Below are 111,148 nucleotides of genomic sequence, written 5' to 3' on the forward strand. Positions count from 1 at the left end.
TCGCGGCGGGCCTCCAGGACCGCGATCGCGGCCTCCACCTCGGCGAGGCCGTCCAGGTATGCGGCGACGGAGGCGGGGCACTCGTCGCTGCGGGCGTGGCCGGAGCCCAGACACGCGATGAACGGCGCCGCCTTGCCCGGCGGGATGCCGGTGGCGGAGAGTTCGCGGATCTCCCGGACCGCGCGGAGCTGCGCGTCGTCGTAGTCGCGGTAGCCGTTCGGCAGCCGCTGGGGCGCGACCAGCCCGAGACGCTCGTAGTAGCGCACGGCCTTCACCGTCACGCCGGCCCGTCCGGCCAGCTCGCCGATCTGCATGTTCCACCTCGCGGAGCCGGGATGTTCGCTCCGCCGTCAGCGTAAACCCTGACCCCCGGGTCATGGTCGAATCGCGTTACACTATTAGTTAGTACCCTAACTATCAGTCAGGAGAGAGTCATAATGTCCGGTCGCTTCGCGCAGTGGTATGCGCGCTGGAACGCCAAGTTGATCCGCGTGGCCGGTCCCGCGCAGCTCGGCGCCGGGCATCCCGAGGGCCCCGACCTCCGGTCTCCAGCGGCGCCGTGCCCGATCTGCGGGCGGCCGATGACCGAGCACTCCGTGCTGCGGCCCGAGGGCCAGCGCGACGCCAGCCGGCTGGTCTGCCCTGTCGCGGCCTGAAGGGCGAGCGTAACGCTCAGGACTCCCGGACAGCTGCCGCGATGATCGCGCGCAGGCTCTCCCGCAGGTTCAGGATGTCGTCCATCGGCAGGCCGAGGCGCGCGATGATCCGCGGCGGGATCTTCTCCGCCTCGGCGCGCAGCTCCCGTCCGGCGCGCGTGAGGGTGACGTCCAGCGTGCGCTCGTCGACGACGCTCCTCCGGCGCTCGACGTAGCCGTTCGCCTCCAGCCGCTTCAGCAGCGGGGAGAGGGTGGCCGGCTCGAGCTGAAGCGCGTCGCTCAGCTCCTTCACCGACTGCGGCTCGCGTTCCCAGAGCGCGAGCATCACGAGGTACTGCGGGTGGGTCAGGTTGAGCGGCTCCAGCACAGGCCGGTACAGGGCGATCACGCTGCGCGCGGCGACGGCGAGGCCGAAGCAGACCTGATTCTCGAGGGCGAGGAGGTCTTCGGACACGTCGGTCATTCTAGGCGTCGGGCCCGCCATGCTGCCTGATCAAACGGTCTGCGTGATCACTCGGCCCGGGAGAACTCCGACGCCCGCGCAATCTGGTCCGGGGTCAGCGCGACGCCGGTGTACCGCTCGAACTGCCGCGCGGCCTGCAGGGCGATGACCTCCGCTCCGGTGATCAGCCGCTTGCCCGCGGCGCGTCCCGCCGCGACGAGCGGGGTCTCGGACGGGAACGCCACGACGTCGAACACGACGGACGCCCGCTGCACGAACGCGTCGCCGAACGCCCGCGCGGACTCATCGGCTCCGCGCATCCCGAGCGGTGTGACGTTGACGATCACGTCGAAGTCCGGCCCGGGCTCGCTCGCCGTCCAGGAGTACCCGTACTTGTCTGCCAGCGCGGTCCCGGCCTCCGCGTTGCGGGCCAGCACCGTAAGGTCGTCGAACCCGGCCCCGCGGAACGCCGCGACGACCGCCTTGGCCATGCCGCCCGACCCGCGCACGATCACGCGGGAGGAGGGATCGACCGCATGCTCGGAGAGGAGCTGTGCCACCGCCTCGTAGTCGGTGTTGGAGGCCGTGAGCAGCCCGTCCTCGTTGACGACGGTGTTGACCGACTCGATCGCCAGCGCCGACGGCTCCAGGTTGTCGACTAGCGGGATGATCGCCTCCTTGAACGGCATCGACACGGAGCAGCCGCGGAAGCCGAGCGCGCGGATGCCGCGCACCGCGCCCTCCAGGTCGTCGGTGGTGAACGCCTTGTAGACGAAGTTCAGTCCGAGCTCGTCGTACAGGAAGTTGTGGAACCGCGTGCCGATGTTGCTGGGGCGGCCGGACAGCGAGATGCAGACCTGCATGTCCTTGTTCAGGATGGGCATGGGTCCATTGTCGCAGGGAGGCTGAACACCTTCGCAGCCACGCCTGTCCAACCGTTACGTTCACAACTTGACTACAACTCAGCGATCATTCACTCTTATCGCATGACCGCCACTCAGGGTCCTCCCTCGCGTGGCGCACGCAATCCCGGGTCGCAAGGCGCGCTGAGGCACTTGAACCAGGAGCGGCTCGTCGAGTTCCTCCTCGCCAACGGACCATCCACCCAGGCTGAGCTGGCGCGCGGGACGGGACTCTCCACCGCCACCGTGTCGAACATCGTCCGCGACATGGCGGCGAAGGGCGTCGTCGAGACCTCGCCGGTGACTTCGAGCGGCCGACGCGCCCTGCTCGTGCAGCTCACGGACACCGGGGACATCGCGGTCGGCGTGGACTTCGGCCGGCGGCACGCGCGCATCGTGCTCTCCACCCTCGGCTACGAGGTGATCGCGGAGGACGAGATGGCGCTCCCGCTCGGCTACGACGTGGCGGGCGCCGTGCGGCAGGCGGCGGAGCTCCTCGACCGGATGCTCGCGGCCGGCGGCCACGACCGGCAGGCCGTTCTGGCGGTCGGGATCGGCATCCCCGGTCCCATCGACCGGCGCACGGGAACCGTGCTGCAGGGCGCCATCCTCCCGGAGTGGGTGGGAGTGCGGCTGCGCGACCTGGAGGAGGCGTTCCGGTTCCCGGTGGTCGTCGACAACGACGCGAACCTCGGCGCGCTCGCCGAGGTGACCTGGGGCGCCAACCGCGGGGTCCGCAACCTGATCTTCGTCAAGATCGGCACCGGCATCGGCGCCGGGCTGATCCTCAACGGCCTGCCGTACTACGGGTTCCTCGGGATCACGGGCGAGCTCGGCCACACCCCGGTCACCGAGCAGGGCGTGATCTGCCGGTGCGGCAACCGGGGCTGCCTGGAGACAATCGCGTCCACGAGCGTGATGATCGAAACGCTCGGGCACGGGGTCAACGCCCCGGTGAGCACGGCCGACATCCTGCGCCGCGGACGCGAGCGCGACCCGGCCGTGCTTCGTGTGGTGAGCGACGCCGGCACGGCGATCGGCCAGGCGATCGGCAGCATCGCGAACGTCATCAACCCGGAGCTTGTGCTCATCGGCGGACCGCTGGTCGGACTCGGGGACGCGCTCCTGGAGCCGATCCGGCGCGGCATCCAGCACAACGCCATCCCGGTGATCGCCGAGACGACCCGCGTGCGGATCTCGTCCCTCGGCGACCGCGCCGAATCCCTCGGCGCCGCCGCCCTGGTCATCCAGGGCGCCCTCGACGGCAACGAATAGCGCCGACATTCGTCACGAATGTCGCGTTTGCGCGCGCGTATCTCGACATTCGTGACGAAAGTCAGCGCGTCGTTATGTATTTGTTGTCTTCACTATTTGACGACAAGATTAGGTTTAGCGTTTACTACTTAGGCGCAACCACGCACCCGCACAGCTCGAACCAAGCCCGAACAGCACACCAAGGAGCGACGATGCCGTCGAACGCAGTCATCCTGCAGATGCGCGCCATCACCAAGGAATTCCCGGGAGTGAAGGCGCTCGAGGATGTCTCCCTCACCGTCCACGCCAACGAGATCCACGCCATCTGCGGCGAGAACGGCGCGGGCAAGTCCACGCTGATGAAGGTCCTCTCCGGGGTCTACCCGTTCGGGACTTATACGGGCGACATCGTCTACCAGGGCGAGGTCATGCGCTTCAAGGACATCAAGTCCTCCGAGCAGCGCGGCATCGTGATCATCCACCAGGAGCTCGCCCTCATCCCGGAGCTCTCGATCACCGAGAACATCTTCCTCGGCAACGAGCCCGGCCGCGGCGGCGTCATCAACTGGAACGAGGCCAAGCGCCGTGCCGTCGAGCTGCTCGCGCGCGTCGGCCTGAGCGACGACCCGGACACCCAGATCAAGAACATCGGCGTCGGCAAGCAGCAGCTCGTCGAGATCGCCAAGGCGCTCAACAAGGACGTCAAGCTCCTCATCCTGGACGAGCCGACCGCCGCGCTCAACGAGGCGGAGTCCGCCCACCTGCTCGACCTGATCGTGGGCCTCAAGCACAAGGGCGTCAGCTCCATCATCATCAGCCACAAGCTCAACGAGATCGAGAAGGTCGCCGACCAGATCACGATCATCCGGGACGGCCGCGCGATCGAGACCCTCGACGTGAAGGGCGACGGCGTGGACGAGGACCGCATCATCCGCGGGATGGTCGGCCGCACGCTCGACAGCCGCTTCCCCGACCGCACGCCGAACATCGGCGAGGTCCTGTTCGAGGTGCGGGACTGGGTCGTGCAGCACCCGCAGGTCGCGGACCGGCTCGTGGTCAAGAACTCGAGCTTCACTGTGCGCCGCGGCGAGATCGTCGGCTTCGCCGGCCTGATGGGCGCCGGCCGCACCGAGCTCGCGATGAGCGTCTTCGGCCGCTCGTACGGCACCTTCGTCTCCGGCGAGGCGTACAAGGACGGCAAGCCGATCCAGCTCCGGACCGTCTCGGAGGCGATCGACAACGGCCTCGCCTACGTCAGCGAGGACCGCAAGGTGCTCGGCCTCAACCTCCTCGACGACATCAAGCAGTCGATCGTCGCGGCCAAGCTGAAGAAGATCGCCAAGCGCGGCGTCGTGAACGACCTGCAGGAGTATGCGGTCGCGGAGGAGTACCGCAAGAGCCTCCGGATCAAGACCCCGGACGTCGACCGCGGCGTCAACACGCTGTCCGGCGGCAACCAGCAGAAGGTCGTTCTGGCCAAGTGGATGTTCACCGACCCGGACATCCTCATCCTCGACGAGCCGACGCGCGGCATCGACGTCGGCGCCAAGTACGAGATCTACGGCATCATCCAGCAACTCGCCGCGCAGGGGAAGGGCGTCATCGTCATCTCCTCCGAGCTGCCGGAGCTGCTGGGCATCTCCGACCGCATCTACACGATCTTCGAGGGGCAGATCACCAACGAGCTTCCGATCGCGGAGGCCACCCCCGAAACCCTCCTGAAAAGCATGACCTCGGCCAAGAAGAAGGCAGACCGATGACCACTCAGATCGAAGCGAAGAAGAAGTCCGGCGGAATCCGGGACCTCGGCAAGATGTTCGGCGGCGGACAGTCGACGGGACGCCAGTTCGGCATCCTGGGCGCGCTCGTCGTCATCGTCCTGCTGTTCGAGCTGCTCACCGGCGGCAAGACCCTCGACCCGGTCAACCTGATCAACCTGGTCAACCAGAACGCCTACGTGCTGGTGCTGGCGATCGGCATGGTCATGGTGATCATCGCCGGCCACATCGACCTCTCGGTCGGCTCGGTCGCCGCGGTCGTCGGCATCATCGTCGCCCAGGCGATGACGCAGTGGCACCTGCCCTGGCCGCTCGCCATCGTGCTCGGCCTGGCCGTCGGCGCCGTGATCGGAGCCTGGCAGGGCTGGTGGGTCGCCTACGTCGGCGTCCCGGCGTTCATCGTCACCCTCGCCGGCATGCTCATCTTCCGCGGCCTCAACCAGCTCATCGGAAATGCCAACACCATCCCGGTGCCGGACGGCTTCACCTTCATCGGCGGCGGCTTCCTCCCGGAGTGGGGCCCGGAGACCGGCTACAACAACTCGACCCTGCTGCTCGGCATCGTCATCGCCGTGGTCATCGCGCTCCTCGAGGTCCGCACCCGCCGCACCCAGACGAAGATGGGCTCCGAGAAGGCGCCTCTCTGGGTGAGCGTCTTCAAGGTCGTCGTGCTCGACGCCGTCGTGATCTACTTCACGTTCTTGTTCGCGGGCGGCCGGGTCGGCACGTCGTTCCCGGTCTCGGGCATCATCCTCGGCGTCCTGATCATCCTGTACTCGTTCATCACCCGGAACACGATCTTCGGTCGCCACATCTACGCGGTCGGCGGCAACTCGCACGCGGCGGAGCTGTCGGGCGTCAAGATCAAGCGCGTCAACTTCTACGTGATGATGAACATGTCCGTGCTCGCCGCGCTGGCCGGCATGATCGCCGTGGCGCGCTCGGTCTCGTCCGGTCCGCAGGACGGCCTCGGCTGGGAGCTCGACGCGATCGCCGCCGTCTTCATCGGTGGCGCCGCGGTCTCCGGCGGCATCGGCACCGTGGCCGGCTCGATCGTCGGTGGTCTCGTCATCGCCGTCCTCAACAACGGCCTCCAGCTGCTCGGCGTGACCAGCGACTGGGTGCAGATCATCAAGGGCCTCGTCCTCCTCATCGCCGTCGGCATCGACGTCTACTCGCACCGCCGCGGCGGCCCCTCGCTGATCGGACGTCTCCTCGGAGGCCGTGGCCGCCGGGAGTCCGCGGTCGACGCCGCCGGCGCCGAGCAGCCCGCCGTGCTCCCGACCTCGGACCCCGCCGAGGAGTCCTCGCGGTCGCTGACCTCCTGAACCCGCACCTCCCGAACCCTGCACCATCACAACCAGAGAAAGAGAAAAGAATGCGCAAGATCGCACTCGCGACAGTGGCTGTCGCTGCTGCCGCCGCGCTGGCCCTGTCGGGCTGCTCGAGCCGTGACGGCTCCGGCAGCGCGTCGACCGCCTCCGGCTTCGCCAAGGACGCCTCCATCGGCGTCGCGCTCCCGACCAAGACCTCGGAGAACTGGGTGCTCGCGGGCGGCCTGTTCACCGACGGCCTCAAGGCCGCCGGCTTCAAGGGCGACGTGCAGTACGCGGGCGGCTCCGGCGTCTCGGACCAGCAGTCGCAGATCCAGTCGATGATCACCAACGGCGCCAAGGTCGTCATCATCGGCGCCGTCGACGGCGGCCAGCTCGCCGCGCAGGCCAAGGCCGCGCATGACGCCGGCGCGACCGTCATCGCGTACGACCGCCTCATCCTCAACACGAAGGACGTCGACTACTACGTCGCGTACGACAACGAGAAGGTCGGCGAGCTGCAGGGCCAGGCCCTCCTCGACGGCATGAAGGCGAAGTACCCGGGCAAGACCAAGTTCAACATCGAGCTGTTCTCGGGCTCGCCCGACGACGCCAACTCGAAGGTCTTCTTCGACGGCGCCATGAAGGTCCTGCAGCCGAAGATCGCCGACGGCACGCTGAAGGTCGTCTCGGGTGAGACCGACATCAAGCAGACCGCCACCCAGGGCTGGCTGCCGGCGAACGCGCAGACCCGCATGGACACCCTCCTCGCGAAGAGCTACGGCTCGACCGAGCTGGACGGCGTCCTGTCGCCGAACGACACCCTCGCGCGTGCGATCATCACCTCGGTGAAGGGCGCGGGCAAGCCGGTCCCGATCGTCACCGGTCAGGACTCCGAGGCGCAGTCGGTCAAGTCCATCATGGCGGGCGAGCAGTACTCGACCATCAACAAGGACACCCGCAACCTGGTCAAGCAGGCCATCCAGATGGTCAAGGACCTGCAGGCGGGCAAGAAGCCGGAGACGAACGACGACAAGTCGTACAACAACGGCGTCAAGGTCGTCCCGGCCTACCTCCTGAAGCCGGTCATCGTCACCAAGGCGAACGCGGCGGAGGCCTACGCCAACGACCCGACCCTGGAGCCGCTGACCAAGTAGTCGGCGCCCCTCTCGGGCAGCTGTAGACAGAGCAGAAGGCCGGTCCCGTTCGGGACCGGCCTTCTGTGTCCCCCCTGGACAGCTCCCCCCGGGACTTCCCCCTCTGGTGGCCTTGGTCTCACGGTAGGACCGTGCGGAGGATCACGGCATCCGGGCCACCACGGATATCCGCCCCCGTGGTGGCCCGGATCGGACGGGGGTCACAGGGTGGCGAGGACCTCCGCGATGCGCGACACGTAGTCGTCGATCAGGGTGACCGCCGCGCGGCCGTCGCGCTGCAGGGTGGCCTCGCGGAGGTCGCGGGCGAACCGCTCGAGGGCGAGCGGGTCGAGGTGCCCGTGCAGCTTCCGTCCGAGCCGCCGGACCTGGGGGAGGACGTTGCCGAGCGCACGGATACGCACCGCGTTGTCCTCGATCCGGGCGAACGCGACCACGAGGTGCGCGAAGACGGTCACGAGCCGGACGGTGTCGTCGTTCGCCGCCGCCGTGGCGATCTCGGCCTGGATGTCGCCGATGAGGTCGTCGTCCTCGGCGTCCCAGAACGGCAGCCCGCGCAGCGCGGCGCCGGCCCACAGGTCGCCGGTGACCTGTACGGACTCGAGGACGCCGCGGATGTCGAACGGCGCTACGCGCGTGAAGCGGTTGCGCTCCATCTCGATCAGTCCCTGCTCGGCGAGGCGGTCGAGCGCGTGGCGGATGGGGGTGCGGGAGATCCCCAGCCAGTCGACGAGGTCGGCGTCACGGAGGCGCTCGCCGGGCTCGAGCGTCCCCGCCATGATGGCGGCTTCGATGCGGACGTAGGCCTCTTCGGAGAGGGAGATCCGGGCGACGTGGTCGGTGGGCATGGGCATGGTCGGGTGCTCCTGGGTCGTGGACGAACGGGGGGGTGGAACGAGCAGTTTGCTCTGGTCAGATGCTTCCTGGTAATCTATAAATATACCAGAGCAGTAACCGAGTTCACGAAACGAGCCCCCATGACACTCGAAGAACTCCGCGCGCGCTTTCCTTCGCTCGCGGCCGACCGGCGCCTCCTACGCAATGACGTCTATGAGGTCCTCCTCGCCGGCATCCTCACCGGAGACCTCGCACCGGGCGAGCGCCTCAAAGACGGAGAGCTCACCGATGCCCTCCGCGTCTCGCGCACCCCGGTGCGCGAGGCGATCGGCCGGCTGCAGCAGGTCGGGCTGATCCGCACGGCTCCCAACCGCTACACGCTGGTGTCGCCGATGGAGGTCCGCGAGATCGTGGACGTCATCGGCGTGCTGCGGCTCCTGCTGCCTCCGGCGATCCGCCACGCCCTCGCGGGGGTGGACGTGGACACGGAGCTGGAGCTGACGGTCCTGGCCGAGCGGCTCGAGCGCGAGCCGGAAGGAGCGGCGAACGACACCACCCCGGTCGACGCGTTCCAGCGGTCGGCCGCGGCCATCCTGGCCGTGATCCCCGACCGCGTGCTCGCGGAGACGATCGACAACCTCATCCCGCGCTTCGTCCGCTTCATCGCGCTTACGGACGAGGGTTCGGCGGCGGTGTCGCGTGAGCGCGTCCACGACTTCGCCCGGGCGGTCGTCCAGGGCGACGAGAAGGCGATCGCCATCCTCGACGAGACGCTCCTGGAGCTCTCCGAGATGCTCAGCCCGCGCGTCGGCGGAGCCCGCTGAGCACGGCCGCCGGGAACACGAGCAGCAGGAGCACCAGCACCAGCAGGATCCCGGCGCCCGCCACGATCGCCGCGGTGAGGCCCAGCGTCACATCGAACACGAAGAACACCACGCCGGAGGTCAGCAGGGCCACCAGGCCGAGCGTGATCTTCAGCAATCGATTCGCGATCGACACGGACTGTGTCTTCTCGTGATGCCGGAAGAGCTGGCGGTGCAGCGCGACGGGTGCGAGCCCGAGCGCGGTGCTGCCTGCCGCGAGCACGACGAGCACCAGGTAGAAGCCCACCTGGAACGCGTCCAGGGTGCTGAACCGCTGCTGGAACGCGATCGCGAGCAGGAAGCCGCTGATGAGCTGGGTGCCCGTCTGGGTCACCCGGACCTCCTGCAGGATCTCGTTCCAGTTGCGGTCGGCGCGCTCCGTCGCGGACTCCGTGCGGCCGTCCTCCGGGTCGACGTCGTTCCCGTCGACGTCGTCCGCGTCGACGTCGTGCGAGTCGACGTCGTTCGAGTCCCGGGCGTGCGGGTCCGGCAGCTGGCTCATCGCTCCATCGTCGTCCGGGGAGGGGAAGCGCGCAACGGGCGCGCCCCCTGGGCTGCCAGCGCCGCGCGGTAGAACCGCACGAGTTCGGCGGGGCTCGGTCGCTTCGCCGCCATCGTCGCCGCGTCCGACCTCCGCGCGGCCATGTGGTGCCGCCACGACTCGGCGGCGCAGCGATGGTCCCAGGCGACGGCCGCGGCGGCCTCCAGGGTGCGGCACCAGCCGATCAGCTCTCGCCCTTCCGAGCCCGGCGCCCAGGTGACGACGCGATACCAGACGTCCGGCCGGTTCAGGTCGCCGAAGGCGAATCGCCGGATGACCGCGTACGGTGTCCCGAGCGCGCCCTGGCTCAGCACCCATTCCGAGGGCTGGGCGTTCGCCACGGGATGCCAGGATGCGGTCACGACAGAACGTTAGAGACGGCCGCCGACACCGCTCTGCCGGCTGCGCCGCGCAGGCTCAGGTCAGGAGCCGGATGAGCGCGGCGACCAGCGCCGCAGCAGGCACCACCACGATGAACGGCACGCGCAGCGCGTAGAGCCCCGCGGCGATGGCGACCGCCGGGAGCCGCGCGTCCAGGTGCAGCGACTGTCCGGCGCCGAAGGTCTGCACGCAGATCAGCGCCGCGAGCAGCGCGGCCGTCAGGAGGTCGCTCGTCCGCGCGACGACGGGATGGTCGAGGGCCTTGGGCGGGACCAGCCAGCCCGCGGCCTTCAGCGCGAGCACGGCGATCGAGCCGAGCAGGATGATGTTCCAGGTCGTCACGGCTCGACCTCCCGCTCCATCGGGATCGGGTCGGGGTGCGGCCGGTCGTCGCCGCGGCCGAACAGGTTGAGCACGCCGAACACGATCGCGACGACCGCAGCGGCGAGCACGGGCAGGCCCGGCATGAGGAAGGGCGTCAGCAGGGTCGCGACGAAGCCGGCCGCGACCGCGACGGCCTGCGTCTGGCGCGCCCTCAGCCGCGGCCAGAGGAGGCCGAGGAAGGCCGCGGCCGCCGCCGCGTCGAGGCCGTACGCCTTCACGTCGCCGATCAGGTTGCCGAGGAGCGCCCCGGCGAGCGTCATCAGGTTCCAGCCGAGGTAGACGACGAGGCCGGTCACCCAGAACCCGATGCGCTGCGCGCGCGGCTCGGTCTGGGCGGTCGCGACGGCCGTGGACTCGTCGATGGTGAGCTGCGTGGCCGCCGCGCGGCGCCAGAATCCCGGCCCGATGATGCGCGACAGGCGCAGTGCGTAGAAGGAGTTCCGGACGCCGAGGAGGGCGGCCGAGGCGATGGCGGTGCCGCCCGCGGCGACGCCGCCCGACGCGAGCACGCCGATGAGGGCGAACTGCGAGCCGCCGCTGAACATCACGAGGCTGAGGACGCACGCCTGCCAGACGTCGAGACCGGACGCGGTCGCCAGCGCGCCGAAGGAGATGCCGTACAGCGCTGTTGCGAGGCCGACCGCCCAGCCGGAGCGGGCGGCCGTGCGTTCCTGTGCGGTTCGCTCGTGTGCGGTGCGCGCGTGTGCAGTGCGGGGGCGGCGTGCCATCCTGTCGAGACTAGCGGCCGTACCCGGCCTACTCGGCGGCGCCGGCGCCCGGCCGGAACAGGCGGGCCACGACGTCCTCGGCCGTCGTGTCGTCCAGGGTCCACGGCTGGAAGATGACGCGGTAGATGATCGGGGCGATGACGACGTCCATCACCTCGTCTTCGGTGACCGGGGTCTCCGGGTACCGTGCCAGCAGCATCGCGGCCTCGGTGCGCCGGTTGCGGAGGCAGTCGGAAGTGCGCTCGCCCGCCGCGCTCGCGCCGCCGCGCAGCAGTGCCGCGTTCACGGGCTTGCGGAAGTGCGCGACGATCCCGCGCGCCCAGTCGGTGAGGTCGTCGCGCAGGTCTCCGCGCTCGGCGAGCGGCCGCTCAGGGTCGAGGTGATACGTGGCGATGTCGTTGATGAGCGTCGGGAGGTCGCCCCAGCGCCGGTAGATGCTGGTCGGGTTGACGCCGGCGCGCTCGGCGACCATCGGGACGGTCACGCGCTCGGGGCCCTTCTCGCGGACGAGTTCCTCGACGGCGGTGCGCACGCTGTGGATGACCGCGGCGCTGCGTCCGCCCGTCCGCTTCGACGGTGTGGTCGTAGTCATGGGAATAGCTTAAAGCAAAAATCGTTGCTTTTTATCACACCCCGCACTATAGTCCGTTAAAGCAATCAAATTTGCTTTTAGGAGGCCGAGATGTCCACTCCAGGGGAGAGCTGCCCGACCCTCGCCCGACCGGCGATCGCGACCGGCTCGGTCGCCGTGACCGCGCCCCGGCGGCGCTCGCTGCGGCTGCGCCCGACCGCCGCGTTCGCCGGCACCGCCCTGGCGTTCGTCGCCGTGGCGCTCGCGGTCGGCGCGCCCAGCCCGCTGTTCGTCCTGTACCAGCAGGAGTGGGGCTTCCCGTCCTGGCTGCTCACGGTCGCCTTCGCGATCTACGCCGTGACCCTGCTGATCACGCTGCTCGTCGCCGGCTCGCTGTCGGACCACATCGGTCGGCGTCCCGTGCTGGTCGGCGCGCTCGCGCTCCAGGTGGCGGCGATGCTGATGTTCCTGTTCTCGAAGGACATCGGCTCGATCATCGCCGCGCGCTCGGTGCAGGGCGTGGCCACCGGCGCGGCGATGAGCACCTTCACCGCGTCCCTGGTCGAGCTCGCCCCCGAGCGGCAGAAGAAGCTCGGCGCGACGATCGGCTCCACGGCTCCTGTCGGCGGGATCGCGCTCGGCGCGTTCTTCACCGGCTTGGCCGTGCAGTTCACGGCGCAGCCGACGACGCTCGTCTTCGTGACGCTGGCGCTGCTGTTCGTGGCGGGCATCCTCGTGGTGCTCGCGTCGCCGGAGACCGTGACCGCCCGTCCGGGCGCGCGGCGCTCGCTGACGCCGCGGCTGTTCATCCCGCGTGCCGCCCGCGGCGAGTTCGTCGGCGCGCTGCCGCTGTTCCTCGCGACCTGGATGCTCGCCGGGCTGTTCATCGGGCTGTCGCCGTCGATCCTGCACGGCGTCTTCCACCTGGACTCCGGCATCCTGAACGGCGCCATCGTCGCCGTGCCGCCCGCGGTCGGCGCCGTCGCCGGGTTGCTGCTGACCCGCGCCCCGGCTCGCACGACGACCGTCTGGGCGATGGCGGCGATCATGGCCGGGATCGCGCTGACCGCGATCGGGATCGCCGCCGGGCTCCTGCCCGTGCTGTTCGCCGGCGCGGTCGTCGCGGGGGCGGGCTTCGGCGCCGGGTTCTCGGCGATGCTGCGGATCATCGCCCCGCTCGCGCCGAACGACCAGCGCGCGGAGCTGTTCGCCGGGGTCTTCCTGGTGAGCTACCTCGCCTACGGCGTCCCCGCGCTGGCCGCGGGCGAGCTGATCGGCGTCGTCGGTCTGCTGCCCACGGCCCTCGGTTACGCGGCGGCCATCGCCGTCGCGGCCGCGGTCGCGATGGTCGTGCAGATCGTGCGGCTGGCGCGCGGCGTGCGCGCCGAGGGTGCCGCCTCCGCCGAGTCCGTCGTCACGCCACGTCGATGAGGACCTTGCCCACGGCGCCGTCCTTCACGGCGTCGTGGGCGGCGGCCGTCTCCTCCAGCGGGAAGCGTGTGATCGGGAGGCCGTGCTCGGCTCCCACCGGCAGCGCGCCGGCTGCGACCGCCGCCGACACCGCGCGCACGGCCGCCGCCTTGGCCTCCGGCGTGACCGTGTACGTGAGCACGAACTGCCAGCGCAGGTTCTTCTGCATCGACGGGCGGATCGGAATCGTCACCTCGGTCGAGCCGGGAGCGTCGGCGTAGGCGGAGATCGTGGCGCCCCGGGCCGCGACCTTCGTGTCGAGCTCGGCGTTGGCGCTGGCGTTGACCTCCACCACGATGTCGACGCCGCGCGGCGCGAGCGCTCCGATCGCCTCGGCTGTGTCCGGCTCACGGTAGTTGACGACGTGGTGGGCTCCCGCGGCGCGGGCGAGCTCGGCCTTGTCGTGGCTGCTGACGGTGGCGATCACCGTGGCGCCCGCCCACACGGCGAGCTGGATAGCCGCGTGGCCCACGGCTCCCGCGCCTCCCGCGACGAGCACGGTGCGGCCGTCGAGCGAGCCCGGCGCGAGCTCGGCCGGCGCGCTCTCGTACGCCGTGAGAGCCCGGTGCGCGGTGAGCGCGGGGATGCCGAGCGACGCGCCGACGTCGAAGCTCACGCCGTCCGGAAGGGGAACGACCTGCGCCTCCGGGAGGACGACCAGCTCCTGAGCCGTCCCGTCCGGCCGCTGGTAGGCGGCGTCCCACACCCACACCCGGTCACCCGGGCGCACCGACGTGACGCCAGCGCCGACCTCGTCGACCACTCCGGCGCCGTCCTGGTTCGGGACCTGCGGCCGGGGGAGGTCCGCCGGGCCGCTGCCCTGGCGCGCCTTCCAGTCGGTCGGGTTGACCCCGGAGACGTGGATGCGGACGCGCACCTCGCCGTCGCCGGGGTGCGGCTCGGCACGCTCGCCGAGGACGAGGACATCGGAGTCGCCGGTGGTGGTGTAGCTGACAGCCTTCATGGCTCAAGCCAACCACGGGACGGCGGCCGCCGTCAGCCCGCGGAGCACGCTCCCGAACTGATCGGCGCCGAGCCGACCGAGCCGAGCACCGGGCGCAACTCGTCCAGGGTCAGGGCATAGCCGGTCTCCGGGTCGACAGTGGACCGGGCGAAGACGACGCCGACGACGTTGCCCGCCGAGTCGAGCAGCGGACCGCCGGAGTTGCCGGGGCGGATGGTGCCGCGCAACGAGTAGATCTGCCGCTCCACCGAGCCGCTCTGGTAGATGTCCGTCCCGCGGGCGGTGAGCTGGTCGCGGACGCGCTGCGGGCTGATGGTGAACGGCCCGTCGCCGGGATAGCCGGCGGCGTAGGCCTGGTCGCCCGAGCCGAGGTTCTGGCCGAGGTGCAGCGCAGACGCGCGCAGGTCGGTGACGTCGAGCACGGCCAGGTCGCGCTCCGGGTCGAAGGCCACCAGTGTGGCCCGGTCGACCGTCGTCCCGCCGGACTCGCGCACCACGATCGAGGACGCGCCGGCGACGACGTGCGCGTTGGTGACCACGCGGCCCTGCTGCACCACCCAGCCGCTGCCTTCGGAGTCGACGCCGCAGGCCGGCTTGGACGCCAGCACGGTGACGGTGGACTGCTGCGACGAGGCGACGGCGGCCGGGACGTTCGGGTCGGGCGCGCCGATCGTCTTGATGGACTCGCCGCCCTCGAAGACCTTCGGGAGGCCGGCGCCGGCGAGGGCGTCATCCACGGCCCCGAGCACGGTCGAGGAGGGGACCGGCGCGATGCTGTTCAGAGTGGAGACCACCTGAGACGAGTTCGCGGCCTGCACCACGGTGGCCAGGCTGGTGGCCATCGCGAAGCCGGCGACCAGCCAGACGACGACGGCCCAGGTGACGAAGCCGAGGACGGCGCCGATCAGCGAGTCCAGCCACTTGATCGGGCCGTGCCTGAGCACCTTGCCGATCACCGCCGCCGCCGCCGTCGCCAGCGCGTAGACGATTCCCGCGCAGACGACCAGCACCACTGCCGCCACGATCGAGCGCTGGCTGACACCCGTCAGTCCGGAGGCGGCCATCCAGTTCACGACCATCGGGGCGAGCAGGAGGCCGAGCGACAGCCCGACGCCGAGGCCGATGAGCGCGCCGGCGGCGCGGATGGCGCCATTGCTCCAGCCCGCCGCCATCGCGAGGACGGCGAGCACCAGCAGCACGACGTCGACCACGATCTCCACGGCTCTCACGATGCCCCACCAGGCTGGGCGCGGGCTGGGGTACAGGTGTACGGAACCGGAAACCTGTATGTGCGTGGTTATATTACGAGAGGCGCCGGGTTCCCCGACCCGAGCGCGGAGGAGGGTGCCGTGCCGAAGGGAGCGAACCTCCCGGCGATCGCCGCGTTCAACGAGACCGTGGTGCTGGACGCCGTGCGGCGCTCCGGGGGCGGTCTCAGCCGCGTGGAGCTCACCTCGGTCACCGGGTTGTCCGCCCAGACGGTGACCAACGTGACGAGGCGGTTGCTCGGCCAGGGGCTGATCCACGAAGCAGGCAAGCAGAGCGAGGGCAGCCCGGGCAAGCCGCGCACTCTGCTGCGGCTCAACCCCGCAGGGGCGTACGCCGTCGGCGTCCACCTGGACCCCACCGTCATCACGTGCGTGCTGCTCGACCTCGAAGGCGAGGTGGTCGAGCACCTGCGCCGGCCGTCGCCGCCGGACGGCGACGCGAAGGCGACCCTCGCCGTCATCCTGGACGCGATCCGCTTGCTTCTCGCGACGCCGGGCGTGGAGGCGTCGCGGGTGATCGGCGTGGGCGTCGCAGCGCCGGGGCCGATCGACGCGAACACCGGCGTCGTGGTGCGGCCGCCGCTCATCCCCGGCTGGAACGACTTCCACCTCCGCGACGAGCTCACGGCCGCGACCGGCCTCCCGTCGCTCGTCGCGAAGGACGTCATCAGCGCGGCCGTGGCCGAGCGCTGGCGCGACCCCGCGGGCGCCAGCAAGGACTATGCGTTCATCTACTACGGCACCGGCGCCGGCATCGGCCTGGTCCTCGACGGCGAGGTCTACACCGGCTCGACGGACAACGCGGGAGACGCCGGCCACGTATTGGTGGACCCGGGCGGAGCGCTGTGCGCGTGCGGCCGCCGCGGCTGCTGGGGCGAGTCGGTGCGACCGAACCGCCTGGTCATGCAGGGCCTGTGGGCGGGCGTCCTGCCGGCGCCGTCGGGCGCCTCGGTCGTCGACGGCGTGGACCTGGACCTCGACGTGGAGACGGTGGACGCCCTGTTCACCCGCCTGACGGACGCCGCCGACGCCGGCGACCCCCGTGCCGCAGCGATCATCGACCGCTCGATCCGCAACACGGCGTACTACGTGTCGAACCTCACGGCATTGCTCGACCTGGACCGGGTGGTGTTCGGCGGCCCGTCATGGGCGCGGGTGGAGCGGCGCTACCTGGCCCAGCTCGACGAGCGCCTCGCCGAGATCGACATGGGCATCCTGACGCACCCGGTGCTGCTGGAGGGGAGCGCGGTGGGGGATGACGTGGCCGCGGTGGGGGCGGCGTGCCTGGTGCTGAATGAGACGTTCTCGCCGCGGGTGGGGCTGGGGTGAAACCTCGTTTAACAGTGATTGTTCTAGTGCTAAGGTGCTAAATCTCAGAGCGACAACGGCTGTCGCTCGGAAGGAGATGACATCGTGATCACCAGAACCAACCGGGGACATGCCAGAAGTGCGCTCGCCGTGCTGCTCACCGCTGCGGCGCTCGCCCTCGCATCCGGAACGCCGGCCCAGGCCGTTCCCGACGACCGAACCGCGTCCATCCGGGGGTTCCTCGCCCGATACGGTGCGGATGAGGCCACCCAGGACCGGCTTCTCGCCGAATATCGGGGCGGCGGGGTGTGGGACTCGATGTCGAGTTCTAAGCAGCCGGTCTCGACCCGGAGCTACACCGAGACGGACGGCGCTTACACGGTCGGCACCTACCCCGATGGGTCGATCGCGGTGACCAGGTTCGAAGTGCCCGATCCCACGGCGTCGGACCGCACGCGGGGAATCAGCGGCTGCGGCGTGAGCGGCAAGGTCTACACCAATTGCAGGATCGACATGTGGGTCGGCGCGGTTCAGCTGGCCTTTCGTGCCTCGTACAACCTCGGCACGAACCAGGTCACGAACGCCTATGGAGCCGAGTACACGATCCTCGGCGCGTGCGGCGCCTCGTCCAGTATCACCAGGCCGGCCGGCAACATCGCCCGACTGAATGTCCCGGCGCAGATGTGCGTCCTCCCGTATTCGACCGTCTATTGGTTGCAGCTCACCGTCAGCGGCGGGTCCGCTCAGGTCAGCTGGAACGACCACTGAAGGGGCGACGTGATCCTCTGGAACACCTTCGTCGCGCTCGGTTTCGCATTGACTGTCGGCGTGATCGTGCTTGCGGCGATCTGGGTTCGCCGTATGACGCGGAAGTAGCCATCGCACAGTACCGGCCCCGGCCCACCGCCCCCTGGTGGGCCGGGGCTGCGCCATTCCACCCCCACCCGAGGGCAGACCCCCGATTTCCCACACCCTCTTTACTTGTAAATCAATTTGATTTATAAATTACGAAGAGTCCGCGGCATGGGAGCCGGTGGACCCCAATGCAAAGGAGCATCGATGAAGCGAAGCAGGGTAGTGGTCGCCGCAGTCGCCGCCGCCGCACTCGTCGCACTGGCGGGCTGTTCGTCGTCGTCCGGGGGTGGGGACGGCAAGACCATCAAGGTCGCCTTCCAGGACTTCGGGTCGGACATCATGGCCAATTTCATGAACAAGGCCAAGACCGACTTCGAGAAGGCCAACCCGGGCACCAAGGTGAACCTGGTGCCCATCAAGGCAGCCGAGAACGACTACTACACCAAGCTCGCGCTGATGAACCGGGCCGCCACCACCGCGCCCGACGTCATGAGCGAGGACACCTTCCTCATCCGCGCGGACGCCCAGGCCGGGTATCTGGCGCCGCTCGACTCGTACGTCTCCAAGTGGTCCGACTGGTCCAACTTCTTCGACAACGCGAAGGACGCGGGCAAGGGCGACGACGGCAAGGTGTACGGCATCCCCACCGGAACCGACACCCGCGGGCTCTGGTACAACAAGCAGATCTTCGCCAAGGCCGGGATTCCCACGCCGTGGCAGCCGAAGACCTGGGACGACGTCATCAGCGCGGCCAAGAAGATCAAGGCCGCCGACCCCGGCGTCATCCCGCTCAACATCTTCTCCGGCAAGGCCGCCGGTGAGGCGAGCTCGATGCAGGGCTTCGAGATGCTGCTGTACGGCGCGAACGAGAAGGGGCTCTACGACGACTCGACGTCCAAGTGGATCACCGGTTCGAAGGCGTTCACCGACTCGCTCGAGGTGATCAAGCAGGTCTACCAGGGCGGCCTCGGCCCGAGCCCGGAGATCACCAGCGACACCAACTACCAGAACACCGTCAACAACGAGCTGGTGCCGCAGGGCAAGCTGGCCATCAACCTCGACGGCTCCTGGGCCTCCAACGCCTGGCTGCCGACCGGCGCCACCCCGTGGGCCGACTGGGACAAGGTGATGGGCACGGCCAAGATGCCGACGCAGAACGGCGGCGCCCCGGGCTCCGTCAGCCTCTCCGGCGGCTGGACGTTCTCGATGGGCTCGAAGAGCTCGGCGAAGGACACAGCGTGGAAGTTCATCACCTTCGTGACGGACAAGCAGCGCTCGCTCGAGTACAACATCAACACCGCGGGCATCCCGGTGCGCAAGGACGTCGCCAACGACGAGAAGTACAAGACGTCGAATCCGACGTCGGAGTTCTTCTCCTCGCTGGTCGCGGTCACCAAGTTCCGCCCCGCCACCCCGGACTACCCGAAGATCTCCAACGGCATCCAGGTGGCGATGGAGTCGGTGATGACCGGGCAGGCCACCCCGGCCCAGGCCGCCAAGACCTACGACGACTCGGTCGTGGGCATCGTCGGCAAGGGCAAGACGGAGTCCAAGTAACGTGACCTCCACTCTGGATGCCATCGGCTCCGACGCGCGCGGCCGGACCACTCCGGTTCGGCCGCCGCGCGGTCCGAAGACACGTTCGCGCGCACACGCCCGGCGCTCGGTCGCCCGGGCTGTCCCCCTCGTCCCGGCGATCGGCCTGCTGGTCGTCTTCCTGGTCGGGCCGATCCTGTCGTCGTTCTACGGCTCCTTCACCAACATGTCGCTCACCGGCTCCTCGGCCGCGTCGGCGGAGTGGGTGGGGCTGCAGAACTACATCGACCTCTTCAAGAGCCCGGACTTCCCGGTCTCTGTGTGGCTGACGCTGGTGTTCCTGATCGGCTCGGCGGTCATCGGCCAGAACATCGTCGGCATGGTGCTCGCCCTGCTGATGCGCAGTGGCAGCCGCTGGGTCGGCGCCCTCGTCTCCACCTTCGTGGTCGGCGCCTGGGTGCTGCCGGAGATCGTGGCGGCGTTCGCGTCGTACGCGTTCTTCAGCCAGCACGGCACGCTCAACGCCATGCTCGGCGCCTTCGGGATCGTCGGCCCCTCGTGGCTGTTCGCCTTCCCGATGCTGTCGGTGATCCTCGCCAACACCTGGCGTGGTGCGGCCTTCTCGATGCTGGTCTACTCGGCCGCGCTGCAGGAGGTGCCCCCGGAGATCACCGAGGCGGCGGAGGTGGACGGCGCCAACGGGGCGAAGCGGTTCTTCCTCGTGACGCTGCCGATGATCCGGCGCAGCATCTCCACGAACCTCATGCTGATCACGCTGCAGACGCTCTCCGTCTTCACGCTCATCTACGTGATGACCGGCGGCGGCCCGGGCAACAAGAGCATGACGCTGCCGGTGCTGGCCTACCAGGAGGCGTTCAAGTTCTCCGAGCTCGGCTACGGCACCGCAATCGCGACCATCCTGCTGCTCGTCGGGGCGGTCTTCGCGATCGTCTACGTGCGGGCCCTCAAGACCGAGGTGGACTGATGAAGCTCTCGTCGCCGAACGGCATCGCCCTCAAGTGGACGGCCAACATCCTGCTGCTGCTGATCGGGATGGTCTTCGTGCTGCCCCTGGTGTGGGTGGTGCTCGCATCGTTCGACGGCAGCGCGACCCTCTCGGTCGCGTGGCCGAAGCAGTGGACGCTGGAGAACTTCCAGAAGGTGCTCACGCCCGAGCTGGCGTTCGTTCCGCTGTGGAACAGCCTCCTGCTGTCCGCCGGCTGCGCCGTCCTGACCGTGATCATCGCGGTGCTGGCCGCCTACCCGCTCTCGCGCTACCGCAACCGGTTCAACCGGCCGTTCCTCTATGCCATCCTGTTCGGGACCTGCCTGCCGATCACCGCCATGATGGTGCCGGTCTACAGCCTGTTCGTGTCGCTCAACCTGATCGACTCGCTCGGTGGGACGATCCTGTTCATGGCGGCGTCATCGCTCCCCATGGCCATCTGGATGACGAAGAACTTCGTCGACTCGGTGCCGATCTCTCTGGAGGAGGCGGCCTGGGTGGACGGCGCGTCGAGCATGAAGACCCTCTGGACCGTCGTCGTCCCGCTCGTGCGGCCGGGCATCGCGGTGGTGTTCATCTACGTGTTCGTCGCGGCCTGGGGCAACTTCTTCGTCCCGTTCGTGCTGCTGCTCAGCCCCGGGAACCAGCCGGCGGCCGTGAGCATCTTCACGTTCTTCGGGCAGTACGGCGCCGTCGCGTACGGCCAGCTCGCCGCCTACTCGCTCATCTACTCCGTGCCCGTCATCGCGCTCTACGTGATCGTCTCCCGTGCGCTGGGCGGCTCGTCCGCGCTCGCCGGGGCCGTCAAGGGCTAGCCGTACCTCTTATATAGAAGGAGTCCTCCTTGTACCAGCAGAACCAGCTCGCCGAGTTGCGGGTCGACCGTTTCGTGCGCGAGCGCCTGACGCCCGCCCTCGAGCGGGCATCCGTCCCGGTGACCGTGGAGGCGTGGGAGGTGCCGGACGAGCCGGTGCCGTTCGCGCAGGCGGTGGAGGGCGCGTTCGAGCCCTTCGCCGTCGGACGGCCGTGGGGGCGGCCGTGGGGCACGGTCTGGTTCCGCGTGACCGGGACGGTCCCGGCCGAGTGGGAGGCCGCACCCGACGACGTCGAGCTGGTCGTCGACCTCGGGTTCACGGCCGGCCAGGTCGGGTTCCAGGCGGAGGGCCTGGTCTGGGCGACGGACGGCACGATCGTGAAGGCGCTGGAGCCCCTCAACAACTATGTGCGGCTGCAGGCGGCGCCGGGGGAGTCATTCACGCTGTTCGTGGAGGCGGCCTCCAACCCGGACGTGGGGTCGGACTGGTCGTTCCGGCCGACGCCGGTCGGCCGGAAGTCGACCGCGTCGCCGGACCCCATCTACACGCTGCGGCGGGTCGACGTCGTCCACCGCGACCGGGAGGTGTGGGAACTGATCCAGGACATCTTCACCGTCCGGACCCTCGCGGCCGAGCTCCCCGCCGCCTCTCCGCGCCGGGCCGCGCTGTTCACAGCGCTGGAGGACGCGGTGACGGCGGTCGACCCGTTCGACGTCGGTGCGACCGCGGCGGCCGGCCGCGCCGCGCTCGCGGGGGTGCTGGCTTCGCCCGCGGCAGCGACCGCCCACCGGGTGTTCGCGGTCGGTCATGCCCACATCGACTCCGCCTGGCTGTGGCCGGTGCGCGAGACCATCCGCAAGTGCGCGCGCACGTTCTCCAACGTCCTCGACCTCATGGACCAGGACCCGGAGTTCGTCTTCGCGTGCTCGTCGGCGCAGCAGTTCGCGTGGATGCAGCGCTTCTACCCCGAGCTGTTCGAGCGCATCCGCGTGCGCGTCGCCGAGGGCCGCTTCGTGCCGGTCGGCGGGATGTGGGTGGAGTCGGACACCAACATGCCCGGCTCGGAGGCGATGGCCCGCCAGTTCGTGGAGGGCAAGCGGTTCTTCCTGGAGGAGCTCGGCTGCGAGCCCCGCGAGGTCTGGCTGCCCGACTCGTTCGGCTACTCGGGCGCACTCCCGCAGATCGCGCGCGAGGCCGGGATGGACCACTTCCTCACCCAGAAGATCTCCTGGAACGAGACCAACAAGTTCCCGCACCACACGTTCGAGTGGGAAGGGATCGACGGCACGCGGATCTTCACGCATTTCCCGCCCGTCGACACGTACAACTCGATCCTCTCCGGGGGTGAGCTGGCGCACGCCGAGCAGAACTTCGCCGACAAGGGCCGCGCGAACACCTCGCTTGTGCCGTTCGGCTTCGGCGACGGCGGCGGAGGGCCGACCCGCGAAATGGTCGCCGCGGCCGCACGCACGGCCGACCTGGAAGGCTCGCCGACCGTCCGGGTCGCGCCGCCCGCGGAGTTCTTCGCCGCGGCGCGCGCCGAGTTCGATCCGGCGCCGGTCTGGGCGGGGGAGCTCTACCTGGAGTTCCACCGCGGTACCTACACGTCGCAGGCGCGCACGAAGCAGGGCAACCGCCGCAGCGAGGCGCTGCTGCACGAGGCCGAGCTGTGGGCGGCGACCGCGGCCGTGCGGACCGGCGCGGCCTACCCGGCGGAGGAACTCCGGGAGGCCTGGCGGACGGTGCTGCTGCAGCAGTTCCACGACATCCTGCCCGGGTCGTCCATCGGCTGGGTGCACGACCAGGCGGTCGAGAACTACGCCGAGGTGGCGCGCAGCCTGGAGGACGTGATCGGGAGGTCGCTGGCGGCGCTCGCCGCGGGTTCGACCGAGGGCGGCGCAGTGGCGAACGCCTCGCCGTACACCGTCGACGGGATCGCGCCCGGCGGCGCCGGCGTCCCGGCCCGCGGCTCCGACGCCCGCGTCGAGCGCGACGGTGACCGCTTCCGGCTGATCAACGACCGGATCTCGGTCGCGGTCGACGCCGAGGGCCTCATCCCGTCGATCGTGGACCTCTCGACCGGCCGGGAGGTCGTCCCCGCCGGCACGCGCGCCAACCTCCTCCAGCTCTTCCGGGACACCCCCACGCAGTGGGACGCCTGGGATGTCGACATCGAGTACCGGCTCGCGGGCGAGGACCTCACGGCCGTCGAGTCCCTCGAGGTCGCCGTCGAGACCCCGGAGGCGGTGTCGCTGCGCCTCGTGCGCCGCTTCGGTGCCTCCACCGTGACCCAGACGCTGACCCTCGCCGCCGGATCGGCCGCGCTCGACATCGAGACCCACGTCGACTGGCACGAGCGGCAGCGGATGCTGAAGCTCGGGTTCCCGGTCGACGTGCACACGACGTCGGCGCGATCGGAGATCCAGTTCGGGCACATCGACCGGCCAACGCACACCAACACCAGCTGGGACGTCGCCCGGTTCGAGACCAGCGCGCACCGCTGGGTGCACGTGGCGGAGCCGGGCTTCGGCGTCGGCGTCGCCAACGACGCGACCTACGGCCACGACATCACCCGGCACGAGCGCGACGGCGGCGGCACCTACTCGCTCGTCCGCCAGACCCTCCTGCGCGCGCCGCTCTTCCCGGACCCCGAGGCCGACCAGGGCGAGCACACCCTCCGCAGCGCCCTCGTCGTCGGCGGCGTGGACGCGGCGATCGAGACGGGATACCGGCTCAACCTGCCGCCGCGCCCGGCCGCGGTCGCGGTCGAGCCGCTCGTCGCCTCCTCGTCGGCGGCCGTCGTGGTCGAGACCGTGAAGCTCGCCGAGGACGGCTCGGGCGACGTGGTCGTCCGGTTGTACGAGGCGCACGGCTCGCGCGCCGCCACAACGCTCGCGGTCGGCTTCCCGTACGAGCGGATCGAGCGGACCGACCTTTTGGAGCGCGCGACCGGCGACGCGGAGACGACGCTCGCGCTGCGCCCCTTCGAACTCGTCACCCTGCGGTTCGTCCGCGGCTGACCCAGACCGCCCGCCCCGGGCCGCGCGAACCCCGGGGCGGGCAACATCCCACGCCGGCCCGTCGCGCCTGCGGGCCGGCGTCGGCGCGCGCCCGGCGTCGGCGTACGGCGTCGGCGGGCGGCCGTCCCGAATTGGGGGCGCGGGAAGCGTCCGAAGCATTCCATCCTCCCGGTTATCCTTTCCAACGTGGCGGTCGGTATGTGGCGCAGGCGGGTACTGGTGGTCGAGGACCACGCCCTGATGCGCTCGCTCGTGGCGGACGCCTTCGCGCAGCGCGGGTTCGAGACCACCGCGGCCCCGTCCGCGGTGGACGCGCTGCGGCTCGTGGACGACGCCGACCCCGACCTGCTCGTGACCGACATCGACCTCGGCGCCCGGCCCAACGGCGTGGAGCTGGCGACGATCATCCGCGAGCGCGCCCCGCACGTCGCCGTGATGTTCCTCAGCAACCTGTCGCGGGAGGCCGCAGCGGCCGAGGCCCGCGACACCGTCCAGGGGGCCTCGTTCGTCAACAAGAGCGCGATCGGTTCCGTCGCCGAGCTGGTCGACGCGGCGGAGGCCGTCCTGGCCGACCGGCCCGTCGAGTATCTGACCGGGGCGACGGGCTCGCAGGGCGCCCTGCTCCGGCTGAGCCCGGCCCAGCGCGAGACCACCCGGCTGCTCGCCGCGGGGCTCACGAACGCGGAGATCGCCCGCCGGCGCGGCGTCTCGGTGCGGGCGGTCGAGAAGAGCGTCGAACGCGTCTTCCAGGCGCTCGGGCTCGCAGCGGACGACGGGATCGCCCCGCGGGTGGCGGCCGCGACCCTGTACACGGCGACGTTCGGCGATCCGGGCTCCGGGTTGTGACGACCACGCCCGTTCCGTGGATGCGCCGCGCGGTCGACCGTGCGACAGGACCGTCGGCGCTCTCATGGTGGTCTTGGCTGGTGACCCTCCCGTTCGCGGTCACCGTGATGTCCGGGCTCCAGTACATCTCCGGCGGCCCTTGGGCGATCGCCGCGGTCGCTGCGCTGGAGCACGCCGCGGTCGGCGCGACGATGCTCGCCGGGTGGGCGGTGCTGCGCGTGACGCCGCAACGGATGCGGGTCCCCGTCGTCTTCCTCGTGTTCGCGATCATCGGGCTGCTGCGGCCCCTGCTGTTCCTCGCGGCCGGGTGGGCGCTGGGGATCCCGGTGGTGGCGGGCGACCTGGCCGGCAGGATCTTCATCAACGTCGTCACGACGGTCACGACGCTCTCCTTGATCGCCGCGGCGGTCGATCTGGTACGCGCCCACATCGGGGTCTACCGGCGGCTCCGAGCCGCTCAGCGGGCAGCCGCACGCGACGCCGAGCGTACGAGCGCAGGGGTCGCGGAGCTCCGGCGCTCGGCGCTCGAGACGGTCCTCGCGCGGCTCGACGACGCCGCAGCCGCGGCCGCCGCGCACGGTATCCGGCCCGCCGATGCCGCGCTGCTGCTCCGCGGCCTGGCTCAGGAGGTCGTGCGTCCGGCGAGCCACCTGCTCTACTCCGACCCCGTCGCGCAGGCCGAGGAGACGGTGAACGACGGGCCGGTGCGCGTGCGCGTCTGGATCGCGTCCGTCCTGCTCGAGATGAGGGCGGCGCCCGCCCTCCCCTTGGCCGTCCTGTTCGTCGGGCTGATGACTCCGTTCGGGATCGCGCAGTACGGCCTCCTGTTCTGCCTGACGCCGATCGCGTGCGGCTTCGGCCTCGTCTGGGCCGGGAATCTCGCTGTCGGCTGGATCGTCGGGAGGGCGCCGGCCATCCTGCGTGCGGCCGTGCTCCTCATCGGCTACGCGACCATCGGTCTGCTCCTGAGCCTGACGACGAAGCTCGTGGTGGAGGCGCTCGGCGGCCACCCCGACCTGGTCTGGGTCGAGGCGATCACCTATCCGGCGATCGCCTTCGGCGCCGCGCTGGTCGCGTCGCTGTCGGCGCGGATGCGACGCGACCAGGCCGCTCTCGAAGCCGCCGTGCAGGCCAACGTGATGGAGGCCGCCGACGGCCGCGCCGCGCTCGACCGCGAGCGCGAGGGGCTCGCGCGTCTCCTCCACTCCGAGGTGCAGTCGGAGCTGATCGCGGCCGCGCTCTCCCTGGGAGCGGGGCCGGGGGAGGACGCCTCCGAGGGTGTGCGCGAGGTGGTCGCGCGCATCCGAGCCGAGCTGAGCGTGGACCGCCGCGATCCCGTCGCCGCCGACCGGATCGCGGCGCTGGTGGAGAGCTGGGGCTCTGCCATCCCGCTGCGGGCGTCGTTCGGCGACGGCGTCTGGGAGCGACTGCGCGAGGCAGCGCGAGCGGAGAGCGTGATCGACACGATCTCGGAGGGCCTCGCCAATGCGGTGCGGCACGGCGACGGGTCGGAAGTGACGCTGGAGGTGCTCCCCGCGCCCGACGGCGGAGTCTCGGTCGTCGTCGTCTCCGGGGGAGCGCTGTCCACCGCGGCGCCCGGCATCGGACTGCGTCAGCTCGCCGAACGCGGCCAGGTCGCGCTCCGGGAGTCCGCCGGTCGCGTCGAACTCGCGGTGACCGTTCCATAGCAGGCCCGGCACGGACCGGGCGCCGGTCGTAGCAGCCGTACCCGGCGGCGTCTGAGGGGACTCGCAGGGTTACCTTCGGGGTGATCGGAACCCGCATCCGTCTTCGTCAGGGCCGGGGTGTTTCCGCGCGACCCGAACGCGCGGGATGCACCCCGCCCCCGGCTTCCGCGTGATTCTCCTGGGTTCTTCTTCATCCGTCGATTCGTCTCGTCGCAGGCCGTTCGCTCCGATTCGTGCGATCTATTCGTCCGCATTGATAGAACGTCCAGCGGAAATTTGATAAGAATGATCGGTACGCCTGAACGCGTCGTCCCCCCGCGACGCTCGGACCGACGGTCCCAGGCAGGTGAAGTTCGTCCCCGGTTCGTCCCAGGAAGGCCAGTTTGCCCGAGACCTCTGCCCCTCTGCGGCCTCGCCGCGGTACTCAGGGACCCGTCGTACTCGACGTGGACGAGCAGACTCTGGCGGTCGCGGACCCGATCACCGACTTCACGCGCGCCGAGTCGCTGGCCCCGCCCGCGCCGGTCGTCCCGGCCGCGCCCGCCGCTCCGGCGCCCTTGAGTCGCCGAGCCGCTCTGGAGGCCGAGCGGGCCCAGGCGCGCCGGAAGCAGGCCGCCCCGCAGCCGCGGGCCGCCGCTCCCGCCGTCGCGTCGCAGCCCGCTGCGGCGGACGGCATCGCGTCGCTCTTCGCTGGCGTGGCCGAGACCCCGGCGGCCGAGAGCCCTGTCGCCGAGAGCCCGGCCACCCGCCGCCGTGCCGACGAGCAGCACTCCGCACCGCGGAAGAAGAAGCGCGTCGTCCGCGAACGCGTCGTGGTCAAGCCGACCCGTGCGTCCCGCGCCGAGCGGCGCGCCGCCGCGCACCAGTCGGCCGTCCCCGCCGCGCAGGTCGCCGGCGGGCCGTCCCTCGCCGACCCGGCGAACTCCCGCCACCCGCGCCGTGGCATCTACCGCAAGCTCCACATCGAGGGCCGCCACCGCCGCGGCTTCCACCTGTTCGTACTCGTCGCGCTGACCGCGTTCTTCGGCACGGCCTCGCTCCCGGCCTACGCGACGACCGGCGAGGCCTCCGTCGCCGGCGCCGCGCGCACCGCCCTCGCCGTGCAGACGCTGACCGGCGGCAACGCCTCCGCGCAGGTCGTCTCCCGCGACGGGCTGGGCATCGCCGAGAGCCCGCAGGCCCTGGACTCCACCACCAACAGCGCGGTGTCGCCCACCGTGCAGGCCCTGGCCGTCCAGCTCATGGGCGCGGTCGCCGCGGGCCGCCTGGTCGGCTCCACGCCGAACCACATCCCGGAGATCGCCAACCTCGCCGAGGGCAAGGTGGTCCCGAACTGCGGCGTCGACTATCGCGTGCTGCAGGCGATCTCGGTCGCGTTGGACAACTTCAGCCAGGTGGGCATCAGCGACATCAACCGCAAGTGCACCGGCCAGATCGAGGGCGCGGGCACCGACTCCGCCCACTACGCGGACGGCGGCGGACACGCGGTCGACTTCTACCTCCTCAACGGCTCGGCCCTGACCGGCGGCGACGCCAAGTCCCTCCAGCTCATCCGCCTCCTCGACCCGCTGGTCCCGAAGGGCTCCGGCCTGGGCCAGTCGGAGTGCCGCAGCTCGATCAGCGTGCAGAACTTCGCGCCGTTCGATGACACCTGCAACCACCTGCACATCGACTTCCTGAAGTCGTCGGGGGCGACGCTCAAGTACGGGTGAGCCGGGCTTACCCCAACGGCACCGCCGCCCCCGATCCCAGCCGCTTCATCACCAGCGTCGACGTCATCCGCTGGATCCCCGGCAGGCCGCCGAGCTCCCCGTCGTAGAGTTCCTGGTAGGCCGCCAGGCTCGGTGTCAGGATGCGCAGTATGTAGTCCGGGTCGCCGAAGAGGCGTTCCGCCTCGATCACGTTCGGGATGGCGACCACGGCCTCCTCGAACGCACCGACCGTGTCCGGGTCGGTGCGGCTGACCGTCACGAACACGATCGCCTCGAAGGTCAGCCCGACCGCGGCAGGCGACACCACCGCGCGATAGTGCTCGATGATGCCGGACTGCTCCAGCTCACGCACCCGGCGGTGGCACGCGGACAGGCTGAGCCCCACCCGGGAGGCGAGTTCCGTCACGCTGATCCGGCCGTCCTGCTGAAGGGTTGAAAGAATCTCCCGGTCAAGGCTGTCCATGTGAACTATTCTCCCGCCGAATCGGCGATTCCGCCGCAGATATCGAAGCACCTTTCGCGGGTATTGCCATAGCTTCTCTGACATGAATCCCGCACTGGTCGCGCAGTTCTGGGCGATCGCCGTCCTGCTCGCGCTGACGCCCGGCGCGGACTGGGCGTACATCATGGGCGCCGGGGTGCGCGCGAAGTCCGCCGCGCCGTCGATCCTCGGGATGCTCACCGCGTACGCGCTGGTGATCGCGGCCGTCGCGCTCGGCGTCGGGACACTCGTCACGCAGTTCCCGGTCGTGCTCACGGTGCTCACAGTGGGCGGCGGCGCCTACCTGATCTGGCTCGGGATCACCGCTCTCGTGAAGCGCGCCGAGCCGGTCGGGCCGCACGGCGAGCCGATCGCCGGGAGCGCGGCCTCCCAGTTCCTCCGCGGGGCGGGCGTGTCCGGGATCAACCCCAAGGGCCTCCTGCTGCTGCTTGCGCTGCTGCCCCAGTTCACGTCGCCGGCCGGGATGCCGGCGGCCGCCCAGATGCTCGTCCTCGGCGCGATCCACCTGGCGGACATCGCGGTGATCTACACGGGCGTCGCGCTGCTCGCCCGCCGGCTGCTGCGGTCCCGGCCGCGCGCGCTCGCGATGGTGGGGAAGCTGGCGGGGGCGATGATGGTGCTCATCGGGGTGAGCCTGTTGATGGAGCGGTTCCTGGTGCGCTGAGGCCGCAGCGAGGCCCTCAGAACAGGTTCAGCGCCGCCCACTGCAGCAGGATGACCGTCTTCCCGTCCACGATCCGCCCGTCCGCCACCATCGCCAGGGCGTCGTCGTACGCCACGACCACCGGCTCGATCTCCTCGCCCTCCTCCGCGACGCCGCCCCCGCCGACGACCTCGCCCGGCCGGTACTCGGCCGCGTAGAAGTGCACGCGCTCGGTGACCGAGCCCGGGCTCATGAACAGGTCGAACAGGTGCCGGAGGTCGCCCACCCGCACGCCCAGCTCTTCGGCGGCCTCCCGGCGGATCGCCTCCTCCGGGGCGTCCCCGTCGAGCAGGCCGGCTGCGGCCTCCACCAGCATCCCGTCGCGGTGGCCGTTCACGTACGCCGGGAAGCGGAACTGCCGCGTGAGCAGCAGCGTGCGGGCCGACGGGTCGAACAGCAGCACCGTCGCGCCGTTTCCGCGGTCGTAGGTCTCGCGGGACTGGGTGGCCCAGGACCCGTCGCGGCCGCGGTAGTCGAACGTGGTCCGGCGGAGGACATGCCAGCCGTCGGAGACGACCTCCACATCCGTGACGCGGACGTCAGGGTTGCCGCCCTGATCCCGCCCGGTGCGGTGAAGGCCAGTGCGTCCTCTGCTGTCCGGGAGGTCGTGGCCGGGTCGTGCGTCGTGGTCCGTGGATCCCTCACCGCTCATGGCAGGAGGGTATCGCAGCCCTATTGAACCTCGGTCGCAGGCTCCCTCGGGACTGGGGTCGCGGCATCGCTGCGCGCTGCCCCCAGCTCCACCGTCCGAATGAATGACCCCACCACCTCGCGGACCTCCACGCCGCCGCCCTGCCAGGTGGCCGGGTTGCGGCGGGCGATGGCGAGGGCGGCCGCCCGGTCGGCGGCCTCCACGATGCCGATGCCCGCGATGATCTCCTTGCTCTCGGTGTACGGCCCGTCGGTGACGCCGTCGCCGCGGACGGAGGTCGCCTCTGTGAACGGCGCGAGTGCGAAGGCGGCGGTCAGCGAGCCGTCGCGGGTCAAGTCCTCCGAGTGCCGGTCGTGCTCGGCGAGCTCCTCGGGTGTCCCGGCGACGCCGTTGCCGTAGATGAAGATGGCGAACTGGGTCATGAGTGTTCCTCTCTGCTCTCACCGGGACGTCGAACGGCGCAGCGCGGAATCGACAGCGTCCGGCAGCGGGCCGTCAGCGCTGCCGGCGCCGCATCGCCCGCATGGCCAGCACGTCCGCCGCGTCGGCATCCTCGGCCTTCGCGATCATCTTGTCCGACTTCAGCGGCAGTCCCACACCCTCGCCGACATCGGCCCCCGCCAGGAACCGCCGCACGCGGGTGATCTCAGCGTCGAACACGGCCCCGAGCAGCAGCACGACGTTGGCGATCCAGATCCACAGCAGGAACACGATGATCCCGGCGAGCGTCCCGTAGGTCTTGTCGTAGTGCCCGAAGTTCGCCACGTAGAACGCGAACAGGGCGGAGGCGACGCCGAGCAGGATGATCGCCACCACGGCGCCCGGGGTCAGCCAGCGGAACCGCGGCTGCCGCACGTTGGGGGTCGCCGAGTACAGCAGGGCGACCAGCACCACGAGGGCGAACACGACGACCGGCCAGCGCAGGATCGACCACGCCGTCTTCGCGGCGTCCCCGACGCCGAGGAGGTTGCCGAGGGTCTCGAGAATCGGCCCGGAGATCACGAGGAGCACCGCCACGATCGCGACGAGCACGAGCGAGGCGATGGTCACCCCGAGCTGGACGGGCCGCAGCGCGAACGCCGAGCGGCCCTCCCGCACGCCGTACACCCGGTTGAGCGCGCGCCCGAAGCCGCCGACGTACCCGGACGCCGACCAGACGGCGCCGACGATGCCGACCACGAGCGCGACGCCGGTGGCGGGGGACTTCGCGAGCGCCTCGATCGGCCCCTGGACGGTCGTGAGCATCCCGGGCGCGAGCTGGTCCACCATCCCGAACAGCGCGTGGATCCCCGCCGAGCTCTGCCCGACAAGCCCGAGGACGCTGACGAGCGCGATCATCGCCGGGAAGAGCGACAGCACGCCGAAGTAGGTGAGCCCCGCCGCGAGGTCGGTGCACGAGGCCCGGCCGAAGCTGCGCAGCGTGCGCTTGAGGATGTAACCCCACGGCAGGCTGGGCCGCGGGGCCTCAGCGGTCACGCGCGATCCCTCGCGCTACGAGGGCGGCCACACCACCAAGCACCGCCAGGAAGACCGAGGCGGCGACGATGGGGTGCGACCGGATCTGGACGCGCACGTTGAACGTGGCGAAGATGTCGTCGAGGGTGCTCGCGAGCTGTTCGCGCGTCTCCTCCAGCTCGAGCTTCAGCGTGTTCATCCCTTTGCCGGTCACGGCTGCTCCCCCTTCAGCGCCTGCGCGTCGGCCTTCAGCTCCGGCCCCAGGTCCTCCGGGACCGGCGGCACCCCGCGCTTCAGCATGGCCCGCCCGATGAGGGCGAGGATGATCGCCAGCACGATCAGGATGCCGGCGACTATGAGCGCCGCAAGCCAGCCCGGGACGATGAGCGCGAACCCGAACACGGCGGCCGCGACGAGCACGCCGAGCGCGAAGAACACGAAGACCAGTGCACCGACGAGAAGGCCGACGCCGACGCCCGCGGCCTTCGCCTTCGCGGTCATCTCGGCCTTGAACAGGGCCAGCTCGGCGCTGAGCAGCCGCTTGAGCTGGGCTGTCGCGTCGCGCGTCAGCTCCGGCAACGGCCGCAGTCCGCGGGTGGTCCGGCGGCGCTCGCGGGGGAGCGCGGCCTTGTTCTCGGTCATGCGTGGCCTCCCTGGGTTCGCGTCCGAACGTACCCCACGGCGCGGGACGAGCCAAGGGAGTGCCCTCTCCGCGTGGCCCACGCCGATGGTGCACACTAGTCGCATGAGCGGCATCGGCGGCAATGGGGCGGGCGGCGGCGCATCGGCGGGGGTCCGACCGGGAGGCGTCCTCGTGGCCGTGGTCCCCGGCCAGCCGACGGCGGTTCTCGACCAGGCCGCCCGGCTCGCCGACGACCTGGACGTCCCGCTCGTCTGCGCCAACGTCGACCCCAACCGGTATCTCGTCTCGAGCTACGTGGACGGCACCGTGGTCGCGCTGCCGTACGACCCCGACCTCCCGGAGGTGGAGGACGAGACCTTCGACGCCGAGCTGGAGGCGGACATCCGGGCCGCGCTGAACGGCCGCGGCGTCCCGTACTCTCTCAGACAGCTCGCCGGCGACCCGGCCTGGGCGCTCGCCCGGCTCGCCGACGAGATCGACGCGCGGTACATCGTGGTGGGGACACGCGAGGCGGGGCTGCGCGGCAGCCTCCGCGAGTTCTTCAACGGCTCGGTCGCCGTGCACCTGGCGCACCGGCAGCACAGGCCCGTGATCGTGGTGCCGCTGGCGCCGGTCAGCGGATCGCAGGCGCTGCCCTGGGAGGACCCGCCGGTATAGTGGTCCAGCGGCGATGGAGCTCGCCGGGGCCGGGATGCCCGAACCGCGACGGTCGCTGATAGTTCCTGCGCTTCATTCCGAAGGGTGGCTGCCGCCGTGTCTGCGAGAACCCCGTTGCCCGTGCACCTGCACTGGCGCTCCGTCCTGCTCGTCTTCGCCGGCGGCGCGATCGGCACCACGGTGCGCTACCTGTTGTCGGCGGCCGTGCCGACCGTGGCCGGCGTCCCGCTCATCACCCTCGTCATCAACGTGACCGGCGCGTTCGTGCTCGGCTGGCTGCTGGAGGCGCTGGCCCTCCGCGGGCCGGACGCCGGGGGCCGCCGCGACCTGCGGCTCTTCGCCGGCACCGGCATCCTGGGCGGGTACACGACCTACAGCTCGTTCGCGGTGGACACGGACGGCCTCTTCGCCGCACACAACTCCGGGGGCGGAGTCGGGTACGCGGTGGCGACGATCGTGATCGGCGCGCTGGCGTCGGTGGCGGGGATCGCCGCGGCGGCGGCGCTCGGAAAGCGCCGGGCGCGCCGGGCGGGGGCGGCCCGGTGACGCCGCTGCTGGTGCTCGCCGTCGCGGGCGCGGGAGGGCTCGGGGCGGTCGCGCGGCTCGTCCTCGACGGGGTGCTGCGCAGCCGGTTCCGGATCAACTATCCGTTCGGGACGACGGTCATCAATGTGACCGGGTCGTTCCTGCTCGGCCTGGTGACCGGGCTGGCGCTCGTCCACGGCCTCCCGCCCGAGTGGAGGGCGATCCTGGGCACAGGCTTCCTCGGCGGGTACACGACGTTCAGCACGGCGAGCTACGAGACCGTCCGGCTGGCGCAGCAGCGCCGTTACCGGGCCGCCCTGTTCAACGGTGCGGGGATGCTGATCCTCGCGCTCGCCGCGGCCGGGCTCGGGCTGTGGCTGGGCGGGCTGCTCTGAGCGGCGGAGCGGTGAGGCTCAGGCGCCCTGCTCCATCCACCATTCGGTGAACTCCTCGGCGCGGCCGTCGTCGGCCAGCACCACGACCCACAGGTTCGAATAGGTGGGGCCGTCGTGGTAGTCCGTGACGCCCTCGACGAAATACTGCGACCCGTCCTGACCGAGCAGCCGCCACTCGAAGTCGACCGAGCCCGGGTCGTCCTGCGCGTCGAGCCAGCCCTCCACGATCTCGAGGTGGCCGTCCCACGGTTCGGCGAACGGTTCGGTGCGGTAGCTGGCGTCCTCGGTGAAGAGCGCCCGGATGTCGTCGGGGTCGTTCGTCTCCCAGGCGCGGCGATAGCGGTCGATCCAGGACGTGATCGCGTCGGCCATGGTCCCCGTTATACGCCCTGCCCCGGCGGGGCCGCCAGACTTGACAGCGCGCCGCTACGCGGTATGCCCGCGCTGGTCAGCTCCGGGCGAGCGCGTCAGTTCCGGGCGAGCGCCAGCTGCGGCAGTGCGTCGAGCAGCGGCGCGAGCTCAGGGATGCGGTGCGCCTCCCGGAGCGCAGCCTCCAGCGCCTCGTCGTGCACCGGCCGCGCGCTGTCGAGCAGCTCGTGGCCGCCGGAGGTGAGCTCGGTGTAGATGCCGCGGCGGTCGTCCAGGCAGTCGATGCGGGTCAGGAGGTCGCGCTCCTCCAGGCGGTTGACGAGCCGGGTGGCGGCGGACGGGCTCAGCGCGCTGGCGCGGGCGAGCTGCTGCATGCGCATGTGCCAGCCGTCCTGGCGGCTGAGGGCGTCCAGCACGGTGTACTCGACGACGGAGAGCCCGGCGCCGCGGGAGAGCGCCCTCTCCAGCTCGTTCTCGATGAAGTCGTGGAGGGCGGCGAGGGTGCGCCAGCCCTGCGCGCGCACCTCGACGGCGTCGTCGGCGATGCCCATGTGCGGTCTCCTCGTGGTCTCTGCGGGTCGTGCTGATCCGACTGTGCTTGCGCAAAGTAATTGCATGTGCAACTATTTATGGCGCGTCTGCAAGTACTTAGTGTACGCGCTCGTCTCTCCCGTCCCCGACTTTCCAGGAGTTCTCATGCCCGCTGGCCTGATCGCCCTCGCGCTGGGCGGCTTCGGCATCGGTCTCACCGAATTCGTCATCGCCGGACTGCTGCCCGAGGTGGCAGCCGACTTCCACGTCGACGCCGCCGCGGCGGGCTGGCTCATCTCCGGCTACGCGCTCGCGGTCGCCGTCGGTGCGATCGGCCTCACCGCCGCCGCCACCCGGCTCCCGCGCAAGACAGTGCTGCTGGGCCTGATGGTGCTGTTCATCGTGGGCAACGCGATCTCCGCCCTGGCCGCCGACTACCCGACGATGCTCGCCGGCCGGCTCATCGCCGCGCTCTGCCACGGCGCCTTCTTCGGCATCGGCTCGGTCGTCGCCGCCGGCTTGGTCGACCCGAGCCGGAAGGCGCGGGCGATCGCCATCATGTTCACCGGGCTGACAGCCGCCAACGTCCTCGGCGTGCCGTTCGGGACCCTGCTCGGGCAGCAGTTCGGGTGGAGGTCGACGTTCTGGGCGATCACGGTGGTGGGAGTGGTGGCGCTGGTCGGGGTGGCGGTGCTGGTGCCTGGCTCGGCTGCGTCGTCGGGCTCGTCCGGCTCGCCGGGCTCGTCGGGCTCGTCCGGCTTGCGCACCGAGCTGCGCGCCTTCCGCTCCGGCCAGCTCTGGCTCTCCCTCGCAGCGACCGTGCTCGGATTCGGTGGAATGTTCGGCGCGTTCACGTACATCGCCTTCACCCTGACCGAGCTCTCGGGATTCTCCGCGGCCGCGGTGCCCTGGTTGCTCATCGTGTTCGGTCTCGGACTGTTCGCCGGGAACACGGTCGGCGGGAGGTTCGCCGACCGCTCGATCGACGGGACACTGCTCGTCGTGCTGGCTGTGCTCGCCGTGATCCTCGGCGCGTTCGCGCTGCTCGCCGCCCAGCCGGTCGCCGCCGTCGTGGCGCTGGTGCTGATGGGCGCGGCCGGCTTCGCGACGGTCCCCGGCCTCCAGCTCCGCGTCCTCCGCTCGGCCGACGCTGCGCCGACGCTGGCCTCCGGGGCGAACATCGCCGCATTCAATGTCGGCAACGCGCTCGGCGCGTGGCTGGGGGGCCTCACCATCGCGGCCGGGCTCGGCTATGCGTCCCCGCTGTGGGTCGGCGCCGCGATGACCGTTGCGGCCCTCGGTGTCGTGGCGGTCGCGGCTGTCGCCCGTGGCCGACGCTTCCGGTCTACTAGACAGGGGAGTACACTCGCGACTGTCTCGAACGGAAGGCCGACGATCAGGGGGTGATCGTATGGTGCAGGTGCCCGCACTGCGGTGCTCCTCCCTCACCCCCGCGCGGTTTCTGATCGGTTCCCTGGTCCTCGGCGGCGGCATCGTCGCGCTGGGCCTGCTGTTCGGCGGCGGCTCCGCGAACGCTGCTGAACCCCCGTCTCCGAACCCGCTCGGCAGCGTCGTGGCGACGGTGGGCTCGGCGGCCTCGGGAGTGGGGGAGACCGCCGGCGACACCGTCGGATCGGCGGCGTCCGCTGCGCCCGCGCCCATCCGCGCTGTGGCGGCTGAGGTCGTCCACCCGGTCGCGCAGGTCGTGCAGCATGTCGCGGCGGCTGCACCGGTGGAGGCCGTGGCGACCCCGGTCGCACAGGCCGCCGATCGGGTGGCGGCGACGGCGGTGGAGCAGGCTGCTCCCGTCGTCGCGACGCCCGGAGCGGGAGCCTCCACACCCGCTGCTGCGACAGGCGAAGCCGCGGCTACCTCGCCTGCCCATGCTGTCCCGCCCTCGGGCGCGGCGGCCTCCGCTCCGCTGATCTCGACGACCGTCCTCCCGCTCGTGGGCACGCTCTCCGCGCCGCTCTCCCTGGTGACCTCCGCGGTGACGTCCACGCTCGCGAACCACCCGGTAAGCGCGCTGACCGCGCCGGTCGCGTCCGCTGCAGACGGTGTTCTCGCGGGCGTAGCCGGATCCGTTGCGAACACCGTCCAGCCGCTTGCCGCTCCCGCCACCACTGCGACCGCCGGGGAGGAGTCCGCCGTCCCGGCAGTGGCGCTCCCGTCGCTCGCGACCGTCGCGGGCTCTGCGCCGCCGGTGGACCCTGCGGCTTCCGCGGGCGCCGCGCGTCGACTCCACGCCTCGTACGCGACGCCGGCCACTGCGCCGAGCTCCGGCGCGGCCTCCGCACTGCTCGGCGAGACCGCCCGCGGTGACTCCGGCCTGCCGTCGCCCGGGTCGCCCTCGGGTGCGCTCGGCGCGAGTTCGGGCAGCGCAACCGGTGGCGGTGGCGCGTCTGGCGTCGCCGCGCTGGGCGGGAGCACGGCCCGGCTGACGAGCGCCTTCAGCGTCCGCGCAGGCCTCCCGGGGGACGACGACCTCCCGTCTTCCCCCGTCTTCGCTCACGACATCAGCCCCGACTGAGTGGGTTCCGTCCGCTCTGCGCACTCGCGCGGCGCGGACCCCCGGAACCCGAACTCCCGACCGGGAGTTCGACACTCACTCGAAAGGCTGAAGCATGAACAAGTACGTCTCCAGAGGGTTGTGGTTCACCCTCTGCGTCGGTGGGCTGTGGCTCGCCGGCACCGCGGCAGCGAACGCCGCGGAATCTCCCACCACGAACGGGACAGGCGGGGTCGCGTCCGGCGATCAGGCAGCCGTCGCCGTCGCGGCCCCGGTGGACGTCTCCGGGAACGGGATCGCCGTGCTCGGCGACTCCACCACCTCGGGAACGTCCTCCGCCCCGGCAGCGGCCGCCCCGGCGCCGACCGCTACCACCAGTGGAGTCGGGTCCGTCGCCGGCGGCGACCAGGCGCTCGTCAGCGTCTCCGTGCCGGTCACGGTGTCCGGCAACGCCGCCAGCGTGGCGGGCGACGCGAACAGCGGCGCGACGCCGGCGTCCCCGGCACCCGCGCCCGCCCCGGCACCCGCGCCGGCGACCACCTCGGGTTCGGACGGTGTCGGCTCGGGTGCGCAGGCGCCGGTGTCCGCGGCGGTTCCGGTGACCGCGACCGGGAATTCGGTTGCGGTGCTGGGTGATGCGAGCGGCACCGGGTCGTCCGCTCCGGCGTCGACCGCGTCCGCTCCGTCCGCGTCAGGTTTGACGACCTCGGGCACGGATGGTGTCGGCTCGGGCGCGCAGGTGCCGGTGTCCGCGGCGGTTCCAGTGACCGCGACCGGGAACTCGGTTGCGGTGCTGGGTGACGCGAGCAGCGGCGGGTCTTCGGCGGCGGCTCCGGCGTCGGGTTCTGGTGCAGCCACTCCGGCGACCTCGGGTGCGACGACCTCGGGCACGGATGGTGTCCTGTCGGGTGCTCAGGTTCCCGTGTCCGCGTCGGCTCCGGTAACCGCTTCCGGTGATTCGGTGGCAGTGCTGGGTGACGCGAGCTCCACGGGCCCGTCGGCGGCAGCGCCGGCCGGCTCAGCTCCCGCGGGAACCGGCGCCACGACCTCGGGCGCCGGCGGTCTCCTGTCCGGCGCTCAGGTGCCGGTGGGCGCGGCGGTGCCAGTGACGGTGGCCGGTGACTCGGTGAGCGTAACCGGGAACGCGAGCAGCGCCGGTGCGGTGACCGTTCCGGCCGCGTCCGACGCCCTCACCACGCCGGTCACGACAGGCGACGGCAGCGTCCTCGGCGGCGCGCAGGTGCCGGTGGGCGTCGCACTCCCGGTGACCGTGGGCGGGGACGCCGTCGCGGTCACCGGGACCGCCACCACGGGCCCGGCGACGACGCCCGACGGCTCTACCGGCACCCCCGCCACGGGGACCGATCAGGGCAGCGGCAGCGTCGCAGGCGGCGGGACCGCCGCGGGCGGAGCTGCTTCCGGGACCGTGAGCGACCCGGGGGCGGTGGCCTCCGCAGCGCTGGGCTCGAGTGCGCTGACTTCGTCCGTTCTGACCGCGGGCGTCCTGACCGCGGGCGCCCTGGGTTCGACCGCGGAGGGCTCGTCGGCACTCGGATCCGCCGCGACGGGCGCGTCCAAGCTGGCGTCGACCGGTTCGGACGAGCTCACCGTCGGGTCGATCGCCGCCCTGCTGGCGATGCTCGGGACCGTGCTCCTCTTCGGAGCGGCGAACAAGGAGCGCCGCCACCGCACGCGCTGACAGACACTCTCGAATAACGCGACGGGGCTGGGTCGGTCGCAGGACCGGCCCGGCCCATCGCCGCGCCATCGGGACGGCATGCGCGGGTGGCTGCCTTGTTCGGCGGACCGTTCCGGCCTCCTTCGCCGACGAAGCTCTCACCCGGGCCCCTTGCGGAGCTCCCACCTCGTCGCCCCGACCCCGGCTGAGGTCGCCTTGTTGACCCGGACCCGGCGGGGCCCCACCCGCCGGGTCCGGTGCCCGGCGGGCCCCCGCCCACCGGTTCCGTTTCCGGCGCCCCCCTCAACCGCCGGACCGTACCCGCGAGCCCCTCGACTGCCGGGTCCGGTATCCGACGGCCCCGGACCGCCGGATCCTGCGACCGGCGACTCCCGCCGCCGGTCTTCACTCACAACTCTCCGATTCCCCACCTCGGATCACCGAGTCGACTCGCCCAGTACGTCCGCGGATCACCCCGCGAATACCTCCGACGATCGCTGTCGGATCACCCTCCGCGCCTCCAGACCTGCCCGAACGACCCTCGTCAGATCACCCTTCAATACCCGATCGGTCGCCCCGGCGTCAGCGGCGCCTCGCTCGCGGTGAAGATCTCCCCGCGGTTGTACTCGGCCTCCCGCCGTTCGACCTCGGCGATCAGCGCCTTGTTCAGCATCTCGGACCAGCTGCTGTCCTTCTCCTCGAAGGATGTCGAGCGGTAGGCGGCTCGAGCGCGGTTGCGCAGCGTCTCGGTCAGGTAGAAAGTGACCGTCGTCCTGCGGGCGGTGGTGAGGGTCCCGGCGACGGCATTCTCCCGGTCGGGCGCCTCCGCCGGTTGCTCTTGGGCGAGGGGTGGATCCGACTGGGCGTCGGGGGTGGCCGGGGAGAGGTCTTGAAGAGTCACGAACGCACCTCGCAAAATACCGCATGTGTCATCTACCGGCAACATACTACGTGATGAACCTGCGTAGGGCCAGAGGAGGAGCGGACGCTCGGCTCAGCGCGACAGGCGCTCCACGATCGCGCCGAAGAGCTGCGGCCGTGCGGTCGCGGTCGGCACGATCCGCGGGCGGAACGGCGACCGGGCGGCGACCACCAGCCCGGTCGTCAGCATCCGGAAGTCCCGCGTCGTCGTCCGCCACGCGCGCTCGTACTGCTCCGTGTTCCCGGCCCGAACGGCGGCGACCGCGGCGCGCGCCTGCGCGAACCCCACACGCATCCCCTCGCCGGTGAGCGCGTCGACATATCCGGAGGCGTCCCCCGCCAGGAGCACGCGCCCCGAGGCCCGGGAGCGCGAGCGCTGCAGGAGGGGTCCGGCGCCGCGCGCGTCCGTCACGGGCTCCGCACCGGCCAGGCGGTCGGCGAGCTCCGGGATGGTGGCGATCGCCGCCTCCTGATCGAGCGGGCGCGGGCCGAGCACGGCGACGCCGACCGTACGGTCGTCCACAGGCGTCACGTAGGCCTCCACCAGGGAAGACCAGTGCACCTCGACCAGGTCGGTCCACGGCGCGACCGCGTAATGGCGGCGCAGTCCGTAGCGCCGGCGGGCGGACTGCTGCGCACGGCCGTCCAGCCCGAGCAGCCGCCGGACGGGGGAGTGGAGGCCGTCCGCGGCGATCACCCAGGGCGCGTCGATCGTCTCCGCGCCGCCGAGGCCCAGTTCCACGCCGTCCCGGCGCTGGGTCAGCGCGGACACCCGCCCGCGGACGATGGGCGTCCCCAGCTCGGCTGCGCGGCGCGCCAGTTCGCGGTGGAGGACCGTGCGGCGCACCCCGCGTCCCGGTCGCTCGGCGAAGCGGTGCTCGACGCGTCGCGTGCCGTCCAGGTAGGCGACGCCGTCGATCCGGTGCCCGGGCGGGTCGACGCCGATGCGATGGAGGGCGGCGAGGGCGCCCGGCATGAGGCCTTCGCCGCAGGCCTTGTCGATCGGAGCGTCACGCGGCTCCACGACGACGACCTCCAGCCCCGCGAGCCGCGCCTCGATGGCGCACGCCAGGCCGATCGGGCCGCCGCCGACCACGACGAGCTCGGCCGTCCTCATGAGGGGGCGGAGGACGTGGACGCGGCGGCGCGGGAGGCGAGCGCCCGGTTCTCGCACGGGATCCGGAAGCCCAGCAGCAGCGTCGCGTTCAGCACAGTGAATGCGACGGCGGTGATCCACGCGCTGTGCACGAGCGGGAGGGCGAACCCCTCCACGACGACGGCGACGTAGTTCGGGTGCGGCAGCCACCGGTACGGGCCGCGATCCACCAGCGGGAGGCCGGGGACGACGATGACGCGCGTGTTCCAGCGCGGGCCGAGCGTCGCGATACACCACCAGCGCAGCCCCTGGCTGGCCAGCACGAGCACGAGCATCGGCCAGCCGAGCCATGGCAGGAACGGCCGGTCGAGCAGCCAGACCTCGGCAAGGCAGGCGAGCAGGAGGCCGGTGTGGAGGGCGACCATCGGCGGGAAGTGCGCCCGGCCGTACTCGACGCCGCCGCGGGCGAACGACCACCGGGCGTTGCGCGCGGAGACGACGAGTTCGGCGATCCGCTCGGCGCCGGTGGCGAGGATGAGAACGGTGTACCAGATCACGCGGCCGAGCCGATCGTGCGGGCCGCGTCCGCCACGTCCGTGGGCTCCTCCTACCCCGCCGCCCAGCGCAGCAGCACCAGCTCGCTGGTCACCCCGGGCCCGAGTGCGAACAGCAGCCCGACCGTCCCGGCCGGGTGCGCGTCCAGCTGCTCGGCCAACACGTGCAGCACGGCCGCGGAGGACAGGTTGCCGACGCGCGCGAGCGACCGCCAGCTCGCCTCCAGGGCGCCCGGCCCGAGGTCGAGCGCGCGGGCGAAGGCCTCCAGAACTTTCGGGCCGCCGGGGTGCGCCGCCCACGCGCCGACGTCGGCCACCGCCAGCTCGTGCTCTGCGAGGAGACCGCGGGCGTCGTCGGCGAAGTTGCGGTCGATCACGTCCGGCACGCCGGCGCTCAGGACGATGCGGAAGCCGGTGCCGCCGATGTCCCAGCCGATCACGCCCTCCGTGTCCGGGTAGATGTGGCTGCGCGTGTCCACGATCTCCGGGCCGGGGAGGCCGAGCTCGCGCGCGCGGTCGTCGCCCGCCATCACGACCGCGGCGGCGCCGTCGCCGAAGAGCCCGCTCGCGACGATGTTCGCCATCGAGTCGTCGCGGGCTTGCACGGTCAGCGAGCACAGCTCCACCGACAGCAGCACCGCGATCTCGCCGGGATGCCCGGCCAGGTAGTCGTGCACGCGGGCGATCCCGGCGGCGCCGGCGACGCAGCCAAGCCCGAAGCTCGGCAGCCGCTTGACGTCGGGCCGCATCCCCAGCCGCTGCACGAGCTGGGCGTCGATGGACGGGGCTGCGATGCCGGTGACGGAGGTGAAGAGCAGATAGTCGACGTCGGTGGCGCGCAGCCCCGCCGTCGCGAGTGCCTGGGTCACGGCGCGCTCGGCGAGCGTGGTCCCCTCAGTGATGAAGTAGTCGTTGGACTCCCGGAACGACGCCAGCGAGCTGTACCGCTCCAGAGGCATCACCAGGCTGCGGGTCTCGACCCCGCTGGCGGCGTGGATACGCCGCATCACGGCCTGCCGCTGCGGGTCGCTGGTGATCATCGCGAGCAGCGCGGCCGTGATCTCGCCCTGGCTGTAGCTGCGGGCGGGCAGCACGGGCGCCACGGCGACAATACGGCTCACAAGCGAAACGTACCACCGGGGTGGTTGCCGGGAGCGAGGTCGCGGTGAACTGTCAGAACCGGCTCGCGCCGCCGCCCGCTACGCTCGGCCTCATGCGCGCCTTCCTGATCCTGCACGGCTGGGACAACTTCCGTCCTCCCGGGCATTGGCAGTACGAGCTCGCCGCTGCCCTGCGCGAGCGGGGCGAGCGCGTCGTCTATCCGCAGCTCCCGGATGCCCAGGAGCCCGACCTGGCGGCATGGCGCACCGCCGCAGCGGACGCCCTGGAGGAAGCACGCACGGATGACGCCCGCGTGACCGTGATCGCCCACAGCCTCAGCGCCATGCTCTGGCTCGGCGCACGACCGGCCGACCTCGGCCCCGGCCGGCTCGTCGACCGCGTCCTCCTCGTCGCGCCGCCGTCGCCGAGCTACCTGCGCGCCAACCCCGAGGTCGCCGCCTTCGCCACCCTCGAGCCCACCCGTCCCGCGGCCGAGACGCGCATCGTCGCCTCCGACGCCGACCCGTGCAATCCGGAGGGCGCGCACGCGGTCTTCGCAGAGCCGCTCGGCATCCCGCTCACGACCCTCCCGGGCGGCGGCCACCTCACGCCCGCGTCCGGATACGGGTCGTGGCCGTCGGTTCTCGACTGGTGTCTCGAACCCACGGCCACGATCGTCCCGAACTAGCCCGGGGAATCCTCAGCGCTGCGCGCCGCGCACGACCTCCACCAGCGGCTCGAAGAGCGCCTCCCCGCGCTGCACGCCCATCACCTCGTCCACGATCTCCTCGGGGTTCGCGCGCTGCAGCAGCTGCTGGAGCTCCAGGCTCTGGGTGTCCTCGGGCACGTCGAAGCGCAGTGCGGCGCCGATCGCTGCGAGAAGTGCCGACGGCATGCCGCCCACGTACTGGACGTAGTCGGACGCCGGCCCGACGAACCGGTCGTTGCGGCCGAGCTTGCGCAGCGGCTCGCGGCCGACGCGGGTCACCTCGTCCACCAGGTACGGGTTGCGGAAACGGTTCAGGATCTTGGCGCGATACGCGGCCAGCTCGGAGGGGTCGAGACCGTGCTTGGCGGTGAGCGCGGCCGACGTCTCCGCCAGCGCCGCCTCCGTCGCCTCCAGCACGGACGGGATGCCGATCGCCTCGCTGATGATCGTCGCGCCCGCCAGGAAGCCCGTGTACGCGACGGTCGCGTGCCCGGTGTTGACCGTGAAGAGCTTGCGCTCGATGTACGGCGCGAGCGAGTCCACGAAGTGCGCGCCGGGGATCGGCGGCACGTTCCCGTTGAACGGGCTGCGGTCGACCACCCACTCGTAGAAGGTCTCCACCGTCACGTCGATGCCCGCGTCCGGGGCCTGCGCGGGGACGATCCGGTCAACGGCGGTGTTCGCGAAGACCGCGCGGGCGGCCAGCTCCTCGCGGGTGCCATCGTCGGGGAGGCCGTCCATCAGCTCGGCCGCGAGCAGGTCGGTCGCGCCGATCGCGTTCTCGCACGCCATGACGGCGAGACGCGGGGCGTCCGACGCCCGGGCGGCGAGTCCGCGCGCGATCACCGGCGCGACGAAGCGCAGGATGCGCGGGCCGACGGCGGTCGTGACCACGTCCGCGGACGCGATCTCGGCGACCAGCGCGTCCTCCGCGGTGGCGCTGTTGATCGCGCGGAAGCCAGTGACCGTCTTGGTCTCGGCGGCGTCCCCGACGAGGTGGACCTCGTACGAGTCCGCCGCGTCGAGGGCGTCGATCAGTTCGGCGTTGACGTCCGCGAACACCACCTCGTAGCCGGCTTCGTGGAGCAGGAGCCCCACGAAACCGCGCCCGATGTTGCCCGCGCCGAAGTGGACGGCTTTCATGCGAGCTCCCCCTCAGTCGTTGACGTCGCCGAGCAGCGCGAACAGGGCGTCCGCGTCCGGCGCGTCGATGAGCTGCTGCACATCGTCCTCCTCCGAGAAGAGGATGGCGATCTTGCTCAGGATGTCGAGGTGCTCGTTGTTCCGGCCGGCGATGCCCACGACGAACCGCACCTCCTCGCCGCCCCAGTCGAGCGGCGAGGAGTAGCGGATGAAGGAGAGCGCCGAACGCACGATCTCGTCCTTGGACTCGTTGGTGCCGTGCGGGATGGCCAGGCCGTTCCCCATGAAGGTGGAGACGGTGGCCTCGCGCTGCGCCATCGAGTCGACGTAACCCGGCTGCACGGCGCCCGCCCTCACGAGCAGCTCACCCGCCTCCCGGATCGCGTCCTCCCGCGTGGTCGCGGTGCCCGCGGCCACGACGTTCGCCCGGTCGAGAATCGTGTCGGTCATTTGGTGGCGTCCTCCGTAACGGTCTGCTGCTTGGCGACGAGGTCGACGACCTCGTCGTACTTGGGGCTGTTCATGAAGTTGTCGACGGACACGTGGAGCGAGGCAGGCGACTGGCCCTTGGCCCGGTCGGTGAGCTCCCGCTGCGTGATGACCAGGTCGGCCGAGCCGTCGAGGTTGCTGATGGCCTGGTTCGTCACCGTGACCCCCTCCACGCCGGCCTTCTTGATCTTGTTCCGCAGCACGGACGCGCCCATCGCGGACGAACCCATCCCAGCGTCGCACGCGAAGACGATGTTGCGCACCAGTCGATCGGTGGCATCGCCCTGCGCGTCGCCGGCGTCGTGCTCGCCCTCCTGGACCAGACCCTCGAGGATGGAGGACTCCTTGCCCTTGTTGGCCTCGGTCTGCGCCACGGCGGCACTGAGGTCGCCGGCGTTGCCCGCGGCCAGGTCGCGCTTGCGGCTGGCCCGCAGGATGATCGAGGCGACCACGAAGGATACCGTCGCGGCGCCGATCACCGACAGCGTGACGCCGACGATGCTGTTGGCCGGCGACTGGATCAGCACGGCGATGATCGATCCGGGGGAGGCCGGGGCGCGCAGACCCGAGTTGAAGGTCACGTTGATCGCGATGCCGGTCATGCCGCCCAGGATCGCCGCGATGACGATCATCGGCTTCATCAGCACGTACGGGAAGTAGATCTCGTGGATGCCGCCGACGAACTGGATCAGCGCGGCGCCCGGTGCGCTCGCCTTGGCGATGCCGAGGCCGAAGATCGAGTAAGCGATCAGGATGCCGAATCCGGGGCCGGGGTTGGCCTCCAGCAGGAACAGGATGGACTTGCCCTGCTGCTGCGCCTGCTCGATGCCGAGCGGGGTCAGCACGCCGTGGTTGATGGCGTTGTTGAGGAACAGCACCTTGCCCGGCTCGATCAGGATGCTCGCGAACGGCAGCAGGTGCGCCGCGACCAGCCAGTTGACGGCGTTGCTCAGGACGGAGCTCAGCCATTCGACGAGCGGGGCGATCCCGAAGAACGCGCCGATCGACAACAGCATGCCGACGATGCCGGCGGAGAAGTTGTTGACCAGCATCTCGAAGCCGGCCTTGATCTTCCCCTCCCAGAGGCGGTCGACGTGCTTCATCACCCAGGCGCCGAGCGGGCCCATGATCATCGCGCCGATGAACATCGGGATGTTGGAGCCGACGATGACACCCATCGTCGCGATGCTGCCGACCACGCCGCCGCGGACGCCGTAGACCATGCGGCCTCCGGTGTTCGCGATCAGCAGGGGCAGCAGGTACGTGATCATCGGGCCGACGAGGCCCACGTACTGCTGGAAGGTGTGGCCGCTGGGGTCCTGCGCGAGCACGGTGGCCGCGCCGGTCCAGCCGATCTTGGCCTGATCGCCGAAGCCGCCCAGGATCCCGCTGATCGCCCAGCCGGTGTTCTGAAGCCAGCCGGTGGCGATGAACAGGGCCGTGATGAACCCCCAGGCGATGAACGCCGGGATGTTCGGCATGACCATGTTCGAGAGGAAGGTCCCGAAGCGCTGCACGTGGACGCGAGCGCTGCTGGGCTGCTTCGGCGTCGTCGCTGTCGCCGATGTCATGATGGTGCCTCGTTTCTGTGTCGGTCCTGCCGAGGCAGGGGGGGGTTCCTGCCTAGGCAGGCGGGTGGGCGAACCCGGCGGCCGTGGTTCGGACGGCCTCCCGGGCTTCGGCCGCGCCATCGGCGGCCAATGCTGCCTCGGCCAGGGCTTTCGCCTGGTCGAGGGTGTAACGGGTGAGGGACAGCCGCACGTCGGCGAGGGCCGCGGGCGACATCGAGAGCGTCGTCGCGCCGAGGCCGACGAGCACGACGGCGAGCAGCGGGTCGGCCGCGGCCTCGCCGCAGATGCCCACGGGCTTGCCGTGCGCGGCGCCCGCTGCGCCGACCTCGCCGACGAGGCGGAGGACGGCCGGGTGCCACGGGTCCTGGAAGCCGGCGACCGAGCCGAGGAGGCGGTCGGCGGCCATCGTGTACTGGGTGAGGTCGTTGGTCCCGATGGAGGCGAAGGAGGCCTCCCGCAGCACCCGGTCGGCCAGCAGCGCGGCGGACGGGACCTCTACCATGACGCCGACGGTCTTCAGCCCGAACTCGGCGCCCAACTGCATGAAGTAGCGCGTCTCCTCGACCGTGGCCACCATCGGGGCCATGACCCAGAGGTCGGCGTTCGTCTGCGCGTCGGCCTCGGCCAGGGCGGTGAGCTGCTCGCGGAGGATGTCCTCGTTGGCACGCAGCGCGCGAAGGCCGCGCAGGCCCAGGGCCGGGTTGTCCTCGTGCGCGTCGTTGAGGAACTCCAGCGGCTTGTCCGCGCCCGCGTCGAGCACGCGCACGACGACCTTCTTGCCCGGGAAGGCCTGCAGCAGCTTCACGTACTGCTCGCGCTGCTGCTCCACGGTCGGCGCCATCCGGGCGTCGAGGAAGAGGAACTCGGTGCGGAACAGGCCAACGCCCTCCGCGCCCGCGTCGAGCGCCTTCTGCGCGCCCTCGGCCGAGCCGAGGTTGGCCAGGAGCGGGATCGGGGTGCCGTCTGCCAGCGCGCCGGGTTCCAGGCCGCCGGAGAGCGCGGCCTCCCGTTCGGCGATGCGGCGGCGGGCGTCCTCCGACTGTGCCGCGGTGGGCGCGACGGTGACCGTGCCGGCGCCGGCGTCGAGGATCACCTCGGATCCCGCGGCCAGGTCGTCCGCTCCCGCGACGCCGACGATCGCGACGATCGCCTTCTCGCGGGCCAGGATCGCCGTGTGCGAGGTCGGGCCGCCCTCGCGGGTGACCAGGCCGAGCACCTTCGTCAGGTCCAGCAGCGCGGTGTCGGCGGGGGCCAGGTCGCGGGCGACCAGGATGTACGGCACATCCGACTCCGGCACGCCCGGAGCGGGCCGGCCCTCCAGCGCCGCGATCACCCGCTGGGCGACATCGTCCAGGTCGGTGGCGCGCTCGCCCATGTACCCGCCGAGGCCGATGAGCATGTCGCGGAACACGCCGAAGCCCTCGAACACGGCGCGCTCGGCGGTCGTGCCGCCGTCGATCCGGGAGGCGACGTCGTCGGCGAGGGAGGAGTCCTCCGCCATCATCGACTGCGCCTCCAGCACGTCCGCGGCGGTGCCGGAGACCCGGCCGGCGCGCTCGCGCAGGTCGGCGGCCACGGTCGCGACGGCCTGCGCGACGCGGGCCTTCTCCTCGTCCGGGGTGCGGGTGCTGGGAGCGGTGTCCGGCTCGGGGAGCGGGTCGGACATGCGGAGCACGGGGCCGAGGGCGATGCCCTGGCCGATGCCGGCGCCGGTGAGCGTGGTCGCCCCCGGGGTCGTCGTCGTGGTCTCTGGTGTCTCGGACATGATCAGGCGTCGTGGTCCATGGTGAGGATCTCGGCCAGGTCGTCGAGGACCGCCTCGGCGTTCGGGGCGTCGGTCGCCAGGACGATCTTGTCCCCGTGGTCGATGCCCAGCGAGATGACGCCGAGGATGCTGCCGGCGTCGACGGTCCGGCCGCCCTCCTTCGACAGCGACACCTTCGCGCCAGAGGCGCCGACGGCCTCCACGAAGAGCTTGGCGGGACGGGCGTGCAGCCCGTGGGTCGATCCGACGGTGATGATCCGCTCAGCCATTGTTCCGGTCTCCTTCGTTCTCGGGTCGCACAGTACGCGGAAGTGCCGCGGTGCAGGTGCCTCTCATCGTGCCGCTGCCTTCGCGTCGAGGGCCAGATCCAGCGCGCGTGCTCCGTCGAGCGCGGCGGGGGACACGGGCGGGAGGACGGCGACGGCGGTCCCGGTGGCGGCGGCGCGGGCGCGCAGCCCGGGAACCGCGGCCTCAAGGTGCGCACCGACCAGGACGACATCTACCGCGGCGAGCGAGTCGAGCTGGCTCGCGCTGCCCGCGGCGACCTGCACGGCGAGGCCGCGAGCGGCCGCGGCGGTGCGGAGCTTCACGGCGACGAAGGTGCTGGAGGCGCCCGCGCCGCAGACAACGACGATCTTCATCGACCTCATGCCTTTCGGGTGGAACGGGTGGAACAGGGTGGATCGGATGGTTCGGTGGATCGTGACCATGCTCCGTCCGGGTGGCGCGTGAGGGCCAGGAAGATTTCTTCCTGGGGGGGGGAAGCCGGCGGCGACCCTAAACATGTTGAATTGAAATTGATGCTCTAAGATCGAGCACCATGCACCTGCTCACCCTCCCCAGGCCCTTCCGCGTGGCAGCCACCGCTCTTGTCGTCGGCGCCCTCGTCGCCACGACGACGGCGGCGGCCGAGAACCGGGCTGGCGAGCAGGGCCTGACCGTCGAGTCCATCGAGGGCCGAGTTTCCGCGACACTGACCTCGGCTTCCGGCGGGACGCTCGACCTCGCAGTGTCGACGGACGGCCGTCCCGTGCTGCAGAACGTACGGCTGGGTGTCGTGACCGAAGCGGCCGACCTCACGACAGGTCTGACCTTCGAGCGTGCCGAGCGCAAGCGGATGACCTCGACGTATGCTCCCGCCGGTACCGTCAAAGGAACCGTCCCCTCCGTCGTGGATGAAGTCGTGGCCCACTACCGGAAGGGTACGGCCGCACTGACCGTCGCGGTCCGCGCGACCCCCTCCGGCGTAGCCTTCCGCTACACGGTCGATCAGCCCGGGGCATCGGCGGTCGTCTCCGAGGCGACCGCATTCGATCTCCAGGCCGGTTCCACGGTCTGGGCGAGCAGGTACGAGCGCAACTACGAAGGCAAGCCGCAGCGGTTCGCCTCGACCGAACTCGGCGGCAACCGCCTGTCGATGCCGGCGCTCGTCTCCACACCGGATGGCCGCTGGTTGCAGATCACGGAGGCCGCCGTACGCGCTGGCGGCGCCTACCCGGCGGTGCGCCTCGACGTTCCCGGCGGGAACACGCGCGCGTTACGGGTGGCGCTTCCGGGTCCGGACAGTGCGGTCTTCGACGGGTCTCCCGCAAGTGTCCGGGTGCCCTTCGACGGCTCGATGACGACGCCGTGGCGTGTGATCGGAACGGGGAACGGACTCGCCGATCTCGTCCAATCCCATCTCCTCACCGACCTCAACGCTCCTCCGACCGCTGAACTGACGGGGGCGGCGGCGAGCTGGATCCGGCCGGGTGTCTCGCTCTGGCCGTGGTGGTCGAACTCGATGGCGAGCGGCGACGACTACCTCACACTGCACCGCGAGTACGTCGACGCCGCCGAACGTCTCGGCCTCCCGTACGTGACCGCGGACGCGGGTTACTCCTCATGGGATCAGATCGAGGAGTTGGCGGATTACGCGAAGGCACGCGGCGTCGGGATCTTCACATGGATGCACCGTAACGAATTCCGGAGGGCGGACAAGACGCTCTTCGATCAGAGCGAGATCGACAGTGCCATGAAGAAGCTCGCGGAGCGCGGCATCGTCGGGCTGAAGATCGACTTCTTCGACTCCGATCGCGCGGACATCATGCAGTTCTACGATCGGCTCAGCATCGGCGCGGGCCGCGCGAAACTCATGCTCAACTTCCACGGATCCACCAAACCGGGTGGCGAGCAGCGCACGTACCCGCACGTGCTCACGAGCGAAGGCGTGGCAGGCGCAGAGGGGTACAAGAACGGCAACCCCGCGTCGGCGCGCGACAACGTCAACCTCACGCTCGGCCGAGGGCTGCTCGGCAGCGCCGACGCGACGCCGGTCGCGCTCTCGCTCGTGAATCCGCTGACGACGCAGGCGCACCAGCTCGCTCTGTCGATCGCCTTCACGTCGGCGCTCACCACGCTGGCCGAAACCCCGGCCGCATATGAGACGTGGTCGGGTGTGGATGTGCTTCGGACGCTTCCGACCGCGTGGGACCAGTCCCGGCTGATCGACGCGGCGCCGGACAGCCACGCCGCGTTCGCACGCCGGTCCGGCCAGGACTGGTACGTGGCCGCGATCACGGACGGTGCGCGGAACCTCCCGGTACAGCTCGACTTCCTCGGGTCTGGAACCTACACGGCGACCGTCTACCGCGATGGCGGCGCGAACGGGCAGCCCCTGGTGGCGCACTCCGCGGTCACCGCGGCCGATACTCTCGCTCTTCCGCTCGCCGAGCACGGCGGGGCGACGGTCGTCCTGACGCCCGGACACGCGACACGGACCGCGAAGGCAGACCGGATCCTCGAAGCCGAATCAGCGGTTATGGGGGGCACAGCGCGTGTCTCGCCCTGCGCGTCCTGCTCCGGCGGGGCGAAGGCCGGCTACATCGGCCACGCCGGAATCGCGTTCTCGGACGTTACGGCCGAGGGGGCGTACACCGCCCGCATCACCTATCTCTCCGCCGAGAGGCGACGCTTGACGGTCACCGTCGACGGGGTCGCGTCTCCGCCGGTGACTCCGGCGGAGTCAGGACGCGGCAGCGGTGACCCCAACGGCTGGAATGTTCCGCGCACGATCGACGTGCCTCTCCACTTCGAACCCGGCACGCACACGATCGCGCTGTCGGGGACGGACGGCAGCGCCCCCGACATCGACCGCGTGGAGCTCATCCGAACCTACGAGGCGGAGGACGGCGCCAACGTCCTCACCGGGAAGGCCACCAGGACGCCGTGCACAGCTACCGGCTGCAACGGCGAGATGGTGGGGCAGCTCGGGTTGGGGGCCTCGGTGACGTTCACCGGCGTGACGGCGGTGAAGGCGGGGTCCACATCCGTCGGCATCCGTTACGCCTCCGCAGCGGCGAGGTCCATCATCGTGCGGGTCAATGACGGACCAGGGCGGGTCATCACCTTTCCGCGTACCGCGACATGGGACGACTGGAGCCTCCGGACCATGACGCTCGACCTGGCCGAAGGCGCCAACTCGATCACTCTCGCAGCCGAGTCGTCCAGCTGGGCTCCGGACATCGACGCGATCCAGGTCGCGCAGTAGAGGAGCATCCCGTGCCGTCACCTACGGACCACATCGAGTCGCTGATCCCGCGCCGCGAGTTGCGGCGCCGCGGTGCTCGCCGTGACGGCGCACGCCCCCGCCTCGCCCTCCTCGACCTGCTCCGCCTCGCCGCCGCCCTGTCCGTGGTGGCCTACCACTGGCTGTTCTGGGGGATCGAGCACGGTGCCATCCACTCGTTCGGGTTCACGCCCGTCTCGTGGCTGGCCGCCTACGGGTTCCTCGGCGTCCAGCTGTTCTTCCTGATCAGCGGGTTCGTCATCTTCCTGTCCGCGTCGGGCCGGGAGGCGTCGGCGTTCGCGGTGGGGCGGGCGACGCGGTTGTATCCGGCGTACTGGGCCGGGGTCGCGCTCACCTCGGCAACGCTCCTCGTCACCGCGCAGACTCCTCCGCTCGAGCTGCTGCCGAAGCTCCTCGCCAACCTGACGATGGCGCCCGCCGTCTTCCGGCAGCCGCAGCTCGACGGCGTGTACTGGACGCTCACGCTCGAGCTGCAGTTCTATGCGCTCGTCTTCCTCTTCCTGCTGTTCCGGCGGCGACGCTGGCTCGACGGATTCTTCCCGCTGTGGGCGATCGGGATGCTCGGGACGACCCTGTTCGTCCCGCGGGTCGCGGCACTTCCGCTCTGCGGCGACCTGTTCACGCTGTTCGCGGGCGGGGCGATCATCGCCATGATCTCGCGAACCGGGTGGACCCCGCTCCGCGCGGCCGGCCTGCTCGCGAGCGTGGTGGGGGGTGTCGTCGGCACCGTCCGGCGCGCGGAGGAGTCGGGCGACGGCGCTGCTACGAGCCCTATCGCGCTCGGGGTCGTCGTGGTCCTTCTCTTCGCACTCGTGTTCGTCCTCACGCGGCCTGCGGTCGCCGCGCTCCCGGTCCCTGGGAGCCGGATCCTGGGGGCGCTGACGTACCCGCTCTACCTCAGCCACGCCGTCTTCGGCTACGCGCTGCTCAACCAATGGGTGAACCCGGCCGCGATCTGGCCGGGGATCGCGGCGGCCCTCGTCGTCGTCCTGGCCGTCGCCGCCGTCGTGCACTTCATCGTGGAGCGGGGCGGCGCGTCGCTCTGGCGGGCGCTGTTCCGCTTCGTGTTCTCACCTGTTGCCCGCCTGGAGGCGCGGTCCAAGCGAATTTCCTGAGGGGCGGAAAAATGCCGCGGGCGACCTGCAGGTACCGTTACCGAGTGATTGACTCGGATGCGAAAGGTGGTCGCGGTCCATGGCGCTCTCCGCGAAGCAGACGAGGATGCTCGACATCCTGTCGCGTCGTGCTGCCTGGGTGACGGCCGCCGAGCTCGCGCAGGACCTCGGGGTGACCTCCCGCAGCATCCGCAGTTACGCCGCCGCGCTCGGCGAGCTGGTCGAGTCGGGGCCGCACGGCTACCGGGTGAAAGGCGACGCCTACGCCGCCTACCTGGCCGACGCTCCCGGCTCCTCCCCGTCGGCGGGGTCGCCGCAGGAGCGGCTGGCGTTCCTCGCCCGGCGTCTGCTGGACGAGCCGGAGGGGATCGACGTCTACGAGACCGCGGAGAGCCTGTTCGTGTCCGACTCGACCATCGAGTCCGATCTCACCCGGGTGCGCAGCCTTCTGGCCGGCACCGAGCTCGAGCTCGACCGGCACGGGCCCGTAGCGCGCCTGAACGGGCCGGAGATCGCGCGGCGCAAGCTGATCAGCCGGCTGTTCCGGGATGAGATGCGGCAGGGCGTCGTGGACGTGTCGCGCATCCAGGAGGCGTTCGGGTCGGAGGGACTGGCCGCGTTCAAGCCCGACCTGGTCGAGATGCTGGACGCGCGCGGGTTCTTCGTCAACGAGTACGGGATCAACGACGTCCTGCTGCACATGGCCGTCGCGCTCGACCGCGTCGCCAAGAACAGGGTGCTCCCGTCGGCGGGCGCGGCGGAGGCGGGGGAGGCGCTGCGCGGGCTGGCGGACGACCTCGGCGGCCTGGTGCGCACGCACTTCGACGTGGAGCTCGACCCGACCGAGCTGCGTTACCTCGCGATCCTGCTGCGGACCCGGGTCATCGCGCCGGGAGCGCGCGCGGACAGCGTCGCCGAGTTCGTCAGCGACGACGACCTCGCCACCGTGCGCGGGATCGTCGCGCGGGCCTCGACCGAGTATCTGGTCGACCTCCGTGACGAGGACTTCATCGTGCGGCTCACGCTCCATGTGCAGAACCTGGTGGCGCGGGCGCACGAGAACACCTACTCCCGCAATCCGCTCACCCGCTCGATCAAGAGCTCCTACCCGATGACCTACGAGCTCGCCGTCTACATCGCGAGCCGGCTGCAGGCGGCGGAGGGGATCGCGGTCAACGACGACGAGATCGCCTACATCGCGATGCACGTCGGCGCCTACCTGGAGCAGCAGTCACGCCGCCGGGACGCGGTGCGCACCGCGGTGGTCTGCCCCAACTACTACGACATGCACATCCTGTTGCGCGAAAAGTTGGAGAGCGCGCTCGGCGACGAACTGGACATCGTGAGTGTCATCACGTCCACTGACGCCGACTGGTCGGCGATCGACGCCGACCTGGTGCTGACCACGATCGACCCGCGCGGGCGTCGGGAGAACACGGTCATCGTGCAGCCGTTCCTCACCGCGACCGACGTGGAGCACATCCGCCAGTCGGTCGCGCGCATCCGTCGGCAGCGCCGCAGGGCCGGCATCAAGAACGAGCTGCTCGAGTACTTCGACGAGAGCCTGTTCCTCCGCAACTTCTATGCGCGGGACGCGATCACGATGATCCGCGCGCTGGGCGACCGGATGATCGCGGCGGGCGCGATCGAACCGGACTACGTGGAGCAGGCGGTCGAGCGGGAGCAGATGTCGTCCACGGCGTTCACCGACACCCTCGCGGTGCCGCACGCGATGACGATGAACGCGAAGCGGACGGCGATCGCGATCGTCGTCAACGACACCGCAATGGACTGGGGTGATGCGCGGGTGAACGTGATCGCCTTCATCGCCTTCTCGGAGGGCGGCCGCGCGGCGTTCCAGACGGTGTTCGACCAGTTCGTGGAGGTGTTCTCCGACCGGGAGGCCGTGCTCGGCCTGATCCGCCGTGCCGACACCTTCACCGCCTTCATCGACGAGCTCGTCCGCATCATCGACGCGTAGCGGAGCCGACATTCGTGACGAATGTCGCGTTTGCCGTCGCCATTCCCCACATTCCGCACGAATCGCGAGGCGCATATTCCGCACGAATGTCGCGTATGCCGCCGCGATTCGCGACATTCGGCACGAATCGCGCGCGCGAAGACGGCGGAAGCCGCCGGGCGCGCAGCGGAACGTGCGCGCCCGACGGCTTCGTGCCCGGCCTCGGGGGCGGGCCGCCGGTCAGTTGGCGGTGACGAGGTACGTCACGGCGACGCCGGGGGTGCCGATGGCGACGGTGTACGTGGCGTTCTTGTAGACGGCCCTGCTGTCGGTCGCGCCGGGCTGCGCCGTGTAGCCGGCCTTCTCGAGGGCGGCCTTCGCGTCGGCGAAGCCGGTCTTGTCCTTCGGCTGGACGGTGATCGACCAGCCGTCGTTGTGGTTCCCCTTCGCGACGAGCACAGCGCCGTCGATGACCGGGACGTCCGACTTCGGGAAGTCGGAGGGCAGCGACTGGGAGGTCGCCTCCTGGGTGGCCGACGCCGACGCCGACGGCGTCGAGCTGGAGCCGTTACCGCTGGCAGAGCAGCCGGTGAGTGCGGCGATGGACAGAGCCGCGACGAGGGCGGCGGGAACGAGCATTGTGCTGTTGGTGCGCATGATTCTTCCTAGTGCTGTATGGAGTGCGGTAGTGCAACACTCCAGCGTACTGCGCAGCCTCCGACGCGCTCAGCCCAGCAGCAGCGTGCTGAGCTGGTCGGCCGAGTGCACGACCGCGATCGCGCCCGCCGCCTCGGCGGGGGAGCCGTAACCCCACTCGACGAGGATCGTCGGGATGCCGTGCTCGCCCGCGCCCTCCACGTCGAACTGGCGGTCGCCCACCATCACGGTGTGGTCGAGCGCGACGCCCAGCTCGCCGAGGCGGCGCAGCGCGTCCGCCACGACGTCGGCCTTGGCGCTGCGGCTCTCGTCGTCGGTCGCGCCGGCGATCACGTCGAAGTACTGGGCCAGGTCGAAGTGCTCCAGGATGCGGGTGGCCTGCGTCTCGGGCTTGCTGGTCGCGACCGCGAGCGGGATGCCGGCGTCGCGCAGCCGCTGCAGGAGGCCGCGGATGCCGGGGAAGACGGCGCTGTCGAACGCGCCGTTGGCAGCGTAGTCCGCGCGGTACACGGTGAGGGCGGCGCGGGCGCCGGCCTCGTCGAAGCCGGCCATCGACTGCAGCGAGTCGAGGAGCGGCGGCCCGACGTACTCGACGAGTTCGGCGGGGGTGGGGACGGGCAGGCCGAGCGTCTCGAACATGCGCACCAGCGATGACGTGATGCCGGGCGCGGAATCGGTGAGCGTGCCGTCGAGGTCGAAGAGGACACAGGTCCAGGTGCGCGCGACGGTGGTCGGCGCTTCGGTGGTCGTGGTGATCGGGTTTGTCATAGCCGTCCCATGATATGTGAGGTGATCGAATGCGCCGTCAGTGCTCGCTGAGAGCTGACTCGATGTGCGAACGGGCGACGACCATCGTGTGCGCCGCCCCCGGGTCGAACTGGACCGCCACGAAGTCGGCGGTGGCGATGTAGCCGAGCGCTTCGGCGGCCGGGACGATCACGGCCTGCACGCGCATGCCCTTGCCGCCCGCCGCGCCCACGGCGTTCCGCAGGGCCTTCATCGAGGTGAACAGCGGCAGCACCGGCTCGCCCGCGGTCGACTGGATGGTGCGCAGCCGCACCTCGCCGGGCTCCGACCCGGTGACGTCGACCACCAGTCCGCCCTTGGTCGCGGCGGCGAGCAGGGCCTCCAGGTTCTGCAAGCTCGGCTCGGCGGCGATGGCGGCGAGGGCCTTGCGGACGGGGCCGTTCTCGTACGTCTGCGGGAAGCGTCCCGGGGCGGCCATCAGAATAGCCTGCTGTCGCTGTCGTCGAGCCCGCGCATGGCGTCGTAGTCGAGCACCAGGCAGCGGATGCCGCGGTCCTCCGCCAGTGTGCGGGCCTGGGGCTTGATCTCCTGGGCCGCGAACACCCCGGACACCGGAGCCAGCAGCGGGTCGCGGTTCATCAGCTCCAGATAACGGGTGAGCTGCTCGACGCCGTCGATGTCGCCGCGGCGCTTCAGCTCGACCGCGACCGAGCCGCCGCGCTCGTCGCGGGCGAGGATGTCGACCGGGCCGATCGCGGTCATGTACTCGCGGCGGACCAGCACGTGGCCGTCGCCGAGGAGGTGGATCTGCTCGGCCAGCAGCTTCTGGAGGTGCGCCTCCACACCGTCCTTCTGCAGCCCGGGGTCGATGCCGAGGTCGTGCGCGGAGTCGTGCAGCACCTCGTGGATGGAGACGATGAGCATGTCGGCGGTCTTGGCCTGCGTGACGCGCCAGACCTCGGTGATCCCGGCCTCCCGCTGCAACTCGTCCGGCTCGTCGACCGTGAGCGTGCAGGGCGGACTCATCCAGTTGAGCGGCTTGTAGGAGCCGCCGTCGGAGTGGACGAGGAGGCTGCCGTCGGCCTTCAGCATCAGCAGACGCTTGGCCAGCGGGAGGTGGGCGCTCAGGCGGCCGGCGTAGTCGACGGAACAGTTGGCTATCACGAGGCGCACCGGTCAAGTGTACGGTGCCGGCCGTGCTGCCGCGTGGGCGGTGCTGGCAGGATGAGGGGATGGCCCACGACCTCCTCATCGGCACGTACACCCAGCGCCTCCCGCACGTCGACGGTCACGCCGACGGAGTGCTCTCGGCGCGCTTCGACGGCACGGCCGTCGTGGAGCCTGCGGTGGCGGCGGAGGTGCCGAACCCGTCGTGGGTGGCGGTGTCAGCCGACGGCTCGCGGGTCTACGCGGTGGAGGAGACCGGTCCGGACGGCGGCGTCTCGGCCTTCGCGCGTCTCGCCGACGGCTCGTTGCGTCCGCTCGGCCGGGTGTCGAGCGGAGGGGACTCGCCCGCGCACCTCGCGCTGCATCCGTCCGGGCGGTTCCTGCTGACCGGGACGTACGGCGGCGGCACGGTGTCGGTCGTCGCGCTCGACGCGGACGGCGCGCTCGGAGAGCGGACCGCGTTCGTCCAGCACGAGGGACACGGCCCCGACCCGGCGCGCCAGGAGGCTCCGCACGTCCACCAGCTCTCGGTCGATCCGGTGACCGGGGACGTCGTGGTGGTCGACCTCGGCCTGGGCGAGGTGCGGTGGTACGCGCTGTCGGAGGCGGGCTCGCTGACGCTGCGCCCGGAGGCGACGGTCGTCGCCGGCGCTTCCGGCCCGCGACACCTCGCGTTCCACCCGGACGGGCGGCACCTTCTCCTGGTGAACGAACTCGACAGCACGCTGGACGTGCTCCGCCGGGAGGGTGACCGGTTCGTGCGGGTGGCCTCTGCGGGGACGCGTGGACAGTCCGCGGAAGGGCCGAATCTGACCGCGGCTGTGCGCGTGACCGCGGACGGGCGCACCGTCCTGGTCACGAACCGGGGCGACGACACGATCGCGGTGTTCGCGTTCGACTCGGACACGTCCGAACCGGAGCTCGTGACGGTCGTGCCTGCGGGCGGCCGGGCACCGCGGGATCTGGTGATCGTGCCGGAGGGCGACCGGGTGCTGGCGGCGTGCCAGGACAGCGACGAGGTGAGCGTGTTCGCATTCGACGCGGGCACGCGAGCGCTGCGGCTGCTCGGGGTGTCGGCGGTGCCGACGCCGGTGTGCCTCGTGTTCGTCTGAGCCGTCCGGTTGGTGTGGACGGCCCGACCGGTTCGGGCGCTCCAGCCGCCCCCGCTACTCGGCCGCGGGTGCGAGGCGGCGTGACCGCCGCTCCGCCGCCGGCCGTACCGCCGGCGCCGCCAGGAACGATGCGACCAGCAGCACCAGCACCAGGAAAAGCGCATTCAGCAGCCCGAACTCCTTGCCCAGGAACCCGATCAGCGGCGGCCCGACCAGGAACGCGCAGTACCCGATGATCGCCACCGCCGACACGCGCGCGGCCGGGCTGTCCGTTCCCTCCGACGCCGCAGACATCCCGAGCGGGAAGCCCAGCGAGACGCCGAAGCCCCACAGCACCGTGCCGATCACAGCCACCCAGAGCGGGCCGCCGAGGATGAACAGCAGGAGGCCCGCCACGCCCATCGCGGCCGTCACGCGGATCGCCGCGACACGGCCGACGCGGTCCACGATCGGTCCGCCGAGCACGCGGCCGAGGGTCATCGCGGCGACGAAGAAGCCGAACACGAGCGCGCCGGTGGAGTTCGACTGGCCGTGCCCGTCGACCGTCGCCAGGGCGATCCAGTCGTTCGCCGAGCCCTCGCCGAACGCCATGCCGAGCATGACCACGCCGATCAGGATGAGCCGCCAGTCCGCCCACACCGCCAACGACGCGCGCAGGCGCTGACCGAACGGGACGTGCGGCGTCTCGGCCGTCTCGTCGCCGAGGTCCGCCTCGCGCGGGATGAAGCGGATCGCGACCAGCGCCACCACGACCAGCACCACGGCGACGAAGGAGAGGTGCCACACGACGCCGATCCGGAGGGCAGCGGCGGCTGCGCCCATCCCCGCTCCGAGCACCGTGCCCAGGCTGAAGAAGGCGTGCATGAGCGGCATCAGGGTCTTGCCGATCTCGCGCTCGACCGCCGTGCCCTCGACGTTCATCATCACGTCGACCATCCCGTTGCCGAAGCCGAGCAGGATGAGGCCGATCGCCACCATCGGGACCTCGTGGAACACGGTGGAGCCGAAGCCGATCAGGAGGGTGCCGACCGCCACGATCACGAGAGCGCCGACCATGCCCTTGTGCGGGCCGAAGCGCACGAGCACGAGGGAGGACACCGAGAGTCCGACGATCGCGCCGACCGACATCCCGAGGATGAGCAGGCCGACCGCAGACGGGTCGCGGCCGAGACCGAGGTCGTCGCGGACGCCGGGGATGCGGGCCACCCACGTCGCCATCGCGAGCCCGCTGAGGATGAAGATCACGAAGACGGCGTTGCGCCAGGCGCGCAGTTCGCGGCGGGTGCGGGTCGTCGTCGGGGTCGGCTGTGACATCGGCTGTCCTGGGGAGAGCGGGGGCCGCGAGGGCCGGCGGGTTCTGGTGGGGAGTGGATTTCGCCACTCGAATCGTTTCGATCGAAACGATTCGACTAAGCTACCACACGTGAACGACAGCAGCACACCCCTGGCGGGCGCCCGGCCGACGCTGGCCGCCGTCGCCCGCCTGGCCGGTGTCTCCAACTCCACCGCCTCCCTCGCGTTCTCCGGCACCGGCCCCGTCTCGGATGCCACGCGCGAGCGCGTCCTCGACGCCGCGAAGCAGCTCAAGTACGCCGGGCCCGACCCGCGTGCCCGCTCGCTGCGTCGCGGCCGGTCCGGGATCGTCGGCGTCGTGATGGAGGAGCGGGTCGGCGACGCGTTCCGCGACCCGATCAAGATCGCCCTGCTGGACGGCATCTCCGACGAGATCGCCGCCGTCGACGCCGGCCTCCTCATCCTCACCGACGCGGGGGAGACCGCCCAGCGCATCGAGGACGCGCCGATGGACGCGGTGGTGCTGGTCGGCTGCAGCCCGCGCCTCGACGAGTCGGTGGGGATGCTGCGTCAGCGCGGCATCCCCCTCGTCGCCATCGAGGGTGACCCTGCCGACGACGTCCCCACGATCGGCCAGGACAACCGGGAGGCCAGCCGCCTCGCCGCCCAGCACCTCCACGACCTCGGTCACCGGGACGTCGCGGTCGTCGCTCTGCCGCTCCCGCGCGATCGCGCCCGCGGGCCGCTGACGCCCGCGATCGTGCGCGGCAGCAGTTCCACCACCGCCACCGAGCGACTGGCCGGCGTCCGGGACGTGTTCCCCCGCGCGGGCGGCTGGACGACCCGCGGCTCGTTCGTGGAGGAGGGCCGCATCGCCGGCGCCGCCCTGCTGTCCGACGCAGACCACCGCCCGACCGCGATCATCGCGCAGAGCGACCTGCTCGCCGCCGGCGTGATCCGCGCGGCGGAGGAGCTCGGGCTGGAGGTGCCCGGCGACGTCAGCGTGGTCGGGTTCGACGGTGTGCGGGTGGACGGGCTGTGGCCCTACGACCTGACGACGCTGGTGCAGCCCGCGGTGGAGAAGGGCCGCGCCGCCGGCCGGGCCATCGTGGAGATGCTGGAGGGCCGGTCGCCGGAGACGGCGTCGTTCACGAGCGAATTCCACCGCGGCAACACGACCGCGGAGCCGCGCTCGTAGGTCGCCCCCATCGCCTCCGGAGGACTTCCCCCCTCCCGGTGGCCGCATCTCCTCCGTTCCCTGCGCTTCCGCGGTGTGTCGGAGCGCATGTCCTCCGTTCCCGACGCCCGCGTCGCCCGCGAGGTCAGACGCCAACGGAGGACTCCCGCCCTCCCCGACATCCCATCTCCTCCGTTGCCGACGACCTCCCCGCGCCCGCATAGGGTGGACCGCATGGACCTCGAAGCCCTCTACCGCGACCTCCACGCCCACCCCGAGCTCTCGTTCCAGGAGCACCGCACCTCCGGCGTCGTCGCCGACCAGCTGACCGCTCTCGGCCTCGAGGTGCACACCGGCATCGGCCGCACCGGCGTCGCCGGCGTGCTCCGCAACGGCGACGGCCCGACGGTGCTGCTGCGTGCGGACATGGACGCCCTCCCCGTCCACGAGGAGACCGGCCTCCCGTGGGCGTCGACCCAGACCGCGCCCGGCGACGACGGCAACCCCGTCCCGGTCATGCATGCGTGCGGTCACGACATCCACATCACCTGCCTGCTCGGCGCCGTCGAGCGTCTCGCCGCGTCCACCGACGGCTGGTCGGGGACGCTCGTCGCCGTGTTCCAGCCGGCCGAGGAGCACGGCGGCGGCGCGGACGTGATGGTCCAGGACGGCCTCTACACGAAGGTTCCCGCGCCGGACATCGTGCTCGGCCAGCACGTCACCCCGTTCCCCGCCGGCATGGTGGGCGCGCATCCGGGAGCCGCGATGGCCGCGGTCGACGCCTTCGAGGTGACGTTGCGGGGTCGTGGCGGCCACGGCTCGCGTCCGGAGACGACCATCGACCCGGTGGTCATGGCTGCCTCCGCGGTCATGCGCCTGCAGACCGTCGTGTCGCGGGAGATCGCCCCGCAGGACCCCGCGGTCGTCACCGTCGGCACGCTCCACGCCGGAACCAAGAACAACATCATCGCGCCGTCGGCGACGCTCGGGATCAGCGTCCGCAGCTTCGACGAGACGGTCCGCTCGCGCGTGCTGGAGGGCGTCGACCGCATCCTCCGCGCCGAGCTGCAGGCCAGCGGCTCCCCGCACGAGCCGCTCACGGAGTGGGGTGAGCGCTACCCCGTCACGGTGAACGACCCGGAGGCCACGGCGCGCGTGAACGCGGCGTTCGCGTCCGAATTCGGCCGGGAGGCCGTGCTCGAGCCGGGCGCGCTGTCCGGCAGCGAGGACGTCGGTAACCTGGCGACCGCGGCGGGCGTCCCGCTCGTCTACTGGCTGCTCGGCGGCGGTGACCCGGAGACGGTGCGGGCCGCGATCGCGGCGGGGACCGTGGACACCGACATCCCGTCCAACCACTCGCCGTTCTTCGCGCCGGTGCCGCAGCCGACGATCGACGTGGGCGTCCGGGCGCTCGTGGCGGCGGCCCGGGAGTGGCTGGCCTGAGACGCGTCACGACATTCGTGCCGAATGTCGCGTTAGGCGCCGCGGTTGCCGCGATTCGGCACGAATGTCGGCGCGGGACGCGCGGTCGCTAGCGCTCGGCGCCCGGACGCATCCAGGCGCGGCCGCGCGCCCGGAGGCCGAGCGTGACGGCCCGCGCGCCCAGGTACCCGAACGCGAACGCTGCCGTCAGCGCCGCGAGCCCGCCGACATCGCGCGGCCCCCACGCGACGACCGCGAGTGCGAGGGGCACGAACACGGCGACGTTCAGCACCCCCGTGAGCGCCAGATACCGTGCGTCCCCGGCCCCGATCAGCACCCCGTCGAGCACGAACACGTACCCGCCCAGCGGCGCGCTCACCCCGATGATGGCGAGCGCGGCCGGTAGTAGAGCCGCCACCGACGGGCTGCTCGTGAACAGCCCTGCAGCGATCGGACTGAGCGCGACGGTCGCCGCACCCAGGACGACCCCGGCGCCGAGTCCCCACTGCACGCACCGGCGCAGGACCTGCCGGACATCGTCGAGCTCTCCGGCCCCGAGGCCCTTGCCGACCAGCGCCTGCGCCGCGATCGCGAGCGCGTCCAGAGCGAAGGCGAGCGTCGCGAACACCGTCATCGTCACCTGGAACGCCGCGAGCTCGTCCGGTCCCAGCCGCGTCGCGCAGAACACCACCAGCAGCATCGCCGCACGGAGACTCGCCGTGCGAAGGAACAGCCAGCCACCCGCGCGCGCGGTCCTGCCGAGCCCGGAATGGTGCGGCAGCAACGGGGACCCGACCCGTCGCGCGTGGCGGACGACGATGACCACGTACACCGCCACCATCGCCCACTGCGCCACCACGGTCCCGAGCGCGGAGCCGGCGATCCCGAGACCGGCCAGGTAGATGAAGCAGAAGTTGAGCACGATGTTCGCGCCGAACCCCGCGACGGCGACCGCCAACGGAGTGCGCGTGTCCTGGAGGCCGCGCAGCAGCCCGGTCATCGCGAACACGAGCAGCATGGCAGGGAGCCCGAGCATGGAGATCGCGAGGTACGTCTCCGCCTCGGCGGCGACCTCAGCGGACGCCCCGAACAACCCCACCAGCAGAGGGGAGGCCGCCCAGCCGGCCGCCGCGAGCACGATCCCGAGCACGAGGGCCAGCCAGCTCCCGTCCACGCCGGCGGCCACCGCGCCGCGTTCGTCGCCCGCGCCGAGCCGCCGGGCGACGGCGGGCGTCGTCGAGTAGGCGAGGAACACCATCAGTCCGACGATGGTCTGCAGCACGGCGCTCGCGATCCCGAGTCCGGCGAGCGGCGCCACGCCGAGGTGCCCGACCATCGCCGAGTCCGCGAGCAGGAAGAGCGGCTCGGCGACCAGCGCGCCGAGCGCGGGGACGGCGAGACGCAGGATCTCGCGGTCGAGCGGGCGGCGGGGGAGGACGTTCACGGCGGGACAACGGTATCGCCTGGCAGTGACATCCCCGCTACCATCGCCGAATGCGCCTCACGGTCCTCGGCACCGCATCCCACTACCCCACTCCGGCGGCCGCCTGCTCCGGCTACCTGCTCGAGCACGACAGGGCTTCCGTCTGGGTCGACGCCGGCCCGGGGAGCCTCGCCGAGCTGCAGCGTCACCGCTCGCCCGCCGACCTCGACGCGGTCTGGATCTCGCACGTCCACGCCGATCACACGGCCGACCTGCTTCCGCTCTACTACGCGCTCGCGTTCGGCGACCTGCCGGACCGTCCGCCGCTCCCCGTGCTCGGGCCGCCCGACCTCCGGTCCCGGCTGCTCGGCTTCCTCGGGGAGCGCGCCGCCCCCGAGCTCGACCGCGTCTTCGCGTTCGAGTCGCTCGCCGACCGCGCGAGCGGGCGGGTGCGCGGCCTCGACCTCTCCTGGGAGGCCGTCGAGCACGACGTCCCCGCCTGGGCTCTGCGGGCGGAGGCCGCGGGCGAGTCCCTCGTCTTCACCGGGGACGCGGCTCCGTCCGTCGGGCTGCCGGTCTTCGCCCACGGGTGCGACGTGCTGCTCGCCGAGGCCGGCGCCAGCCGGCCGGACGGCAGCCATCTGACCCCGGAGGACGCCGGCGCCCTGGCTGCGGACGCGCTGGCCGGTCGTCTCCTGCTCACGCATCTCGCCCTCGGCCTGGACTCCGCCGACGCGGTCTCGCGAGCCTCCGCGCGCTTCGACGGCCCGGTCGCCGCGGCGCGTCCCGGCGACGTCGTGTCGGTCGGTCCGGTGTCGGTGGCTGTTCCTACAGTGGAGGGGTGAGCCACCTGATGCCGGAACTGCTGTCCACCTGGTCCTGGCGTCTCGAGCGGGTCCGCAATGGGCGCACAGTGCTCACCAAGGGTCAGGCGGCGTCCGCGCGCACCGACCTCGTCCACGACCGCTCCGCGCACCCGGCCGAGTACTCGGGGTACGAGGACGAGTACCGCTCGGTCATCGACGCGCTCGGTGTGCTCGCGCAGCAGGCCAACCGCAGCGACGACCTCCTGGCGGTGCTCCGTTCCGAGCGACGCTCGACGGACGGCCCCGCGCGCGAACGCTACGCCACTGCGCCCGACGCCGCGGGAGTCCAGCGCACCTCCCTCGCCGCCGAGCACGACCGGGTCCCTGCGGGGCTTCCGGAGGCCCTGGATCAGTGGGTGCACCGGCTGATCCGTTACCGCAGCGGAGCCAAGGTCATCGCTCCGATCGAGGCGGCCCGCGCCGAGATCCGGCTGCGCAACGAGGCCGACCTCAACCCGGGCGCGTACCGCAACGCGACGGCCGCGCCGTATTTCGGGAGGGTGATGCGGGAGCTCGGCGAGATCGCGACCGCGCAGCGCCCGGGAGTGCACATATCGCGGCGTGGACTCCACCGCGGCCTCGCGGACGACTCCTTCCTGTGAGCAGACCGTCCGCACGGCGCCGTCGTCCGGCGCCGTGGCCCGTCGCCGCTCTCGCGCTGCTGATCGCCCTCGCCGGCGCGGGAGGCTACGCCGCGCTGAACAGCGGAGGCGGATCGGTCGCGCCGATCACGGGCGGGGCCGCCAGCGGGACGTCCACGCTCGCGTACCCGCCGGGGGCGACGGCTGGTGCGTCGCCTGCCCTCGCGTCGCCTGGCCTTGCGTCCCCGTCTGGCGCCCGCTCGGCGGACGGCCTGCTCGACGCGGCCGGCGCACGCGCCGCGCTCGCGCAGCTCCCGGTGAAGGGCCGCGCTCCCGCGACCGGATACGACCGCGTCGCCCGGTTCGGCCAGGCGTGGCTCGACGTCGACCGGAACGGCTGCGACACCCGGGACGACATCCTCGCCCGCGATCTCGCCGCGGTCACCCGGCGCGCGGACTGCGCCGTACTCACCGGCACCCTGAGCGACCCGTACACCGGTCGGAGCATCGCCTTCACCCGCGGGGTGCAGACGTCGGCGCTCGTCCAGATCGACCACGTCGTCGCGCTCCTCGACGCCTGGCAGACCGGTGCCCAGGCCCTGAGCCAGGAGGCGCGGGTCCGGCTGGCGAACGACCCGCTGGAGCTGCTGGCGGTGGACGGGGCGACGAACCAGGCGAAAGGCGCGGGCGACGCCGCGACCTGGCTTCCGCCGAACCGCGGGTTCCGCTGCGAATACGCCGCAAGGCAGGTGGCGGTGAAGGCCAAGTACGGACTGTGGGTGACGGCGGCGGAGGGGGCGGCACTCACGGGCATCCTGGCCGGCTGCTGACCGCTGCGCAGCCTTCGCGGTGACGCTGTCTCGCGGCGACCGGCGCCGGCTGCTGACCGCTGCGCTGCCGTCACGCCGACGCTGTCTCGCGCGGCGACCGGCCGCTACGATCAACGCATGCAGCAGCCAGAGTGCAGCTTCTCCGGCCGGTCGGGCGTCGCCACGGTGCGCCCGTGACGCCCGCCGAGGCGGCCGGTCTGCTCGGGCTCCCCGAGAACGCGACCGAAGCGCAGATCACGGAGGCGTACGCCGCCAGCGTGGCGACCGTCCCGGATAGCGACGTCGCCGCGGTCGACGCGCTCGCGCGCGCCAGGGACGCCCTGCTCGCCGGGGTCCGCTGGCTGCCGCCGCAGAGCGCCGCTGCGGCGAGGGAGTGGGAGAACCCGCAGGCCGGGACGACGCCGATCGGGCTGGGAGCGCTTCCTGGTGCGGGTGCACCGCCGGCGGCCGCCGCGCCGCAGGGCGTGCCGGGGCAGCAGCCGGGATACCCGCCGCAGCCGGGCGCCGCGCGTCAGGCGCACCAGCAGCCGACGACGTATCCACCGCGCTCCGCCCAGCCGACGCAGGCGAACGCCGCCGGCACTGCCCCCGGCATCGGCCCCGTCCCGGGCAGCGCTCCTTTCCCGGGCGGCGCCCACACTCCCGGCAGCGCACCATTCCCTGGCAGTGCGCCTTTCCCGGGCAACGCTTCCTACCCGGGCGCCGCTTCCTACCCGGGCGCGGCCTCCTACCCGGGCGCGGCCTCCTACCCGGGCGCCGCCTCCTACCCCCAGCAAAGCCCCTACCCCGGCTATCCCTACCAGTCCGCCTACCCCACACCCTCCCGGCCCCGGAAGCCGCTCTCCAACGGCGCCATCATCGGCATCGCCCTCGGCAGCACCGCCCTGCTTCTCGTCGTCCTGCTCGTCGCCGTGATCGCCCTCGTCGGCAACGCCCAGCACGGCGCCGCGAGCACCGCGGCCCAGCACGGCTCCGCCGCTGCTCCGTCCGCACCGCCGTCGAGCGGGGACCCCTCGGCCGCCGACCAGAGCTCTGTCATCGACGGCGTGACGATCCAGCCGGAGCAGGGTTGGACCTTCCTGCTCACCTCCTCGCGCGACTGCCCCGGCGCCGAGGTGATCGTCGGGTTCGCGGACACGGTCGACGGCGACACGATCGATCAGCACACCGACACCGTGTCGCTGAAGGCCGGGGTCCCGTACACGTACACCGTCCCCGACACCGCCTCCACGCACGAGTACGCCGGCATCGACGACCTGCAGTGCATCCCGACCTGACGCACGACCCGGCCGGCCCGGCCCGATGCCGGACCACGCCCCACACCTAACCCTTCAAACGTAAAGATTCCGTTAATAGTTTTCACAAATTACTGAATCACGCGTAGACTCACGCCCATGACCACAGTGATTGAGGCCACCGGCCTCGAGAAGCGATTCGGCCGCGTCCGGGCACTCGACGGGCTCGACCTCACCGTCACCGAGGGTGAAGTCCATGGATTCCTGGGGCCGAACGGCGCCGGAAAGTCCACGACCATCCGCATCCTCCTCGGTCTCGCGCGCTCCAACGGCGGCGCCGCCCGCGTCTTCGGCAGCGACCCCTGGCGCGACGCCGTCGCCCTCCACCGCCGCATCGCCTACGTCCCCGGCGACGTCAGCCTCTGGCCGAACCTGTCCGGCGGCGAGGCCATCGACCTCCTCGCCCGGCTCCGCGGCGGCACCGCCGACAAAGCGGCCTACGCCGAGCGGAAGAAGCGGCTGATCGACGTCTTCCAGCTCGACCCGACCAAGAAGGGCCGCGCCTACTCCAAGGGCAACCGGCAGAAGGTCGCGCTCGTCGCCGCCTTCGCGACCCCGGCCGACCTCTACATCCTCGACGAGCCGACCAGCGGACTCGACCCGCTGATGGAGGCCACCTTCAACGCCGAGATCGGCCGGATCGCGCGGGACGGCGCGACCGTCCTGCTCTCCAGCCACATCCTGTCCGAGGTCGAGCTGCTCTGCGACCGGGTCAGCATCATCCGGGAGGGCAGGACCGTCGAGTCCGGAACACTGGACGAGCTCCGGCACCTGACCCGCACCGAGATCTCGTTCGCGGCCGACGGGATGACGGACGAGCAGCTCGCCCGCATCCCGGACGCCCACGATCTGCGCACCGACAACGGCCGCGTGAAGTTCACCGCCGACAGCGACCGCCTCGCGCCGGTCCTCGCGGCGCTCGCCGACCTGGACGCGAAGAGCCTGACCGTCGCGCCGCCGTCGCTGGAGGAGCTCTTCCTCCGCCACTACGGCGACGAGCTCGCCGGCGTCGCCGAGCTGGAGGCGGAGGCGAAGGGGCGATGAGCACCACGACCACCGACCGCCCTGCCACGCGCGCCGGGCGCACAGCCGTCCCCGAGCGCGGACGCGTCGCGACCCTCGGCGTCCTGCTCCGCCAGCGTCTGCGCCGCGACCGCTGGCAGCTCCTCATCTGGATCCTCTCCATCGCGTTCCTGGCGCTGTTCTCGGCGGCGAGCATCGAATCGACGTACGGGTCGGCGACCGGCCGCGAGGAGCTGATCCGGCTCGCGATCGCGAACCCGACGGTCCTCGTCCTCCGCGGCCTCCCGCAGGGCACCGGCCTGGGGGCGGTGACCTTCTTCGAGATCTACACGTTCCTCGCTCTGCTCGCCGGCCTGATGAACACGTTCCTCGCCGTGCGGCACTCCCGGGCGGAGGAGGAGTCCGGCCGGGCGGAGCTCATCGGCTCCACCCCCGCGGCGCGGCTCACCCCGACGGTCGCGACGGTCATCCACGGTGTCCTCGCGGACATCGTGCTCGCCCTCGCCACCGCGCTCGGCTTCCTGGCGTCGGGCCTCCCGGCGTACGGCTCGCTCCTGGCGGGCGCGGCGGTCGGTGGCGCGGGCGTGGCCTTCCTCGCCGTCGGCCTCCTGCTCGCCCAGGTGATGAGCACCTCGCGCGGCGCGAACGGCTACGCCTCCGCCGTCGTGGTGCTGGCCTGGGTGCTCCGCGGGATCGGCGACGCGATCGGCACGGTCACGGGCTCCGGCACGACGATGGTCTCCGGCTGGCCCACCTGGCTCAGCCCGATCGGCTGGGGTGAGCAGTTCTCGCCGTATGTGCGCAACGACTGGACGCCGCTGCTCCTCCAGCTCGGCTTCGCGGTCATTCTCATCGCGGCGGTGTTCGGCCTCCAATCGGTGCGCGATTCGGGGGCCGGGATCGTCCCGGAACGCGCCGGCCGACGCGACGCCCTCCCGACGCTGAACGGCCCGTTCGGGCTGGCGTGGCGCCTCCAGTGGCCGACCGTCCTCGGCTGGACGATCGGAGGCCTCCTCACCGGCGTGCTCGCCGGCGCGCTCGGCAGCGTGGTCAGCACGTCCATCGCCAACGACCCGAGCCTCGGCAACATCCGGGATGCCGTCGCCCACCTGGGTGCAGGCGGCTCGGGCCCGATGACGGCGCTCTTCCTCTCCGCGATCATGTCGATCGTCGGCGTGCTGGCTGCCGCGTGCGCGGTGCAGGCGGTCATCCGGCTGCGCCAGGAGGAGGTCGGAGGCTCGGCCGAGGTGATGATGGCGACCCCGGTCTCCCGGGTGCGCTGGCTGTTCGACTTCGTGCTGGTCGGCCTGATCGCGATCGTGCTCGTGCTGCTGGCGGCAGCGCTCGCCGCCGGGATGTCCGCGACCGCGGCGGGGGAGAAAGCGTCCAGCTTCAACGACGCGTTCGCCGCCGCGGCCGCGCAGTTCCCGGTGGCGCTGGTCTACCTGGGCGTGCTGACCCTGGTGTTCGTGGTGCTGCCGAGCTGGACCGTCCCTGTCGGCTGGGCCGCACTCGGCGCCGGCGCCTTCATCGGCATCTTCGGCGCCCTGATCAAGCTCCCGGACTGGCTGCGTCACGTCTCCCCGTTCGCCGACGCCCCCGTCGTGGTCGGGAAGGTCGATTGGACCGGTGGATACTGGATGTTCGGCATCGCGGTGGTCGCGCTTGCCGCCGCCGCGGCGCTCATCCGCCGCCGGGACTTCGCGATCGGGTAGGGACGGCATGGCCAGGGACGAAGAGGCTCTCACCGAGGTGATGGAGCACTCCGCGGCGGTGCTGACCGCCGCGGGTTTCCCGAAGATGCCCGCCCGGGTGCTGATGGCGCTCACGGTCACCGACTCGGCAGGGCTCACGGCAGCGCAGCTCGCCGAGCGGCTGGACGTGAGCCCAGCCGCGATCTCCGGTGCGGTCCGCTACCTCCAGACCCTCGGGATCGTCCGGCGGCTCTCGCAGAACGGCAGCCGCCGCGACCTCTACCAGATGCCGGCGGACTGGTACGCGCTGATGGTCCGCAACAGCCCGATCTACGGCGTGCTCGCCGATCAGGCGGACGCCGGCCTCGCCGCCGTCGACGACCCGGACGACCCGGCGACCGAGCGGCTGCGCGACATGGCCGGCTTCTACCGGTTCATGCAGGACAGACTCCCGGACATGCTGAACGAGTGGGAGCAGATCCGGGCATCCCGCGACACGTGAGATCCATCCTGCGACCGGCGTGCCTCGCCGGCCGCTCGTGAACATCTGAAATGCTAATGATCGGACTCACCAAGGGGATCGACATGCGTTTCACCACTCCGGCGCGGAAGGCGCTGGTGGTCGCGGTGCTGCTCGCAGTCAACGTGGCGCTCGCGCTGCTGTTCGACGCGCTGCACTCGGAGCCGGCCTCCATCGTGCTGACCGTGTTGCAGGTCGCCGGCTGGTACCTCGTCACGAGGATGTTCCGCGGTCCGGGGGAGTCTGTGAGGGCCGCGCGCCCGTGGTGGCGGATGACGAACCGGCCGCTCCTGTCCGGGGTGTTCGGCCTCGGCTACGCCGTCCTCGCCGTGGTGAACATCGGCTTCTCGCTGGCCGGCTTCGGCAGCGTCTCCGGCACGGTCTCGATCCTCGCCGAGCTCGTCCTGGCCGCGCTCTTCCTGAACTCGTACGCCTGCCTCCGCCCGCGCCGTGCCGTACCCGCGCGGCCGGCCTCGCGGACGCAGGCCCGGCCGCGTGGCTCCCGCGGCGCGCGCACCTGACAGGCGCGCCACCCGCGCCGTAGGCTGGGGCGCATGACGCTCTCCTCCGGCATCGCCACCGACGAACTCGACCCAACGATCCGACCGCAGGACGACCTGTTCCGGCACGTGAACGGCACCTGGATCGCCCGCACCGAGATCCCGTCCGACAAGGCCCGCTGGGGCTCCTTCATGGAGCTCGCCGAGAAGTCGGAGGCCGCCGTCCGCGAGATCGTGGAGGCCGCGCAGTCGGCTCCGGAGGGCACCGAGGAGCGCAAGTTCGGCGACCTCTATACGAGCTTCCTCGACGAGGACCGCGTCGAGGCGCTCGGCGTGCAGCCGATCCAGGCGCAGCTCGCCATCGCGAGTGACGTGTCCAGCATCCCCGAGTTCCTGAAGACCCTCGGCGAGCTGGAGCGGCACGGCGTCAGCGGCATCTATCAGCTCTTCGTCGACAACGACCCGGGCGACCCGAGCCGCTATCTCGTGTTCGCCGAGCAGGCCGGAATCTCGCTGCCGGACGAGTCCTACTTCCGGGAGGAGCGGTTCGCGCCGATCCGGGAGGCCTTCGCCGCGCACATCCAGCGGATGTTCGAGCTGGCCGGCTTCCAGGACGCCCCCGAGCGCGCCCAGCGGGTCTACGACCTCGAGGTGGAGATCGCCGCGCAGCACTGGGACAACGTGACCTCCCGCGACTCCGAGAAGACCTACAACCTGTTCTCGTGGGACGACGCGTCGGCGCTGTTCGCGGGCGGCGAGGCCGGCCACGCGCACGCCGCCACCGGCCTCGACAGCTGGGCAGCGGGCCTCGGGGCGCCGCAGGGTGCGCTCTCCGAGATCGTTCTGCGCCAGCCGTCGTTCACCTCCGGCGTCGCGGGCCTCCTGGTGGAGGAGAAGCTGCAGTCCTGGAAGGACTGGCTGGCCTGGCAGATCATCCACGACTCCGCCCCGTATCTGACCGGCGACTTCGTGGACGCCAACTTCGACTTCTACGGCCGTACCCTCACCGGCACTCCGGAGATGCGCGCCCGCTGGAAGCGCGGCGTCTCGCTCGTGGAGGGCGTGATGGGGGAGGCCGTCGGCCGAATCTACGTCGAGCGGCACTTCCCGCCCGCGGCCAAGCAGGCGATGGACGAGCTGGTCGCCAACCTGATCGAGGCGTACCGGCAGAGCATCCAGAAGCTCGAGTGGATGGGCGAGGACACCCGTCGGCGCGCGCTGGACAAGCTCGGCAAGTTCACCCCCAAGATCGGCTACCCGGTGAAGTGGCGTGACTACTCGGCGCTCACCATCGACCCGACCGACCTGGTCGGCAACGTGCGCGCCGCGGCCCTCTTCGAGTTCAACCGCGAGCTGAACAAGATCGGCAAGCCGATCGACCGCGACGAGTGGTTCATGACCCCGCAGACGATCAACGCCTACTACAACCCGGGCTTCAACGAGATCGTCTTCCCCGCGGCGATCCTGCAGTACCCGTTCTTCGACGAAGGCCGCGACGCCGCCGCCAACTACGGCGCGATCGGCGCCGTGATCGGCCACGAGATCGGCCACGGCTTCGACGACCAGGGCTCCAAATTCGACGGCGACGGCAAGCTCGACGACTGGTGGACCGCCGAAGACCGCGCCGCGTTCGAGAAGCGCACCGGCAGCCTGATCGCCCAGTACGACGCACTCGCGCCGGCCCAGGTGCCCGACCACCACGTCAACGGTGCTCTGACGATCGGCGAGAACATCGGCGACCTCGGCGGTCTCGGCATCGCCTGGAAGGCGTACCTGCTCTCCCTCGGCGGCGAGGAGCCGCCTGTGGTCGACGGCCTCAGCGGCGCTGAGCGCTTCTTCCTCAGCTGGGCGCAGGCTTGGCAGCAGAAGGGCCGCGACGAGGAGGTCATCCGCCTGCTGGCGATCGACCCGCACTCGCCGAACGAGTTCCGCTGCAACCAGATCGTCCGCAACATCGACGCCTTCTACGACACCTTCGGGGTCACCGACGGCGACAAGCTGTGGCTGGCCCCCGAGGAGCGCGTGACCATCTGGTGAGGTCCTGCGGACAGCGCAAAAGGCTCGCCCGGCCGCCCCTCCGGAGAGGTAACATCGTCCCTATCGTGTCGAGGGAACCCACCCTCGCTGCGACGCGGCCCGGGGGGACCGCGCACCGCCCGACGCTCCCGACTCGGAAGAAAGACCCAGCGCGACGTGACGATCCAGACCCCGGATACCCACCACCGCCGCAGGCACGCGACCGCGCGCCGAGGGCGGCACCGTGGGTCGGCGCCCGCCGCCCCCGAGGTCTTCAGCCGCGGCTTCGACGCGCTCGGCCGACTGGCGGTGCAGGGCGTGCAGGTGTCGGCGCGCGCGACGGACCTCACCACCGGCGAGGTGCTCTTCTCGGTGGACGACCACGTGGTGATGCCGACGGCGAGCATCGGCAAGGTCCTGCTGCTGGTGGAGGTCGCGGCGCGTCTGCAGTCGCGCCAGCTCAGCCCGCTGGCCCAGCTCGATCGCACGCCGACCGACATCGCGGGGGAGTCCGGCATCTGGCAGCACCTGCAGGTCCCGGCCCTGCCGGTCGCCGACCTGGCCGCGCTCGTGGGTGCGACCAGCGACAACCTCGCGACCAACGTCCTCCTGCGCCGCGTCGGGCTGGAGGCCGTGAGCGCCCGCACCGAGTCGCTCGGCCTCACCCGGACGGCGCTCCTGGACCTGGTGCGCGACCACCGCGGCCCGGACGACGCCCCGCAGCTCTCGGTGGGCAGCGCCAACGAGCTCACCTGGCTGTTCTCGGCACTGGCCCGCGGGGAGGTCGTGGATGCCGCGACCAGCCGCCAGGTGATCTCCTGGCTGTCCCTGAACAGCGACTTCTCCCTGGTGTCGAGTGCGTTCGGCCTCGACCCGCACTCCCACCGCCACCCCGAGCACGGCATCCTCCTGGTCAACAAGACCGGCACGGACGCGGGGGTCCGCAGCGAGGTCGGGGTGCTGCGCGGGCCGCGCGCGGGGGTCACCTACGCGGTGTCGACCTACTTCGACGACACGTCGCTGCCGGCGCGCCTGGCGGTGATCGACGGGATGCGGACGGTCGGGCTGGATCTGCTGGAGTACGTGTTCTAGCGCGTCACAGCCGCGCGAACAGGGCATCCTCCGCTTCGTAATCGAACCATCGATCTCCGCGCGCCCGCTCGGCGAGCGTCGGGAACACCTGCTCCCACCCCGCTCCGCGGCGCTCGGCCGCGCGCACCTCCCGCACGGCCCAGTCCACCGCGTCCGCCACCGCCTCCCGGTACGGGACCGGCTGGCGATACCCGAGCTGCAGCGTGGCCGCCGCCATGCTGAGCAGCAGCGGGTGCGTGACGCTCCAGGGCGTGCCGCCGACGTCGTCCACGGGCGGCCCGGGGAAGGTCACGACCTCCACCTCCTGGTCGAGCGCCGCGTAGACGGCACGGGCGATCTCCGCGACGCTCAGATCGTCCTGATCCACCGCGTTGAGCACGCGGCGTCCCGGGTGCGCGGCGCAGAGCGCGACCAGCTCGGCGAGGTTCACGGTGGCGGACGTGCTGAACCGGTTGGCGCCGCCGTCGGAGAGCAGGACTCGCCGACGGCCGTCCAGCGCCCGCTTGACGAAGTACCACTCCCGCAGCGCCGGGCTGAACGGTCCGTGGATCGCGCCAGGACGGAGGATACTCACCGGCAAGTCCTCAACCGCCAGGAGGTGGCGCTCCATCGCCGCCTTGAGCGGCGAGTAGGTCCGCTCGTCGTTGTCGACGGTGGGGTCGGTCTCGCGCAGCGGGAGCGGAAAGTCCGGGAAGTCCTCCGGGCCGGTCACGATGTCCAGGTAGCCGCCCTCCCTCCCGGTGTAGACGGAGGCGGTGGAGATCACCACGAGCGAGCCGACGTCCCCCGCGAGTGCAGCGAGCTGGTCGGCGTGCTTCGGCTCGTACGCGACCGTGTCGAGCACCAGGTCGCGGCCGCGGGCGAGCGCCAGCAGCGCAGCCGTGTCGTCGCGGTCGAGGCGTGCGGTCGAGACGTTCGGGTCGTTCAGGGCTGCGTCTCCGGAGTGTCGTCCGCGGTGGGCGACCAGCACCGACCAGCCGTCGGCGGCGAGGCGCCGGGCGGCGGCCGAGCCGATCTGCCCTGTGCCGCCGATGATCATCGCGGTGCGTGTCCCGACCGTCATGGCGCAACGGTACGCCCCGGCGACTCGACGCAGCGGGAAGGCGGGTCTGCCGTCAGCAGACCGCCCCAGCCGCCCCTCACCCCAATAGCGTCCGCGCCAGCGCCACATACTCCCGCGCGTTCACGTCCGGCAGGTATGCCCGCCCGATCGCGTTCCCGATCGCCGGGAGGGACACCGCGTCCGGGTAGGCGAGCCACAGTGTCTCGTACGTCGGGTTGAACTTGCTCTTGAACGCGAACAGCGACGCGAACCCGTATGCCGGCTCCAGCGTCCGGGCCAGGAACGCGAGCAGCCGGTCCATCACCGCCGGACCCTCGTCTTCCGACTCGGCGTCGAGGGCACCCGCCGGCTTCGTCGCCAGCGGCGCCCCGGACAGGCTCAGCACCTCCACGCCCTCGCCGCGCATCCGCTGCGCCGCCGACGCGATGACGAACTCCATGATGCCCGGGATGCTCTTGTCGGCCCGGCGCATGAAGTCGATCGTGTAGCCGACGATCCGGCCGTCCCGCCAGCTCGGCAGCCAGCTCGTGACCGCCTGGAGGTCGCCCTGCGGGTTGTAGGCGAGGTAGAGCCGCACCTCCGGATCCTTCAACTCGTCGATTCCGCCGAGCGTGAAGCCCATCTCCGGCAGCTCCTTCTCGGAGACCCACTGCTCGCTCAGCGCGACGATCTGGTTCTGCTGGATCGGCGGCAGCTCGGCCCAGGTCGTCCACAGCGTGGAGATGCGCTCCTTCACTCCGCGGTTGTGCGCCTGCCGGACCTTCTGCCACGGCTTGCCCTGCAGGTCGAAGGTCTGCGGGTGCATCAGCGTCTCCTGGCCGACCGACACGCTCTGCCAGCCGAGCGACTCGAACACCGGGAGGAACGTGCCGTGGATGCTGTAGAAGGCGGGAGTCCAGCTGTTCGCGTCGCAGAAACCGATGAAATCGATGATGGTCTGCTCGGCACGCTCCGGCCGGCACACCGGATCGGAGAGGGTGATGGCCACGCCGTTGATCACCCGGTACGCGACGGCGGCCTCGCCGTCCTCCGAGAACCAGTAGACGTTCTCCGGCCAGGTTCCCATGAAGCCCAGCGTCCCGCCGCCGACCTCGTGCAGAAGCTCGCGGAAGTGCAGCTCGTCGCCGACCGTCCGGCCTGTGGAGGTCGCCCGGTACAGCCGCATCGTGCCGATGACGAAGATCGTCCAGAACACCGGGCCCACCCACTGGTAGAGCAGCAGCGTGAACGGCGACGTCGGCACGATCACCGGGCCGAGCACCGACTCGAAACCCGCCGGCACGAACCGCCGCAGCGTGGAGGCGAACACGTCGCCGATGGAGGCCTCCGGCACGAAGGACGACAGCGTCCCGAGGCCCGCGATCAGGTACAGGACCGCGAGCAGCGCGAACGCGACGACCGCCAGGATGGTGAAGCGCACGACGGCATCCCGGGGAGCGCGGATCTGGAACTGCCGCCGCGTCGCCACCAGCAGTGCGATCGACGCCAACGGGACCAGCAGCGTCGCCGCCAGCCACAGCAGCACCTCGATCGCGGGCGCCAGAAGATCGATGCTGTCCACGTTGATGGTGATCTCGCCGCCGGGGAGCGCCGTGAACGGGAGGAGGATCATCCCGGCGTTCACGATGATCCCGAGCAACCACGCGAAGTGGCGGCCCCGACGGAGGCCGATCGCCGTCACGATGAGCAGGACGAGCGGCAGCAGGCTGAGCAGCAGCGGGCCGACGCCCTGGACCGCAACTGCCGCGAGCTCGTCGCGGCAGTTGCTCGTGTCGGCGGCCTTGCACGCCGCCAGCACCGTCGCCGCGGCGACCTCCCGGTGCTGGAACAGCGCCGAGATGAACGAGAACGGGCCGAGACCGCCGGGCGGCAGGAGTGCGGCGAGCGGGCCGATCGCGGTGATCGCGACGATCGCAGCGACCAGGTTGCGCGTCTCGGCGTGCGAGCTGCGGCGCATCTTGTGGAGGCGTCCGCGGCGCAGGATGACGCCGAGCGCGAGGCCGAGCAGTGCCGCGAACAGCCGGTAGACGTTGTTCTGGTCGCCGTTGTAGAGCACGAACATGATGACTGTGGCGAAGGTGAGCAGCCGGATCCGCCGTCGCCACAGCGTCGTCGCGAAGGCGCTCGCCGTGACCAGCGCCCCGACGATCCCGACGGTCGGATCGAGGGTGAAGTCGAATTCGGTGGCGTGCGCCAGGATCTCTCCCACGTTCGCGGCGGCCCACTGGCCGAGCACACCGAGCGTGATGCCCAGCACCCCGGTGACCAGGAACGCGATGATCAGGCGCACGGTGCCCAGCAGCCGCTCGGACGCCGCGAGCAGCGTCAGCGCCAGCAGGACCGAGATCACGACCTGGATCGGGTCCTCCGGCACGAAGAGCGCCGTGAGCGGTGTCCACCAGTACCCGGCCCGGATGGTCGTCGGCACCCCCGCCGCCCAGACCAGGGATCCGCCGCCGACGCTCGCGGCGCTCCACAGCGTGCCGGTGGCGATCGAGGTCGCGAGCAGGACCACCGCGAGCGTCACGCTCGCGGGTGCGATCTGCACGTAGGCGCGCAGCATCGCCCACGCCGGCGGGCGTCCCGGGGAGGGAGAGGCCGCCGGCGCCGGTGCGGTGTCAGTGGGAGCCGTGCTCATGATGTCTTCCTCGCGGTGGCCCCCACCCTAGCCGTCGGCACCCGTTCCCGGAGGCAGAATCTGCTGTCCGGTGGTCGAACGGGCGCGTGCGGAGGATCAGATCTCCCGCAGCCGCTCCGCGAGGTAGCGGTCGAGGCCTTCGAGCGGGATGCGCTCCTGCTTCATCGTGTCGCGGTCGCGCACGGTCACGGCGTCGTCCTCGAGCGAGTCGAAGTCGACCGTGACCGCCAGCGGCGTGCCGATCTCGTCCTGGCGGCGGTAGCGGCGGCCGATCGCGCCCGAGTCGTCGAAGTCGACATTGCGGCGCTTGCGGAGCTTGTCGGCGAGACCGCGGGCCAGCGGAGACAGCGCCTCGTTGCGGGACAGCGGGAGGACGGCGACCTTCACCGGCGCGAGACGCGGGTCGAGGTGAAGCACAGTGCGCTTGTCGGTGCCGCCCTTGGCGTTCGGCACCTCCTCCTCGTCGTAGGCGTCGACCAGGAACGCCATCAGCGCGCGGGTGAGACCGAAGGACGGCTCGATCACGAACGGGACGTAGCGCTCGTTCTTGTTCTGATCGAAGTAGCTGAGGTCCTTGCCGGAGTGCTCGATGTGGGTCCGCAGGTCGAAGTCGGTGCGGTTGGCCACGCCCATCAGCTCGCCCCACTCGCTGCCGACGAAGTCGAACTTGTACTCGATGTCGATGGTGCGCTTGGAGTAGTGCGCGAGCTTGTCCTTCTCGTGCTCCAGGCGGCGGATGTTCGCGGGGTTGATGCCCAGGTCGACGAACCAGTCCCAGCAGAGGTCGATCCAGGTCTGGAACCACTCGTCGTCGGTGCCGGGCTCGACGAAGAACTCGATCTCCATCTGCTCGAACTCGCGGGTGCGGAAGATGAAGTTGCCCGGCGTGATCTCGTTGCGGAACGCCTTGCCGATCTGGCCGATGCCGAACGGCGGCTTCTTGCGCGCGGCCTGCAGCACGTGCGCGAAGTCGGTGAAGATGCCCTGCGCCGTCTCCGGGCGCATGTAGTGGAGGCCGGACTCGTCGTCCACGACGCCGAGGAAGGTCTTCATGAGGCCCGAGAACTGCCGGATCGGCGTCCACTGGCCGACCTTGTCCGGGTGGTCGGGGTCGGCGATGTCGGCGAGGCCGTTCGCCGGCGGGTGGCCGTGCTCGGCCTCGTACGCCTCGAAGAGGTGGTCGGCGCGGTAGCGCTTGTGGGTGATGAGGGACTCGGTCAACGGGTCGCTGAAGACCTGCACGTGACCGGAGGCCTCCCACACGGCGGTCGGCAGGATGATCGCCGAGTCGAGGCCGACCATGTCGCCGCGGCCGCGCACGAAGGCGTTCCACCACTCGCGCTTGATGTTCTCCTTGAGCTCGACGCCGAGAGGACCGTAGTCCCACGCCGAGCGGGTGCCGCCGTAGATCTCCCCGGAGGGGAAGACGAATCCGCGGTGCTGCGCCAGCGTGATGACGGAATCCAGTCTCGACGGTGCGGCCATGGGTGCTCCCTGTTCGGTGCCGGGGTGGTGGGGGACCCGTCCATCCTACTGAGGATGCGCCGATGGCGTTTGGCTCGCCAAGGCGGCTGACTCTACCTTGTAGTAGACTTGCGAACGCAAAACTCCATGCAGGCTTGAGGACTGCTCGCGGGGTATTGCGATCCGCGGACCCCTGGCTTACGCCGGGGGTTCTTGCGTTGGGCTGAGCCAGTGGACTCCCTCGTCGCTGTCGGCCGGCCAATGGGCCGAGGTCTGCATGTACGCCGCGATCGCAGCGTGCGACGGTTGAAACGCGCCGCCCCAGATGTCTGGATACGTTTGACGGTGCTTGTGGTACGCGCCATAGGCGATCAGGTCCGCAGCCTGAATGAGCTGGCTGTAGCGGCTGTCCTGCATGACGACGTCCTCCACGATTCGGCGTGTGGATAGTTCCAGAGACCGATGGACTTCGCGATAGGGACCCGACGCGCGCAGTGCGCGCTCCCAGAGCTCGTGTCGCTCCCTCGCGTCGAGCGTTCCCGTCTCATCAAGGCCGTGCTGTCCGTCATAGAAGATCATTACCCGTGTGTCATGGAGAGCCGCCCAGTCCTCCAGCCACGCGATGAATCTGGCGTACATCACATGCGGTGATCGCTCTGCGGCGCCGATGGTGACGAGTTCGAACGAACTCCGCTTGCTCAGATGGCTCAGCGCGATACGAGCGGCCGTGGCACGGGAGCTGCCAGTGAACGCTGCCTCCTGCTCCGGGTTTTCGCAGAATTGTCCACGGCCCTTGAACAGCTTGTTCGCATGGAGCTCCTTGCGCTTGTGAATGCCGAAGAGTCGATACAGCTCTTCGCGCCCGGTCAGCCACGCATGGAGCACTTGGGACCAATCGACATCCCGGATCAGCAGCGCGGTCAGCAGCTTCCCGCGCGACGGGTCGCCTGAATCATCGACGTAACATAGATGCACACATCTATGATTTCAGACCAGGCACCCGACCTCACCGGCTCGCGCGGAAGTCGTCCTCCAGGATCGCGAACACCGCGGTGTCCGACCACTCGCCCTTGTAGATCTCGCTCCCGCGCAGCAGCGCCTCCTGTTTCATCCCGAGGATGCCGCACAGGCGCGCCGACGCCTCGTTGCGGGCGTCGAGCTGGGCGAAGACGCGGTGGCCGCCGAGGGTGTCGAAGCAGAGCTCGAGGAGGCGCGTCGTGGCCTCGGTCGCGTAGCCGCGGCCGTGGACCGCCGGGTGGAAGACCCAGCCCATCTCGAACTTCGCCCACTCCGCCTTCTTCAGGAAGAGGCTCACGTGGCCGATCACCCGGCTGTGGCCGCCTTCCGGGTCCGGCAGCTCGACCGCGTACACGATGCCGTCGCCGTCGGCGGCGAGCCGGTTCATCGCGATGCGCTTGCGCAGGTGCTCGGCCGACTCGTCGTGGTCGTGCACCTCCCAGTAGAGGTAGCGGGCGACGTCCTTCAGGCGCTCGAACTCGTGCCCGTTCTCCAGGTCGCCGCTGTTGAGCGGGCGGAGCAGCAGGCGCTCGGTGCGCAGCTCCTCCGCGGCGTAGGGCAGCCCGGCGGCGGCGTGGGGCTCGGTGGCGGTGATCGTGGCCTCGTCGCTCACGTGTCCTCCTCTGGTGGGTGCTCCTGGACGGACGTCAGGAGGCGGCGGTCTCGTCGTCGACGGCGCGGAGCGCCTGGGGTCGCGGCGCGGTCTCGACCTCCACGCCGAACAGCGCGGATGCCGCGTCCACGAACGCCTGCGCGTCGCCGTTCCTGGCGAGTTCGCGGGCCCGCACGGACGGGGTGTGCAGCAGCACGCCGGCCAGGTGTCGCAGCGCGGCCTCGGTCTGCTCGGTCGAGTCGCCGCGGGAGCGCGCCCGAGCGATCTCCGCGTCCAGGATGGCGAAGACGTGGGTCCGGAGGGCGACCAGCGCCGGCGTGACGGCCTGCTCGGCGTTCTGTGCGGCGAACTCCGCGGCGGCGGCGCCGACGAGCTCCCGGGCGTCGGCCGCGGCGTTCAGCTCCTCGATCGGCGCGTGGATGCTGATGGTCTCGAGGTCGAGCAGTTCGACGCCGCGCAGCTCGGCGGCGGCGGGTTCGACGTTGCGGGGGAGGCCGAGGTCGATCACGAGGCGGCCCGTGACGGCGTCCGGTGCGGCGATCGCGTCCGCCAGCAGGGCGCGGGTGATCACGTGGTCGGTGACGGCCGAGCAGGTGACGACCAGGTCTGCGGCGCCCAGTGCCTCCAGGAGGTCGTCGGACTCGACAGGAACGACATCGTGCGAGAGGGCGAACTTGGCCGCGCGGCCGGTCGGCGAGAACACCTGCACGTCGGTCACCCCGCGCTCGCGCAGGGCCGCCAGGCTGGCGCCCGCGTACTTGCCGGTGCCGACGAGCAGCACGCGCACGGCGGCCCAGTCGCTGATCCGGCTCTCCGCCAGTTCGAGCGCGAGGCGCACCATCGAGCGGCCGGCCGTCATGATGCCGGTCTGGTTCTTGACTCCGCGGGAGGTGCGCGACGCGACCTGGAAGACGCGTTCCAGGTTCCCGGTCACAGTGCCGGAGGTGCGGGCCGACTGCAGGGCGCGGCGCACCTGCCCGGCGATCTCGCCCTCGCCGACGACGACCGACTCTAGGCCGCTGGAGACGGAGAAGAGGTGCTCGGCGACCGCGTCATCGCTGTAGACGGCGCTGGAGGAGCGGAGGGTGTCCCCGTCGATGCCGCTGGCGGCGGCGACCGTCTCGATCAGGTCATCCGTGGTCGCGTCGGCAGCGAGCGGCTGGGTGTCCACATCGAGGTAGGCCTCGAAGCGGTTGCAGGTGGCGAGGACCACCGAGCCGGCGACGATTCCGTGCTGCTCCGCGAGTGCCGCGGTGACGGCGGGCGCGTGGCGCTCGAGCCGTTCGAGGAGGTCGAACCCCGCAGTGCGGTGGCTCGACGAGAAGCAGAGAAGCACGGGTGAAAGGATACGCTCGGCGCCGACCAGACTCGAATCGAGATACCCCGTCCTGAGCCTGTTCGACAGGATTCCCGGGTGATTGGCAGATTCCTGCCTGGCAGAATCGTCGGGTGACCTCCCTCGACCCGACCCACCCGCTCTCCGAAGGCCGAACCGCGGGCAGCCGCCTGATCCGCTCCTACCAGGGCGAGCGCCAGGAGACCGTTCCCGTGTGGTTCATGCGCCAGGCCGGGCGGTCGCTGCCCGAGTACCGGGAGCTGCGCATCGGCACGCGCATGCTCGACGCCTGCCTCGATCCCGCGATGGCGAGCGAGATCACGCTTCAGCCGGTGCGCCGACACGGTGTGGACGCCGGCATCTTCTTCAGCGACATCGTGGTGCCGCTGAAGCTCGCCGGCGTCGCCGTGGAGATCCAGCCCGGCAAGGGCCCGGTCTTCGAGACCCCGGTGCGAACCGCCGCCGACGTGGCCCGCCTGGAGGAGGTCGACCCGGCCTCGCTCGGCGCCGACACGTTCGCCCCGATCGCGGAGGCCGTGCGCCTGACCACCGCCGAACTCGGCGACACCCCGCTGATCGGCTTCGCCGGCGCCCCCTTCACCCTCGCCGCGTATCTCGTGGAGGGCGGCCCCTCGAAGGACCACATCCGCGCCCGCACGCTGATGCACGCCGACCCGCAGACCTGGGCCCGCCTGATGGCGTGGAGCGCCGACGTGACCGGGGCCTTCCTGCGCGCGCAGCTCCTGGCCGGCGCGAGCGCCGCCCAGCTCTTCGACTCGTGGGCCGGCTCGCTGTCGCTGCGCGAGTACGTCGAGCACGTCGCCCCCGCGTCCGCTCGGGCGCTCTCGCACATCCGCGACCTCACCTACGAGGTCCCGCGGCCTCCGGTGGCCGGCGTCGACGCCGTCGGCGACGCGCCGGTGAACCACGAGCCGCTGGTCCGAAACGTTCCGATCGTGCATTTCGGCGTCGGTACCGGCGAGCTGCTGAAGGCCATGCACGAGGTGGGCGCCGACGCCGTCGGCGTCGACTACCGCACCCCGCTGGACGAGGCCGCCCGCCGGCTCGGCCACGTCGTCCCTGTGCAGGGCAACGTCGACCCGGCCATGCTCGACGCGCCCTGGGAGGTGCTGTCCGCGCACGTCGTGGACGTCCTGGAGCGCGGCCGGGAGGCGCCGGCGCACGTGCTTAATCTGGGCCACGGCGTCCCGCCGGAGACCGACCCGACGGTGCTGACCCGCGTGGTCGAGCTCGTCCACGGATGGCGGGCATGACCTCCGAACCCCTCGACCACGCCGCCGCGGATCACGACGCCGTGACGGAGAGCATCCGGCATGCGGTGGAGGCCCCGCCGACGCGCATCGTCGTGATCGGCGGCGGCGTCTCCGGACTGGTCGTCGCGCGCGAGTGCGCCCGTCCGGGCTTCGAGGTCACCCTGCTGGAGGCGTCCGGCCGCGTGGGCGGTTCGGTCGCGCCGCTGGAGCTCGGCGGCATCACGGTCGACGCCGGCGCCGAGAGCTTCGCGACCCGCGGCGGCCACGTCGCCGCCCTGCTGGCGGAGCTGGGCCTCGCGGACGATGTCGTGGAGCCGAACCCGGCCGGCGCCTGGGTGCGCAACGGCACCCGCACCGTCCCCCTGCCGAAGGCCGGCTTGCTCGGCATCCCAAGCTCCCCGTTGGCGTCCGACGTCGTGGCCGCGATCGGCTGGAGCGGCGCCGTGCGCGCCTACCTGGACCGGCTCATCCCGGTGTTGAAGATCGGCCAGGAGCGCAAGCTCGGCACCCTGGTGCGCAAGCGGATGGGGTCGAAGGTCCTCAGCGAGCTGGTGTCCCCGGTCGTGACCGGCGTGTACTCGGCCGACCCCGACGACCTCGACGTGGATGTGGTCGCCCCGGGACTCAACGCGGCGCTCACCCGGCTGGGCTCGCTCTCGGGCGCGGTCGGCGAACTGCGTTCGGCAGCGAAGGCCGGCAGCGCGGTGGGCGGCATCCGCGGAGGCATGTGGCGGCTGCCGGCGGCGCTCGCCGCAGACATCGAGGCCCGGGGCGGGACCATCCGCACCGGCGCGGCGGTCGTGTCCGTGACGCCGTGGATCGCCCCCGACCCGCAGGACGCTGCCGCAGCCGCGGTCGAGGCGGCGATGGCCGACGCGGCCGACGGGGCCGCTCTCGACGGGCTCGCGCTCGCCGGGCAGCTCCCTGCGGAGCCGACGCCCGAGCCGGCCGCACCTGCCGTGGAGCCCGCCGACGCAGGCCCCGCGCGCTGGACCATCACCCTCGCGGACGGCTCCACCCTCGACGCCGACGCCGTGGTGCTCACCGCCCCGGCCGACGTCGCCCTAACGCTCCTCCCCGGCATGGACGCCGCCCTCGGCGACCTCGCCGCGCTCGACTGGCCTCCCGCGTCCAGCGTCGAGCTGGTCACCCTCGTCCTGACCGACGACCGCGTCGGCGCCGCGCCGCGCGGCACCGGCGTCCTCGTCGCCGACGGCCCGGGCACCGGGGTGTCGGCTAAGGCGATGACCCATTCCAGCGCCAAGTGGGCGTGGGTGGCGGAGGCCGCGGGCCCAGGCCGGCACGTCGTCCGGCTCTCCTACGGCCGCGCCGGCCGGGCGTCCGAGACGTCCGCCCTCTCCGACGGCGAGCTTCGCGCGCGCGCCGTCGCGGACGCCGCCGCGCTGCTGAATATTCCGCTGGAGGAATCCGCGGTCTCCGCGTTCGCCCGGACCCCCTGGACGAACGCCCTCCCCTATGCAACAGTGGGGCAGCGGGAGCGCATCCAGCGCGTCCGCGACGGAGCTGAGAACGTCGAAGGGCTCGAAGTGACCGGCTCCTGGCTGACCGGCACCGGTCTCGCGTCCGTCATCCCGGACGCGCGCCGGGTGGCGGAACGAGCCAGGGGTCTACGCTGGAAGGCACTGACCGACGACCTGGAAGGGTGAGGACGGAATGCGGGGCAAGATTCTCTTCGTGACGGGTGCGGCGGTGGGCTACGTGCTCGGCACGCGCGCCGGTCGCAAACGCTACGAGCAGATCAAGTCGGCCACGCTGAAGGTCTGGGAGTCGCCCGGGGTGCAAAAGCAGGTGAACGCCGCCGAGGACTTCGTCGCCCAGAAGGTCGGCGAAGTGCCCGAGGCCCTCTACAACACGGTCAGGAAGGCCGTCGCCCGGGCGAACGAGCGCCGTAAGGAGACCCGTTCCCGCTCCGGCAAGCCGGGGGTGGCCGTCGTCCCCGTCACGCGAGATGATCCTGAGACGGCCTGATCGGGTCGCGAACTGTCAGAACAGGTGTCCGGAAGGGCGGTGAGCCGTTGACCGATCGAGAACGTGCCAGGTCGCAGTCGCTGGGTGAGCTGATCGCGTCGCTCCCGCGGCTGGTGATCCAGCTGGTCAAGGCCGAGCTGGCGAACCTGAAGGCCGAGTACGCCGAGAAGGCGAAGTATGCCGGGATCGGCATAGGGCTCTTCGTGGTCGCGGCGGCATTCCTCTTCTTCGCGCTCGGCGTTCTCGTCGCCGCGGCGATCCTCGGGCTCGCGCTGGTGCTGCCCGGCTGGGCCGCCGCACTCATCGTCTTCGGCGCCCTCCTCGTGATCGCGGTGATCCTCGCGCTTGTCGGCGTCGGCTCGCTCAAGCGGGTGGACGGTGCGGCGCCCAAGGAGACCATCGCCAGCGTCAAGTCCGACGTCGACGCCGTGAAGGGGCTGGGCAAGTATGACAACTGACCGAAGCGGCGTCGAAAGGGCCCGCGCCGACCTGGCCGCGACCATAGACGCCATCCAGTACAAGGTCAACGTGCCCGCGCGAGCGTCCGAGCGGTTCCGGAGGCTCCGCGACGAGAACCCGATGGCCCTGGTCGGCCTGGCGGTCGGCGTGGCCGTCGCCGTCGGAGGTGCGGTCTGGGGGATCGTCGCCGCCTCCCGACGCTGACGCACCACCCTCGGGCCGCCGACGCGGCCCACCCGGTTTTTGCCTTCTCAGCTTTGCGAGGGAGACTGTCGGTATGAGTACCCCGGCTGCCGTTCCGGCAGAGTCGACCGCCCCCGAAGACACCGCCCCCGAAAGCCCCAGCGGCTTCACCCTATGGGCCGTCCTGCGCCGGGACCCGGCGCGTCCCGACGACCTCGACGGAACCGACGTGCCCGCGGCCGTCCGGGAGCTCGAAGGCGTCATCGCCGACATCGAGTTGCAGGGCGTCGTCACCCGCGGGCTCTACGACGTCAGCGGCCTCAAGGCCGACGCGGACATCATGGTCTGGCTGCACGGTCCCGAGGCCGAGGCTCTGCAGTGGGGCCTCCGCCAGCTCCGTCGCACCCGCCTGTTCAAGGCGCTCCTTCCGACCTGGAACGCGATGGGCGTGCACCGGGACGCCGAGTTCAACCGGCAGCATGTCCCCGGCTTCCTGCGCGGCAAGGAGCCGAAGGGGTGGCTCTGCGTGTACCCGTTCGTGCGCAGCTACGACTGGTATCTGCTGCCAGAGGAGGACCGCTCGAAGATGCTCGCCGACCACGGCCGCAAGGGCGCCGCGTTCCGCGGAGTCCTGGCCAACACCGTGGCCGCGTTCGCCCTCGGCGACTACGAGTGGATCCTGCCCTTGGAGTCCGACGAGCTCACCGACCTGGTCGACCTGATGCGCGACCTCCGCTACACGGAGGCCCGCCGCCACGTGCGCGAAGAGGTGCCGTTCTACACGGGTCGCCGCATCCAGCCCGCCGAGGTCGTGGAGGTGCTGCAGTGAACGGCGCCGACCTGACCGGGACGGAGGCCGTTCCGCGAGTCCTCGGCGCGACCGAGGCTGCCGCGTCCGGCCCGGAGCACGTGACCGAGCCGGTCGCCTACGACGCGATCCTCCTCGCCGGCTTCGGCGGACCGGAGGGTCAGGACGACGTCATCCCGTTCCTCCGCAACGTCACCCGCGGCCGCGGCATCCCGGAGGAGCGCCTGGAGGAGGTCGCGCACCACTACCGCCACTTCGGCGGCGTGAGCCCGATCAACGACCAGAACCGCGAGCTGAAGGCCGCGCTGGAGGCCGAGCTGGCCTCGCGCGGCATCGACCTCCCCGTGCTGTGGGGCAACCGCAACTGGGACCCGTACCTGGAGGACGCCCTGGAGGAGGCCCGGGAGCGCGGCCTCACGAAGCTCATCGCCATCGCGACCAGCGCGTACTCCTCCTACTCGAGCTGCCGCCAGTACCGCGAGGACTTCGCCCGCGTGCTGGAGGAGAAGGGTCTGGAGGGCACCATCCAGATCGACAAGGTGCGCCAGTTCTTCGACCACCCCGGCTTCGTGGAGCCGTTCATCGAGGGCGTGCGGAACGCGGTCGACGAGCTGCGCGAGCGCGTCCCGGGCATCGACCCGGCGACCGAGATCCGCATCCTCTATTCGACGCACTCCATCCCGTCGACCGATGCGGCCAAGTCCGGCCCGGCCGAGCGAGGCTTCGGCGAGGGCGGCGCTTACGCGGCTCAGCACCTGGCCGTCGCGGAGGTCGTCTCGCAGGAGGCCACCGGCGGCGTCATCGGCTGGGATCTGGTCTACCAGTCCCGCTCCGGGCCGCCGTCGATGCCGTGGCTGGAGCCCGACATCAACGACCGGATCGCGGAACTCCCCGCGCTCGGCGTCAAGGCCGTCGTCATCGTGCCGCTCGGGTTCGTGAGCGACCACATGGAGGTGCTCTGGGACCTCGACAACGAGGCGATGGAGACCAGCGAGGAGAACGGCCTCGTCGCCGTTCGCGTGCCCACCCCCGGCACCCACGCCCGCTACGTGAAGGGCCTGGTCGACCTCGTCCTGGAGCGCCGCGACGGCGTCCCGGTCGAGCAGCGCCCGGCGCTGACCACGCTCGGCCCCTGGTACGACGTGTGCCGCCCGGGCTGCTGCGAGAACGTCCGCCTCGGCTTCAAGCCGGCCGCCGCGGGACTCGCGCCGTGAGCGGCACGGTGAGCAGGGCCGAGGGCGCGTCCGCGCGCCGTGACGGCGTGCTGCGCATCGGCACCCGCGGCAGCGCGCTCGCGGTCGCGCAGACGACCGCCGTGGCCGAGTCGATCGCCCGGGCGACCGGGCTCGACATCGAGCTGGTCACCGTCACGACCCACGGCGACACCTCGCGCGAGTCGCTGTCGGAGCTCGGCGGCACCGGCGTCTTCGCCACCGCACTGCGGGAGGCGCTGCTCGCCGACGAGTGCGACCTGCTCGTCCACTCGCTCAAGGACCTGCCGACCGCGCAGGCGGCCGGGCTGGTCATCGGCGCCGTCCCCAAGCGGGCGGACGCGCGCGACGCGCTCTGCGCCCGCGACGGCCAGACGCTCGAGACGCTGCCGGAGGGCGCGAAGGTGGGCACCGGCTCGCCGCGCCGCGTCGCCCAGCTGAAGTCGGTACGCGCCGACCTGGAGGTCGTCGACATCCGCGGCAACGTGGACACCCGGCTCGGGAGGGTGGCCGAGGGCGACCTCGACGCCGTCGTGCTCGCCGCCGCGGGCCTCGGCCGGCTCGGCCGCCTGGACGCGGTGACCGACTTCTTCGCGCTGTCGCAGGTGCCGACCGCTCCCGGCCAGGGCGCGCTCGCGCTGGAGGTCCGGGCGGGCGAGCAGACCGGCCGCGGCGATGTGGCCCGAGCGCTGAAGGCCGTCGACCACGCGACCACGCACGCCTGCGCGATCGCCGAGCGCGCCGTGCTCGCAGGGCTCGAAGCCGGTTGCGCGGCCCCGATCGGCGCATCGGCGCTCGTCGATGACGGCCTCCTGTTCCTCACCGCCACCGTGTACCGCCCGGACGGTACCGAGCGGCTCACGGCCTCCCACGCCGCCACTCCGGACTCCTTCGGCCTCGCCGAACTCGTCGAGGCGGCACACGAAGTCGGCGCCCGCGTGGTGGCCGAGCTGCTCGGCGCGGGGGCCGCCGACCTGGCCCCGCTCGGGAGCGAATGATGCCCTCCACGCCGTCTTCTCCGAAGCCGCTCGCCGGCTGGCGCGTGCTCGTGCCCCGGGGAGGTCCGTGGGGCGACTCGGTCGCCGCCGATCTTCGCGCGAAGGGCGCGTCGCCGGTCGTGGCGCCGATGATCAACTTCGCGCCGACCGCGGATGCGCCGGCGCTGGACGCCGCCCTTGCGCGGCTCGCCGCCGGCGGCTTCGACTGGGTGACCGTCACCAGCGCGACGACGGTGGACGTGCTGAGCGCCGCCCGCGCGGTCGTCCCGCCCTCCACGCGGATCGCGGCCGTCGGCGAGACGACGGCCGCCGCGCTGGCCGCCGCCGGCTACAGCGTCGACCTGGTCCCGGCGGAGGACAACTCCGCGCGTGGACTCCTCGCGGACTGGGAGGCCGCGACCGAGGGCGTCGTCCCGCTGCGCATCCTCACCCTCCGCTCGGAGATCGCCAAGCCCCTCCTCACCGAGGGGCTGCGTCGTATCGGCCACGACGTGGAGTCGGTCGTCGCGTACCGCACCGTCGGCATCCCCGTGCCGGAGAGCATCGTCGCGGAGGTGCGGGAGGGCCTCGTGCAGGCCATCCTCGTCACGAGCGGCTCCGTGGCCGAGCAGGTGCAGGTGCAGCTCGGCCCGATCCCCGAGAGCACCCTCGTCGCCGCCATCGGCCCGCAGACCGCCCGCGACGCGCGCGAGTACGGCCTCCGCGTGGACGTGATCGCCGCCGAGCGAACCGCGACCTCCCTCATCGAGGCCGTCGCTGCCACGGCGGCCGACCGTTCCGCCGCATCCTGAACTCTGCCGTGTGCGGCGGGCACCCAGCAGCGCGGGCGTAGGCTGGGGAGAGTGAGTGAGTTGCATCCTGTTGTGCGGCCCCGGCGCCTTCGGCAGTCACCTGCCATGCGCCGGCTGACGGCCGAGACCCGCCTTCACCCGGCCGAGCTGATCCTCCCGTTGTTCGTGCGGGAGGGCGCTGCCGAGCCGCAGCCGATCGCCTCCATGCCGGGTGTCGTCCAGCACAGCCTCGACTCCCTGAAGCGAGCGGCCGTGGAGGCCGCGGAGGCCGGCGTCGGCGGCGTCATGCTGTTCGGCGTCCCCGAGACCCGGGACGCCATCGGCACCGCAGCGACCGATCCGGACGGCATCCTCAACGTCGCCACGCGCGCCCTCGCCGCCGAGGTGGGCGACGCGCTCGTCGTGCAGACCGACCTGTGCCTGGACGAGTTCACCGACCACGGCCACTGCGGCGTGCTCGACGGCGAAGGCCACGTCGACAACGACGCCACGCTGCTGCGCTACCGCGACATGGCCATCGCGCAGGCGGAGGCCGGCTCCCAGCTCCTCGGCCTCAGCGGGATGATGGACGGCCAGGTCGCCGCCGTGCGCGACGCGCTCGACGCTGACGGCCGCACCGACGTCGTGATCATGGCGTACTCGGCGAAGTACGCCTCCGGCTTCTACGGCCCGTTCCGGGAGGCTGTCGACTCGCAGCTCTCCGGCGATCGCCGCGCCTACCAGCAGGACCCGGCCAACCGCCGCGAGGGCCTGCGCGAGGCGCAGCTCGACCTCGCCGAGGGGGCCGACATCCTCATGGTCAAGCCGGCGCTGAGCTACCTCGACGTGCTGAGCGATGTGGCGTCCATCAGCGACGTGCCGGTCTGGGCCTACCAGGTCTCCGGCGAGTACGCGATGGTGGAGGCTGCTGCCGCGAACGGCTGGATCGACCGCGAGCGCGTCATCGAGGAGACCCTGATCGGCGTGCGCCGCGCGGGCGCCGACGCCGTGCTCACCTACTGGGCGACCGAGGTCGCAGGATGGCTGCGATGAGCGACTTCTATAACACCGATTCCGCGAACACCGGCGCACAAGACCTCCAGGGCCTGGCCGACGGCGCCGCCCTCGGCGACATCAACCTCGCCCAGTTCGAGCGAGCCCAGCGCGTGATCCCGGGCGGCGTGAACTCGCCGGTCCGCGCCTTCCGCTCGGTCGGCGGCACGCCGCGCTTCATGGTGTCCGCGCACGGTCCCTACATCGTGGACGCGCAGGGCCGCGAGTACGTCGACCTGGTCGCGTCCTGGGGCCCCGCGATCCTCGGTCACGCGCATCCCGCCGTGATCGACGCCGTGCAGGCGGCAGCCGCGCGCGGGCTCTCGTTCGGCGCCTCGACACCGGCGGAGACCGAGCTGGCGGAGGCCGTGCTCGGCCGGGTGCCCTTCGTCGACAAGCTGCGGCTCGTCTCCACGGGCACCGAGGCCACCATGACCGCGATCCGCCTGGCGCGCGGCTTCACCGGCCGTCCACTGCTGATCAAGTTCGCCGGTCACTATCATGGCCACTCCGACAGCCTCCTCGCCGAAGCAGGATCGGGCCTCGCGACGCTCTCGCTGCCCGGCTCGGCCGGCGTAACGGAGGCCACGGCCGCACAGACCCTGGTGCTCCCGTACAACGACCTCGACGCCGTCCGCGCCGCCTTCGAGGCGAACGGCCCGGACATCGCCGCCGTCATCACCGAGGCCGCCGCCGCGAACATGGGCGTCGTGGCCCCGGACGAGGGCTTCAACGCCGCGCTGACCGATCTCGCGCACGAGTACGGCGCGCTCCTCATCCTCGACGAGGTGCTCACCGGCTTCCGCGTGAGCGAGGCGGGCTTCTGGGGGCTGGACCGCGGCTACACGCCCGACCTCGTCACCTTCGGCAAGGTCATCGGCGGCGGGATGCCGCTCGCGGCCGTCGGCGGACGTGCGGAGCTCATGGACTTCCTGGCCCCGACCGGCCCGGTCTACCAGGCAGGCACCCTGTCGGGGAACCCGGTCGCGGTCGCGGCCGGTCTCGCCACGCTGGCGAACGCCGACGAGGCGGTGTACGACCGGCTGGACGTCGTGGCCGAGACGCTGTCGGGCGCGGTCTCCGACGCCCTGGCCGCGGAGGGTGTCGCCCACCGCGTGCAGCGGGCGGGCAACCTGTTCAGCTTCGTCTTCGGCGATTTCGCCGCCGCGCCGCGGACGTACGCCGAGGTCCAGTCGCAGGAGGCGTTCCGCTACCGGCCGTTCTTCCATGCGATGCTCGACGCGGGCGTCTCGCTGCCGCCGAGCGTGTTCGAGGCGTGGTTCGTCACTGCCGCCCACGACGGCGCTGCTGTCGCTCGCATCCTGGACGCCCTCCCGGCCGCCGCGCGCGCCGCCGCCGCCGCCACGCCCGCCTGAGCCGACGTCCGTCGGCTCACTCGTCGGCGGCGGAGGGCTCGCGCGAGAGCGATTCGACGTAGGTGTAGGTGGCGGACGCCGGCCACCCGTCCGCGTCGAGCAGCGCGTAGACGTCGAAATTGAGCGTCCCGCCGCCGCCGGCCGCGCGCCGCAGCGTGCGCGGCGGGATGTCCGATGACGCCCGCACGGTCACGGTCTGCGGATCCACGCCGGAACGGAGAAGGCGGGCGTGGAAGGTGGTGGTTCGGGTCACCGGTCCACCTTCTCACACCCGCCCGGAGCGCTGTCCGGCTAGCCTTGCCCGTGCGTTTCGCGCGAGCGGCGGGACAGCGAGTCGATGATCACGGCGAGCAGCAGGACCGCGCCGGTGATCATGAAGCGGTACGACGAGTCCAGGTTGAGCAGCGTCAGGCCGTTCGAGATGGACTGGATGACCAGGATGCCCAGCAGCGCCGACCATGCGGAGCCACGGCCGCCGAAGAGGCTCGTGCCGCCGATGACCGCCGCGGCGATCGCGTTCAGGTTCGTGTCCGTTCCGCCCGATCCCGCGCTCACCGACGCCAGCCGGGCCGCGGCGAGCAGCCCGCCGATCGCGGCGAAGGTCGAACACAGGATGAACACGCTGATGAAGATGCGGTTCACCTTGATGCCGGCGCGGCGTGCGGCCTCCACCGACCCGCCGACCGCGAACACCGAGCGGCCCCACTTCGTGCGCGTCAGGAAGAAGTTCATGATGACCACGAGGACCACGAAGAACAGGAACATCGCGCCCGTGCCGCGGTCGGTCGAGAGGTACCAGACGGCGATGCAGAGGCCGAGCAGGAGGAGTCCCGACTTGATCAGGACCAGCGCCATCGACCCTTCCGAGAGACCGGCGTTGCGCCGGCGGATGTTGCGCCGCCAGTCCGACCAGAACATCGAGAGCGCGGCGATCGCGGCCAGCGCGTACGCCGCCCACGGTGGGAGGAAGGTCTGCTGCGCGAACTTCACGATCCACGAGTCGTAGGGGATGTTGATCGAGCTGTTCGGCCCGAGGATCCACAGCTGCACGCCCAGGAAGCCGAGCAGGCCGGCCAACGTGATCACGAAGCTCGGCACGCCGAACCGGGTGAACAGGATGCCGTAGAGGAGGCCGATCACCGACCCGGCGAGGATGGCGACGATCACCGTCACCGCGAGCGGCCAGTGCAGCTGGGTGAAGCCGACGCCGAGGATAGCGGCGGCGACACCGCTGACGGAGCCGACCGACAGGTCGATCTGGCCGAGCAGCAGCACGAGGACGATGCCGATGGAGATCGTGCCGATCGCGGCGCATTGCAGGGTCAGGTTGACGAGGTTGTTCGCGCTGAGGAAGTTCGGGTTCAGGATCTGGAACACGAGCCAGATCACGATCAGCCCGACGACGACGGGCAGCGAGCCGAGGTCGCCGCCGCGCACCCGGCGACCGAAGGCGCGTACCGCGCCGCTCAAGCCCTCCTCGCGGATGAGGCGCTCGTCCTGGAGGTCGGCCGCGAGCTGGGCCGGAGTCTCTGGTGCCTTGGTCATCAGGCCTGGTTCCCTTCGCTGTTCTCGATGCGCTCCACGCGCTCCTCGATGCGTTCGGCCCGCTGCGCGACGACGTTGTCCGTGGCGCCGGTGATCGCCGAGATGATCTCTTCGTAGCTGACGTCGGGGACGCGGAAGTCCCCGTTGTTGCGGCCGAGCCGCAGGACGGCGACCCGGTCGGCCACCGCCTGCACGTCCGCCATGTTGTGGCTGATCAGGATGACCCCGAGGCCTCGCTCGCGCAGCCGCTCGATGAGGTTGAGCACCTCGGCCGTCTGGGCGACGCCCAGCGCCGCAGTGGGCTCGTCGAGGATGACGATGCGCGGGTCGCCGATCAGCGACCGGGCGATCGCGACCGTCTGCCGCTGGCCTCCGGAGAGCGACGCGACCGCGATGCGGACCGACGGGATGCGCGCCGACAGCTGCCGCAGCAGGCTCCACGACCGCTTCTCCATCTCTTCCTCGTCGAGCGTTCCTCGGGTGATCTCCCGGCCGAGGAAGAGATTGGAGACGACGTCCAGGTTGTCGCAGAGCGCGAGGTCCTGGAACACCGTCGCGATGCCGAGGCCCCGGGACGCCGCGGGTGACGGGATGCTGACGTCCTGACCGTCGAAGGTGATCGTCCCGGCGTCCTGCGGGTGAACGCCCGCGAGGATCTTGACCAGGGTCGACTTGCCGGCTCCGTTGTCGCCGACGAGGGCGACGACCTCCCCCGGGTAGACGTCGAGGTGGATGTCGGTGAGCGCCTGGACGGCTCCGAACCCCTTCGACACCCCCCGCAGCGAGAGGACGGGCTGTCGGCTGGACCGCTCCTGGTCGGTGACCGGGGATTCCATCGTCACGGCGTTCTCCTTCGGGCCTGACGCGATGCTGTCGCGTGGTGCTGGATACTGCTGGGCTAACTGTATGGCGGAACCACCCGGCCCGAGGATGCGGAATCCGCGCCCCGGGCCGGGTGGCCCCTGGTGGTTCTTTCGATTACTTGATGCCGTACTTGTCGCACGCCGCCTTGTAGTCCGGGGTGCAGATCTTCGCGACGGAGTCGGGACCGTAGAACTGGTCCTTCACGACCGTGGTCTCGATGTTGTCCGTGGTCACCGCGACCGGGGTCAGCAGGATGGACGCGATCTTCGCGCCGCCCTTGGTGTCGACCTGGGTGGTCTGCTCGGACGGCTTCTGGCCCTTGGTCAGAGCGACGGCGAGGGTCGCAGCCTGCTCGGCCTCCGGCTTCAGCGCCTTGTAGACGGTCATGTACTGGTCGCCTGCGAGGATCCGCTGGATGCCCGCGAGCTCAGCGTCCTGACCGGTCGTCGGGGGCAGCGGGCTCAGGTTGGCCGCCTTCATGGCCGCGATCGCGCCACCGCCGGTGCCGTCGTTCGCCGCGTAGACGCCCTTGATCTGGCTCTTGAACTGCGAGACCTGGCCGGACACCCAGTCCTGGGCCTTGGCGGGGTCCCATCCTGGTGTGTCGTACTCGGCGAGGACCTTGAAGCCGCTCGAGTCGATCACGCTGTGCGCGCCCTTCTTGAAGAGAGTGGCGTTGTTGTCCGTCGGCGAGCCGTTGACCATCAGGATGCCGCTGCCGGAGGCCACGTTGTCCTTCTTCAGCTTCTCGACCAGCGCGGTCGCCTGGAGCTGTCCGACCTTCTCGTTGTCGAACGAGATGTAGTAGTTCAGGTCGGGGCTGTTGATGAGGCGGTCGTAGGAGATGACCGGGATGTTCTTGGCCTTCGCCTCGCCGACGATCGACGCCGCGGCCTCGCCGTCGAACGGGTCGAGGACGAGCACCTTGACGCCCTGGGTCAGCATGGACTCAGCCTGCTGCTGCTGCTTGCTGGCGTCGCCGTCCGCGTTCGCGTACAGGACCGTGCAGCCGGAGCAGAGCGACTTGACCTTCGCCTCGAAGTAGGGCTTGTCCGCCGCCTCGTAGCGGGCGGTGACGGAGTCGGGGAGGAGGAGACCGATCTTGGCGTTCGCGGCGCCCGACGCGTTGTTCGTCGAGCTGTTGCCGGAACCGTTCGAACAGGCTGTGAGGGTGAGGGCTGTGGCCAGGATCGCGGCGGACACCATGACCGCTCTCTTGGTGGCGATCTTCATTGAAAAACCTCCGATTCGAAGCCGCCGACGTTGGCGACTGGGTCGAGTGTGTCAGTGCCCGCCGTTTGGCGTCAATACTTGAATTCAAGCTTTCGATAACGGTTCGTCACGGACGGGGGTCAACGGGGGACACGGGTCGGGCGCCCGTCTCAGACCGCGACGCCTCCGCTCGTGATCGAGATGCTGTCGACCGCGTGGGCCACCGCGCCGAGCGTGGCCGCCCGGACACCGAGCTGGCCCTGGACGATGTCGGGCATCAGTTCCTGGTTGACGATGATCGAGCGTTCCACCGCGTGCCGCATCGGGCCGAGCAGGAGCTCCCCGGCCCGGGCGAGCTCACCGCCCACGACCACCCGCTCGGGATCGAGCAGGTTGCAGAGGTTGGCCGTGGCGACCCCGATGTGCCGGCCGGCGTCCGCGATTGCGCGGATGCAGCGGGCGTCCCCGGCCATCGCCTGGAGGACGACGTCGCCGAGCTTCAGGCTGCCGAGGTGGTCGCGCAGCTCGTCCAGGACGGCCGGACCCCCGGCGATGGCCTCCAGGCAGCCGCGGTTGCCGCAGCGGCAGAGTGGGCCGTTCTCGCGGATCGTGGTGTGGCCGAACTCGCCGGCGACGCCGTTGTTCCCTCGGAAGAGCTGACCGTTGAGCAGCAGGCCCGCGCCGATCCCGTCGCCGACATCGAGTGTGATGGTGGTGCGCCTTCCGCGCCCGGCGCCGAGCCGGGACTCCGCCAACGCGGTGAGGTTGGCGGCGTTGTCGATGAAGACCGGGCGCTTCACCCGGCGCTCCAGGGCGTCCGCGATCACGACGCCGTCCCAGCCGCGCATGATGCCGCTGCGCGCGATCGTGCCGGTCGCCCGGTCGAGCGGCGCCGGCACGGCGAGCCCCACAGCCAGCACCTCGTCCCGGGAGGCGTCGACCGAGTCGAGCATGTCGTTCAGGAGCAGCGCCACCTTGTCGAGCTCGTTGTCGGCGCGGTGGTCCTTGGCCAGCGGCATGTGGTTCTCGGCCACGACGGTGTTGGCCACGTCCGCCAGCGCGACGCGCAGGTGCCGGGGGGAGAAGTGGACGCCGACGACGAGCCCGAGCGCGTGCGCGAGCGTGACGTGCTGGGCACGCCGGCCGGACCGGATGCTCTGCGTCGTATGCAGGACGCCGGAGGTGGAGAGCTCCTTGACGATGTTGGAGACTGTGGCCGGGGAGAGCCCCGTCGCGCCGGCCAGCTCCACCTGCGTCAGGCCGCCGTGCTTCTTGATGGCGTCGACGATCCGAGCCCGGTTGGCTTCACGAAGTGAAGTCTGCGAGCCCGGAGTCCGCCGCTGCGTTGCCACGACGAGAAGGATACATGCCGGTGCGGTTTGCGGATCATGAGAGTCCTGCGACCTCTGCGGCCCCGGTTCGCGGCCGTCCTTCGCGGCCCTCCAAGCCAACGGTTACGGGTTTGTGAGATTCACGACCCCCTGCGGCCCCGGTGGGCGGGCAGGATAGACCTATGGCCGACCTGCACGTTCACCCCGACCGCCTGGAGATCCACCTCACCCGGGCCGAGAAGGTGCTCTCCGTGCGTCGGGAGGATCTGGTGATCCCGCGGGAGAGCATCCGATCGGTCGCGATCACGGAGGATCCGTGGATCTGGATCCGCGGCATCCGCGCCCCGGGAGCTGCCGTCCCCCTCACGCTCTCGGTCGGGACCTGGAAGTTCCACGGCGGCAAAGACTTCCTGCTCATCAAAGGAAAGCAGCGCGCCGCCGTGGTCGTCGATCTGGACGGCGAGGAGTTCTCCCGCGTGATCGTGTCGACGCCGCACGCGGCGAAGCTGGTGGAGGCACTGCGCGTCGACGTGGGGGAGATCCCCGCGGATGGCGAGATCATCGACTGAAGGGTCGCCATGGAAAGATGTGAGATATAGATTTCCATTTCACATTCGGCGAACTGGGCGCGGCTCGTGGATTCGAGCCGCTGATTCCGACATCCTGAGGCGATGCTGCTCGCCTACATCGATGAGTCCGGGAACACGGGCGACGTGTCCTTGGGCGGGGCCACTTCCCATTACGTCCTCGGATGCGTCCTGATCAACGCCGATCAATGGTCATACGGGTTCGATGAGATGGTTGCCTTCCGCCGTCGCCTTCGGGATCGATTCGGGTTGCCTGTGAGGGCCGAGGTGAAGGCGAACTACCTGATCCGATCAAGTGGACCATTCCGACAGCTCGACCTGGCCCCGGGGGAGCGTTCACTCATCTATCGGGCACACCTCGACATGCTCGGTCGAATCGAGGCGCGGGCGTTTGCGGTCGTGATCGACAAGCAGCGCAACGCACGGAGCGGTCCTTCATGCTTTGAGTTCGCCTGGACCACTCTGCTGCAGCGGCTGGAGCGAACGACGCACTATGAGAAGCAGAAGATGATGATCATCCATGATGACGGCGAGAACGACGCCGTCCGTCGGATCGTGCGCAAGGCGCGGCGGTTCCTCACGGCGGGAAGCATTACCGGCAACGGGAGCCTCCGCGTAGATGCCAAACATTTCGTGGACGATCCGGTACCGAGGTCGTCACAAGAGTCGTATCTCGTCCAGATGGCCGATTTGGTGGCCTATGCCGGATGGCGCGCCCTCGTCCCGCCGAGTCGTTCTGTTGCGGCAGTCGTGCCGCAGAACACATGGACCCACGTCGGCAGCGCGGTCCACGGAGCCGTGAACCGACTGGCGGGCGGCACGCCGGGCGTCGTCGTCCGGCAATAGAAAAGGCCCCCGGCATGACGCCGGGGGCGGGAAGCGCCTACCCCCGACATACGTCGGGATCAGCACTTACCCTCACGATAACAGCCCTCCCGATGCGGTTCGGGACCTGCTCCGGTATTTCGGAGATGTCTTGTGAGACCGCCCCGCGCCCGCGGCTCACCCCGCGTGCGCGACCGAGAACAGCAGCAGCCCGGCCAGCGGCGGCAGCCCCTGCAGCAGGGCCGCGCCCCAGAACCGCCGGCCCGTGGTGACCAGCACGACCGCGGCCAGGACCATGCACGCCCCGGCGAAGAACATCAGCCCGAAGCCGACGTGCCGCAGAGTCGTCCAGTAGAGCACGAGCCCCACCGCCGCGCCGCCGGCGAGGAACAGGTTGTAGAAGCCCTGGTTGTAGGCCATCGGCCGCACCACGTCGGCGTCGCGCTGCGTCGTGAGCCCGAACCGCCGCCACACGCTCGGCGATGACCACAGCATGCTCTCCATCGCGAAGAACACGAGGTGCACGACCGCCGCGAGCGCGATGAGGACGGAGCCGAGGATCGCCATGGGGGGAGACTACGCTGCGTGGTGATGGAATCGCTGCAGGCATCCTGCGCCATCTCCGGGGGTGGACCCGCCGGGATGATGCTCGGACTGATCCTCGCGCGCGCGGGGCTCGACGTGGTCGTGCTGGAGAAGCACGCCGACTTCTTCCGCGACTTCCGCGGCGACACCATCCACCCGTCGACCGTCGGCGTGCTCGGCGAGCTCGGGCTGCGGGACGCCTTCCTCGGCCTCCCGCACACCAGCATCCGCACGCTGGACGCGGTGGTGGACGGCACCCGCCTGCATCCGATCGACTTCGGGAGGCTGCCGCCGCCCGACGACTTCCTCGTGCTCGCCCCGCAGTGGGACTTCCTGACCTTCCTCGCCGAGCAGGCGGAGCGGTACCCGAACTTCCGGCTGCTGCTGAGCACCGAGGCGACCGGGCTGATCCGCAACGGGGACGTCATCCGGGGGTTGTCGGCCCGCGGACCCCATGGCCCGGTGGAGGTGGAGGCCGACCTCACCGTCGCCGCGGACGGCCGCGACTCCGCTCTCCGCGCCGCCGCGGGCCTCCGGCCCAGGCGCTTCGGCGTTCCGATCGACGTCATCTGGTTCCGGCTGCCGAAGCCCGGGCAGTCCAAGCCGTCGACGCTCGCCTACCTGGGCGACGGCGCGATGGTGATCACGATCGACCGCGGCGACTACTTCCAGACCGGCCTCGTGATCGCGAAGGGCGGCATCGACGAGTTGCGCGCGGCCGGCCTGGCGGCTTTTCGCGCCGCCGTCGCGGGCGCGGCCCCGTTCCTGCGCGAGCCGTTGGAGACGATCACCGACTGGGAGTCGCTCAAGCTGCTGAGCGTTCAGATCGACCGGCTGCCGCGCTGGTACCGGCACGGCTTCCTCGCGATCGGGGACGCCGCGCACGCGATGTCCCCGGCCTTCGGCGTCGGCGTCAACTATGCCGTCCAGGACGCCGTCGCGACAGCGAACGCGCTCGCCGCAGCGTTGCGGGACGGTCCTGTCGATCTCCGGCTCCTCGACGCCGTGCAGCGCCGCCGCCTCCCGCCCGTCGAGTGGATGCAGCGGATCCAGCTCGCGGCGCACCGTCGCATCACCCGTCGGCCCGGCGCCGGTCCACTGCTCCCGCCGGCGCCGTCGCCCGCGCTGCGCCTGGCGATCGCCGCGGCGACCCCCGTCGCCCAGCGGGTCAGCGCGCGCCTGATCGGCCGCGGCCTCCGCCCGGAGTCGGTCGCGCGCTCGTTGCGCTGAGCGCCGGTCTACGAGAACAGCATGAGCACGATGCCGATCAACGGCAGGGTGCCCTGGATGAGCGCCGGACGCAGATACCCGCGGCCGGTCGTCACGAGCACGACGGACGCCGCGAGCATGCTCGCCATCGTGAAGTAGATGAGTGCCAGCCCCGCCGCGTGCGCGCCCACGCCGAACAGGATCAGCCCGAGCACCGCCCCGATCGCGAGGAAGAGGTTGTAGAACCCCTGGTTGTACGCCATCGGCCGTGTCGTGTCCGCCGCGGCCTGGTCGGCGACGCCGAACCGCTTCCACACGGCCGGCCGCACCCAGCCGACGCTCTCCATGAAGAAGATCCCGACGTGGAGCGCAGCAGCCAGCGTGACGACGACGGTCGCGAGGACGATCATGCGGTCAGCCTAACGGCAGCGGCGCAGGTCAGGCCCGAACGTCCACCACCGTTCGCCCGCGCAGCCGCCCCGCCAGGAGGTCGTCCGCCGCCGGGATCGCCTCCGCGAGTGGGATGAACCGGGTCATCGCAGCGAGCGCCTCCTCGTCCAGGTCGGTCGCCAGCCGCCGCCAGGCCGTCTCGCGGAGGGCCGCCGGCGCCTCCACCGAGTTGATCCCGACCAGGGTCACCCCCCGCAGGATGAACGGCATGACGGTCGCAGGCAGGTCTGGCCCCTGCGCGAGCCCGCACGCCGCGACGGTCCCGCCGTAGCGGGTCTGCGCGAGCACGTTCGCGAGCGTGTGGCTGCCGACGGAGTCCACCGCCGCGGCCCAGCGTTGGCTCTGGAGCGGGCGGCCCTCCTCGGACAGCTCGGCGCGGTCGATGATCGCGCTCGCACCGAGATCGGTCAGGTACCCCTCCAGCTCCTCCGGCCGCCCGGTGGAGGCCGTAACCGGGTAACCGAGTTTCGCCAGCAGGGCGATCGCGACCGACCCCACGCCGCCCGCGGCCCCGGTGACGAGCACGCTCGATCCCGCGGCACGCACCGCCTCCGGCTCGACCCCGTTGCGCTCCAGGGCGAGGACGGCCAGCATCGCCGTGAACCCCGCGGTCCCGATCGCCGCGGCCTGCTCGGAGCTCAGCGCGTCCGGCACCCGGACCAGCGCGTCCCCGCGCACCCGTGCGCGCTCGGCAAGCCCGCCGTGGTGGCTCTCGCCGATCCCGTCGCCGTTGAGCACGACCCGCTCGCCAGGACGCCAGCGCGGATCGTCGGAGGACTCCACGACGCCCACCAGGTCGATGCCCGGGATGAGCGGCGACACCCGCGCGACCCCCGGCTTGCCCGCGATCGCGAGGCCGTCCTTGTAGTTGAGGTCGGAGAACTCGACGGCGATGGTCACGTCCCCCGGCAGGAGGAAGGCGTCGGTCAGCCGCCGCACCTCGGCGGTGTGCGCGAGGATGCGGGAGCCCTCCTTCTCCTGCTCGATGACGATGGCGCGGAAGTCGTTCATGCTTGTCCTTCGGTCGTGGCGGCGGGCGGGAGGCGGGGCTAGTTCAGGATCGGCACACCCTCCTGCAGCTGGCCGCCCGCGTACAGCTCCGCCGCCGTCCGCTGCAGCGCGGCGAGCGCCACGCGCTGCGTCCACGGCCCGTACGAGACGCGAGCGACCCCCAGCTCGTGGAGCCGTGCCGGCGGCAGCGACCCCGGGACCGCGATGACGCTGAGCTTCCGCACGCCGAGCCCGGCGACGAGCTGCGTCACCGTCTCCTCGTCCAGCCGGCCGGGCACGAACACGCACGTCGCGCCCTCCTCCAGGAACGCGCGCCCGCGACGGACCGCCTCCTCCGTCTTCTCCGCCGCCGTCGGGTAGGCGTTCCGGAGCCACACGTCCGTGCGCGCGTTGAGGGCGAAGGGCACGCCCTCGGCGTCGGCCGCCGCGACGGCCGCGCGTACGTTCGCGACGGCCTCCTCGAACGGACGCACCCGATCCTCCAGGTTCGCCCCGACCGCGCCGACGCCGATCGCCCGGCGGATCGTCTCGCCCGGGTGCCCGTAGCCGGCTTCGAGGTCGGCGCTCACCGGCAGGTCGGTGGTCGCGACGATGCGCCCGATCATGTCGAGCATCAGGTCGGGCGGGATGTTCTCGCCGTCCTCGTAGCCGAGCGTCGCCGCGATCGAGTGGCTGGCCGTCGCCAGCGCGCGGGTCTCCGGGAGGGCGGCGACGGCCTTCGCGCTGATCGCGTCCCAGACGTTGACGACCTGCAGCAGTTCGGGGGCGTCGTGGAGGCGACGCAGCTCGGCGCCGCGTTCGGTGATGGAGGTCATGACGCCACCCTACGACCCGCGCCCGGCGCGCTCTAGGATGAGCGCATGGCGGGCGCCGCTGAGCCGGAGGGGCCGCCGCGAGCCCAGCTCGCGGACGGCGGTGGAGGGCCGTCCGATTCGCCGTCCACTGTCGCAGCCGGTCCGGCCAAGACGCTCTCCGCGACCGGCCGGCGGGTGTCCGTCAACGCCGTCGTCGACAACGTCTTCTTCGTGTTCGGGGGCGCCGCGGCCGTCTGGCTGGCGTGGCTCATCGTCACCGAGAGCTTCTCGTGGGGTTGGTTCCTGCTCCTCTTCTTCGTCGTCTTCTGGGTCGTCCTCGCCTACCTGGTGCTGCCGCGCCTGCATCGCATCCTCACCCAGATCTATGTGCCGGACTACTTCATCGGCCGCGCCCGCACCAGCGACGGCCTCCTCGGCGACCCGATCAACCTGGCGCTGCTCGGATCGGAGGCGCAGCTCGACGAGGCCATGACCGCGGCCGGTTGGACCCGCGCCGACGACGTGACCGCCGCCTCCAGCCGCCGGATCATCACCTCCACGCTGCTGCGCCGCAGCTACGACGAAGCGCCGGTGAGCCCGCTCTTCCTGTTCGGGCATCAGCAGGACGTCGCGTACCAGCAGGAGGTCAAGGGCAACCCGGCGAAACGCCACCACGTCCGGTTCTGGCGGTGCCCGGAGGGCTGGCTGCTGCCGGGCGGCCACCGCGTCGAGTGGCTGGCGGCCGGGACCTTCGACCGCTCGGTGGGCTTCTCGTTGTTCACACTCCAGATCACGCACAAGATCGACGCGAACACCGACATCGAGCGCGACCACATCGTCTCGACGCTCGTCGGCGCGGACGTCGGCGTGGAGGTCGCGGTGATCCGCGACTTCTCGTCCGGCTACCACGCGCGCAACGGGGGTGGTGACGCCATCGAGACCGACGGCGACCTCCCCGTCGTCGACCTGTCGGAGGTGCTGGTGGAGCCGCGCGCGGTCGCGGTCGCCGCGGACGCGGACCAGCGGAGGCTCGCCCGCGCCGAACGCCGGCCGGTGCCGACCACGCTCGGCTTCCTGCTCATGCTGCTCCGCGTGCTGGCGGGCGTGCTGACCGTGGTGCTCACGGTCCTGGCGTGGCCGCTGTTCATCCGGTCCGAACTCGTGTCGACGACCGGCAAGGCCCTCACGGCCTCGGAGCAGCAGAGCGCCGATCTGGTCTTCGGCCTCGCGATGGGGCTCTTCGCGGCCGGTCTGGTGTTCTACTTCGCGATCGCCCTGCTCGTGTTCACCGGGAGCAACTGGGCTCGCATCGTCGCCATGTCGTACAGTGCGCTGCTGATCGTCCTCGCCGCGGTGGACTTCTTCAACGGCGGCGAGCAGGTCACCCTCCGCACCAACATCCTCGGCCTCCCGCTCGACATCCTGGTGGTCCTCGCCCTGTCGTCGCAGCGAGCCCGGCTGTGGGCCCGCCGCCCCCGGGTGCGCTCGCGACGCGGAGGGGCCGCTCACATCAGCTTCTTGCCTTCCGCTCCTCCTGCCTTCAGCGCCGACTCCTCCGCGTCCAGGAACGCGAGCACCGAGCGCACCGCCGGCTCCTGATACCGCCCTTCCGCCCGCGCTTCGAGGACCGCCTGCCGCTCCGCCACGATCATCGAACGCCGCAGCTTCCGGTACTCCAGCGGAGCCGCGACCTCCGCGTCGGGCGCCGGATTCTCCAGCGCTTCCGAGAGGAACACCGCGTTGACCCGCAGCCGCTCGATCACCCGTTCGTCCTCCCGGCCGGTCACCTGCGACTCCAGGTGCTCCAGCCCCGCCGCCTGCGCCTCCGCGAGCAGCCGTTCCATCTCACCGGCCTCCTGGGCGAAGTCCGGAGGCGGCAGCTTCAGCCGGCGGATGACCCAGGGCAGGGCGAGCCCCTCCAGCAGCGTCGCGACCACCACGACGAACGCCAGGAACTGCAGGAACTCCCGGTGCGGCGTCGACGGCGGCAGCAGGAACACCGCCGCCAGCGTCACCACCCCGCGGATCCCGGCGAACGACACCGCGATGCCGGTCGGCCAGGTCCACCCGCGCTCCCGCAATCGCTGCGGCCCGTAGCGGTAGAAGGAGGTCGTGCCGACCATCCAGAGAAAACGCGCCAGGAACAGCGCCACCAGCACCGCGATGCTGATCCACACCGTCTGCGCCACCGTGATCCCCGAGCGGAACGCCGAGTTCAGGATGCTCGACAGCTCCAGCCCGATGAAGAGGAAGACCGCGTTCTCCAGCAGGAACTCGATCGTCCGCCAGTTGATGGTCTCTGCGATGCGGGCCTCCGCCGTCTGGATCGTGGGGGAGCGGTAGCCGAGGTAGAGGCCCGCCACGACGACCGACAGGATGCCCGATCCGTGCAGGAACTGCGACGGGATGAACGCCAGGTACGGCGTGATCAACCCGATCGAGGTGTCCAGCACGGGGGAGCGCAGCTGCTTGCGGATGAGCGAGAGAACCCACCCCACCAGCAGCCCCATCCCGACTCCGACCACGACCGCGATCACGAAGTCACCGGCGATGGCCCACGGATTGACGACGCTGACGATCGCGGCGATGCTCGCGTTGAGCGCCACAAGAGCGGTCGCGTCGTTGAGCAGGCTCTCGCCCTCCAGCACCGTGACGAGTCGCCGCGGGAGGTGCACGCGCCCCGCGATCGCCGTCACCGCCACCGTGTCCGTCGGGGCCACCACCGCCCCGAACGCGAAGGCCGCCGCTACCGTGATCGCGGGCACCACCAACCACGTGGTGAAGCCGACGACGACCACCGTGAACACCACCAGCCCCACCGACAGCAGCAGGATGCCGTCGCGCCTGGCGCGGACGTCGACGATCGAGGTCTGGATGGCCGCCGCGAACAGCAGCGGAGGCAACAGCCCGTAGAGCACGAGCTCCGGTTCCAGCGCCACGTGGGGCACCCCGGGGATGAAGGACGCGATCGCGCCCACGACCACGAGCACGACGGGCGCCGACCAGTTGACGCGCCGCGAGAGGCCCGTGACCGTGACCGTCACCACGACGAAGGACACGATCCAGACGATGGTGATGACCGGATCCATGAAGTTCATCTTGGCCGCAACGCGAAACGGCCAGCAATGGTTCCCGCGAATCGGTGGAGAAGGCGCCGATCCCGCAGCCTGTGGAGGACTACCGGTACTGCCGCCGCCTCACGCAGCGTGCGCGGCGCACTCCACCACGTCGCACTCCTCGCACACCACCAGTTGCTCCCGGCACGACAGGTCGCTGCAGTTCCGCATCAGGTCGGTCGCCGCCCCGCATCCTGCGCAGCGCCCGACGACCGCGGTGTGGTCGGAGAACCGCACAGATCCGCGTCCGTCGAACACGTACAGCGAGCCCTCCCAGAGGCCGTCGTCGCCGAAGCGCTCGCCGTAGCGGACGACGCCGCCGTCGAGCTGGTAGACCTCGCCGAAACCGCGCGACCGCATCAGTCCCGACAGCACCTCGCAGCGGATGCCGCCGGTGCAGTACGTCACGACCGGCTTGTCCTTGAGGTGGTCGTACCGCCCGCTGTCGAGCTCGGCGACGAACTCGCGGGTCGTCGCCACCTCGGGCACCACCGCGCCGCGGAACCGTCCGATCTCCGCCTCGAACCGGTTGCGCCCGTCGAAGAACACCACGTCGTCGCGTGACTCCAGGAGCGCGTGCAGCCCGTCAGGGTCGAGCCGCTCGCCTCCGCCGACGACCCCCGAGTCGTCCACCCGGAGCTCGGAAGGAGCCCCGAACGAGACGATCTCGTCGCGCACGCGCACCGACAGTCTGGGGAAGTCCAGGCTGCCGCCCGACTCGTCGAGTCCCGACCCTGCGCTCCACTTCACGTCGAGGTCGTGGAACGCGGCGTACTCCTTCGTCTTGCGCAGGTAGCGCTTGAGCGCCCCGAGCTCACCGCCCAGCGTCCCGTTGATGCCGTCCTTCGACAGCAGGATGCGCCCGCGCAGCCCCAGCGCCTCGCAGAGGTCGCGCTGCCAGAGCCGCACCGCGTGAGGGTCGGGCAGCGGGGCGAAGGCGTAGTAGAGGAGCACTTTCGGGACGGGCACCGGGGGATGCTAGCAGCGGCGACTGCGAGAACAGACAGATTCGTTAGCCATCCGTTCAGCGGAATGGACCAGAGTGGTTGTATGCGAACCATCGTCATCCTGCCCACCTACAACGAGCGGGAGAACATCGGGCCCGTGGTCGGCCGTATCCGCGCTTCGGCGCCGGAGGTCGACGTGCTCGTGGTCGACGACGGTTCACCGGACGGCACGGGCGAGATCGCGGACGCGCTCGCCGCGACCGACGCCAACGTCAAGGTGCTGCACCGCGCGGGCAAGGAGGGCCTCGGAGCCGCCTACCGGGCCGGGATGGCCTGGGCGCTCGACGCCGGGTACGACGCGGTCGTGGAGATGGACGCGGACGGCTCGCACCGCCCGGAGGAGCTGCCCTCGCTGCTCGCCGCGCTGCGCCAGCTGCCCCAGGGCGACGCCGCGGAGGGCGCCGACCTGGTGCTGGGCTCGCGCTGGGTCCCGGGCGGCGGCGTGGTCAACTGGCCTGCGCGGCGCCGGTTCCTCTCCAAGGGCGGCAGCACGTACTCCCGGTTCTGGCTGGGCGTGCCCGCGAAGGACGTGACCGGCGGCTACCGCGCGTTCACCGCCGACGCGCTGCGCCGCATCCATTTCGAGAACGTCGAGAGCCAGGGCTACTGCTTCCAGATCGACATGCTGCGCCGCGCATACGACGCCGGCCTCAGCGTCGTGGAGGTGCCGATCACCTTCGTGGAGCGCGAGCACGGCGTCTCCAAGATGAGCGGCAACATCGTCGCCGAGGCCATGCTGCGTGTCACCGGCTGGGGGATCGTCGGCCTCCCGCGCCGCTTCCGCCGCCGTCCCGTCCCCGCGACCGTCACGGAGACGACGCAGCGGGCGTAGCGTGAGCGCTATGTCGAAAGATCCGCTGGAGCGCTTCGGCGCCGTACCTCAGTTCACCGTCACGAGCGACGATGTCGCCGACGACCGTCCGCTGGACCGCGCGCAGTGGGGCGCGGGCGGGGGAGGCGGCGACGTCTCGCCGCAGCTGTCCTGGAGCGGGTTCCCGGCCGAGACGAAGAGCTTCGCCGTCACGATCCACGACCCGGACGCCCCGACGGGCTCGGGCTTCTGGCACTGGGCCGTCTACAACATCCCGGCGTCGGTGACCTCCTTGCCGTCCGGTGCGGGTGCGATCGGCGGCGCCAACCTCCCGCGGGGCGCCGCCATGCTCTCCAACGAGCTGGGTTCCAAGAGTTTCACCGGCGCGGGGCCGCCTCCCGGGACGGGCACGCACCACTACTACATCGTCGTGCACGCGCTCGATGTCGATCGCCTCGACCTCGACCCGGAGTCGACGCCGGCCATCCTCGGCTTCAACGCGCACTTCCACGCGCTGGGGCGCGCCGTCGTCGTCCCGATCGCGACCGCAGGCGACATCTAGGCCGAGCGCGCCCGGCTCAGTGCTTGTTCCCGGTCAGTGCTTGTTCCCGGTCAGGGCGAGGATCCCGCCCAGCCCGATCATCAGCACGCCCCCGGTCGCGCCGAGTCGTTCGACCCGCTTCGGTGACCGCCCGAACCACGCTCGGGCGGTCCCCGCGGCGAGCGCCCACACGCTGTCGAAGGTGAGCGCGAGCAGCAGGAAGATCACGCCGAGTTCGAACAGCTGCGCCGGGATCCCGCCCGCCCCGTAGTCGACGAACTGCGGCAGCACCGCGACGAAGAACACCAGCGACTTCGGGTTGGTCAGCCCGACCAGCATCCCCTCGCCGACGATCCGCCAGTGCGATCGCCGCGGCGGTGTGGCCTCGTGGGTGACCGCGGTATGCCTGCGGTGCCGGATCGCCTGCACCCCGAGGTACATCAGGTACGCCGCACCCGCGAACTTCACCACAGTGAAGGCGACCACCGACTGCGCGACGAGCGCCCCGATCCCGAGCGAGACCGCGACCACGAGCGGCAGCATCCCCAGCGCGTTGCCCAGCACGCTCAGGAGGCCGCCCAACCTCCCGAGGGCCAGTGACCGCCCGATCACGAACAGCACGCTCGGACCGGGGATCACGATGAGCGCGATCGACGCGAGCGCGAAAGCGAGCAGGGACGGCGGCGGGACCATAGCAGGAGCGTAGGCGAGGTAGGTTCGTAACGTGAAGCTCCACAACGTTCGTGTGCACAGAAGCGACGAGAACCTCGCCCGTCAGGACCAGCTCGCCTGGAAGATCGCCGAGGTCGCCGCCGACCCGGTGGAGGTCGACTCCGAGGTCGCCGACATGGTCATCAACCGCGTCATCGACAACGCCGCCGTCGCCGCGGCCTCCCTCACCCGCAAGCCGGTCGTCTCGGCGCGGTCGCAGGCGCTGGCGCACCCGCTGCCGACGGCGCAGCTCGAGGAGCTCACCTCCGCCACCGAGCACCCGCAGGACGGCGCAACGGTCTTCGGCGAATCCCAGCAGGTACGCGTGAGCCCGGAGTGGGCAGCCTGGGCCAACGGCGTCGCCGTGCGCGAACTGGACTACCACGACACCTTCCTCGCCGCGGAGTATTCGCACCCCGGCGACAACATCCCCCCGATCACCGCCGTCGCCCAGCACGCCGCCCGCGCCTACGGGCTGACCGGGCGCGACCTGGTGCGCGGCATCGCGACCGGTTACGAGATCCAGATCGACCTCGCCAAGGCGATCAGCCTGCACGCCCACAAGATCGACCACGTCGCGCACCTCGGCCCGTCGGCTGCCGCGGGCATCGGCACGTTGCTGCACCTGCCGCCGGAGACGATCTTCCAGGCCATCGGCCAGGCCCTCCACACCACCACGGCCACCCGCCAGTCCCGCAAGGGCGAGATCTCCAGCTGGAAGGCGCACGCTCCGGCCTTCGCCGGCAAGATGGCGGTCGAGGCGATCGACCGTGCCCTGCGCGGCGAGACCAGCCCCACCCCGATCTACGAGGGCGAGGACGGCGTGATCGCCTGGCTGCTCGACGGTCCGAAGGCCTCCTACGACGTGCCGCTGCCGGAGGCGGGGGAGCGCAAGCGCGCCATCCTCGACTCCTATACCAAGGAGCACTCCGCCGAGTACCAGGCGCAGGCCTGGATCGACCTCGCCCGCAAGCTGCACAAGGAGCACCCGGAGGTCGCCGACCCCGAGCGCGTGGAGAGCATCGTCATCCACACTTCGCACCACACCCACTTCGTCATCGGCTCGGGTGCGAACGACCCGCAGAAGTACGACCCGACCGCCTCCCGCGAGACGCTGGACCACAGCATCCCGTACATCTTCACGGTCGCGCTGCAGGACGGCGGCTGGCACCACGTGGAGTCCTACCTCCCGACCCGCGCCGCCCGCCCCGACACCGTCGCGCTCTGGGGCAAGGTCACCACGACCGAGGACCCGGAGTGGACCCGCCGCTACCACTCGATCGACCCGGCCGAGAAGGCGTTCGGCGGCCGCGTGGTCATCACGCTCGCCGACGGCCGCGTGATCGAGGACGAGATCGCCGTCGCGGACGCCCACCCGCTCGGCGCCCGGCCGTTCGCCCGCGCCGACTACGTCGCCAAGTTCCGCACCCTGGCGGCCGAGGTGCTGGAGGAGGCCGAGATCGAGCGCTTCCTAGTGCTCGCCGAGCGTCTCCCCGAGCTGTCCGCCGCCGAGCTCGGCGGCCTCACCATCACCGCGCGTCCCGGCCTGCTGGCCGGAATCCCCGCGCCGAGAGGACTGTTCTGATGCTGTACTCCTCCATTCCTGTGCACGAGAAGCGCGTCGCCTTCCGGAAGCGGCTGGCCTCCGGCGAGCTCGTCAGGATGCCGGGCGCCTTCAATCCGCTGAGCGCGCGCCTCATCGAGCGCAAAGACTTCGAGGGCGTCTACATCTCGGGCGCGGTGCTCTCTGCCGAGCTCGGCCTCCCCGACATCGGCCTCACGACGCTGACGGAGGTGGCCGGCCGCTCCGCCCAGATTTCGCGGATGACCGACCTCCCGACCCTGGTCGACGCCGACACCGGTTTCGGGGAGCCGATGAACGTCGCGCGCACCGTGCAGACCCTGGAGGACGCCGGCGTCGCCGGCCTCCACATCGAGGATCAGGTCAACCCCAAGCGCTGCGGCCACCTCGACGGCAA

113 protein-coding genes and 1 riboswitch (2 of these 114 only partly in view) are annotated in these 111,148 nt (G+C 71.1%); of the genes, 59 read left to right on the top strand and 54 right to left on the bottom strand.

All coding sequences use genetic code 11. The features are described from left to right. Window positions 1–314 carry the 5' portion of a MerR family DNA-binding transcriptional regulator gene (locus tag AC1ROW_RS16050; protein ID WP_493019892.1) on the bottom strand. It extends 100 nt beyond the left edge of the window, so only the first 314 of its 414 coding nucleotides appear in the window; its start codon is at window positions 312–314; the stop codon falls past the left edge of the window. Window positions 315–437: 123 nt separating this feature from the next. Here AC1ROW_RS16050 and AC1ROW_RS16055 point away from each other — a divergent pair, with 123 nt between their 5' ends. After that, window positions 438–656 (top strand): hypothetical protein, encoded by a 219-nt coding sequence (locus AC1ROW_RS16055; RefSeq protein ID WP_493019893.1) that lies wholly within the window; start codon window positions 438–440, stop codon window positions 654–656. A 16-nt stretch (window positions 657–672) separates the two neighbouring features. On the opposite strand, the gene AC1ROW_RS16060 is transcribed toward AC1ROW_RS16055, so the two are convergent. Both AC1ROW_RS16060 and AC1ROW_RS16065 read right to left on the bottom strand, forming a co-directional pair. Further along, the gene (locus AC1ROW_RS16060; protein WP_493019894.1) at window positions 673–1,110 is read right to left on the bottom strand and encodes a MarR family winged helix-turn-helix transcriptional regulator; all 438 of its coding nucleotides are present in this window, start codon (window positions 1,108–1,110) and stop codon (window positions 673–675) included. A 56-nt stretch (window positions 1,111–1,166) separates the two neighbouring features. Then, window positions 1,167–1,982, bottom strand: a complete 816-nt coding sequence (locus AC1ROW_RS16065; RefSeq protein ID WP_493019895.1) for a shikimate 5-dehydrogenase — start codon at window positions 1,980–1,982, stop codon at window positions 1,167–1,169. Between the two features lie 102 nt (window positions 1,983–2,084). Between AC1ROW_RS16065 and AC1ROW_RS16070 the strand changes: the two genes are divergently transcribed. The 4 genes from AC1ROW_RS16070 to AC1ROW_RS16085 all read left to right on the top strand — a co-directional run bounded on the left by AC1ROW_RS16070 (window position 2,085) and on the right by AC1ROW_RS16085 (window position 7,502). Next, window positions 2,085–3,275, top strand: a complete 1,191-nt coding sequence (locus AC1ROW_RS16070) for an ROK family transcriptional regulator (protein ID WP_493019896.1) — start codon at window positions 2,085–2,087, stop codon at window positions 3,273–3,275. A gap of 191 nt (window positions 3,276–3,466) precedes the next feature. Beyond that, the gene (gene mmsA, locus AC1ROW_RS16075; RefSeq protein WP_493019897.1) at window positions 3,467–5,014 is read left to right on the top strand and encodes a multiple monosaccharide ABC transporter ATP-binding protein; all 1,548 of its coding nucleotides are present in this window, start codon (window positions 3,467–3,469) and stop codon (window positions 5,012–5,014) included. Further along, complete coding sequence (gene mmsB / locus AC1ROW_RS16080) at window positions 5,011–6,360, top strand: multiple monosaccharide ABC transporter permease (RefSeq protein WP_493019898.1); 1,350 nt, start codon at window positions 5,011–5,013, stop codon at window positions 6,358–6,360. The genes mmsA and mmsB overlap by 4 nt, the downstream gene beginning before the upstream one ends. 50 nt (window positions 6,361–6,410) lie before the next feature. Continuing rightward, entirely contained in the window at window positions 6,411–7,502 is a 1,092-nt protein-coding gene (locus AC1ROW_RS16085) for a substrate-binding domain-containing protein (RefSeq protein WP_493019899.1), read from the top strand. Window positions 7,503–7,702: 200 nt separating this feature from the next. Here AC1ROW_RS16085 and AC1ROW_RS16090 read toward each other — a convergent pair whose 3' ends face one another. Further along, window positions 7,703–8,353 carry a GntR family transcriptional regulator gene (locus AC1ROW_RS16090; RefSeq protein WP_493019900.1) on the bottom strand — a complete coding sequence of 217 codons (651 nt, stop codon included), beginning with the start codon at window positions 8,351–8,353 and terminating at the stop codon, window positions 7,703–7,705. Between the two features lie 123 nt (window positions 8,354–8,476). Here AC1ROW_RS16090 and AC1ROW_RS16095 point away from each other — a divergent pair, with 123 nt between their 5' ends. Then, on the top strand, window positions 8,477–9,160 hold the full coding sequence (locus AC1ROW_RS16095) for a GntR family transcriptional regulator (protein ID WP_493019901.1): 684 nt from the start codon (window positions 8,477–8,479) through the stop codon (window positions 9,158–9,160). Here AC1ROW_RS16095 and AC1ROW_RS16100 read toward each other — a convergent pair. The 5 genes from AC1ROW_RS16100 to AC1ROW_RS16120 are packed head-to-tail and all read right to left on the bottom strand — an operon-like array spanning window position 9,132 to window position 11,825. Further along, complete coding sequence (locus AC1ROW_RS16100; RefSeq protein WP_493019902.1) at window positions 9,132–9,701, bottom strand: DUF6328 family protein; 570 nt, start codon at window positions 9,699–9,701, stop codon at window positions 9,132–9,134. The genes AC1ROW_RS16095 and AC1ROW_RS16100 overlap by 29 nt on opposite strands. Beyond that, entirely contained in the window at window positions 9,698–10,102 is a 405-nt protein-coding gene (locus tag AC1ROW_RS16105; protein ID WP_493019903.1) for a hypothetical protein, read from the bottom strand. The genes AC1ROW_RS16100 and AC1ROW_RS16105 overlap by 4 nt, the downstream gene beginning before the upstream one ends. 55 nt (window positions 10,103–10,157) lie before the next feature. After that, window positions 10,158–10,463 carry an AzlD domain-containing protein gene (locus tag AC1ROW_RS16110; protein WP_493019904.1) on the bottom strand — a complete coding sequence of 102 codons (306 nt, stop codon included), beginning with the start codon at window positions 10,461–10,463 and terminating at the stop codon, window positions 10,158–10,160. Further along, window positions 10,460–11,233 carry an AzlC family ABC transporter permease gene (locus AC1ROW_RS16115; RefSeq protein WP_493019905.1) on the bottom strand — a complete coding sequence of 258 codons (774 nt, stop codon included), beginning with the start codon at window positions 11,231–11,233 and terminating at the stop codon, window positions 10,460–10,462. The genes AC1ROW_RS16110 and AC1ROW_RS16115 overlap by 4 nt, the downstream gene beginning before the upstream one ends. A gap of 28 nt (window positions 11,234–11,261) precedes the next feature. Then, on the bottom strand, window positions 11,262–11,825 hold the full coding sequence (locus AC1ROW_RS16120) for a TetR/AcrR family transcriptional regulator (protein ID WP_493019906.1): 564 nt from the start codon (window positions 11,823–11,825) through the stop codon (window positions 11,262–11,264). A gap of 90 nt (window positions 11,826–11,915) precedes the next feature. Here AC1ROW_RS16120 and AC1ROW_RS16125 point away from each other — a divergent pair, with 90 nt between their 5' ends. Next, a complete protein-coding gene (locus AC1ROW_RS16125; protein ID WP_493019907.1) occupies window positions 11,916–13,235 on the top strand; it encodes an MFS transporter in 1,320 nt (439 codons plus the stop codon). Here AC1ROW_RS16125 and AC1ROW_RS16130 read toward each other — a convergent pair. Further along, window positions 13,219–14,238: an NADPH:quinone reductase gene (locus AC1ROW_RS16130; RefSeq protein ID WP_493019908.1), complete on the bottom strand. Its 1,020-nt coding sequence runs from the start codon at window positions 14,236–14,238 to the stop codon at window positions 13,219–13,221. The genes AC1ROW_RS16125 and AC1ROW_RS16130 overlap by 17 nt on opposite strands. 32 nt (window positions 14,239–14,270) lie before the next feature. Next, a complete protein-coding gene (locus tag AC1ROW_RS16135) occupies window positions 14,271–15,458 on the bottom strand; it encodes a MarP family serine protease (protein WP_493019909.1) in 1,188 nt (395 codons plus the stop codon). Window positions 15,459–15,587: 129 nt separating this feature from the next. On the opposite strand from AC1ROW_RS16135, the gene AC1ROW_RS16140 reads away from it, so the two are divergent. The 9 genes from AC1ROW_RS16140 to AC1ROW_RS16180 all read left to right on the top strand — a co-directional run bounded on the left by AC1ROW_RS16140 (window position 15,588) and on the right by AC1ROW_RS16180 (window position 28,292). After that, on the top strand, window positions 15,588–16,835 hold the full coding sequence (locus tag AC1ROW_RS16140) for an ROK family transcriptional regulator (RefSeq protein WP_493019910.1): 1,248 nt from the start codon (window positions 15,588–15,590) through the stop codon (window positions 16,833–16,835). Window positions 16,836–16,919: 84 nt separating this feature from the next. Next, window positions 16,920–17,582: a hypothetical protein gene (locus tag AC1ROW_RS16145; protein ID WP_493019911.1), complete on the top strand. Its 663-nt coding sequence runs from the start codon at window positions 16,920–16,922 to the stop codon at window positions 17,580–17,582. 291 nt (window positions 17,583–17,873) lie between these two features. Next, complete coding sequence (locus tag AC1ROW_RS16150; protein WP_493019912.1) at window positions 17,874–19,226, top strand: extracellular solute-binding protein; 1,353 nt, start codon at window positions 17,874–17,876, stop codon at window positions 19,224–19,226. 1 nt (window position 19,227) lies between these two features. Further along, window positions 19,228–20,190 (top strand): carbohydrate ABC transporter permease, encoded by a 963-nt coding sequence (locus AC1ROW_RS16155; RefSeq protein ID WP_493019913.1) that lies wholly within the window; start codon window positions 19,228–19,230, stop codon window positions 20,188–20,190. Then, window positions 20,190–21,026, top strand: coding sequence for a carbohydrate ABC transporter permease (locus AC1ROW_RS16160; RefSeq protein ID WP_493019914.1), 837 nt, complete (start codon window positions 20,190–20,192; stop codon window positions 21,024–21,026). The genes AC1ROW_RS16155 and AC1ROW_RS16160 overlap by 1 nt, the downstream gene beginning before the upstream one ends. A gap of 29 nt (window positions 21,027–21,055) precedes the next feature. Continuing rightward, on the top strand, window positions 21,056–24,046 hold the full coding sequence (locus AC1ROW_RS16165; RefSeq protein ID WP_493019915.1) for an alpha-mannosidase: 2,991 nt from the start codon (window positions 21,056–21,058) through the stop codon (window positions 24,044–24,046). 186 nt (window positions 24,047–24,232) lie between these two features. After that, window positions 24,233–24,892, top strand: coding sequence for a response regulator (locus AC1ROW_RS16170; protein ID WP_493019916.1), 660 nt, complete (start codon window positions 24,233–24,235; stop codon window positions 24,890–24,892). Window positions 24,893–24,972: 80 nt separating this feature from the next. Next, on the top strand, window positions 24,973–26,580 hold the full coding sequence (locus AC1ROW_RS16175; RefSeq protein ID WP_493019917.1) for a sensor histidine kinase: 1,608 nt from the start codon (window positions 24,973–24,975) through the stop codon (window positions 26,578–26,580). A 446-nt stretch (window positions 26,581–27,026) separates the two neighbouring features. Next, entirely contained in the window at window positions 27,027–28,292 is a 1,266-nt protein-coding gene (locus AC1ROW_RS16180) for a hypothetical protein (protein ID WP_493019918.1), read from the top strand. Between the two features lie 7 nt (window positions 28,293–28,299). Here AC1ROW_RS16180 and AC1ROW_RS16185 read toward each other — a convergent pair whose 3' ends face one another. Further along, window positions 28,300–28,755, bottom strand: coding sequence for an Lrp/AsnC family transcriptional regulator (locus AC1ROW_RS16185; protein ID WP_493019919.1), 456 nt, complete (start codon window positions 28,753–28,755; stop codon window positions 28,300–28,302). Between the two features lie 82 nt (window positions 28,756–28,837). On the opposite strand from AC1ROW_RS16185, the gene AC1ROW_RS16190 reads away from it, so the two are divergent. Next, a complete protein-coding gene (locus AC1ROW_RS16190; protein WP_493019920.1) occupies window positions 28,838–29,458 on the top strand; it encodes a LysE family translocator in 621 nt (206 codons plus the stop codon). Between the two features lie 16 nt (window positions 29,459–29,474). Here the strand turns inward: AC1ROW_RS16190 and AC1ROW_RS16195 are convergent, their stop codons facing one another. The 5 genes from AC1ROW_RS16195 to AC1ROW_RS16215 all read right to left on the bottom strand — a co-directional run bounded on the left by AC1ROW_RS16195 (window position 29,475) and on the right by AC1ROW_RS16215 (window position 32,246). Next, window positions 29,475–30,149, bottom strand: coding sequence for an NUDIX domain-containing protein (locus AC1ROW_RS16195; protein WP_493019921.1), 675 nt, complete (start codon window positions 30,147–30,149; stop codon window positions 29,475–29,477). A gap of 20 nt (window positions 30,150–30,169) precedes the next feature. Further along, a complete protein-coding gene (locus AC1ROW_RS16200; RefSeq protein WP_493019922.1) occupies window positions 30,170–30,571 on the bottom strand; it encodes a YciI family protein in 402 nt (133 codons plus the stop codon). A 73-nt stretch (window positions 30,572–30,644) separates the two neighbouring features. Further along, window positions 30,645–31,625, bottom strand: a complete 981-nt coding sequence (locus AC1ROW_RS16205) for a YihY/virulence factor BrkB family protein (RefSeq protein WP_493019923.1) — start codon at window positions 31,623–31,625, stop codon at window positions 30,645–30,647. After that, window positions 31,615–31,818 (bottom strand): hypothetical protein, encoded by a 204-nt coding sequence (locus AC1ROW_RS16210; RefSeq protein WP_493019924.1) that lies wholly within the window; start codon window positions 31,816–31,818, stop codon window positions 31,615–31,617. Before AC1ROW_RS16210 ends, AC1ROW_RS16205 begins: the two co-directional genes overlap by 11 nt. Continuing rightward, complete coding sequence (locus AC1ROW_RS16215; RefSeq protein WP_493019925.1) at window positions 31,815–32,246, bottom strand: phage holin family protein; 432 nt, start codon at window positions 32,244–32,246, stop codon at window positions 31,815–31,817. Before AC1ROW_RS16215 ends, AC1ROW_RS16210 begins: the two co-directional genes overlap by 4 nt. 103 nt (window positions 32,247–32,349) lie before the next feature. On the opposite strand from AC1ROW_RS16215, the gene AC1ROW_RS16220 reads away from it, so the two are divergent. The 3 genes from AC1ROW_RS16220 (at window position 32,350) to crcB (ending at window position 33,824) form a co-directional block, all read left to right on the top strand. Continuing rightward, window positions 32,350–32,904, top strand: coding sequence for a universal stress protein (locus AC1ROW_RS16220; RefSeq protein ID WP_493019926.1), 555 nt, complete (start codon window positions 32,350–32,352; stop codon window positions 32,902–32,904). After that, window positions 32,905–32,979, top strand: a riboswitch (Fluoride riboswitch). Window positions 32,980–33,000: 21 nt separating this feature from the next. Continuing rightward, window positions 33,001–33,450 (top strand): fluoride efflux transporter FluC, encoded by a 450-nt coding sequence (locus tag AC1ROW_RS16225; RefSeq protein WP_493019927.1) that lies wholly within the window; start codon window positions 33,001–33,003, stop codon window positions 33,448–33,450. Next, window positions 33,447–33,824 carry a fluoride efflux transporter CrcB gene (gene crcB / locus AC1ROW_RS16230; RefSeq protein ID WP_493019928.1) on the top strand — a complete coding sequence of 126 codons (378 nt, stop codon included), beginning with the start codon at window positions 33,447–33,449 and terminating at the stop codon, window positions 33,822–33,824. The genes AC1ROW_RS16225 and crcB overlap by 4 nt, the downstream gene beginning before the upstream one ends. 18 nt (window positions 33,825–33,842) lie before the next feature. Here the strand turns inward: crcB and AC1ROW_RS16235 are convergent, their stop codons facing one another. Both AC1ROW_RS16235 and AC1ROW_RS16240 read right to left on the bottom strand, forming a co-directional pair. Beyond that, the gene (locus AC1ROW_RS16235) at window positions 33,843–34,196 is read right to left on the bottom strand and encodes a nuclear transport factor 2 family protein (RefSeq protein WP_493019929.1); all 354 of its coding nucleotides are present in this window, start codon (window positions 34,194–34,196) and stop codon (window positions 33,843–33,845) included. 95 nt (window positions 34,197–34,291) lie between these two features. Beyond that, window positions 34,292–34,744: a MarR family winged helix-turn-helix transcriptional regulator gene (locus AC1ROW_RS16240; protein ID WP_493019930.1), complete on the bottom strand. Its 453-nt coding sequence runs from the start codon at window positions 34,742–34,744 to the stop codon at window positions 34,292–34,294. Window positions 34,745–34,889: 145 nt separating this feature from the next. Between AC1ROW_RS16240 and AC1ROW_RS16245 the strand changes: the two genes are divergently transcribed. Together AC1ROW_RS16245 and AC1ROW_RS16250 are read left to right on the top strand one after the other, a co-directional pair. Continuing rightward, window positions 34,890–36,131 (top strand): MFS transporter, encoded by a 1,242-nt coding sequence (locus AC1ROW_RS16245; protein ID WP_493019931.1) that lies wholly within the window; start codon window positions 34,890–34,892, stop codon window positions 36,129–36,131. Window positions 36,132–36,144: 13 nt separating this feature from the next. Beyond that, a complete protein-coding gene (locus AC1ROW_RS16250; protein ID WP_493019932.1) occupies window positions 36,145–37,254 on the top strand; it encodes a hypothetical protein in 1,110 nt (369 codons plus the stop codon). Window positions 37,255–37,479: 225 nt separating this feature from the next. Here the strand turns inward: AC1ROW_RS16250 and AC1ROW_RS16255 are convergent, their stop codons facing one another. Next, window positions 37,480–38,124: a hypothetical protein gene (locus AC1ROW_RS16255; protein ID WP_493019933.1), complete on the bottom strand. Its 645-nt coding sequence runs from the start codon at window positions 38,122–38,124 to the stop codon at window positions 37,480–37,482. A 70-nt stretch (window positions 38,125–38,194) separates the two neighbouring features. On the opposite strand from AC1ROW_RS16255, the gene AC1ROW_RS16260 reads away from it, so the two are divergent. Continuing rightward, a complete protein-coding gene (locus tag AC1ROW_RS16260; RefSeq protein WP_493019934.1) occupies window positions 38,195–38,932 on the top strand; it encodes a hypothetical protein in 738 nt (245 codons plus the stop codon). Window positions 38,933–39,467: 535 nt separating this feature from the next. On the opposite strand, the gene AC1ROW_RS16265 is transcribed toward AC1ROW_RS16260, so the two are convergent. From AC1ROW_RS16265 to AC1ROW_RS16280, 4 genes are all read right to left on the bottom strand, one after another. After that, window positions 39,468–39,812, bottom strand: coding sequence for a ParB family protein (locus AC1ROW_RS16265; RefSeq protein ID WP_493019935.1), 345 nt, complete (start codon window positions 39,810–39,812; stop codon window positions 39,468–39,470). A gap of 93 nt (window positions 39,813–39,905) precedes the next feature. Continuing rightward, window positions 39,906–40,949, bottom strand: a complete 1,044-nt coding sequence (locus AC1ROW_RS16270) for an NAD(P)/FAD-dependent oxidoreductase (RefSeq protein WP_493019936.1) — start codon at window positions 40,947–40,949, stop codon at window positions 39,906–39,908. After that, complete coding sequence (locus AC1ROW_RS16275) at window positions 40,946–41,485, bottom strand: isoprenylcysteine carboxyl methyltransferase family protein (RefSeq protein ID WP_493019937.1); 540 nt, start codon at window positions 41,483–41,485, stop codon at window positions 40,946–40,948. Before AC1ROW_RS16275 ends, AC1ROW_RS16270 begins: the two co-directional genes overlap by 4 nt. Window positions 41,486–41,535: 50 nt before the next feature. Then, window positions 41,536–42,603, bottom strand: coding sequence for a type III polyketide synthase (locus AC1ROW_RS16280; RefSeq protein WP_493019938.1), 1,068 nt, complete (start codon window positions 42,601–42,603; stop codon window positions 41,536–41,538). Between the two features lie 92 nt (window positions 42,604–42,695). Here AC1ROW_RS16280 and AC1ROW_RS16285 point away from each other — a divergent pair, with 92 nt between their 5' ends. Next, window positions 42,696–43,271 (top strand): RBBP9/YdeN family alpha/beta hydrolase, encoded by a 576-nt coding sequence (locus tag AC1ROW_RS16285; RefSeq protein ID WP_493019939.1) that lies wholly within the window; start codon window positions 42,696–42,698, stop codon window positions 43,269–43,271. A 12-nt stretch (window positions 43,272–43,283) separates the two neighbouring features. On the opposite strand, the gene AC1ROW_RS16290 is transcribed toward AC1ROW_RS16285, so the two are convergent. From AC1ROW_RS16290 to AC1ROW_RS16315, 6 genes are all read right to left on the bottom strand, one after another. Then, on the bottom strand, window positions 43,284–44,435 hold the full coding sequence (locus AC1ROW_RS16290; protein ID WP_493019940.1) for a mannitol-1-phosphate 5-dehydrogenase: 1,152 nt from the start codon (window positions 44,433–44,435) through the stop codon (window positions 43,284–43,286). 12 nt (window positions 44,436–44,447) lie between these two features. Next, window positions 44,448–44,885 carry a PTS mannitol transporter subunit IIA gene (locus AC1ROW_RS16295; protein WP_369961651.1) on the bottom strand — a complete coding sequence of 146 codons (438 nt, stop codon included), beginning with the start codon at window positions 44,883–44,885 and terminating at the stop codon, window positions 44,448–44,450. Beyond that, entirely contained in the window at window positions 44,882–46,495 is a 1,614-nt protein-coding gene (locus AC1ROW_RS16300; protein ID WP_493019941.1) for a PTS mannitol transporter subunit IIBC, read from the bottom strand. Before AC1ROW_RS16300 ends, AC1ROW_RS16295 begins: the two co-directional genes overlap by 4 nt. Window positions 46,496–46,547: 52 nt before the next feature. Then, entirely contained in the window at window positions 46,548–48,260 is a 1,713-nt protein-coding gene (gene ptsP, locus AC1ROW_RS16305) for a phosphoenolpyruvate--protein phosphotransferase (protein WP_493019942.1), read from the bottom strand. A 2-nt stretch (window positions 48,261–48,262) separates the two neighbouring features. After that, window positions 48,263–48,529 (bottom strand): HPr family phosphocarrier protein, encoded by a 267-nt coding sequence (locus tag AC1ROW_RS16310; protein ID WP_493019943.1) that lies wholly within the window; start codon window positions 48,527–48,529, stop codon window positions 48,263–48,265. A gap of 63 nt (window positions 48,530–48,592) precedes the next feature. Continuing rightward, the gene (locus AC1ROW_RS16315) at window positions 48,593–48,901 is read right to left on the bottom strand and encodes a PTS sugar transporter subunit IIB (RefSeq protein ID WP_493019944.1); all 309 of its coding nucleotides are present in this window, start codon (window positions 48,899–48,901) and stop codon (window positions 48,593–48,595) included. Window positions 48,902–49,080: 179 nt separating this feature from the next. On the opposite strand from AC1ROW_RS16315, the gene AC1ROW_RS16320 reads away from it, so the two are divergent. The 3 genes from AC1ROW_RS16320 (at window position 49,081) to AC1ROW_RS16330 (ending at window position 54,924) form a co-directional block, all read left to right on the top strand. Then, window positions 49,081–51,789, top strand: a complete 2,709-nt coding sequence (locus AC1ROW_RS16320; RefSeq protein WP_493019945.1) for a glycoside hydrolase family 97 N-terminal domain-containing protein — start codon at window positions 49,081–49,083, stop codon at window positions 51,787–51,789. Between the two features lie 11 nt (window positions 51,790–51,800). Continuing rightward, entirely contained in the window at window positions 51,801–52,943 is a 1,143-nt protein-coding gene (locus AC1ROW_RS16325; RefSeq protein ID WP_493019946.1) for an acyltransferase family protein, read from the top strand. 79 nt (window positions 52,944–53,022) lie between these two features. Beyond that, the gene (locus tag AC1ROW_RS16330; protein ID WP_493019947.1) at window positions 53,023–54,924 is read left to right on the top strand and encodes a BglG family transcription antiterminator; all 1,902 of its coding nucleotides are present in this window, start codon (window positions 53,023–53,025) and stop codon (window positions 54,922–54,924) included. Window positions 54,925–55,143: 219 nt separating this feature from the next. On the opposite strand, the gene AC1ROW_RS16335 is transcribed toward AC1ROW_RS16330, so the two are convergent. The 4 genes from AC1ROW_RS16335 to nucS form a co-directional block, all read right to left on the bottom strand. Further along, window positions 55,144–55,560: a hypothetical protein gene (locus AC1ROW_RS16335; RefSeq protein ID WP_493019948.1), complete on the bottom strand. Its 417-nt coding sequence runs from the start codon at window positions 55,558–55,560 to the stop codon at window positions 55,144–55,146. Window positions 55,561–55,629: 69 nt separating this feature from the next. Further along, a complete protein-coding gene (locus AC1ROW_RS16340) occupies window positions 55,630–56,328 on the bottom strand; it encodes an HAD hydrolase-like protein (RefSeq protein WP_493019949.1) in 699 nt (232 codons plus the stop codon). A 37-nt stretch (window positions 56,329–56,365) separates the two neighbouring features. Further along, a complete protein-coding gene (locus AC1ROW_RS16345; RefSeq protein WP_493019950.1) occupies window positions 56,366–56,785 on the bottom strand; it encodes an SseB family protein in 420 nt (139 codons plus the stop codon). Further along, entirely contained in the window at window positions 56,785–57,480 is a 696-nt protein-coding gene (nucS, locus tag AC1ROW_RS16350) for an endonuclease NucS (protein ID WP_493019951.1), read from the bottom strand. The genes AC1ROW_RS16345 and nucS overlap by 1 nt, the downstream gene beginning before the upstream one ends. 59 nt (window positions 57,481–57,539) lie before the next feature. On the opposite strand from nucS, the gene AC1ROW_RS16355 reads away from it, so the two are divergent. Beyond that, complete coding sequence (locus tag AC1ROW_RS16355; RefSeq protein ID WP_493019952.1) at window positions 57,540–58,586, top strand: lactonase family protein; 1,047 nt, start codon at window positions 57,540–57,542, stop codon at window positions 58,584–58,586. A 54-nt stretch (window positions 58,587–58,640) separates the two neighbouring features. Here AC1ROW_RS16355 and AC1ROW_RS16360 read toward each other — a convergent pair whose 3' ends face one another. Continuing rightward, window positions 58,641–59,900 carry an MFS transporter gene (locus tag AC1ROW_RS16360; protein ID WP_493019953.1) on the bottom strand — a complete coding sequence of 420 codons (1,260 nt, stop codon included), beginning with the start codon at window positions 59,898–59,900 and terminating at the stop codon, window positions 58,641–58,643. A gap of 109 nt (window positions 59,901–60,009) precedes the next feature. On the opposite strand from AC1ROW_RS16360, the gene AC1ROW_RS16365 reads away from it, so the two are divergent. After that, entirely contained in the window at window positions 60,010–61,077 is a 1,068-nt protein-coding gene (locus tag AC1ROW_RS16365) for a LacI family DNA-binding transcriptional regulator (RefSeq protein WP_493019954.1), read from the top strand. A gap of 213 nt (window positions 61,078–61,290) precedes the next feature. Next, entirely contained in the window at window positions 61,291–62,499 is a 1,209-nt protein-coding gene (locus AC1ROW_RS16370) for an amidohydrolase (RefSeq protein ID WP_493019955.1), read from the top strand. 88 nt (window positions 62,500–62,587) lie between these two features. On the opposite strand, the gene AC1ROW_RS16375 is transcribed toward AC1ROW_RS16370, so the two are convergent. Next, a complete protein-coding gene (locus AC1ROW_RS16375; RefSeq protein WP_493019956.1) occupies window positions 62,588–63,922 on the bottom strand; it encodes an MATE family efflux transporter in 1,335 nt (444 codons plus the stop codon). 50 nt (window positions 63,923–63,972) lie between these two features. On the opposite strand from AC1ROW_RS16375, the gene AC1ROW_RS16380 reads away from it, so the two are divergent. From AC1ROW_RS16380 to AC1ROW_RS16425, 10 genes are all read left to right on the top strand, one after another. Beyond that, window positions 63,973–64,746: an MBL fold metallo-hydrolase gene (locus tag AC1ROW_RS16380; RefSeq protein WP_493019957.1), complete on the top strand. Its 774-nt coding sequence runs from the start codon at window positions 63,973–63,975 to the stop codon at window positions 64,744–64,746. Beyond that, the gene (locus tag AC1ROW_RS16385; RefSeq protein WP_493019958.1) at window positions 64,743–65,369 is read left to right on the top strand and encodes a hypothetical protein; all 627 of its coding nucleotides are present in this window, start codon (window positions 64,743–64,745) and stop codon (window positions 65,367–65,369) included. The genes AC1ROW_RS16380 and AC1ROW_RS16385 overlap by 4 nt, the downstream gene beginning before the upstream one ends. Beyond that, window positions 65,366–66,178: an HNH endonuclease family protein gene (locus AC1ROW_RS16390; RefSeq protein WP_493019959.1), complete on the top strand. Its 813-nt coding sequence runs from the start codon at window positions 65,366–65,368 to the stop codon at window positions 66,176–66,178. The genes AC1ROW_RS16385 and AC1ROW_RS16390 overlap by 4 nt, the downstream gene beginning before the upstream one ends. 173 nt (window positions 66,179–66,351) lie before the next feature. Further along, the gene (locus tag AC1ROW_RS16395; RefSeq protein ID WP_493019960.1) at window positions 66,352–67,455 is read left to right on the top strand and encodes a hypothetical protein; all 1,104 of its coding nucleotides are present in this window, start codon (window positions 66,352–66,354) and stop codon (window positions 67,453–67,455) included. 117 nt (window positions 67,456–67,572) lie between these two features. Next, window positions 67,573–68,517: an ABC transporter ATP-binding protein gene (locus AC1ROW_RS16400; protein WP_493019961.1), complete on the top strand. Its 945-nt coding sequence runs from the start codon at window positions 67,573–67,575 to the stop codon at window positions 68,515–68,517. Continuing rightward, window positions 68,514–70,211 (top strand): ABC transporter permease, encoded by a 1,698-nt coding sequence (locus AC1ROW_RS16405; protein ID WP_493019962.1) that lies wholly within the window; start codon window positions 68,514–68,516, stop codon window positions 70,209–70,211. Before AC1ROW_RS16400 ends, AC1ROW_RS16405 begins: the two co-directional genes overlap by 4 nt. A gap of 7 nt (window positions 70,212–70,218) precedes the next feature. Next, window positions 70,219–70,692, top strand: a complete 474-nt coding sequence (locus AC1ROW_RS16410) for a GbsR/MarR family transcriptional regulator (protein ID WP_493019963.1) — start codon at window positions 70,219–70,221, stop codon at window positions 70,690–70,692. 83 nt (window positions 70,693–70,775) lie between these two features. Continuing rightward, window positions 70,776–71,231, top strand: a complete 456-nt coding sequence (locus tag AC1ROW_RS16415) for a hypothetical protein (protein WP_493019964.1) — start codon at window positions 70,776–70,778, stop codon at window positions 71,229–71,231. Between the two features lie 33 nt (window positions 71,232–71,264). After that, window positions 71,265–73,247, top strand: a complete 1,983-nt coding sequence (locus AC1ROW_RS16420; RefSeq protein ID WP_493019965.1) for a M13 family metallopeptidase — start codon at window positions 71,265–71,267, stop codon at window positions 73,245–73,247. Window positions 73,248–73,403: 156 nt separating this feature from the next. Continuing rightward, entirely contained in the window at window positions 73,404–74,318 is a 915-nt protein-coding gene (locus AC1ROW_RS16425; RefSeq protein ID WP_493019966.1) for a serine hydrolase, read from the top strand. A gap of 4 nt (window positions 74,319–74,322) precedes the next feature. Here AC1ROW_RS16425 and AC1ROW_RS16430 read toward each other — a convergent pair whose 3' ends face one another. The 6 genes from AC1ROW_RS16430 to AC1ROW_RS16455 all read right to left on the bottom strand — a co-directional run bounded on the left by AC1ROW_RS16430 (window position 74,323) and on the right by AC1ROW_RS16455 (window position 82,449). Further along, a complete protein-coding gene (locus AC1ROW_RS16430; protein ID WP_493019967.1) occupies window positions 74,323–75,381 on the bottom strand; it encodes an NAD-dependent epimerase/dehydratase family protein in 1,059 nt (352 codons plus the stop codon). 76 nt (window positions 75,382–75,457) lie between these two features. After that, window positions 75,458–78,019: a bifunctional lysylphosphatidylglycerol flippase/synthetase MprF gene (locus tag AC1ROW_RS16435; protein WP_493019968.1), complete on the bottom strand. Its 2,562-nt coding sequence runs from the start codon at window positions 78,017–78,019 to the stop codon at window positions 75,458–75,460. 96 nt (window positions 78,020–78,115) lie between these two features. After that, window positions 78,116–79,504, bottom strand: a complete 1,389-nt coding sequence (locus AC1ROW_RS16440) for a glycine--tRNA ligase (RefSeq protein WP_493019969.1) — start codon at window positions 79,502–79,504, stop codon at window positions 78,116–78,118. Window positions 79,505–79,681: 177 nt separating this feature from the next. Then, window positions 79,682–80,458 (bottom strand): DUF3800 domain-containing protein, encoded by a 777-nt coding sequence (locus tag AC1ROW_RS16445; RefSeq protein WP_493019970.1) that lies wholly within the window; start codon window positions 80,456–80,458, stop codon window positions 79,682–79,684. 31 nt (window positions 80,459–80,489) lie between these two features. Continuing rightward, window positions 80,490–81,113, bottom strand: coding sequence for a GNAT family N-acetyltransferase (locus tag AC1ROW_RS16450; protein WP_493019971.1), 624 nt, complete (start codon window positions 81,111–81,113; stop codon window positions 80,490–80,492). 34 nt (window positions 81,114–81,147) lie between these two features. Next, window positions 81,148–82,449: a glutamyl-tRNA reductase gene (locus AC1ROW_RS16455; RefSeq protein ID WP_493019972.1), complete on the bottom strand. Its 1,302-nt coding sequence runs from the start codon at window positions 82,447–82,449 to the stop codon at window positions 81,148–81,150. A 113-nt stretch (window positions 82,450–82,562) separates the two neighbouring features. Here AC1ROW_RS16455 and hemE point away from each other — a divergent pair, with 113 nt between their 5' ends. The 11 genes from hemE (at window position 82,563) to hemL (ending at window position 92,570) form a co-directional block, all read left to right on the top strand. After that, window positions 82,563–83,723, top strand: a complete 1,161-nt coding sequence (hemE, locus tag AC1ROW_RS16460) for a uroporphyrinogen decarboxylase (RefSeq protein WP_493019973.1) — start codon at window positions 82,563–82,565, stop codon at window positions 83,721–83,723. Further along, window positions 83,720–85,390: a protoporphyrinogen/coproporphyrinogen oxidase gene (locus AC1ROW_RS16465; protein WP_493019974.1), complete on the top strand. Its 1,671-nt coding sequence runs from the start codon at window positions 83,720–83,722 to the stop codon at window positions 85,388–85,390. The genes hemE and AC1ROW_RS16465 overlap by 4 nt, the downstream gene beginning before the upstream one ends. Before the next feature lie 7 nt (window positions 85,391–85,397). Then, window positions 85,398–85,712, top strand: a complete 315-nt coding sequence (locus tag AC1ROW_RS16470; protein ID WP_493019975.1) for a hypothetical protein — start codon at window positions 85,398–85,400, stop codon at window positions 85,710–85,712. Window positions 85,713–85,759: 47 nt separating this feature from the next. Next, entirely contained in the window at window positions 85,760–86,170 is a 411-nt protein-coding gene (locus tag AC1ROW_RS16475; RefSeq protein WP_493019976.1) for a phage holin family protein, read from the top strand. After that, the gene (locus AC1ROW_RS16480; RefSeq protein ID WP_493019977.1) at window positions 86,160–86,375 is read left to right on the top strand and encodes a DUF3618 domain-containing protein; all 216 of its coding nucleotides are present in this window, start codon (window positions 86,160–86,162) and stop codon (window positions 86,373–86,375) included. The genes AC1ROW_RS16475 and AC1ROW_RS16480 overlap by 11 nt, the downstream gene beginning before the upstream one ends. A 73-nt stretch (window positions 86,376–86,448) precedes the next feature. Further along, complete coding sequence (gene hemQ, locus AC1ROW_RS16485) at window positions 86,449–87,183, top strand: hydrogen peroxide-dependent heme synthase (RefSeq protein ID WP_493019978.1); 735 nt, start codon at window positions 86,449–86,451, stop codon at window positions 87,181–87,183. After that, the gene (locus AC1ROW_RS16490; protein WP_493019979.1) at window positions 87,180–88,376 is read left to right on the top strand and encodes a ferrochelatase; all 1,197 of its coding nucleotides are present in this window, start codon (window positions 87,180–87,182) and stop codon (window positions 88,374–88,376) included. The genes hemQ and AC1ROW_RS16490 overlap by 4 nt, the downstream gene beginning before the upstream one ends. Then, a complete protein-coding gene (gene hemC, locus AC1ROW_RS16495; protein ID WP_493019980.1) occupies window positions 88,373–89,371 on the top strand; it encodes a hydroxymethylbilane synthase in 999 nt (332 codons plus the stop codon). Before AC1ROW_RS16490 ends, hemC begins: the two co-directional genes overlap by 4 nt. Beyond that, window positions 89,368–90,162: a uroporphyrinogen-III synthase gene (locus tag AC1ROW_RS16500; RefSeq protein ID WP_493019981.1), complete on the top strand. Its 795-nt coding sequence runs from the start codon at window positions 89,368–89,370 to the stop codon at window positions 90,160–90,162. Before hemC ends, AC1ROW_RS16500 begins: the two co-directional genes overlap by 4 nt. 60 nt (window positions 90,163–90,222) lie before the next feature. Beyond that, entirely contained in the window at window positions 90,223–91,194 is a 972-nt protein-coding gene (gene hemB, locus AC1ROW_RS16505) for a porphobilinogen synthase (RefSeq protein WP_493020133.1), read from the top strand. Continuing rightward, on the top strand, window positions 91,191–92,570 hold the full coding sequence (hemL, locus tag AC1ROW_RS16510) for a glutamate-1-semialdehyde 2,1-aminomutase (protein WP_493019982.1): 1,380 nt from the start codon (window positions 91,191–91,193) through the stop codon (window positions 92,568–92,570). The genes hemB and hemL overlap by 4 nt, the downstream gene beginning before the upstream one ends. 16 nt (window positions 92,571–92,586) lie before the next feature. Here hemL and AC1ROW_RS16515 read toward each other — a convergent pair whose 3' ends face one another. From AC1ROW_RS16515 to AC1ROW_RS16535, 5 genes are all read right to left on the bottom strand, one after another. After that, window positions 92,587–92,823: a hypothetical protein gene (locus AC1ROW_RS16515; RefSeq protein ID WP_493019983.1), complete on the bottom strand. Its 237-nt coding sequence runs from the start codon at window positions 92,821–92,823 to the stop codon at window positions 92,587–92,589. A 38-nt stretch (window positions 92,824–92,861) separates the two neighbouring features. Then, entirely contained in the window at window positions 92,862–94,115 is a 1,254-nt protein-coding gene (locus tag AC1ROW_RS16520) for a sugar ABC transporter permease (RefSeq protein WP_493019984.1), read from the bottom strand. Beyond that, on the bottom strand, window positions 94,115–94,951 hold the full coding sequence (locus AC1ROW_RS16525; RefSeq protein WP_493020134.1) for an ATP-binding cassette domain-containing protein: 837 nt from the start codon (window positions 94,949–94,951) through the stop codon (window positions 94,115–94,117). Before AC1ROW_RS16525 ends, AC1ROW_RS16520 begins: the two co-directional genes overlap by 1 nt. 142 nt (window positions 94,952–95,093) lie before the next feature. Further along, on the bottom strand, window positions 95,094–96,212 hold the full coding sequence (locus AC1ROW_RS16530) for an ABC transporter substrate-binding protein (RefSeq protein ID WP_493019985.1): 1,119 nt from the start codon (window positions 96,210–96,212) through the stop codon (window positions 95,094–95,096). A gap of 149 nt (window positions 96,213–96,361) precedes the next feature. Next, window positions 96,362–97,543: an ROK family transcriptional regulator gene (locus AC1ROW_RS16535; protein ID WP_493019986.1), complete on the bottom strand. Its 1,182-nt coding sequence runs from the start codon at window positions 97,541–97,543 to the stop codon at window positions 96,362–96,364. A 161-nt stretch (window positions 97,544–97,704) separates the two neighbouring features. On the opposite strand from AC1ROW_RS16535, the gene AC1ROW_RS16540 reads away from it, so the two are divergent. Together AC1ROW_RS16540 and AC1ROW_RS16545 are read left to right on the top strand one after the other, a co-directional pair. Continuing rightward, window positions 97,705–98,091, top strand: coding sequence for a hypothetical protein (locus tag AC1ROW_RS16540; RefSeq protein ID WP_345838631.1), 387 nt, complete (start codon window positions 97,705–97,707; stop codon window positions 98,089–98,091). 102 nt (window positions 98,092–98,193) lie between these two features. Beyond that, on the top strand, window positions 98,194–98,955 hold the full coding sequence (locus tag AC1ROW_RS16545; protein WP_493019987.1) for a DUF3800 domain-containing protein: 762 nt from the start codon (window positions 98,194–98,196) through the stop codon (window positions 98,953–98,955). Between the two features lie 156 nt (window positions 98,956–99,111). Here AC1ROW_RS16545 and AC1ROW_RS16550 read toward each other — a convergent pair whose 3' ends face one another. Continuing rightward, window positions 99,112–99,501 carry a DUF1304 domain-containing protein gene (locus AC1ROW_RS16550; protein ID WP_493019988.1) on the bottom strand — a complete coding sequence of 130 codons (390 nt, stop codon included), beginning with the start codon at window positions 99,499–99,501 and terminating at the stop codon, window positions 99,112–99,114. Window positions 99,502–99,525: 24 nt separating this feature from the next. On the opposite strand from AC1ROW_RS16550, the gene AC1ROW_RS16555 reads away from it, so the two are divergent. Beyond that, window positions 99,526–100,749 (top strand): FAD-dependent oxidoreductase, encoded by a 1,224-nt coding sequence (locus tag AC1ROW_RS16555; RefSeq protein ID WP_493019989.1) that lies wholly within the window; start codon window positions 99,526–99,528, stop codon window positions 100,747–100,749. Between the two features lie 8 nt (window positions 100,750–100,757). Here the strand turns inward: AC1ROW_RS16555 and AC1ROW_RS16560 are convergent, their stop codons facing one another. The 3 genes from AC1ROW_RS16560 to AC1ROW_RS16570 are packed head-to-tail and all read right to left on the bottom strand — an operon-like array spanning window position 100,758 to window position 103,004. Then, complete coding sequence (locus AC1ROW_RS16560; protein ID WP_493019990.1) at window positions 100,758–101,138, bottom strand: DUF1304 domain-containing protein; 381 nt, start codon at window positions 101,136–101,138, stop codon at window positions 100,758–100,760. A 28-nt stretch (window positions 101,139–101,166) separates the two neighbouring features. Next, window positions 101,167–102,189 carry an acrylyl-CoA reductase (NADPH) gene (gene acuI / locus AC1ROW_RS16565; protein ID WP_493019991.1) on the bottom strand — a complete coding sequence of 341 codons (1,023 nt, stop codon included), beginning with the start codon at window positions 102,187–102,189 and terminating at the stop codon, window positions 101,167–101,169. Window positions 102,190–102,227: 38 nt separating this feature from the next. Continuing rightward, window positions 102,228–103,004: an isocitrate lyase/PEP mutase family protein gene (locus tag AC1ROW_RS16570; protein WP_493019992.1), complete on the bottom strand. Its 777-nt coding sequence runs from the start codon at window positions 103,002–103,004 to the stop codon at window positions 102,228–102,230. 45 nt (window positions 103,005–103,049) lie between these two features. Here AC1ROW_RS16570 and AC1ROW_RS16575 point away from each other — a divergent pair, with 45 nt between their 5' ends. Beyond that, on the top strand, window positions 103,050–104,582 hold the full coding sequence (locus AC1ROW_RS16575) for an LssY C-terminal domain-containing protein (protein ID WP_493019993.1): 1,533 nt from the start codon (window positions 103,050–103,052) through the stop codon (window positions 104,580–104,582). On the opposite strand, the gene AC1ROW_RS16580 is transcribed toward AC1ROW_RS16575, so the two are convergent. Next, window positions 104,489–106,072 (bottom strand): Na+/H+ antiporter, encoded by a 1,584-nt coding sequence (locus AC1ROW_RS16580; RefSeq protein ID WP_493019994.1) that lies wholly within the window; start codon window positions 106,070–106,072, stop codon window positions 104,489–104,491. The two genes, AC1ROW_RS16575 and AC1ROW_RS16580, sit on opposite strands and share 94 nt — an antisense overlap. Before the next feature lie 108 nt (window positions 106,073–106,180). Further along, entirely contained in the window at window positions 106,181–107,068 is an 888-nt protein-coding gene (trhO, locus tag AC1ROW_RS16585) for an oxygen-dependent tRNA uridine(34) hydroxylase TrhO (protein ID WP_493019995.1), read from the bottom strand. Window positions 107,069–107,149: 81 nt separating this feature from the next. Between trhO and AC1ROW_RS16590 the strand changes: the two genes are divergently transcribed. Beyond that, window positions 107,150–107,938, top strand: coding sequence for a polyprenol monophosphomannose synthase (locus tag AC1ROW_RS16590; RefSeq protein ID WP_493019996.1), 789 nt, complete (start codon window positions 107,150–107,152; stop codon window positions 107,936–107,938). A 10-nt stretch (window positions 107,939–107,948) separates the two neighbouring features. After that, window positions 107,949–108,479 carry a YbhB/YbcL family Raf kinase inhibitor-like protein gene (locus AC1ROW_RS16595; RefSeq protein ID WP_493019997.1) on the top strand — a complete coding sequence of 177 codons (531 nt, stop codon included), beginning with the start codon at window positions 107,949–107,951 and terminating at the stop codon, window positions 108,477–108,479. A gap of 33 nt (window positions 108,480–108,512) precedes the next feature. On the opposite strand, the gene AC1ROW_RS16600 is transcribed toward AC1ROW_RS16595, so the two are convergent. After that, on the bottom strand, window positions 108,513–109,151 hold the full coding sequence (locus tag AC1ROW_RS16600) for a LysE family translocator (protein WP_493019998.1): 639 nt from the start codon (window positions 109,149–109,151) through the stop codon (window positions 108,513–108,515). A gap of 31 nt (window positions 109,152–109,182) precedes the next feature. On the opposite strand from AC1ROW_RS16600, the gene AC1ROW_RS16605 reads away from it, so the two are divergent. Both AC1ROW_RS16605 and prpB read left to right on the top strand, forming a co-directional pair. Then, window positions 109,183–110,754, top strand: coding sequence for an MmgE/PrpD family protein (locus AC1ROW_RS16605; protein WP_493019999.1), 1,572 nt, complete (start codon window positions 109,183–109,185; stop codon window positions 110,752–110,754). After that, window positions 110,754–111,148: the 5' end (the start) of a methylisocitrate lyase gene (gene prpB / locus AC1ROW_RS16610; protein WP_493020000.1), read on the top strand. The gene runs 505 nt beyond the window's last position; only the first 395 of its 900 coding nucleotides appear in the window; the start codon lies at window positions 110,754–110,756; its stop codon lies off the right edge, out of view. Before AC1ROW_RS16605 ends, prpB begins: the two co-directional genes overlap by 1 nt.

Source organism: Leifsonia sp. GW821-FHT13C09, assembly GCF_058806435.1.

Excerpts from the sequence above, each read along its gene's own strand:
- AC1ROW_RS16085 (WP_493019899.1), top strand. The coding sequence starts at position 6,411 with ATGCGCAAGATCGCACTCGCGACAGTGGCTGTCGCTGCTGCCGCCGCG.
- AC1ROW_RS16525 (WP_493020134.1), bottom strand. The coding sequence starts at position 94,951 with ATGGAATCCCCGGTCACCGACCAGGAGCGGTCCAGCCGACAGCCCGTC.
- AC1ROW_RS16220 (WP_493019926.1), top strand. The coding sequence starts at position 32,350 with ATGAGCGGCATCGGCGGCAATGGGGCGGGCGGCGGCGCATCGGCGGGG.
- AC1ROW_RS16315 (WP_493019944.1), bottom strand. The coding sequence starts at position 48,901 with ATGAAGATCGTCGTTGTCTGCGGCGCGGGCGCCTCCAGCACCTTCGTC.
- AC1ROW_RS16410 (WP_493019963.1), top strand. The coding sequence starts at position 70,219 with ATGGCCAGGGACGAAGAGGCTCTCACCGAGGTGATGGAGCACTCCGCG.
- AC1ROW_RS16300 (WP_493019941.1), bottom strand. The coding sequence starts at position 46,495 with ATGACATCGGCGACAGCGACGACGCCGAAGCAGCCCAGCAGCGCTCGC.
- AC1ROW_RS16125 (WP_493019907.1), top strand. The coding sequence starts at position 11,916 with ATGTCCACTCCAGGGGAGAGCTGCCCGACCCTCGCCCGACCGGCGATC.
- AC1ROW_RS16370 (WP_493019955.1), top strand. The coding sequence starts at position 61,291 with ATGGACCTCGAAGCCCTCTACCGCGACCTCCACGCCCACCCCGAGCTC.
- AC1ROW_RS16070 (WP_493019896.1), top strand. The coding sequence starts at position 2,085 with ATGACCGCCACTCAGGGTCCTCCCTCGCGTGGCGCACGCAATCCCGGG.
- AC1ROW_RS16100 (WP_493019902.1), bottom strand. The coding sequence starts at position 9,701 with ATGAGCCAGCTGCCGGACCCGCACGCCCGGGACTCGAACGACGTCGAC.
- AC1ROW_RS16130 (WP_493019908.1), bottom strand. The coding sequence starts at position 14,238 with ATGAAGGCTGTCAGCTACACCACCACCGGCGACTCCGATGTCCTCGTC.
- AC1ROW_RS16520 (WP_493019984.1), bottom strand. The coding sequence starts at position 94,115 with ATGACCAAGGCACCAGAGACTCCGGCCCAGCTCGCGGCCGACCTCCAG.
- AC1ROW_RS16285 (WP_493019939.1), top strand. The coding sequence starts at position 42,696 with ATGCGCGCCTTCCTGATCCTGCACGGCTGGGACAACTTCCGTCCTCCC.
- AC1ROW_RS16055 (WP_493019893.1), top strand. The coding sequence starts at position 438 with ATGTCCGGTCGCTTCGCGCAGTGGTATGCGCGCTGGAACGCCAAGTTG.
- AC1ROW_RS16190 (WP_493019920.1), top strand. The coding sequence starts at position 28,838 with ATGAATCCCGCACTGGTCGCGCAGTTCTGGGCGATCGCCGTCCTGCTC.
- AC1ROW_RS16150 (WP_493019912.1), top strand. The coding sequence starts at position 17,874 with ATGAAGCGAAGCAGGGTAGTGGTCGCCGCAGTCGCCGCCGCCGCACTC.
- AC1ROW_RS16405 (WP_493019962.1), top strand. The coding sequence starts at position 68,514 with ATGAGCACCACGACCACCGACCGCCCTGCCACGCGCGCCGGGCGCACA.
- AC1ROW_RS16240 (WP_493019930.1), bottom strand. The coding sequence starts at position 34,744 with ATGGGCATCGCCGACGACGCCGTCGAGGTGCGCGCGCAGGGCTGGCGC.
- AC1ROW_RS16530 (WP_493019985.1), bottom strand. The coding sequence starts at position 96,212 with ATGAAGATCGCCACCAAGAGAGCGGTCATGGTGTCCGCCGCGATCCTG.
- AC1ROW_RS16420 (WP_493019965.1), top strand. The coding sequence starts at position 71,265 with ATGACGCTCTCCTCCGGCATCGCCACCGACGAACTCGACCCAACGATC.
- AC1ROW_RS16200 (WP_493019922.1), bottom strand. The coding sequence starts at position 30,571 with ATGACCCAGTTCGCCATCTTCATCTACGGCAACGGCGTCGCCGGGACA.
- AC1ROW_RS16500 (WP_493019981.1), top strand. The coding sequence starts at position 89,368 with ATGATGCCCTCCACGCCGTCTTCTCCGAAGCCGCTCGCCGGCTGGCGC.
- mmsA (WP_493019897.1), top strand. The coding sequence starts at position 3,467 with ATGCCGTCGAACGCAGTCATCCTGCAGATGCGCGCCATCACCAAGGAA.
- AC1ROW_RS16330 (WP_493019947.1), top strand. The coding sequence starts at position 53,023 with ATGGCGCTCTCCGCGAAGCAGACGAGGATGCTCGACATCCTGTCGCGT.
- AC1ROW_RS16470 (WP_493019975.1), top strand. The coding sequence starts at position 85,398 with ATGCGGGGCAAGATTCTCTTCGTGACGGGTGCGGCGGTGGGCTACGTG.
- AC1ROW_RS16440 (WP_493019969.1), bottom strand. The coding sequence starts at position 79,504 with ATGGCCGCACCGTCGAGACTGGATTCCGTCATCACGCTGGCGCAGCAC.
- AC1ROW_RS16435 (WP_493019968.1), bottom strand. The coding sequence starts at position 78,019 with ATGAGCACGGCTCCCACTGACACCGCACCGGCGCCGGCGGCCTCTCCC.
- AC1ROW_RS16195 (WP_493019921.1), bottom strand. The coding sequence starts at position 30,149 with ATGAGCGGTGAGGGATCCACGGACCACGACGCACGACCCGGCCACGAC.
- AC1ROW_RS16560 (WP_493019990.1), bottom strand. The coding sequence starts at position 101,138 with ATGATCGTCCTCGCGACCGTCGTCGTCACGCTGGCTGCTGCGCTCCAC.
- AC1ROW_RS16480 (WP_493019977.1), top strand. The coding sequence starts at position 86,160 with ATGACAACTGACCGAAGCGGCGTCGAAAGGGCCCGCGCCGACCTGGCC.
- AC1ROW_RS16340 (WP_493019949.1), bottom strand. The coding sequence starts at position 56,328 with ATGACAAACCCGATCACCACGACCACCGAAGCGCCGACCACCGTCGCG.
- AC1ROW_RS16290 (WP_493019940.1), bottom strand. The coding sequence starts at position 44,435 with ATGAAAGCCGTCCACTTCGGCGCGGGCAACATCGGGCGCGGTTTCGTG.
- AC1ROW_RS16245 (WP_493019931.1), top strand. The coding sequence starts at position 34,890 with ATGCCCGCTGGCCTGATCGCCCTCGCGCTGGGCGGCTTCGGCATCGGT.
- AC1ROW_RS16545 (WP_493019987.1), top strand. The coding sequence starts at position 98,194 with ATGCTGCTCGCCTACATCGATGAGTCCGGGAACACGGGCGACGTGTCC.
- AC1ROW_RS16600 (WP_493019998.1), bottom strand. The coding sequence starts at position 109,151 with ATGGTCCCGCCGCCGTCCCTGCTCGCTTTCGCGCTCGCGTCGATCGCG.
- AC1ROW_RS16095 (WP_493019901.1), top strand. The coding sequence starts at position 8,477 with ATGACACTCGAAGAACTCCGCGCGCGCTTTCCTTCGCTCGCGGCCGAC.
- AC1ROW_RS16550 (WP_493019988.1), bottom strand. The coding sequence starts at position 99,501 with ATGGCGATCCTCGGCTCCGTCCTCATCGCGCTCGCGGCGGTCGTGCAC.
- AC1ROW_RS16120 (WP_493019906.1), bottom strand. The coding sequence starts at position 11,825 with ATGACTACGACCACACCGTCGAAGCGGACGGGCGGACGCAGCGCCGCG.
- AC1ROW_RS16575 (WP_493019993.1), top strand. The coding sequence starts at position 103,050 with ATGGCGGGCGCCGCTGAGCCGGAGGGGCCGCCGCGAGCCCAGCTCGCG.
- AC1ROW_RS16595 (WP_493019997.1), top strand. The coding sequence starts at position 107,949 with ATGTCGAAAGATCCGCTGGAGCGCTTCGGCGCCGTACCTCAGTTCACC.
- AC1ROW_RS16215 (WP_493019925.1), bottom strand. The coding sequence starts at position 32,246 with ATGACCGAGAACAAGGCCGCGCTCCCCCGCGAGCGCCGCCGGACCACC.
- AC1ROW_RS16320 (WP_493019945.1), top strand. The coding sequence starts at position 49,081 with ATGCACCTGCTCACCCTCCCCAGGCCCTTCCGCGTGGCAGCCACCGCT.
- hemL (WP_493019982.1), top strand. The coding sequence starts at position 91,191 with ATGAGCGACTTCTATAACACCGATTCCGCGAACACCGGCGCACAAGAC.
- AC1ROW_RS16430 (WP_493019967.1), bottom strand. The coding sequence starts at position 75,381 with ATGACGGTCGGGACACGCACCGCGATGATCATCGGCGGCACAGGGCAG.
- acuI (WP_493019991.1), bottom strand. The coding sequence starts at position 102,189 with ATGAACGACTTCCGCGCCATCGTCATCGAGCAGGAGAAGGAGGGCTCC.
- AC1ROW_RS16295 (WP_369961651.1), bottom strand. The coding sequence starts at position 44,885 with ATGACCGACACGATTCTCGACCGGGCGAACGTCGTGGCCGCGGGCACC.
- AC1ROW_RS16185 (WP_493019919.1), bottom strand. The coding sequence starts at position 28,755 with ATGGACAGCCTTGACCGGGAGATTCTTTCAACCCTTCAGCAGGACGGC.
- AC1ROW_RS16160 (WP_493019914.1), top strand. The coding sequence starts at position 20,190 with ATGAAGCTCTCGTCGCCGAACGGCATCGCCCTCAAGTGGACGGCCAAC.
- AC1ROW_RS16540 (WP_345838631.1), top strand. The coding sequence starts at position 97,705 with ATGGCCGACCTGCACGTTCACCCCGACCGCCTGGAGATCCACCTCACC.
- AC1ROW_RS16065 (WP_493019895.1), bottom strand. The coding sequence starts at position 1,982 with ATGCCCATCCTGAACAAGGACATGCAGGTCTGCATCTCGCTGTCCGGC.
- AC1ROW_RS16580 (WP_493019994.1), bottom strand. The coding sequence starts at position 106,072 with ATGGATCCGGTCATCACCATCGTCTGGATCGTGTCCTTCGTCGTGGTG.
- AC1ROW_RS16360 (WP_493019953.1), bottom strand. The coding sequence starts at position 59,900 with ATGTCACAGCCGACCCCGACGACGACCCGCACCCGCCGCGAACTGCGC.
- AC1ROW_RS16335 (WP_493019948.1), bottom strand. The coding sequence starts at position 55,560 with ATGCGCACCAACAGCACAATGCTCGTTCCCGCCGCCCTCGTCGCGGCT.
- AC1ROW_RS16465 (WP_493019974.1), top strand. The coding sequence starts at position 83,720 with ATGACCTCCGAACCCCTCGACCACGCCGCCGCGGATCACGACGCCGTG.
- AC1ROW_RS16555 (WP_493019989.1), top strand. The coding sequence starts at position 99,526 with ATGGAATCGCTGCAGGCATCCTGCGCCATCTCCGGGGGTGGACCCGCC.
- AC1ROW_RS16345 (WP_493019950.1), bottom strand. The coding sequence starts at position 56,785 with ATGGCCGCCCCGGGACGCTTCCCGCAGACGTACGAGAACGGCCCCGTC.
- ptsP (WP_493019942.1), bottom strand. The coding sequence starts at position 48,260 with ATGTCCGAGACACCAGAGACCACGACGACGACCCCGGGGGCGACCACG.
- mmsB (WP_493019898.1), top strand. The coding sequence starts at position 5,011 with ATGACCACTCAGATCGAAGCGAAGAAGAAGTCCGGCGGAATCCGGGAC.
- AC1ROW_RS16090 (WP_493019900.1), bottom strand. The coding sequence starts at position 8,353 with ATGCCCATGCCCACCGACCACGTCGCCCGGATCTCCCTCTCCGAAGAG.
- AC1ROW_RS16115 (WP_493019905.1), bottom strand. The coding sequence starts at position 11,233 with ATGGCACGCCGCCCCCGCACTGCACACGCGCGCACCGCACACGAGCGA.
- AC1ROW_RS16355 (WP_493019952.1), top strand. The coding sequence starts at position 57,540 with ATGGCCCACGACCTCCTCATCGGCACGTACACCCAGCGCCTCCCGCAC.
- AC1ROW_RS16380 (WP_493019957.1), top strand. The coding sequence starts at position 63,973 with ATGCGCCTCACGGTCCTCGGCACCGCATCCCACTACCCCACTCCGGCG.
- AC1ROW_RS16310 (WP_493019943.1), bottom strand. The coding sequence starts at position 48,529 with ATGGCTGAGCGGATCATCACCGTCGGATCGACCCACGGGCTGCACGCC.
- AC1ROW_RS16590 (WP_493019996.1), top strand. The coding sequence starts at position 107,150 with ATGCGAACCATCGTCATCCTGCCCACCTACAACGAGCGGGAGAACATC.
- AC1ROW_RS16400 (WP_493019961.1), top strand. The coding sequence starts at position 67,573 with ATGACCACAGTGATTGAGGCCACCGGCCTCGAGAAGCGATTCGGCCGC.
- AC1ROW_RS16270 (WP_493019936.1), bottom strand. The coding sequence starts at position 40,949 with ATGAGGACGGCCGAGCTCGTCGTGGTCGGCGGCGGCCCGATCGGCCTG.
- AC1ROW_RS16570 (WP_493019992.1), bottom strand. The coding sequence starts at position 103,004 with ATGACCTCCATCACCGAACGCGGCGCCGAGCTGCGTCGCCTCCACGAC.
- AC1ROW_RS16235 (WP_493019929.1), bottom strand. The coding sequence starts at position 34,196 with ATGGCCGACGCGATCACGTCCTGGATCGACCGCTATCGCCGCGCCTGG.
- AC1ROW_RS16415 (WP_493019964.1), top strand. The coding sequence starts at position 70,776 with ATGCGTTTCACCACTCCGGCGCGGAAGGCGCTGGTGGTCGCGGTGCTG.
- hemQ (WP_493019978.1), top strand. The coding sequence starts at position 86,449 with ATGAGTACCCCGGCTGCCGTTCCGGCAGAGTCGACCGCCCCCGAAGAC.